91 protein-coding genes and 2 tRNA genes (2 of these 93 cut by a window edge) are annotated in these 115343 nt (G+C 60.9%); 50 read left to right on the top strand and 43 right to left on the bottom strand.

Going from position 1 to position 115343, the window contains the following annotated elements; translation table 11 throughout:
• Positions 1–1100: the 3' portion of an RHS repeat domain-containing protein gene (locus GXB78_RS00700; RefSeq protein WP_329513741.1), read on the top strand. The gene continues 3673 nt to the left of window position 1, outside the view; 1100 of the gene's 4773 nt are visible here — the last part of the coding sequence; its start codon lies off the left edge, out of view; its stop codon occupies positions 1098–1100.
• 25 nt (positions 1101–1125) lie between these two features.
• Here GXB78_RS00700 and queG read toward each other — a convergent pair whose 3' ends face one another.
• Positions 1126–2199: a tRNA epoxyqueuosine(34) reductase QueG gene (gene queG / locus GXB78_RS00695; protein ID WP_329513740.1), complete on the bottom strand. Its 1074-nt coding sequence runs from the start codon at positions 2197–2199 to the stop codon at positions 1126–1128.
• Between the two features lie 63 nt (positions 2200–2262).
• Here queG and GXB78_RS00690 point away from each other — a divergent pair, with 63 nt between their 5' ends.
• The 12 genes from GXB78_RS00690 (at position 2263) to GXB78_RS00635 (ending at position 17253) form a co-directional block, all read left to right on the top strand.
• Entirely contained in the window at positions 2263–3762 is a 1500-nt protein-coding gene (locus GXB78_RS00690; protein WP_329513739.1) for an NAD(P)H-hydrate dehydratase, read from the top strand.
• On the top strand, positions 3750–4220 hold the full coding sequence (gene tsaE, locus GXB78_RS00685) for a tRNA (adenosine(37)-N6)-threonylcarbamoyltransferase complex ATPase subunit type 1 TsaE (RefSeq protein ID WP_329513738.1): 471 nt from the start codon (positions 3750–3752) through the stop codon (positions 4218–4220). Before GXB78_RS00690 ends, tsaE begins: the two co-directional genes overlap by 13 nt.
• A gap of 51 nt (positions 4221–4271) precedes the next feature.
• Positions 4272–5651, top strand: coding sequence for an N-acetylmuramoyl-L-alanine amidase (locus GXB78_RS00680; RefSeq protein ID WP_408005096.1), 1380 nt, complete (start codon positions 4272–4274; stop codon positions 5649–5651).
• On the top strand, positions 5648–7555 hold the full coding sequence (mutL, locus tag GXB78_RS00675) for a DNA mismatch repair endonuclease MutL (protein WP_329513737.1): 1908 nt from the start codon (positions 5648–5650) through the stop codon (positions 7553–7555). The genes GXB78_RS00680 and mutL overlap by 4 nt, the downstream gene beginning before the upstream one ends.
• Positions 7555–8526 (top strand): tRNA (adenosine(37)-N6)-dimethylallyltransferase MiaA, encoded by a 972-nt coding sequence (gene miaA / locus GXB78_RS00670; protein ID WP_329513736.1) that lies wholly within the window; start codon positions 7555–7557, stop codon positions 8524–8526. The genes mutL and miaA overlap by 1 nt, the downstream gene beginning before the upstream one ends.
• A gap of 95 nt (positions 8527–8621) precedes the next feature.
• Positions 8622–8888 (top strand): RNA chaperone Hfq, encoded by a 267-nt coding sequence (hfq, locus tag GXB78_RS00665; RefSeq protein WP_016771947.1) that lies wholly within the window; start codon positions 8622–8624, stop codon positions 8886–8888.
• 12 nt (positions 8889–8900) lie between these two features.
• On the top strand, positions 8901–10202 hold the full coding sequence (gene hflX / locus GXB78_RS00660) for a ribosome rescue GTPase HflX (protein WP_042607805.1): 1302 nt from the start codon (positions 8901–8903) through the stop codon (positions 10200–10202).
• Between the two features lie 96 nt (positions 10203–10298).
• On the top strand, positions 10299–11465 hold the full coding sequence (gene hflK, locus GXB78_RS00655; protein WP_329513735.1) for an FtsH protease activity modulator HflK: 1167 nt from the start codon (positions 10299–10301) through the stop codon (positions 11463–11465).
• Positions 11465–12334, top strand: a complete 870-nt coding sequence (gene hflC, locus GXB78_RS00650) for a protease modulator HflC (RefSeq protein ID WP_016771945.1) — start codon at positions 11465–11467, stop codon at positions 12332–12334. Before hflK ends, hflC begins: the two co-directional genes overlap by 1 nt.
• Before the next feature lie 313 nt (positions 12335–12647).
• The gene (locus GXB78_RS00645; protein WP_016771944.1) at positions 12648–13835 is read left to right on the top strand and encodes an ATP phosphoribosyltransferase regulatory subunit; all 1188 of its coding nucleotides are present in this window, start codon (positions 12648–12650) and stop codon (positions 13833–13835) included.
• A 54-nt stretch (positions 13836–13889) separates the two neighbouring features.
• Positions 13890–15179 (top strand): adenylosuccinate synthase, encoded by a 1290-nt coding sequence (locus tag GXB78_RS00640; protein ID WP_329513734.1) that lies wholly within the window; start codon positions 13890–13892, stop codon positions 15177–15179.
• Positions 15180–15318: 139 nt separating this feature from the next.
• Entirely contained in the window at positions 15319–17253 is a 1935-nt protein-coding gene (locus GXB78_RS00635; protein ID WP_329513733.1) for a methyl-accepting chemotaxis protein, read from the top strand.
• 91 nt (positions 17254–17344) lie between these two features.
• Here GXB78_RS00635 and GXB78_RS00630 read toward each other — a convergent pair whose 3' ends face one another.
• The 4 genes from GXB78_RS00630 to GXB78_RS00615 form a co-directional block, all read right to left on the bottom strand.
• The gene (locus GXB78_RS00630; protein ID WP_329513732.1) at positions 17345–18910 is read right to left on the bottom strand and encodes an ABC transporter permease; all 1566 of its coding nucleotides are present in this window, start codon (positions 18908–18910) and stop codon (positions 17345–17347) included.
• Complete coding sequence (locus GXB78_RS00625) at positions 18910–19920, bottom strand: extracellular solute-binding protein (protein ID WP_016771941.1); 1011 nt, start codon at positions 19918–19920, stop codon at positions 18910–18912. Before GXB78_RS00625 ends, GXB78_RS00630 begins: the two co-directional genes overlap by 1 nt.
• A 310-nt stretch (positions 19921–20230) precedes the next feature.
• A tRNA-Leu gene (locus GXB78_RS00620) sits at positions 20231–20317 on the bottom strand.
• A gap of 180 nt (positions 20318–20497) precedes the next feature.
• A tRNA-Leu gene (locus tag GXB78_RS00615) sits at positions 20498–20584 on the bottom strand.
• A 225-nt stretch (positions 20585–20809) separates the two neighbouring features.
• On the opposite strand from GXB78_RS00615, the gene rnr reads away from it, so the two are divergent.
• From rnr to dnaB, 7 genes are all read left to right on the top strand, one after another.
• The gene (gene rnr, locus GXB78_RS00610; RefSeq protein ID WP_329513731.1) at positions 20810–23440 is read left to right on the top strand and encodes a ribonuclease R; all 2631 of its coding nucleotides are present in this window, start codon (positions 20810–20812) and stop codon (positions 23438–23440) included.
• On the top strand, positions 23437–24201 hold the full coding sequence (rlmB, locus tag GXB78_RS00605; RefSeq protein ID WP_090280791.1) for a 23S rRNA (guanosine(2251)-2'-O)-methyltransferase RlmB: 765 nt from the start codon (positions 23437–23439) through the stop codon (positions 24199–24201). Before rnr ends, rlmB begins: the two co-directional genes overlap by 4 nt.
• Positions 24202–24446: 245 nt before the next feature.
• Positions 24447–24869 carry a 30S ribosomal protein S6 gene (gene rpsF / locus GXB78_RS00600; RefSeq protein WP_016771938.1) on the top strand — a complete coding sequence of 141 codons (423 nt, stop codon included), beginning with the start codon at positions 24447–24449 and terminating at the stop codon, positions 24867–24869.
• Between the two features lie 29 nt (positions 24870–24898).
• On the top strand, positions 24899–25129 hold the full coding sequence (rpsR, locus tag GXB78_RS00595) for a 30S ribosomal protein S18 (protein ID WP_002551829.1): 231 nt from the start codon (positions 24899–24901) through the stop codon (positions 25127–25129).
• Positions 25130–25165: 36 nt separating this feature from the next.
• A complete protein-coding gene (locus GXB78_RS00590) occupies positions 25166–26059 on the top strand; it encodes a hypothetical protein (RefSeq protein ID WP_016771937.1) in 894 nt (297 codons plus the stop codon).
• A gap of 18 nt (positions 26060–26077) precedes the next feature.
• Positions 26078–26524 carry a 50S ribosomal protein L9 gene (gene rplI / locus GXB78_RS00585; protein ID WP_003221136.1) on the top strand — a complete coding sequence of 149 codons (447 nt, stop codon included), beginning with the start codon at positions 26078–26080 and terminating at the stop codon, positions 26522–26524.
• A 119-nt stretch (positions 26525–26643) separates the two neighbouring features.
• Positions 26644–28041, top strand: a complete 1398-nt coding sequence (gene dnaB / locus GXB78_RS00580) for a replicative DNA helicase (protein WP_016771936.1) — start codon at positions 26644–26646, stop codon at positions 28039–28041.
• A 39-nt stretch (positions 28042–28080) separates the two neighbouring features.
• Here the strand turns inward: dnaB and GXB78_RS00575 are convergent, their stop codons facing one another.
• From GXB78_RS00575 to GXB78_RS00565, 3 genes are read right to left on the bottom strand one after another with little or no spacing between them, the layout of a single operon-like run.
• On the bottom strand, positions 28081–32721 hold the full coding sequence (locus GXB78_RS00575; protein WP_329513730.1) for an NEL-type E3 ubiquitin ligase domain-containing protein: 4641 nt from the start codon (positions 32719–32721) through the stop codon (positions 28081–28083).
• 37 nt (positions 32722–32758) lie between these two features.
• Entirely contained in the window at positions 32759–35407 is a 2649-nt protein-coding gene (locus GXB78_RS00570; RefSeq protein WP_329513729.1) for a hypothetical protein, read from the bottom strand.
• 37 nt (positions 35408–35444) lie between these two features.
• Positions 35445–38105 carry a hypothetical protein gene (locus tag GXB78_RS00565; protein ID WP_329513728.1) on the bottom strand — a complete coding sequence of 887 codons (2661 nt, stop codon included), beginning with the start codon at positions 38103–38105 and terminating at the stop codon, positions 35445–35447.
• A 229-nt stretch (positions 38106–38334) separates the two neighbouring features.
• Between GXB78_RS00565 and GXB78_RS00560 the strand changes: the two genes are divergently transcribed.
• From GXB78_RS00560 to GXB78_RS00545, 4 genes are all read left to right on the top strand, one after another.
• Positions 38335–40638 (top strand): YgiQ family radical SAM protein, encoded by a 2304-nt coding sequence (locus GXB78_RS00560; protein WP_186621680.1) that lies wholly within the window; start codon positions 38335–38337, stop codon positions 40636–40638.
• 339 nt (positions 40639–40977) lie between these two features.
• Positions 40978–44253, top strand: coding sequence for a transglutaminase family protein (locus GXB78_RS00555; protein WP_329513727.1), 3276 nt, complete (start codon positions 40978–40980; stop codon positions 44251–44253).
• 88 nt (positions 44254–44341) lie between these two features.
• Complete coding sequence (locus GXB78_RS00550) at positions 44342–46828, top strand: circularly permuted type 2 ATP-grasp protein (RefSeq protein ID WP_329513726.1); 2487 nt, start codon at positions 44342–44344, stop codon at positions 46826–46828.
• Positions 46828–47718 (top strand): transglutaminase family protein, encoded by an 891-nt coding sequence (locus GXB78_RS00545; protein ID WP_329513725.1) that lies wholly within the window; start codon positions 46828–46830, stop codon positions 47716–47718. The genes GXB78_RS00550 and GXB78_RS00545 overlap by 1 nt, the downstream gene beginning before the upstream one ends.
• A gap of 207 nt (positions 47719–47925) precedes the next feature.
• On the opposite strand, the gene GXB78_RS00540 is transcribed toward GXB78_RS00545, so the two are convergent.
• Both GXB78_RS00540 and GXB78_RS00535 read right to left on the bottom strand, forming a co-directional pair.
• A complete protein-coding gene (locus GXB78_RS00540) occupies positions 47926–48123 on the bottom strand; it encodes a hypothetical protein (protein ID WP_329513724.1) in 198 nt (65 codons plus the stop codon).
• Positions 48124–48191: 68 nt separating this feature from the next.
• Positions 48192–48779, bottom strand: a complete 588-nt coding sequence (locus GXB78_RS00535; RefSeq protein ID WP_329513723.1) for an LOG family protein — start codon at positions 48777–48779, stop codon at positions 48192–48194.
• Between the two features lie 342 nt (positions 48780–49121).
• Between GXB78_RS00535 and azu the strand changes: the two genes are divergently transcribed.
• Complete coding sequence (gene azu / locus GXB78_RS00530) at positions 49122–49568, top strand: azurin (RefSeq protein WP_329513722.1); 447 nt, start codon at positions 49122–49124, stop codon at positions 49566–49568.
• Between the two features lie 196 nt (positions 49569–49764).
• Here the strand turns inward: azu and nadE are convergent, their stop codons facing one another.
• The 3 genes from nadE to GXB78_RS00515 form a co-directional block, all read right to left on the bottom strand.
• Positions 49765–50592, bottom strand: a complete 828-nt coding sequence (nadE, locus tag GXB78_RS00525) for an ammonia-dependent NAD(+) synthetase (protein WP_329513721.1) — start codon at positions 50590–50592, stop codon at positions 49765–49767.
• A 4-nt stretch (positions 50593–50596) separates the two neighbouring features.
• Complete coding sequence (gene pncB, locus GXB78_RS00520) at positions 50597–51820, bottom strand: nicotinate phosphoribosyltransferase (protein WP_042608959.1); 1224 nt, start codon at positions 51818–51820, stop codon at positions 50597–50599.
• Between the two features lie 202 nt (positions 51821–52022).
• Complete coding sequence (locus GXB78_RS00515; RefSeq protein ID WP_186632524.1) at positions 52023–52922, bottom strand: LysR family transcriptional regulator; 900 nt, start codon at positions 52920–52922, stop codon at positions 52023–52025.
• Positions 52923–53086: 164 nt separating this feature from the next.
• Here GXB78_RS00515 and amaB point away from each other — a divergent pair, with 164 nt between their 5' ends.
• The 9 genes from amaB (at position 53087) to GXB78_RS00470 (ending at position 64208) form a co-directional block, all read left to right on the top strand.
• A complete protein-coding gene (gene amaB / locus GXB78_RS00510) occupies positions 53087–54577 on the top strand; it encodes an L-piperidine-6-carboxylate dehydrogenase (RefSeq protein WP_329513720.1) in 1491 nt (496 codons plus the stop codon).
• Positions 54578–54667: 90 nt separating this feature from the next.
• Positions 54668–55951 (top strand): L-pipecolate oxidase, encoded by a 1284-nt coding sequence (gene amaA / locus GXB78_RS00505; RefSeq protein WP_329513719.1) that lies wholly within the window; start codon positions 54668–54670, stop codon positions 55949–55951.
• 368 nt (positions 55952–56319) lie between these two features.
• Positions 56320–57453 carry an ABC transporter substrate-binding protein gene (locus GXB78_RS00500; protein ID WP_329513718.1) on the top strand — a complete coding sequence of 378 codons (1134 nt, stop codon included), beginning with the start codon at positions 56320–56322 and terminating at the stop codon, positions 57451–57453.
• A gap of 243 nt (positions 57454–57696) precedes the next feature.
• A complete protein-coding gene (locus tag GXB78_RS00495) occupies positions 57697–58611 on the top strand; it encodes an ABC transporter permease subunit (protein WP_039756948.1) in 915 nt (304 codons plus the stop codon).
• Between the two features lie 3 nt (positions 58612–58614).
• Positions 58615–59916, top strand: coding sequence for a high-affinity branched-chain amino acid ABC transporter permease LivM (gene livM, locus GXB78_RS00490; RefSeq protein ID WP_016771917.1), 1302 nt, complete (start codon positions 58615–58617; stop codon positions 59914–59916).
• Entirely contained in the window at positions 59913–60785 is an 873-nt protein-coding gene (locus GXB78_RS00485) for an ABC transporter ATP-binding protein (RefSeq protein ID WP_329513717.1), read from the top strand. The genes livM and GXB78_RS00485 overlap by 4 nt, the downstream gene beginning before the upstream one ends.
• A complete protein-coding gene (locus tag GXB78_RS00480; protein WP_076565449.1) occupies positions 60782–61498 on the top strand; it encodes an ABC transporter ATP-binding protein in 717 nt (238 codons plus the stop codon). The genes GXB78_RS00485 and GXB78_RS00480 overlap by 4 nt, the downstream gene beginning before the upstream one ends.
• Positions 61499–62333: 835 nt before the next feature.
• A complete protein-coding gene (locus GXB78_RS00475) occupies positions 62334–63098 on the top strand; it encodes an SDR family oxidoreductase (protein WP_329513716.1) in 765 nt (254 codons plus the stop codon).
• Positions 63099–63302: 204 nt separating this feature from the next.
• Positions 63303–64208, top strand: coding sequence for a cation diffusion facilitator family transporter (locus GXB78_RS00470; protein WP_329513715.1), 906 nt, complete (start codon positions 63303–63305; stop codon positions 64206–64208).
• A 97-nt stretch (positions 64209–64305) separates the two neighbouring features.
• On the opposite strand, the gene GXB78_RS00465 is transcribed toward GXB78_RS00470, so the two are convergent.
• From GXB78_RS00465 to GXB78_RS00435, 7 genes are all read right to left on the bottom strand, one after another.
• The gene (locus tag GXB78_RS00465; protein WP_329513714.1) at positions 64306–65439 is read right to left on the bottom strand and encodes an AGE family epimerase/isomerase; all 1134 of its coding nucleotides are present in this window, start codon (positions 65437–65439) and stop codon (positions 64306–64308) included.
• 182 nt (positions 65440–65621) lie between these two features.
• Positions 65622–66194, bottom strand: coding sequence for a HupE/UreJ family protein (locus tag GXB78_RS00460; protein WP_329513713.1), 573 nt, complete (start codon positions 66192–66194; stop codon positions 65622–65624).
• 27 nt (positions 66195–66221) lie between these two features.
• Entirely contained in the window at positions 66222–66836 is a 615-nt protein-coding gene (ureG, locus tag GXB78_RS00455) for an urease accessory protein UreG (protein ID WP_042608948.1), read from the bottom strand.
• Positions 66837–66859: 23 nt separating this feature from the next.
• Positions 66860–67534 (bottom strand): urease accessory protein UreF, encoded by a 675-nt coding sequence (locus GXB78_RS00450; RefSeq protein ID WP_329513712.1) that lies wholly within the window; start codon positions 67532–67534, stop codon positions 66860–66862.
• On the bottom strand, positions 67531–68031 hold the full coding sequence (gene ureE / locus GXB78_RS00445; RefSeq protein WP_329513711.1) for an urease accessory protein UreE: 501 nt from the start codon (positions 68029–68031) through the stop codon (positions 67531–67533). The genes GXB78_RS00450 and ureE overlap by 4 nt, the downstream gene beginning before the upstream one ends.
• Positions 68032–68332: 301 nt before the next feature.
• Positions 68333–68965: a TetR family transcriptional regulator gene (locus GXB78_RS00440; RefSeq protein ID WP_329513710.1), complete on the bottom strand. Its 633-nt coding sequence runs from the start codon at positions 68963–68965 to the stop codon at positions 68333–68335.
• Between the two features lie 153 nt (positions 68966–69118).
• Positions 69119–69625 carry a hypothetical protein gene (locus GXB78_RS00435; RefSeq protein WP_329513709.1) on the bottom strand — a complete coding sequence of 169 codons (507 nt, stop codon included), beginning with the start codon at positions 69623–69625 and terminating at the stop codon, positions 69119–69121.
• 383 nt (positions 69626–70008) lie between these two features.
• On the opposite strand from GXB78_RS00435, the gene GXB78_RS00430 reads away from it, so the two are divergent.
• Positions 70009–72084: an AsmA family protein gene (locus GXB78_RS00430; protein WP_329513708.1), complete on the top strand. Its 2076-nt coding sequence runs from the start codon at positions 70009–70011 to the stop codon at positions 72082–72084.
• 101 nt (positions 72085–72185) lie between these two features.
• On the opposite strand, the gene GXB78_RS00425 is transcribed toward GXB78_RS00430, so the two are convergent.
• Together GXB78_RS00425 and GXB78_RS00420 are read right to left on the bottom strand one after the other, a co-directional pair.
• On the bottom strand, positions 72186–72716 hold the full coding sequence (locus GXB78_RS00425) for a ferritin-like domain-containing protein (protein ID WP_039756965.1): 531 nt from the start codon (positions 72714–72716) through the stop codon (positions 72186–72188).
• A 99-nt stretch (positions 72717–72815) separates the two neighbouring features.
• Positions 72816–73766 (bottom strand): LysR substrate-binding domain-containing protein, encoded by a 951-nt coding sequence (locus GXB78_RS00420; protein WP_329513707.1) that lies wholly within the window; start codon positions 73764–73766, stop codon positions 72816–72818.
• Between the two features lie 108 nt (positions 73767–73874).
• On the opposite strand from GXB78_RS00420, the gene GXB78_RS00415 reads away from it, so the two are divergent.
• From GXB78_RS00415 to GXB78_RS00405, 3 genes are all read left to right on the top strand, one after another.
• Positions 73875–74513 carry an FMN-dependent NADH-azoreductase gene (locus GXB78_RS00415; protein WP_329513706.1) on the top strand — a complete coding sequence of 213 codons (639 nt, stop codon included), beginning with the start codon at positions 73875–73877 and terminating at the stop codon, positions 74511–74513.
• Positions 74514–74819: a DMT family transporter gene (locus GXB78_RS00410; RefSeq protein ID WP_329513705.1), complete on the top strand. Its 306-nt coding sequence runs from the start codon at positions 74514–74516 to the stop codon at positions 74817–74819.
• Between the two features lie 90 nt (positions 74820–74909).
• Positions 74910–75788, top strand: coding sequence for an esterase/lipase family protein (locus GXB78_RS00405; RefSeq protein WP_329513704.1), 879 nt, complete (start codon positions 74910–74912; stop codon positions 75786–75788).
• A 91-nt stretch (positions 75789–75879) separates the two neighbouring features.
• Here GXB78_RS00405 and GXB78_RS00400 read toward each other — a convergent pair whose 3' ends face one another.
• Entirely contained in the window at positions 75880–76767 is an 888-nt protein-coding gene (locus tag GXB78_RS00400; RefSeq protein WP_329513703.1) for a DMT family transporter, read from the bottom strand.
• Positions 76768–76861: 94 nt separating this feature from the next.
• Here GXB78_RS00400 and GXB78_RS00395 point away from each other — a divergent pair, with 94 nt between their 5' ends.
• The 3 genes from GXB78_RS00395 to GXB78_RS00385 all read left to right on the top strand — a co-directional run bounded on the left by GXB78_RS00395 (position 76862) and on the right by GXB78_RS00385 (position 79370).
• Positions 76862–77656, top strand: a complete 795-nt coding sequence (locus GXB78_RS00395; protein WP_329513702.1) for an AraC family transcriptional regulator — start codon at positions 76862–76864, stop codon at positions 77654–77656.
• A 63-nt stretch (positions 77657–77719) separates the two neighbouring features.
• Positions 77720–78025, top strand: a complete 306-nt coding sequence (locus GXB78_RS00390) for a PsiF family protein (protein ID WP_329513701.1) — start codon at positions 77720–77722, stop codon at positions 78023–78025.
• Between the two features lie 331 nt (positions 78026–78356).
• A complete protein-coding gene (locus GXB78_RS00385; protein WP_329513700.1) occupies positions 78357–79370 on the top strand; it encodes an AI-2E family transporter in 1014 nt (337 codons plus the stop codon).
• 139 nt (positions 79371–79509) lie between these two features.
• Here the strand turns inward: GXB78_RS00385 and GXB78_RS00380 are convergent, their stop codons facing one another.
• Positions 79510–80778, bottom strand: a complete 1269-nt coding sequence (locus GXB78_RS00380; protein WP_329513699.1) for an Hsp70 family protein — start codon at positions 80776–80778, stop codon at positions 79510–79512.
• Positions 80779–81068: 290 nt separating this feature from the next.
• On the opposite strand from GXB78_RS00380, the gene GXB78_RS00375 reads away from it, so the two are divergent.
• From GXB78_RS00375 to GXB78_RS00365, 3 genes are all read left to right on the top strand, one after another.
• A complete protein-coding gene (locus tag GXB78_RS00375) occupies positions 81069–82013 on the top strand; it encodes a DnaJ C-terminal domain-containing protein (RefSeq protein WP_329513698.1) in 945 nt (314 codons plus the stop codon).
• 23 nt (positions 82014–82036) lie between these two features.
• The gene (locus tag GXB78_RS00370; protein ID WP_329513697.1) at positions 82037–82342 is read left to right on the top strand and encodes a chaperone modulator CbpM; all 306 of its coding nucleotides are present in this window, start codon (positions 82037–82039) and stop codon (positions 82340–82342) included.
• A 202-nt stretch (positions 82343–82544) separates the two neighbouring features.
• Positions 82545–83945: an SET domain-containing protein gene (locus GXB78_RS00365; protein ID WP_329513696.1), complete on the top strand. Its 1401-nt coding sequence runs from the start codon at positions 82545–82547 to the stop codon at positions 83943–83945.
• A 57-nt stretch (positions 83946–84002) separates the two neighbouring features.
• On the opposite strand, the gene ureC is transcribed toward GXB78_RS00365, so the two are convergent.
• From ureC to urtA, 11 genes are all read right to left on the bottom strand, one after another.
• Positions 84003–85703, bottom strand: coding sequence for an urease subunit alpha (ureC, locus tag GXB78_RS00360; RefSeq protein WP_329513695.1), 1701 nt, complete (start codon positions 85701–85703; stop codon positions 84003–84005).
• A gap of 123 nt (positions 85704–85826) precedes the next feature.
• Positions 85827–86132, bottom strand: a complete 306-nt coding sequence (locus GXB78_RS00355) for an urease subunit beta (protein ID WP_329513694.1) — start codon at positions 86130–86132, stop codon at positions 85827–85829.
• Positions 86129–86665 (bottom strand): GNAT family N-acetyltransferase, encoded by a 537-nt coding sequence (locus GXB78_RS00350; protein WP_329513693.1) that lies wholly within the window; start codon positions 86663–86665, stop codon positions 86129–86131. Before GXB78_RS00350 ends, GXB78_RS00355 begins: the two co-directional genes overlap by 4 nt.
• Positions 86666–86670: 5 nt before the next feature.
• On the bottom strand, positions 86671–87204 hold the full coding sequence (locus GXB78_RS00345; protein ID WP_329513692.1) for a GNAT family N-acetyltransferase: 534 nt from the start codon (positions 87202–87204) through the stop codon (positions 86671–86673).
• A gap of 9 nt (positions 87205–87213) precedes the next feature.
• Positions 87214–87516: an urease subunit gamma gene (gene ureA, locus GXB78_RS00340; RefSeq protein ID WP_329513691.1), complete on the bottom strand. Its 303-nt coding sequence runs from the start codon at positions 87514–87516 to the stop codon at positions 87214–87216.
• A 156-nt stretch (positions 87517–87672) separates the two neighbouring features.
• The gene (locus GXB78_RS00335; protein WP_329513690.1) at positions 87673–88512 is read right to left on the bottom strand and encodes an urease accessory protein UreD; all 840 of its coding nucleotides are present in this window, start codon (positions 88510–88512) and stop codon (positions 87673–87675) included.
• A gap of 43 nt (positions 88513–88555) precedes the next feature.
• Positions 88556–89254, bottom strand: coding sequence for an urea ABC transporter ATP-binding subunit UrtE (gene urtE, locus GXB78_RS00330; RefSeq protein ID WP_329513689.1), 699 nt, complete (start codon positions 89252–89254; stop codon positions 88556–88558).
• A 123-nt stretch (positions 89255–89377) separates the two neighbouring features.
• Positions 89378–90247: an urea ABC transporter ATP-binding protein UrtD gene (gene urtD, locus GXB78_RS00325; protein ID WP_016771888.1), complete on the bottom strand. Its 870-nt coding sequence runs from the start codon at positions 90245–90247 to the stop codon at positions 89378–89380.
• Complete coding sequence (gene urtC / locus GXB78_RS00320) at positions 90244–91323, bottom strand: urea ABC transporter permease subunit UrtC (RefSeq protein ID WP_329513688.1); 1080 nt, start codon at positions 91321–91323, stop codon at positions 90244–90246. The genes urtD and urtC overlap by 4 nt, the downstream gene beginning before the upstream one ends.
• Positions 91323–92825: an urea ABC transporter permease subunit UrtB gene (gene urtB / locus GXB78_RS00315; RefSeq protein ID WP_329513687.1), complete on the bottom strand. Its 1503-nt coding sequence runs from the start codon at positions 92823–92825 to the stop codon at positions 91323–91325. The genes urtC and urtB overlap by 1 nt, the downstream gene beginning before the upstream one ends.
• Positions 92826–93150: 325 nt before the next feature.
• Complete coding sequence (urtA, locus tag GXB78_RS00310; RefSeq protein WP_042608927.1) at positions 93151–94416, bottom strand: urea ABC transporter substrate-binding protein; 1266 nt, start codon at positions 94414–94416, stop codon at positions 93151–93153.
• Positions 94417–94646: 230 nt separating this feature from the next.
• Between urtA and GXB78_RS00305 the strand changes: the two genes are divergently transcribed.
• Positions 94647–99575, top strand: coding sequence for a DUF4329 domain-containing protein (locus GXB78_RS00305; RefSeq protein WP_329513686.1), 4929 nt, complete (start codon positions 94647–94649; stop codon positions 99573–99575).
• A gap of 49 nt (positions 99576–99624) precedes the next feature.
• Here GXB78_RS00305 and GXB78_RS00300 read toward each other — a convergent pair whose 3' ends face one another.
• The 8 genes from GXB78_RS00300 to cbiE form a co-directional block, all read right to left on the bottom strand.
• Entirely contained in the window at positions 99625–100998 is a 1374-nt protein-coding gene (locus GXB78_RS00300) for a PepSY-associated TM helix domain-containing protein (protein ID WP_329513685.1), read from the bottom strand.
• 194 nt (positions 100999–101192) lie between these two features.
• Positions 101193–103313, bottom strand: coding sequence for a TonB-dependent copper receptor (locus GXB78_RS00295; protein ID WP_329513684.1), 2121 nt, complete (start codon positions 103311–103313; stop codon positions 101193–101195).
• 84 nt (positions 103314–103397) lie between these two features.
• Positions 103398–103844 carry a DUF2946 domain-containing protein gene (locus GXB78_RS00290; protein WP_329513683.1) on the bottom strand — a complete coding sequence of 149 codons (447 nt, stop codon included), beginning with the start codon at positions 103842–103844 and terminating at the stop codon, positions 103398–103400.
• A gap of 21 nt (positions 103845–103865) precedes the next feature.
• Positions 103866–104345 (bottom strand): copper chaperone PCu(A)C, encoded by a 480-nt coding sequence (locus GXB78_RS00285; protein WP_329513682.1) that lies wholly within the window; start codon positions 104343–104345, stop codon positions 103866–103868.
• A gap of 48 nt (positions 104346–104393) precedes the next feature.
• A complete protein-coding gene (locus GXB78_RS00280; RefSeq protein WP_253498649.1) occupies positions 104394–104792 on the bottom strand; it encodes a DUF2946 domain-containing protein in 399 nt (132 codons plus the stop codon).
• 317 nt (positions 104793–105109) lie between these two features.
• The gene (locus GXB78_RS00275; protein WP_329513681.1) at positions 105110–105826 is read right to left on the bottom strand and encodes a cobalt-precorrin-6A reductase; all 717 of its coding nucleotides are present in this window, start codon (positions 105824–105826) and stop codon (positions 105110–105112) included.
• A complete protein-coding gene (locus tag GXB78_RS00270) occupies positions 105823–106920 on the bottom strand; it encodes a cobalt-precorrin-5B (C(1))-methyltransferase (protein WP_329513680.1) in 1098 nt (365 codons plus the stop codon). The genes GXB78_RS00275 and GXB78_RS00270 overlap by 4 nt, the downstream gene beginning before the upstream one ends.
• Entirely contained in the window at positions 106913–108124 is a 1212-nt protein-coding gene (gene cbiE, locus GXB78_RS00265) for a precorrin-6y C5,15-methyltransferase (decarboxylating) subunit CbiE (RefSeq protein WP_329513679.1), read from the bottom strand. The genes GXB78_RS00270 and cbiE overlap by 8 nt, the downstream gene beginning before the upstream one ends.
• Positions 108125–108256: 132 nt before the next feature.
• On the opposite strand from cbiE, the gene cobG reads away from it, so the two are divergent.
• The 5 genes from cobG to GXB78_RS00240 form a co-directional block, all read left to right on the top strand.
• Positions 108257–109555: a precorrin-3B synthase gene (gene cobG, locus GXB78_RS00260; protein ID WP_329513678.1), complete on the top strand. Its 1299-nt coding sequence runs from the start codon at positions 108257–108259 to the stop codon at positions 109553–109555.
• Positions 109548–110174, top strand: coding sequence for a precorrin-8X methylmutase (locus GXB78_RS00255; RefSeq protein ID WP_065615537.1), 627 nt, complete (start codon positions 109548–109550; stop codon positions 110172–110174). The genes cobG and GXB78_RS00255 overlap by 8 nt, the downstream gene beginning before the upstream one ends.
• On the top strand, positions 110171–110905 hold the full coding sequence (locus GXB78_RS00250; protein WP_408005089.1) for a precorrin-2 C(20)-methyltransferase: 735 nt from the start codon (positions 110171–110173) through the stop codon (positions 110903–110905). Before GXB78_RS00255 ends, GXB78_RS00250 begins: the two co-directional genes overlap by 4 nt.
• Positions 110905–112605 carry a precorrin-3B C(17)-methyltransferase gene (cobJ, locus tag GXB78_RS00245; RefSeq protein WP_329513677.1) on the top strand — a complete coding sequence of 567 codons (1701 nt, stop codon included), beginning with the start codon at positions 110905–110907 and terminating at the stop codon, positions 112603–112605. The genes GXB78_RS00250 and cobJ overlap by 1 nt, the downstream gene beginning before the upstream one ends.
• 368 nt (positions 112606–112973) lie before the next feature.
• Positions 112974–115343, top strand: partial view of a TcdA/TcdB pore-forming domain-containing protein gene (locus GXB78_RS00240; protein WP_329513676.1) — the 5' portion only. The gene runs 4728 nt beyond the window's last position; the window shows 2370 of its 7098 coding nt (coding positions 1–2370); the start codon lies at positions 112974–112976; its stop codon lies beyond the right edge, outside the window.

Below are 115343 nucleotides of genomic sequence, written 5' to 3'. Positions count from 1 at the left end.
GACAGCAGCAACTCGGTTTGAACGCCAGCGCGCAGCTGTTTGGCACCGATCAACAGCAAAGCGTGCTGGCAACACTGAGTAAGGAACAGATCACCGATTGCGCCTACACCCCTTATGGGCACTGTCCTGCCGACGGCGGATTGTTCAGCCTGGCGGGGTTCAACGGCGAACAGCTGGATCCGGTCACCGGGCTGTATCTGCTGGGCAACGGTTACCGGGCCTATAGCCCGACACTGATGCGTTTTCTTTCCCCCGATAGCATGAGTCCGTTCGGTGCGGGCGGATTGAATGCCTACAGTTATTGCCTCGGCGACCCTGTCAATCGGGTTGACCCTACCGGGCATGTCTCCTGGCAATCGATCCTCGGCATCGGCCTCAGTATTCTCGGGATTGTGGCCAGCGTGGTGACGATGGGCGCGGCGACGCCATGGGCAGTGGCGGCCTTGGGGCTGGCGGTTACTTCAGGCCTGGCGGGTATTGCCAGCGAGGTGGTCAATGAACTCGCACCGGGTTCTCAGGCGGGCGAGATATTGGGCTGGATCAGTTTTGGTCTCGGGCTGGCTTCGCTCGGTGCAGGTTTGGCGGCGGGTGCAAAAGCTGCTGTGAATGCGGGCAGGAAGATGGCTTCAGCCTTTGGCAAAGGTCTCAGTCCCGGTGCCAAGGACGCAGCCAAAGCGGCACGACATATTAAAAAGGGTGGAAAAGGTGCCAAGGCTGCAGCCAAAAAAGCCAATGCGCCCGTGGAGGACGTGGCAGATCAGCCTTGGCAATTAATCAGGCCCGATGCAGAAGACTACGTCTATGCCACTCACAAGACGATGGCCGACGAATTCTTCGGGCTCGTGGAAAGCGATATGTCCCCCCTCCAGGCAGCCAGGAGGTCCAGGATGTATTACGAGGAATTCGGCGCAGCCGGTGATGGAAGAAAAGTAACGCATGTTTTTTTCGCGGCCTCGAAAGGACGTGGGGAGCGTATTTATCTTCTGGAGGACAGTAAACAGAGAGTTTGCAAAGTCCTGCAGGCGGGCGGCCATTGGACCGACGGAGAGACCAACGCAATAATGAGATCGGCGAAAAATATGGTTACAACGCGCACATGAGCACTCTGAATACTTCGCCTGCCCGTTATGGGTGTGAAGGTCTGGAGTGCTGTTCAAGCGCCCACTCCACGTGTTCTTTGACCAACTCTGACGGATAATCCCGTCGCGCCTTCAACGCTTCCAGCACAGGGATCGTTGAAGGCGCATTACCCAGCCCCACCGCCAGATTCCTCAACCAGCGCTCATACCCGGCCCGCCGCAACGGCGAACCTTCGGTGCTGCTCAAAAACTTCTCTTCATCCCACAAAAACAACTCGGCCAACTGTGCGTTATCCAGATTGTGCCGTGGCTTGAAATCGCTCTCACCGCTCGGCCTGGCGAAACGGTTCCATGGGCAGACGATCTGGCAGTCATCACAGCCGAACACACGATTGCCGATCAGCGGCCGCAACTCTTCGGGAATCGCGGTTTTCAGCTCGATGGTCAGGTAGGAAATGCAACGCCGGGCGTCCAGCACGTAGGGGCCGACAAAGGCGTTGGTCGGGCAGATATCCAGACAAGCGGTGCAGCGCCCGCAATGTTCGGTGCTGTGCGGCTCGTCTATCGGTAGCGGCAGATCGACGAACAGCTCACTGAGGAAGAAATAACTGCCGGCCTTGCGGTTGAGCACCAGGGTGTTTTTGCCGATCCAGCCCAGCCCCGCCTGTTCGGCGATGGCTTTTTCCAGCACCGGCGCGCTGTCGACAAAGGCACGGAAACCGAACGGGCCGATCTGCGCCTGAATCCTGTCGGCCAATTGTTGAACACGTTTACGGATCAATTTGTGGTAATCGCGGCCCAAGGCATAACGCGATACGTAAGCCTTTTCCGGTTCAGCCAGGCGTTTGGCCATTTCGGTATCGCCCGGAAGGTAGTCCATGCGCAGCGAGACCACGCGCAGCGTGCCCGGTACCAGCTCTTCGGGGTGCGAGCGTTTGCTGCCGTGGGCGCCCATGTAGTCCATTTCGCCGTGGTAGCCGGCCTCGAGCCAGCGCGCGAGGTGCTGCTCATGCTCGGCCAGATCCAGACCGCTGATGCCGACTTGCTGGAAGCCCAGCTCGCGGCCCCAATCCTTGATCGATTGGGCGAGGGCGGGCAGGTCTGTGGGGATGGCGGACATGAGGCGAGAGAAACCGGAGCTGAGGTGCGTATAATTCTGCCAGACATCGGAGCCCGAAGACGCATGCCGCAGACGAAAGATGAATTACCCGACGCGCTGTACCGCGCCGCGCAGGTGCGTGAACTCGACGCACGGCTGATCGCCGCCGGCACGCCGGGCTTCGAATTGATGCAGCGCGCCGCCCGCGCGACCTGGCGGGCACTGGTACGCAAGTGGCCGGCAGCGAACGAACTGACGGTGCTCGCCGGGCATGGCAATAATGCTGGCGACGGTTATCTGGTGGCCGGGTTGGCGCTGCGGGCCGGTTGGACAGTGCGGGTTCTCGCCGTCGGGGATCCGCAGCGTTTGCAGGGTGATGCCGCACTGGCCTGTGCCGAGTCCATAGCCGCTGGCGTTGCAGTGCAGAGCTGGCAGGCGCAAAGCGAGCTGCGCGGTGTCGTCCTCGATGCCCTGCTCGGCACTGGCCTCAGCGGGGAAGTGCGTGAGCCCTATGCATCGGCGATCAAGGCTATCAACGCCTGCGGTTTGCCGGTAGCCGCGGTCGATATTCCTTCGGGCGTGTGCGCCGATACCGGTCGAGAGCTGGGTGTGGCGGTATGCGCCGATCTGACGGTGACCTTCATTGGCATGAAAGTCGGGCTGTTGACCGGCGATGCGGCGGATCATATCGGGGAACTGGTCTTCAACGACCTGCAAGCCAATGACGAAATTTTCAGTGACATCCCCGTCTGCGCTCAACGCATGAGCGCCGCTAATCTTCCAGCACTTGCGCCGCGCGCGCCGACTTCGCACAAGGGGCGCTTTGGCCATGTGCTGACGATCGGTGGCGATCACGGGTTTGGCGGGGCGATCCTGCTCAGCACCGAAATGGCCCTGCGTAGCGGTGCGGGGATGGTGTCGCTGGCGACCCGTCCCGAACATCTACCGGCAGCGCTGACTCGCGTGCCGGAAGCCATGGCCCTGGGCACCTCGTCGGCCAATCAACTGATGGGTCTGCTGGAAAAGGTTTCAGTGCTGGTGATCGGGCCGGGGCTGGGTCAGGCGAGCTGGGGCCGCGCCCTGTTGTCGGCGGCAGCCAATGCCGCGTTGCCGCAAGTGTGGGACGCCGACGCGTTGAACCTGCTGGCCAGCGGTTTTGTCCAGTTGCCCAAGGATTGCGTGATCACCCCGCATCCGGGTGAGGCGGCGCGCTTGCTCGGCATCAGCACTGCTGAAGTGCAGGCCGATCGCCTGTCCGCTGCATTGGCGTTGAGCAAAAAATATTCAGCGGTAGTGGTTCTGAAAGGTGCCGGCAGCCTGATCGCCCATCCCGACGGGCGTTTGGCCCTGTGTCATCAGGGCCATCCGGCCATGGCCACGGGCGGCCTCGGCGATGTGCTGGCCGGTCTGATCGGCGCGTTGCTGGCGCAGGGCATGGGCGCATTTGATGGCGCATGCCTGGCCGTCTGGCTACACGCCAATGCTGGTCTGCAACAAGGCAAATTCGGCCGTGGGCTGGCGGCCAGTGATCTGATTCCAGCCATTCGTCAGTTGTTGGAGGAGCATGCACCGTGTCTGAAGTAACCCTGTACCTGGCCGATGAACAGGCGATGAGCGACTTTGGCGCACGGATCGCCCGCGTGACCCAGGGCCATGGCCTGATTTTTCTCGAAGGCAATCTGGGCATGGGCAAAACCACCCTGTCGCGGGGCACCATTCGTGGGCTGGGGCATGTCGGCGCGGTAAAAAGTCCGACCTTCACCTTGGTCGAGCCCTACGAGATCGGTGACATCCGCGCCTTCCACTTCGACCTGTATCGCCTGGTCGATCCGGAGGAGCTGGAGTTTCTCGGCATCCGCGACTACTTCGAAGATGATGCCCTGTGCCTGATCGAGTGGCCCGATAAAGGTGCAGGCTTTTTGCCAAAGCCGGACCTGACCATTACCATTGGCCCGCAAGACAGCGGGCGTTTGCTGAAAATCTTAGCCCAGGGCTCGCGTGGCGAGGCCTGGTGTGCCGCTTTGGCATTGGAATCCAATTAAATGATGGGGTTTGGTATGCGCTTTCGCGCGTTGGTGGCTGCCGCTGGACTGATGTTGATGGCAGTAACCGTCAACGCTGTGGCCGAATCAAAGGTCAACAGCGTGCGCCTGTGGCGGGCGCCGGACAACACGCGACTGGTCTTTGACCTGAGCGGCCCGGTGCAGCACAGCGTTTTCACCCTGACCGCGCCGGACCGGCTGGTGATCGACATCAATGGCGCCACCCTCGGCGCGCCGTTGAACGTGCAGACCGCGAACACGCCGATCACCGCGATGCGCTCGGCCCAGCGCACGCCGACTGACCTGCGGGTGGTCATCGATCTGAAAAAAGCTGTCACCCCGAAAAGCTTCTCGCTGGCGCCGAACGCGCAGTACGGCAACCGTCTGGTGGTCGATCTGTTCGACAACCCGGCCGACGCCGCGCCGCCGCCAGCGCCGACGCCCTCGGTGGCGACCGTGCCGGCAGTGCCGGTGACCCCGACTGAGCCGGCGATCAAGCTGCCGCCAGCTCCGGCCGGCAAGCGCGACATTATTGTCGTGATCGACGCCGGCCACGGTGGCGAAGACCCGGGCGCGTCCGGCTCGCGCGGCCAGCGTGAGAAAGACGTGGTGCTGCAGATCGCCCGCGAATTGCAGCGTCAGGTCAACGGCATGAAAGGCTTCCGCGCCGAACTGACCCGTACCGGCGATTACTTCATTCCATTGCGCGGGCGTACCGAGATCGCCCGCAAGAAGGGCGCCGACCTGTTCGTCTCGATCCACGCCGACGCTGCGCCGTCAGCGGCCGCTTTCGGTGCGTCGGTCTTCGCCTTGTCCGATCGCGGCGCTACATCCGAGACCGCCCGTTGGCTGGCCGACAGTGAAAACCGTTCCGACCTGATCGGCGGTGCCGGCAACGTCAGCCTCGATGACAAGGACCGCATGCTCGCCGGCGTGCTGCTCGACCTGTCGATGACCGCCTCGCTGACCTCCAGCCTCAACGTCGGCCAGAAGGTCCTGACCAACATTGGCCGGGTCACGCCGCTGCACAAACAGCGCGTGGAACAGGCCGGGTTCATGGTGCTGAAGTCGCCGGACATTCCGTCGATCCTGGTCGAAACCGGCTTCATCTCCAACGCCAACGAAGCGAACAAACTGTCCGCGTCGAGCCACCAGCAGGCGCTGGCGCGGTCGATCAGCAGCGGCGTGCGCCAGTTCTTCCAGCAGAATCCACCACCGGGCACCTACATCGCCTGGTTGCGTGATTCCGGCAAGATTGCCCAGGGCCCACGCGACCACCGCGTCGGCCCGGGGGAAACCCTGGCGATGATCGGCGTGCGCTATCAGGTCTCGCCGGCCACGTTGCGTGCTGCCAACAACCTGAAAAGTGACGAGCTGAAAGTCGGTCAGCACCTGACCATTCCCGGCACCGAACTGGCGTCCAAAGAATGAACCAGGTACTGAACTCTGCGCGCATCGAGCTGCTCAGCCCGCGGCTGGCGAACCAGATCGCCGCCGGTGAAGTGGTTGAACGCCCGGCTTCGGTGATCAAGGAGCTGCTGGAAAACAGTCTCGACTCCGGCGCCAAGCGTATCGACGTCGATGTCGAGCAGGGCGGCGTCAAGTTGCTGCGGGTGCGCGATGACGGCAGCGGCATTTCCGCCGATGACCTGCCGCTGGCCCTGGCGCGCCACGCCACCAGCAAGATCCGCAACCTCGAAGACCTTGAACAGGTGATGAGCCTGGGTTTTCGTGGCGAGGCGCTGGCGTCGATCAGCTCTGTCGCACGCTTGACCCTGACCTCGCGCACCCGCGATGCCGATCAGGCCTGGCAGGTCGAGACCGAAGGCCGCGACATGGCGCCGCGCGTGCAGCCGGCGGCGCATCCGGTCGGCACTTCAGTGGAAGTTCGCGACCTGTTCTTCAACACCCCGGCCCGGCGCAAATTCCTCAAGACCGAAAAAACCGAATTCGATCACCTGCAAGAAGTGATCAAGCGTCTGGCGCTGGCGCGCTTCGACGTGGCCTTTCATCTGCGCCACAACGGCAAGACCATCCTCAGCCTGCACGAGGCCCATGACGATGCCGCCCGTGCGCGGCGCGTGGCGGCGATCTGCGGTTCCGGTTTCCTCGAGCAGGCGTTGCCGATCGAAATCGAACGCAATGGCCTGCACCTGTGGGGCTGGGTCGGTTTGCCGACCTTCAACCGCAGTCAGGCCGACTTGCAATATTTCTTCGTCAACGGTCGGGCTGTGCGCGACAAACTGGTCGCCCACGCCGTGCGCCAGGCTTATCGCGACGTGCTGTTCAATGGGCGGCATCCGACCTTCGCGCTGTTTTTCGAAGTCGACCCGGCAGCGGTCGACGTCAACGTGCACCCGACCAAGCACGAAGTGCGCTTCCGGGACGGGCGCATGGTCCACGACTTCCTGTATGGCACGCTGCACCGTGCGCTGGGCGACGTGCGACCGGAGGATCAACTGGCCGGCTCGGTCACTACGGCGATCGTTCGGCCAACTGGAATCGAGGCGGGCGAATTCGGCCCGCAGGGCGAGATGCGTCTGGCCGCCAATGCGCTGCTGGAGCAACCGCAGGCGCAACCGGCGTTCAACACGTCATCCGGCGCCAGCGCTGGCGGCGCCTATCAGTATCAATACACGCCGCGACCCCAATCGGCGGTGCCTGCTGCCGAGGCGCAAGCCGCTTACAAGGAATTTTTCGCGCCGCTGCCTGAAGCCAATGCCAGCGCACTGCCGACCGGTCAGGAAGATATTCCGCCGCTCGGCTATGCACTGGCGCAGCTCAAGGGCATTTATATTTTGTCCGAGAACGCCCATGGCCTGGTGCTGGTAGACATGCATGCCGCCCACGAGCGGATCATGTACGAGCGCCTGAAGATCGCCATGGCCAGCGAAGGCCTCAGTGGTCAGCCATTGCTGGTGCCTGAGTCGCTGGCGGTCAGTCAGCGCGAAGCCGATTGCGCTGAAGAACATGCGGCGTGGTTTCAGCGACTTGGTTTTGAGTTGCAGCGGCTTGGTCCGGAAACGCTGGCGATCCGGCAGATTCCGGCGTTGCTCAAGCAGGCGGAGGCCAATCGGCTGGTCGGCGATGTTCTGTCGGACCTGATGGAATATGGCACCAGCGACCGCATTCAGGCGCACCTCAACGAACTGCTCGGCACCATGGCCTGCCACGGCGCGATCCGCGCCAACCGGCGTCTGGCCCTGCCGGAAATGAACGGCTTGCTGCGCGACATGGAAAACACCGAGCGCAGCGGTCAATGCAACCATGGCCGACCGACCTGGACCCAGCTGGGCCTGGACGATCTGGACAAACTGTTCCTGCGCGGTCGTTGATGAGTCAGCTCCCTCCAGCGATTTTTCTGATGGGCCCGACCGCTGCGGGCAAGACCGATCTGGCCATCGAGCTGAGCAAGGTGCTGCCGTGCGAATTGATCAGCGTCGATTCGGCGCTGGTCTACCGCGGCATGGACATCGGCACGGCCAAGCCTTCGAAAGAACTGCTGGCCGAATACCCGCACCGCCTGATCGACATTCTCGATCCTGCTGAAGCGTATTCCGCTGCCGATTTCCGCCGCGACGCCCTGCAAGCCATGGCCGAGATCACCGCGCGGGGAAAGATCCCGCTGCTGGTCGGCGGCACCATGCTCTATTACAAGGCTTTGGTCGAAGGTCTGGCGGACATGCCGGCAGCCGATCCCGAGGTGCGCGCGCAGATCGAAGAAGAAGCTGCACGTCTCGGCTGGCAAGCCCTTCACGAGCAGTTGGCGCAAATCGATCCGGTGTCGGCGGCGCGCATTCATCCAAATGATCCGCAGCGCTTGAGTCGGGCACTTGAGGTCTATCGAGTCAGCGGGCAGAGCATGACCGCCCTGCGCGAGCAACAATCTGCGCAAAGTACTGAAGCAGCCGCTTCGGGGCGTCAACAATTGCCCTATACTGTCGCGAACCTGGCCATTGCTCCGGCAAATCGCCAGGTTCTGCACCAGCGAATTGAACAAAGATTCACAAATATGTTGGAACAGGGATTCATCGACGAGGTCGTAGCCCTGCGTAAGAGAAGTGACCTGCATTCAGGGTTGCCGTCTATACGTGCGGTAGGCTACCGCCAAGTCTGGGATTACCTGGACGGCAAGCTGACATTGGCCCAGATGCAGGAGCGCGGCATCATCGCCACGCGCCAATTGGCCAAACGCCAGTTTACCTGGCTGCGCAGCTGGGACGATTTGCACTGGCTGGACAGTCTTGATTGCGACAATCTGCCACGCGCCTTGAAATACCTTGGGACCATCTCCATATTGAGCTGAGTCCTTGCAATTGCCGTCTATCCTTGGGGGTGTGACGGCCGAAGCCATCTGAATTTACCTGTTTTTATTATTGAATCCTTAAAGGAGTGCGGCACATGTCAAAAGGGCATTCGCTACAAGACCCTTACCTGAACACTTTACGTAAAGAGAAAGTCGGGGTTTCCATCTACCTGGTCAACGGTATCAAGCTGCAAGGGACGATCGAGTCGTTCGACCAGTTCGTGATCCTGCTGAAAAACACCGTCAGCCAGATGGTCTACAAACACGCTATTTCGACCGTCGTGCCGGTTCGTCCAATTCGTCTGCCTAGCGCAACCGAAAACGAACAGGGCGATGCCGACGCAGCGCCGGGTAACGCCTGATAGGAGTCTCCTTTGTTCTTTGAGCGCCACGGTGGTGGTGAACGAGTCATCCTCGTTCACTTGGATGGACAGGACCCTGAGGCGCGCGAAGATCCGCAGGAGTTTCAGGAGTTGGCAAATTCGGCTGGCGCCGAGACCGTTGCGTTTTTTAACGTGCCGCGTCATCGGCCAACCGCCAAATATCTGATCGGCAGCGGCAAGGTCGAGGAGCTGCGCGACCTGGTCAAGGCTGAAGAAGCCGATCTGGTGATTTTCAATCACATCCTAACGCCCAGTCAGGAGCGCAACCTCGAACGTGTTTTCGAGTGTCGCGTGATTGACCGCACCGGGCTGATTCTCGATATTTTCGCTCAACGCGCCCGTACCCATGAGGGCAAGCTGCAGGTCGAACTGGCCCAGCTTGACCACATGAGCACGCGGCTGGTTCGCGGCTGGACTCACCTTGAGCGTCAGGGTGGCGGTATCGGTATGCGCGGCCCGGGTGAAACCCAGCTGGAAACCGACCGCCGTCTGCTGCGGGTCCGCCTGCGCCAGATCAAGGGGCGGCTGGAGAAGGTGCGCAGTCAGCGCGAGCAATCGCGCCGTGGCCGATCCCGTGCGGATATCCCCACCGTTTCGCTGGTGGGCTATACCAACGCCGGCAAGTCGACACTCTTCAACAACGTGACGAAATCCGACGTGTACGCGGCCGATCAACTGTTCGCCACGCTCGATCCGACCCTGCGCCGCCTGGAGCTTGATGACCTCGGTCCGATTGTCCTGGCCGACACCGTGGGATTCATTCGTCACCTGCCGCACAAGCTGGTCGAGGCATTTCGGTCTACGCTCGAAGAGTCGAGCAATTCCGACCTGCTGCTGCACGTGATCGACGCGGCCGAACCGGATCGCATGTTACAGATCGAGCAGGTGATGGTGGTGCTGGGCGAGATTGGTGCCCAGGACTTGCCGATCCTCGAGGTCTATAACAAACTCGATTTGCTCGAAGGCGTCGAGCCGCAGATCCAGCGCGATGCCGATGGCAAGCCGCAACGGGTCTGGCTTTCGGCGCGTGATGGCAGCGGTCTGGAGTTGCTCGAACAGGCCATTGCCGAGTTGCTCGGCAGTGATCTGTTCGTCGGTACCTTGCGCTTGCCGCAGCGATTCGCTCGACTGCGTGCGCAGTTCTTCGAACTCGGGGCGGTGCAGAAAGAAGAATACGATGAAGAAGGTGTCAGCCTGCTGGCCGTTCGTTTGCCCCGGATCGAGCTCAATCGATTGGTAAGCCGCGAAGGATTGCAGCCGATGGAATTCATCGAGCAACACACTTTGCAATAAAAGCCTGAAAAAGCGGTTGTGCCGCAACGGCAGGCATTCTGTAGCATTGGTCGGCGCGCCGTGGGTGCGTCTTTGCTTTATCAGATGGAGAGCGCTATGGCTTGGAATGAGCCGGGTGGCAACTCGAATAATCAGGATCCCTGGGGTGGCAAGCGCCGCAATAACGGCGACCGCAAGGGACCACCGGATCTCGACGAGGCCTTCCGAAAGCTGCAGGAAAGCCTGAACGGGTTGTTCGGTGGTGGTAAGAAACGCGGTGATGACGGCGGCGGTTCCGGCAGGAGCAGTGGTGGCTTTGGCGGTCTGCTCGGCATCGGCCTGGTCGTGCTGGCGGCTGTCTGGCTGTACAGCGCGGTGTACGTGGTGGACGAGCAGGAGCAGGCCGTGGTGCTGCGCTTCGGCAAGTACTACGAGACTGTCGGCCCGGGCCTGAACATCTACTTCCCGCCGATCGACAAGAAGTACATGGAGAACGTGACGCGTGAGCGTGCGTACACCAAGCAGGGCCAGATGCTGACTGAAGACGAAAACATCGTCGAAGTGCCGCTGACCGTGCAGTACAAGATCAGCAACCTGCAGGACTTCGTGCTGAACGTCGATCAGCCGGAAATCAGCCTGCAGCACGCGACCGAAAGTGCGTTGCGTCATGTGGTCGGTTCCACCGCCATGGACCAGGTGCTGACCGAAGGTCGTGAATTGATGGCGAGCGAAATCAAGGAGCGTCTGCAACGTTTCCTCGATACCTATCGCACCGGTATCACTGTCACCCAGGTCAACGTACAGAGCGCAGCGGCACCGCGTGAAGTGCAGGAAGCCTTCGATGACGTGATCCGCGCCCGTGAAGACGAGCAGCGTTCGCGCAACCAGGCCGAAACCTACGCCAACGGCGTGGTGCCGGAAGCCCGTGGTCAGGCCCAGCGCATCATCGAAGACGCCAACGGTTACCGCGACGAGACAATCTCGCGCGCCAAGGGCGAGGCCGATCGCTTCACCAAGCTGGTCGCCGAGTATCGCAAGGCTCCTGAAGTCACCCGCGAGCGTCTGTACCTGGACACCATGCAGGAAGTCTTCAGCAACACCAGCAAGGTTCTCGTGACCGGCAACAAGAACGGCCAGAGCAATCTGCTCTACCTGCCGTTGGACAAGATGATCCAGAACACTTCGGGTAATGCACCGGTGACCGGTTCGGCCGCCAGCAACAACACGGACGTCACGCCGCATGTCACTGACGTGCCGCAGACGCGTACAAGGGAGACCCGCTGATGAGCAATAAATCGCTGATCGCCCTGATCGTTGGCGTCGTCGTGGTACTGGTGGGCTGGAATTGCTTCTATATCGTCGCTCAGACCGAGCGCGCGGTGCTGCTGCAATTCGGTCGTGTGGTTCAGGCCGATGTCCAGCCGGGTCTGCATGTGAAGGTGCCTTACGTCAACCAGGTGCGCAAATTCGACGCGCGTCTGCTGACGCTGGATGCACCGACGCAGCGCTTCCTGACCCTGGAAAAGAAAGCCGTAATGGTCGATGCCTACGCCAAGTGGCGGGTGAAAGATGCCGAGCGTTTCTACACCGCGACTTCGGGTCTGAAGCAGATTGCCGACGAGCGTCTGTCCCGTCGTCTGGAATCCGGCCTGCGGGACCAGTTCGGCAAGCGCACCCTGCACGAAGTGGTGTCGGGTGAGCGTGATGCGCTGATGGCTGACATCACCGCGTCGCTGAACAAGATGGCGGAAAAAGAGCTGGGTATCGAAGTGGTCGATGTCCGGGTCAAGGCCATCGATCTGCCGAAGGAAGTGAACCGCAGCGTGTTCGAGCGTATGAGCACCGAGCGTGAGCGTGAAGCTCGCGAGCACCGCGCCAAGGGTAACGAGCTGGCCGAAGGCATCCGTGCCGACGCCGATCGTCAACGCCGCGTGCTGCTGGCCGAAGCCTATCGTGAATCCGAAGAGGTTCGCGGTGACGGTGACGCCCAGGCTGCTGCGATCTACTCCAAGGCCTACGGTCAGGATCAGGAGTTCTACGGTTTCTACCGTAGCCTGCGTGCCTACCGTGAAAGCTTCGCGAACAAATCCGACGTCCTGGTCCTCGACCCAAGCAGCGACTTCTTCCGTTACCTGGAAAAAGCCAAGCCTTGACATGCCGTTGACCTGAATCATTCCGCCCGGCGGCTAAAACCTCGGGCGGGGTGATCCTTTCGGAAAACGTGTGTATGATGCGGCAGCCGGGAAATTCCCGGCTTTTTTGCGTCTGCACGTTTGATTGCTGTTTTTGTTGCAGGCTTCGGGTTTGTACGGCCCGAGCGTTTTTCGAGGAAAGTGATGGGCGAAGCCGGTAACAGGCCTTTCGCTGCGTCGTTCATGCGCGTGCGTTTTGAACGCCCCGGTCATTTTCTGCTTCACTCAAGGCTCGCCCTCGTGCTGGCCGCCCGGATCAAAGGGGAATGGCGTAATGGCAACGGTAGACCGCTGGCTGCTGCCAGATGGCATCGAAGAAGTACTGCCACCGGAGGCGGCGCGCATTGAAGTCGCGCGTCGTCAGGTGTTGGATCTGTTCCAGAGCTGGGGTTACGAGTTTGTCGTGACTCCTCATATCGAGTACCTGGAATCCCTGCTGACCGGCGCGGGCCAGGACCTGGATCTGCGTACCTTCAAGGTCATCGACCCACAATCGGGCCGGCAGATGGGTTTCCGTGCCGACATCACGCCCCAGGTCGCGCGCATCGATGCGCACACCCTGCGTCGCGAAGGCCCGAGCCGTTTGTGCTATGCCGGTAGCGTGCTGCACGCCCAGCCGCGTGCACTGTCGTCCTCGCGCAGCCCGATCCAGCTGGGCGCCGAGTTGTACGGCGACGCCAGTCCGAGCAGCGACGTCGAAGTCATCAGCCTGATGCTGGCCATGCTGCAGCTGGCCGATGTGCCGGATGTGCACATGGACCTCGGGCATGTCGGCATCTACCGTGGTCTGGCGCGCGCCGCCGGTCTGTCCGGTGAAGTCGAGCAGCAGTTGTTCGATGCCCTGCAGCGCAAGGCTATCGATGAAGTGATTACCCTGACCGAAGGCCTGCCGGCCGATCTGTCGGGCATGCTGCGCGCACTGGTTGATCTGTGCGGCGGCCGTGAGGTGTTGAGCGCTGCCCGCGAGCGTCTGGCCAATGCGCCGGCGCCGGTTCTGGCGGCGCTGGAAGATCTGCTGGCGATTGCCGAGCGGCTTTCCGTGCGCTTCCCGCAGTTGCCGTTGTATTTCGACCTCGGCGAATTGCGCGGCTATCACTACCACACCGGCGTGGTGTTCGCGGTGTTCGTGCCCGGCGTTGGTCAGTCCATTGCTCAGGGCGGTCGTTACGACGACATCGGCGCCGACTTCGGTCGCGCGCGTCCGGCGACCGGATTTTCTACCGATTTGAAAACCCTGGTGACCCTGGGGCGTGCTGAGATCGAGCTACCGTCTGGCGGTATCTGGATGCCTGACAGTACGGATGCGGCACTCTGGCAGCAGGTTTGCCAGTTGCGCAGTGAGGGTCAGCGTGTCGTTCAGGCCTTGCCTGGACAACCTTTGGCCGCCGCCCGTGATGCGGACTGCGACCGGCAATTGATTCAGCAGAACGGGCTTTGGCAAGTATCGCCACTGGCTTCTTGAGTTTTCCTGCCGGCCATCGCCGGCACCAAGTTTGCGCGAATGAGGACAAGTGTTATGGGTAAGAATGTCGTAGTCCTGGGCACCCAGTGGGGTGATGAGGGCAAAGGCAAGATCGTTGATCTGCTGACCGAACATGCTGCCGCCGTAGTGCGCTACCAGGGTGGCCACAACGCGGGTCACACGCTGGTGATCGACGGCGAGAAAACCGTCTTGCACCTGATTCCGTCGGGCGTGCTGCGCGAAGGCGTGCAATGCCTGATCGGCAACGGCGTGGTGGTTGCACCTGACGCCCTGCTGCGCGAGATCACCAAGCTGGAAGAGAAAGGCGTGCCGGTGCGCGAGCGCCTGCGTATCAGCCCGTCCTGCCCGCTGATCCTGTCCTTCCACGTTGCGCTGGACCAGGCCCGTGAAAAAGCCCGTGGCGAGCTGAAGATCGGTACCACCGGTCGCGGCATCGGCCCGGCTTACGAAGATAAAGTTGCCCGTCGTGGCCTGCGTGTTGGCGACCTGCTGAACATGCCGCGCTTCGAAGACAAGCTGCGTGAACTGGTGGACTACCACAACTTCATGCTGGTCGGTTACTACAAGGAACCGGCCATCGAGTTCGAAAAGACCCTGGCCGAGTGCAAGGAATACGCTGAGCTGCTCAAGCCGCTGATGCTCGACGTGACTGCCGAGCTGCACGACCTGCGTCGTGCCGGCAAGGACATCATGTTCGAAGGCGCGCAAGGTTCGTTGCTCGACATCGACCACGGCACCTACCCGTACGTGACCAGCTCCAACACCACCGCTGGTGGCGTAGCGACCGGTTCGGGCGTTGGTCCGATGTTCCTCGACTACATCCTGGGCATCACCAAGGCTTACACCACTCGCGTCGGTTCCGGTCCGTTCCCGACCGAGCTGTTCGATGACGTCGGTGCGCATCTGGCCAAGCAAGGTCACGAGTTCGGCGCCACCACTGGCCGTGCCCGTCGTTGCGGCTGGTTCGACGCCGTCATCCTGTGCCGCGCTATCGATGTGAACAGCATCTCGGGCATCTGCCTGACCAAGCTGGACGTACTCGACGGTCTTGAAACCATCAACATCTGCGTCGGCTACAAGGACGCGCAGGGCAATGCCGTTGCCCCGACCGATGCGGACAGCTACGTAGGCCTGCAGCCTGTGTACGAAGAGGTGCCGGGCTGGAGCGAATCGACCGTGGGTGCCAAGACCCTGGAAGAGCTGCCGGCCAATGCCCGTGCCTACATCAAACGCGTTGAAGAGTTGATCGGCGCGCCGATCGACATTATTTCGACGGGGCCGGACCGCAACGAAACCATCGTTCTGCGTCATCCGTTCGCTTGATAAGTCGTTGATGTAAAAAACAAAGGCCCCTTAATCGGGGCCTTTGTCGTTTATGCCTGTTGGACGGCATGACCTTTGCTGTGAATCTGTCTACAAGAGTGCCATCAAATTAATGGCGTCAGAAGTAGAGGGATTTAAAGTGTCAGCCGTTCTCTCACTGTTACAAAGCCGTTTGTTGCGGCCGGTGTTCGTTACCCTTGGTATCGCCCTTTTGGTGCAGGTGTTGGTCGCAGTCGCCCTGACCCGGAGCACGGTCACGGCACTGGAAGCCGATCTCGCCGTGCGCTTGGGGGCGGACAGTCAAAAGCTTTCCGGTGAACTGGAGCAGGCCGGACGTGAAGTCACCTCCAGTCTCGATGCGCTGTCAGCCAGCACTCGTCAACGCCTGACCGCCGGTTTGTCTGCACGTCTCAAAGAAGAGCAGGCGCAACTACGGGCGACGCTGGAAAAGGATCTCAAGGACTCCGCCAACGACATGGCGCAATTGCTTGCGTCCGTAGCGCCGCGTGCCATGTGGGACAGTGACGTACCAACGCTGTCGGAGTTCGCTCGTCGCGCTCAGCGCAACCCCAACGTGCTGTTCGTGGTGTATGACGACGCCACCGGCCAGCATCTGACCCGTTATCTCAATCGTGAAAACCCGATCAACAAGGCCTTGCTGGAAAAAGGTCAGGGAGAGCGTGCGCTGGATAAAGTGCTGGATGCGGCGAAAAACGATCCTTCGGTCTACTACCTCGAAGCCTCGATCAATCCCAATGGCGTGGAAATCGGCAAAGTGCTGATGGGCGTGTCCACGGCCTCGGTGGAAACCGATCTGGCAGAGCTCGACAAGCGTTTTCTGGCGCTGATTGCCAGCAGCGATCAACTGGTCGGTGACAGCCTCAAAGGCGCAGCGGCAGACAGTGCCAAAGCGATGCAGGCGCGCCTGCAATCGGCGCAGGGCACCGCCGGCGAAATGAAAGCCAACACCGCACAAACCGTTCAAGAGGCGGCTGCGACATTACGCTGGCGTATCGGACTCGGCCTGGCGCTGGTCGGTTGCGGCGTGCTGCTGTTGCTGGCGGTGGTGCTGGGTCATCGCGTGGTCAATCGCCTGAAAATGCTCAATGCGGCAATGGATGATCTGGCGGCAGGCGAGGGCGATCTGACCAAACGTGTGCAGATCAACAGCAAGGATGAGATCGGCGACATGGCCTCGGCAGTCAATCGCTTCGTCGACAAGTTGCAGCCGATCGTACGCGAGGCCGGTGATGTGGCTCAGCGCACTGGCGTGGAAATTGGCGCGATGACTTTGCGCAATGCCGGGGCCGATGCCGCTGCCGGAATGCAGCGCGATGAAGTCGCAGAAAGCCTGCGTGCGCTGTCGCAAATGGCCGATGAAGCGCAGTCGGAAAGTCAGGCGATGCAGGCGGCGTTGAAACAGGTCGTTGAAATTCGTCAGGCCACCGATGAAAACACCCGAACCTCGGCGAAGGTCGGCGGCCTGATCGAAGCGCTGGCCGGGCAAGTCGATACCGGGGCGAAAGTCATCGAGCGACTGGCGCAGCAGAGCGAGCAAATCGAAGTGGTGTTGACGGTGATTCACGGGATCGCCGAGCAGACCAATCTGCTGGCGTTGAACGCAGCGATCGAGGCGGCGCGGGCGGGAGAGACCGGACGTGGATTCGCCGTGGTCGCGGATGAAGTGCGCGCGCTGGCGAGCAAAACGCAAAGCTCCACCGGTGATATTCAGGCGCACATTGTTGCGCTGCAGCAGGGCGCGCGTGAGGCGGTCGAGGCGATTGGTCAGGCCGGACGGCAGGCCAGCGAAGGTTTGCTGGTGTTGCGCGACAGCGCGCGGTTGCAGCAGTCGGTGCAGGCTTCGGTTGAGCAGGTGCATGCGGCGATCGGTCTGGCGACGCAAGCGGCAGCGCATCAGGCGCAGGGCGCGCAGGCAGTGCGTGGACGGGTTGAGACAATTCATGCCCAAGCCGAGAAAGCGGCGCAGGCAGTGGTGGAAACCACGGCCAGTGGCAAGGTGCTGGATGGACTGGCTGCGCAGCTCAAGGCGAGCCTGGGGCAGTTCAGGGCTTGATGCTGTCTGATTAGGCCTCATCGCGAGCAGGCTCACTCCTACAGGGGGAACGCATTCCAATGTAGGAGTGAGCCTGCTCGCGATAGCTGTTTCATCGGCTCAAATACATCCGCGTCGTCAGCAGATATACCGGCAGTCCGGAGACCAGAATCAACAACGCCGCATACGGCGCCGCTGCCGCAAACTCGACATTCGCCGTGTGCGCCCAGACCTCGGTCGCCAGCGTATTCAGTCCAGTCGGACTGAGCAGCAACGTCGCCGTCAACTCCTTCATCGCATCGAGAAACACCAGCGCAAACGCCGCGCCCAGAGCCGGGAAAATGATCGGCAAGGTCACCCGGCAAAACGCCGTGAGCGACGATGCGCCCAAGGTCCGCGCCGCTTCTTCCAGCTGCGGCGCAGCCTTGTTCAGCGCGGTACGAATCGGCGCTTGCGCCAGTGGCAGGAACAGCAGCGCATAGGCGATCAGCAACAAGCCCGACGTCTGATACAGCGCCGGCACGTAATGCAGGGCGAAATACACCAGGGTCAACGCAATCACCAGCCCCGGCAGTGCGTGCAGCAGATACGGCAAGCGTTCGGCCCAGATTGCCAATTGGCCTCTGTAGCGCACCACCAGCAACCCCACCGGAACCGCCAGCACCAGGCACAACGCCGCGCCGCCCAATGACAATGCCAGCGATGACAGCAGCGCCTCGCTGATTGCCGCTACCGGGAACGCCGCCGATGAGCCGACCGCCAGCCAATACGCCAACATCCCCAGCGGAATGCCGCTGCCGACAATCGCCAGCAACAAACAATACAACTGACCTACCGCAGCCCACGGGCCCAGCTTCACTTGCTCAGCCTGTCGCGCGGCGCCCTGGCCGGTGCGCACATGGCGGCCCTTGCCGCGCACGCGCAGCTCCAGCCACAACAGCAGCAGACACAGCGCCAGCAACACCGCCGAAAGCATCGCGGCATTGGCGTTGCTGAATTCCAGCTCGAATTGCTGATAGATCGCCGTGGTGAAGGTCTGCAGGCCGATGATCGATAGCGCGCCGAATTCCACCAGCATGTGCAGGGCAATCAGCAGCGAACCGGCCAGCAGCGATGGCCACAGCAGCGGCAGGGTGACGCGGAAAAACACGCCCCAGCGATTCTGCCCGAGTGTACGGGCAGATTCTTCGAGGGAGGGATCGAGATTGCGCAGGGTCGCGGCAACCGGCAGAAAGATCAGTGGGTACTTCGACAGGCTCATCACCAGAATCGCCCCGCCGAGGCCTTCGAACTGCGCACTCAGCGACACCCAGGTAAAGCTGCTGACAAACGCCGGCACCGCAAACGGCAGGCACAGGATCACGCCCCACAGCCGACGTCCCGGCAGATTGCTGCGCTCCAGCAGCCACGCCAGTGACAGGCCGATCACGCCGCAGGTAACGGTTACGCCGACCATCAACGCCAAAGTATTGCGCAACAGGCCAAACACATACGGGCGCCACAGCAAATGCAACGCCTCGGCCCAGCCGGCCTGCCAGGCTTTCACTCCGACGTAGGCCAGTGGCAACAGGCTCAATACCACCAGTAGCAAAACCGGCAGCACCAGCCAGATCGACGGCCGTTTGCGTCTTGGCACATAACCCCCGCGCGTGGCGGGGGCCGATAACGATGCTGCCATCAGTTCAGGCCAACTTCGCGTTCCAGTTCCAGGGCTTCCTCAGCATTGCCCAGATCTGCCGGGGTAACGTTCGGTGCTTCCAGTTCGCTGAACGGCTTGAGGCCGCGATCCGATTCCATACCTTTGTGCAGCGGATATTCGGCGGTGGTCTGGGTGATCACGCGCTGGCCTTCTTCACTGGCCATGAAAGCGAGGAATTGCTGGGCTTCTTTTGGATGTTTGCTGGACTTCAGCACGGCAGCGCTGGACACGGTGATCAAGCCGCCAGCGTCGCCGCCGGTGAAGTAATGCAGTTTGGAGTCGAGCTTGCCTTTTTCGCGTTGCAGGGCGAACCAGTAGTAGTTGTTCACCAGCACCGTGGCAACTTCGCCGTTTTCCACGGCTTTGAGCGCGACCATGTTGTTGCTGTAGGTCTTGCCGAATGCGCGCAGACCGGTCAGCCATTCTTCGGCAGCGTCACGACCGTGCAGCTTGATGATCGCAACGGCCTGCTCCTGAAAGGCGCCGCTGGTCGGCACGAAACCGACTTTGCCTTGCCACTGCGGCTCGGAGAATTCCATCACCGATTTCGGCAGATCTTTTTCGTCGATGAGTTTCGGATTGAAGGCGACCACGCGAACACGCGCGGTGACGCCGATCCAAGTGCCGTTGGCGGCGACGTATTTTTCCGGCAACACCGCCAGAGTGGCGTCATCGGCCTTGGCCAACAGGCCTTGTTCGCCGAGGTTGTTCAGTGGTGGCGATTCTTCGGTGTAGATCACGTCGGCGGGAGAGCGATCGCCTTCTTCGATGATCTGGCTGGCGAGCTGGTTGCTGCTGCCCTTGCGCACGTTGACGTGAATGCCGGTCTTGGCTTCGAAAGCCTTGGCAATAGCGTCGCCGACTTCCTTGTGCTGGCCGTTGTAGAGAGTCAGGGAAACCGCATCGGCAGCCTGGGTGAGGGGAGTGGCGAGCGCGAGGCCGAGGAGGGTGAAGGTCAGGCCTCGGCGCAGGGTATTTCGAAACGTCATTCGCAGGGTTCCTCACTGTCGCATTGCAAAAACTTGCAACAATGATAAACGATATTGTTTCTCAAGTGCGCCTTGTGCGGCGCGAGGTGATCTTGTAGGAGCTGCCGAAGGCTGCGATCTTTTGATCTTGCTGGTGAACAATAGGGTGTCAAAAGCAAGATCAAAAGATCGCAGCCTCGTTGCACTCGTCAGCTCCTACACGCTCCTACACGCTCCTACGAGGCCGACGGGGAATTCAGGAGGCCAGAAACGCAAAAACCCGCTTTCGCGGGTTTCTGTGTAATTCAAGGTCTTAACCTTGAATTTGAATTGGTGCCCAGAAGAAGACTCGAACTTCCACGACCGTAAGGTCACCAGCACCTGAAGCTGGCGTGTCTACCAATTTCACCATCTGGGCAATCATCGCAAGCGTTGCCGCTGTTGATGTGGCGCACTATACGGAGGCCTTTTTGATCTGTAAACCCCTGATTTGGTTTTAATAAATCAGTGTGAGCAAAAGCTTTCCCGCAAATGCAAAAAACCCGCTTTCGCGGGTTTTGTGTGAGTCTTGAAACTGATCTAGTCTCAAACTCGAAATTGGTGCCCAGGAGAAGACTCGAACTTCCACGACCGTAAGGTCACCAGCACCTGAAGCTGGCGTGTCTACCAATTTCACCACCTGGGCATCATCGAAAGCGCTTGTGCGTCGTCGATGGCGCGCACTATACGGAGCGCCTTTTTAACTGTAAACCCCTGCCGCAGAAAAAACTGATTTTTTTTACCAGCGGCGTTCAAAACCGTATCGGAGCGTCGATACAGGGCCTTGTAAGGCCTTATAGATTGGGAAATTTCCCGTTTCCCGGCGCCTATGCCAAACTAACCCGTATATAGACAAGGTGAAAACTCTCTAATGGCCGATTGGCAGTCCCTCGATCCCGAGGCCGCTCGTGAAGCGGAAAAATACGAAAACCCTATTCCCAGCCGCGAACTGATCCTGGCGCACCTCGCCGATCGGGGTTCGCCTGCTGCCCGCGAGCAACTGGTCGAAGAGTTTGGTCTGACCACAGAGGACCAGATCGAGGCCCTGCGCCGCCGCTTGCGCGCAATGGAGCGTGACGCTCAATTGATTTATACCCGCCGTGGCACTTACGCGCCGGTGGACAAGCTCGACCTGATCCTCGGCCGCATCAGCGGTCACCGTGACGGTTTCGGCTTTCTGGTGCCGGACGACGGCAGCGACGACCTGTTCATGAGCCCGGCGCAAATGCGTCTGGTGTTCGACGGTGACCGCGCGCTGGCCCGGGTTTCCGGTCTCGACCGTCGTGGTCGCCGTGAAGGCGTAATCGTCGAAGTGGTTTCCCGCGCTCACGAAACCATCGTCGGCCGCTATTTCGAAGAAGGCGGTATCGGTTTCGTCGTTGCCGACAATCCGAAGATCCAGCAGGAAGTGCTGGTGACGCCGGGCCGCAACGCCAACGCGCAGATCGGTCAGTTCGTCGAAGTGAAAATCACTCACTGGCCAACGCCGCGCTTCCAGCCGCAAGGCGATGTGGTCGAAGTGGTCGGCAACTATATGGCGCCGGGCATGGAAATCGATGTTGCGTTGCGCACCTACGATATTCCGCACGTCTGGCCTGAAGCCGTGCTGAAGGAAGCGGCCAAACTGAAGCCGGAAGTCGAAGAAAAAGACAAAGAGAAGCGCATCGACTTGCGTCACTTGCCGTTCGTCACTATCGACGGCGAAGACGCCCGCGACTTCGACGACGCGGTTTACTGCGAAGCCAAACCGGGCAAGCTGCGTCTGTTCTCCGGCGGCTGGAAGTTGTACGTGGCGATTGCCGACGTCTCCAGCTACGTGAAGATCGGCTCGGCGCTGGACAACGAAGCTCAGGTTCGCGGCAACTCGGTGTACTTCCCCGAGCGCGTGATTCCGATGCTGCCAGAGCAACTGTCCAATGGCCTGTGCTCGCTGAACCCGCAAGTTGATCGTCTGGCCATGGTTTGCGAGATGACCATCTCCAAGTCCGGCGAAATGACCGACTACTGCTTCTATGAAGCGGTGATCCATTCGCACGCCCGTCTGACCTACAACAAGGTCAGTGCGATGCTGGAAACGCCGAAAGCTACCGAAGCGCGCAAATTGCGTGGCGAATACACCGACGTCGTGCCGCATCTCAAGCAGCTCTACGCGTTGTACAAGGTGTTGTTGGCCGCCCGTCACGTGCGTGGCGCGATCGATTTCGAAACCCAGGAAACCCGGATCATCTTCGGTTCCGAGCGCAAGATCGCCGAAATCCGTCCGACCGTGCGCAACGATGCGCACAAGCTGATCGAGGAATGCATGCTAGCGGCCAACGTCGCCACCGCCGAATTCCTCAAGAAGCACGAAATTCCTGCGTTGTATCGCGTTCACGCCGGCCCGCCGCCAGAGCGTCTGGAAAAGCTGCGCGCTTTCCTGGGTGAGCTCGGCCTGTCCCTGCACAAGGGCAAGGACGGTCCGTCGCCGAAGGATTATCAGGCCCTGCTCGCGAGCATCAAGGATCGTCCGGATTTCCATCTGATCCAGACAGTTATGCTGCGTTCGTTGAGCCAGGCGGTATACAGCGCTGAAAACGATGGTCACTTCGGCCTGAATTACGAAGCCTATACCCACTTCACCTCGCCGATCCGCCGTTACCCGGATCTGCTCACGCACCGCGCGATCCGCAGCGTGATCCATTCCAAACAGGACACCCCGCACGTTCGTCGTGCCGGGGCGATGACCATTCCGAAGGCGCGCATCTATCCGTATGACGAAGCGGCGCTGGAGCAGCTCGGCGAGCAGTGCTCGATGAGCGAGCGCCGCGCTGACGAAGCGACCCGCGACGTGGTGAACTGGCTCAAGTGCGAGTTCATGAAGGATCGCGTCGGCGAGTCTTTCCCGGGCGTGATCACTGCCGTCACCGGGTTTGGTCTGTTCGTCGAACTGACCGATATCTACGTCGAAGGTCTGGTCCACGTCACTGCGCTGCCGGGTGATTACTACCACTTCGATCCTGTACACCACCGCTTGGCGGGCGAGCGCACCGGTCGCAGCTTCCGTCTTGGCGACACCGTCGAAGTGCGGGTCATGCGCGTCGACCTCGACGAGCGCAAGATCGATTTCGAGATGGCGGAAAAAACCATCAGCGCGCCGATCGGTCGCAAGAAACGTGGCGCCGAAACCGCTGCGCCAGCTGCCAAGGTTGCGGAAGAAAAGGCTCCAGCGAAAACCGCCAGCCGTCGTCCGGCCAAGGAAAAGGTTGCCGAAGCCTATCGCCCAAGCGATGCCGTGGCGAAAAACGCCGAGCTGCGCAAAAGCCGTGAATTGAAGAAGGCCTTGCTGGCCGATGCGAAAAACGGTGGTAAAGCGGCGTCCGGGGGAAAGACCGGGCGGTCGGCGCCTGACAGGGCGACCGACGGCAAGCCAGCCAAGCCGAGCAAACACCGCAAGGGTCCGCCGAAAGCGGGCTCCGCTCCAGCCAAAAGCGGCGGGGCGCGTAAACCGAAGGCGAAGTCATGAGTCAGTTGGAAAAAATCTACGGCGTTCACGCGGTAGAAGCGTTGCTGCGTCACCACCCCAAACGCGTCAAGCAGATCTGGCTGGCGGAAAGCCGCAACGATCCGCGCGTGCAGACGCTGGTCGAACTGGCCAACGAAAACCGTGTGCAGGTCGGCCAGGCCGAGCGTCGCGAAATGGACGCCTGGGTTGAAGGCGTGCATCAGGGCGTGGTAGCGGAAGTCAGCCCGAGCCAGGTCTGGGGCGAGGCAATGCTCGACGAACTGCTCGATCGCACCGAAGGCGCGCCGCTGTTGCTGGTGCTCGACGGCGTGACCGATCCGCACAACCTCGGCGCCTGCCTGCGTTCGGCCGATGCGGCCGGTGCGCTGGCGGTGATCGTGCCGAAGGACAAGTCAGCTACGCTGACCCCGGTTGTGCGCAAAGTCGCTTGCGGCGCAGCGGAAGTGATTCCGCTGGTGGCCGTGACCAACCTGGCGCGTACTCTGGAAAAGCTTCAGCAGCGCGGTCTCTGGGTAGTCGGCACCGCTGGTGAAGCCGAGGTCAGCATCTATGACCAGGACCTGACCGGCCCGACCATCCTGATCATGGGCGCCGAAGGCAAAGGCATGCGTCGTCTGACCCGCGAGCACTGTGACTATCTGGTGAATCTGCCGATGGCTGGCAGCGTCAGCAGCCTCAACGTCTCGGTCGCCACCGGCGTGTGCCTGTTCGAAGCGCAGCGCCAGCGCGGGGCGAAAGCGCGCGCTTCGCGCAAGCCATAAGCTGCAAGCTGCAAGCTGCAAGCGTCAAGTGAAAAGCGGTCTGCTTGCAGCTTGAGGCTTGCAGCTCATAGCTGCTGTTCAAATATTCACCAATTGCCTTGCGCGCCCGCAGTCCCTTCTCTACAATTGCGCCCCTTGCTGTGACGGCAGGCACGCATGTGCCCCGCGCCAGCAAGTCCATAAGTGTCATTCACTCCTTGTCTGACCGTTTTTGAGCGGCAGGCTACAACCCGTAAGGAGCATTCATGCGTCATTACGAAATCATCTTTCTGGTCCACCCGGATCAGAGCGAGCAAGTCGGCGGCATGGTTGAGCGTTACACCAAGCTGATCGAAGAAGACGGCGGCAAAATCCACCGTCTGGAAGACTGGGGCCGTCGTCAACTGGCCTACGCAATCAACAATGTTCACAAGGCTCACTACGTGATGCTGAACGTTGAGTGCACTGGCAAGGCCCTGGCCGAGCTGGAAGACAACTTCCGCTACAACGATGCAGTGATCCGTAACCTGGTCATCCGTCGCGACGAAGCCGTTACCGGCCAGTCCGAGATGCTCAAGGCTGAAGAAAACCGCAGTGAGCGCCGTGAGCGTCGCGACCGTCCTGAGCACGAAGGCGCCGAAGGCACCGACAGTGATGACAGCGACAACAGCGATAACGCTGACGAGTAATCCACGGACCTTATTAAGGAGCCTATCAAATGGCACGTTTCTTCCGTCGTCGTAAATTCTGCCGCTTCACCGCTGAAGACGTGAAAGAGATCGATTACAAAGATCTCAACACTCTGAAAGCCTACGTATCCGAGACCGGCAAAATCGTTCCAAGCCGCATCACCGGTACCAAAGCTCGTTATCAGCGTCAGCTGGCCACCGCTATCAAGCGCGCCCGCTTCCTGGCCCTGCTGGCCTACACCGACAGCCACGGCCGCTGAGACCGGGCAGTCGACAAGTAGCAAAGGATTGAATGCATGCGCGCCTTAGCTGAGTTCATCATGCGAGGCCGAATGCAGGCCACTCTCGTGGTGGCCGGATGTGCAACATTGCCGTTGTTGTATTGGTTGGGTGCTGCCGCCGGGAGCCTTGTGCTGCTGCGGCGCGGATTGACGGACGCCCTGGGCGTGCTGTCGCTGGGACTGCTGCCAGCCTTGATCTGGTGGCTGTATGCCGATGACCCACGGGCACTTCTGGTGCTGCTGGGGTCTTCGGGGCTTGCGTTGGTTTTGCGCGCAAGCGAATCCTGGGTCCGCACGCTGCTGGTCAGCGTAGTGATCGGAGTGGTGTTTTCAGTGGTGCTCGGGGTCGCGTTTGCGGCCCAGATCGAGATGCTTGCACAGGCCCTCATAAAGGTCATGCCAGCGCTCCTCGGTGAGACCTACAAGCAATTGTCGGTCGATGAGCAAGCGCGTTTCGCGTCCCTGATTGCGCCGGTCCTGACCGGACTGATTGCGGCCCTGTTGCAGATCGTCAGCGTGCTGAGCCTGATTGTCGGGCGGCATTGGCAGGCGTTGTTGTACAACCCGGGTGGTTTCGGTCGCGAGTTTCGCGCCATCCGCATCCCGCTGGGGCCGGCGATGTTACTGCTGGCGTTGATGCTTCTGGGCCCGAATCTCGGTGCACAGATGGCCATGTTGACGCCGTTGTGCAGTGTACCGCTGGTGTTCGCCGGGCTGGCCCTGATTCACGGGCTGGTCGGGCAGAAGCGACTGGCCGGTTTCTGGCTGGTGGGGTTGTACGTCACGCTGCTGTTGTTCATGCAGCTGATCTATCCGTTGCTCGTGGTTCTGGCCATTGTCGACAGCCTGATTGATTTTCGCGGTCGTCACGTGTCGAAAGACACCGATAGCGCGAACGGTGAAGGTTAAAAGTTAGAGGATTTTCACATGCAACTGATCCTTCTGGAAAAAATCGCCAACCTGGGCAACCTGGGCGACAAAGTAAACGTTAAGGCCGGTTACGGCCGTAACTACCTGCTGCCTTTCGGCAAGGCTACCGCTGCGACCGCTGCCAACCTGGCTGCGTTCGAAGAGCGTCGCGCCGAGCTGGAAAAAGCTGCCGCAGACCGTAAAGCATCGGCTGAAAGCCGTGCTGCCCAACTGGCCGAGCTGGAAGTGACCATCACTGCCACCGCTGGCGACGAAGGCAAGCTGTTCGGTTCGATCGGTACTCACGACATCGCTGACGCACTGACCGCCTCCGGCGTTGAAGTGCAGAAGAGCGAAGTTCGTCTGCCGAACGGCACCATCCGCAACGTGGGTGAATTCGACGTGGCCGTGCACCTGCACGCCGAAGTTGAAGCCACCGTACGCGTTGTCGTGGTAGCAGCTTAAGCAACATCGATCGGCTGGCGGCTTGTCCGTCAGACGGTTAACATCGGGCACGATCCTGTTTACAGGTCGTGCCCTTTGTCTTTCTGAATTCCCTGCTTTTCACTAATACTCAAGTGGCCATGAACGATATCTCCGCTCCCGAGCAATACGATCTGCAAACCGCTGCCCTGAAGGTGCCGCCGCATTCCATCGAGGCCGAACAGGCCGTACTCGGTGGTCTGATGCTGGACAACAACGCCTGGGAACGCGTGCTCGATCAAGTCTCCGACGGCGATTTCTACCGACATGACCACCGCCTGATCTTTCGTGCCATTGCCAAACTGGCCGATCAGAACTCGCCGATCGACGTCGTGACTCTTGCCGAACAACTGGACAAGGAAGGTCAGACGTCGCAGGTCGGCGGCCTCGGCTACCTTGGCGAACTGGCAAAAAATACGCCGTCGGTCGCCAACATCAAGGCCTATGCGCAGATCGTCCGCCAGCGGGCGACGTTGCGCCAACTGATCGGCATCAGCACCGAGATCGCCGACAGCGCTTTCAACCCGGAAGGCCGTACCGCCGAAGAAATCCTCGACGAAGCCGAACGGCAGATCTTCCAGATCGCCGAAGCGCGGCCGAAGACCGGCGGACCGGTCGGCGTCAACGAGCTGCTGACCAAGGCCATCGACCGCATCGATACCTTGTTCAACACCGCCGACGCGATCACCGGCCTGTCCACCGGCTACACCGACCTCGACGAGAAGACCAGCGGCTTGCAGCCGTCCGACCTGATCATCGTTGCCGGTCGTCCATCGATGGGGAAAACCACCTTCGCGATGAACCTGGTGGAAAACGCCGTATTGCGCAGCGAAAAAGCGGTGCTGGTCTACTCCCTCGAGATGCCAGGCGAATCGCTGATCATGCGTATGCTGTCGTCGCTCGGCCGGATCGATCAGACCAAGGTGCGTTCCGGCCAACTCGAAGACGATGACTGGCCGCGCCTGACTTCGGCAGTCAACCTGCTCAACGACCGCAAACTGTTCATCGATGACACCGCCGGTATCAGCCCTTCGGAAATGCGCGCGCGGACCCGGCGTCTGGTGCGTGAGCACGGTGACGTTGGCCTGATCATGATCGACTACTTGCAACTGATGCAGATCCCCGGTTCCAGTGGTGACAACCGTACCAACGAAATTTCCGAGATCTCGCGATCGCTGAAAGCCCTGGCCAAGGAATTCAACTGCCCGGTAGTTGCCCTGTCGCAGCTCAATCGCTCTCTCGAACAACGTCCCAACAAACGCCCGGTCAACTCCGACTTGCGCGAATCAGGAGCGATCGAGCAGGACGCCGACGTGATCATGTTCGTTTACCGCGACGAGGTGTATCACCCGGAAACCGAGCACAAGGGCATCGCCGAAATCATCATCGGCAAACAGCGTAACGGCCCGATCGGTTTCATTCGGCTGGCGTTCATCGGCAAGTACACCCGTTTTGAAAACCTCGCACCGGGCAGTTACAACTTCGACGACGACGAATAACAGCAGACCGGATCACCCGGCCTGCTGTCGTGGTCGACTTCAATCGGCCGAAGCTGCCGTCTCGCTGCCGGCAGGCGTTTCCACGGCGCCGCCGGGGCGAATTTCCTCGTGCGTCAACGACTGGATCAGCGTCGCTTCGCTAATGGCCAGTTGTGCAGTGACGTCATTGGTTTGCGTGTCGTATTCGGCCTGAGTCAGTACTTTTTTCGCAAAGTGCTCGTCCAGTGCCGCCTGCCTCTGTTGATAGGGTTGACGCGCGGCGTCGAACCGGGACGAATATTTGTGCGTGATGAAGTCCTGCCAGAAATCCATCGACACCAGAGCCTGAAACTCTTCGGGGGAGTCGTTCAAGGCGATGACTTTACGGTAGGCAACTTCCAGCATGGGCGGTGTGACGCCGGCCATGCCGATAAAGGACAGTGTCTGTGGCTGAAACGGCAATTGCAGCTGATCCTTGAGGCCAAAGCGGTAGGCCATGGTCATTTCATGCGGATCGCGCAGGCGCTGGCGCTGGGTACTGCGCTCACTCGCTGAAGCCTGGGGATCGTTGACGATTGCCCTGCTCGCAGCGATGTCTGCTGCGGCCAGATCATCGACGAGCTTGAGCCTGAACAGACCTCTGGACAAATCCACCAGTCGAGCGCCATCCCCGTCTTGCCTAGCCTGCAGCCTGGCCGTGTGCGTCATGGTCAGGACTTGCAGGTCAGTAAACGTGGCGGCGGCAAGGTCAGTGCAGCCGGCTTCGCAGGCGCGATCAAAAACTTCTCTGCGCAGAGCGCGTGATTGCGCGTTGTTCTCGCTGATGGCGTCGACCACGTCCCAGACCTGTCGGCGGAAATCGGCGTGGTGGCCAAGTTTGGAAATGATAGTGAAAAAGCCATCCGAGCCGTCATGGGCTTTCAGTCCGTCCAGCTGCACGGTGCGTTTCTTCGCTTCGGTTGCCGTCATACCGGAGGTCAGCTGCGAATAGATCGTTGCAGAGTTCGTTACCAGTGATTGCGGGCGGACTGCCGGAGCTGACGTCGTCAGCAGGTTCACAGGATTGTAAAGCGAGGTTGCGGAGCGGTTCAGCCGCTCACCGTAATCGGCCAGGCGTTCTCGAGTGAGTGCGCTCAGGGGGTTATTGCTTATCTGAGTGCCGCTGTTGACCTGAATCGAATGCGTCAGGCGATCCGCTGCCGGTGACACGACAAAGCCGGGCAGGAAGGTGATCCTGTTGTTGTTCAGAAGCACCTTGCCCAGTTGGGGCTGATCGAACAGTCCGGCTGGCCAGCTTTCAATGCCCGTGTTTGACATGTCGACCTCACGCATATCAGTGATCGCGCTGAAGTCCGGGCTCACGTTCAAGTGCGGGTTATCTTGTATCCACAATGCCCTCAGGGTCGTTCTCCCGGCCAGGATCTGTGCGGTCTCGGCAGTGAGTTCGAGTTGGTTACCCTGCAGGAACAGACGGGTCATCCCGTGCATTTCACCGATCGCCGGCGGGAGATCCCTGAGACGATTGTTGGCCATGTTCAACCAGCGCACGTGCCGGAAGCGAGTCAGGAAACCTTCCGGGGATTCGGTCAGATTCATGTTGTTGAGTTTGAGCGAGCCGACATGGCCGAAGTCGGTGTTCAGATCCGGCAGGGTCGGCAACGTGAGGCCGCTCAAATCCAGTTCCAGGCCTATCGGCGTGCCGTCGAAGGCATGTTTCTGCGGCGTTTCCTGCCGCCAGCAGCTGATGATCCGATCCCGTGCCTCAATGCGCTCGTTGCGGGTTCGCGTGTTGGTCTGTAACTGATTGACGCGGATATAGCGCAGAGGATTGCTGCCTCCCGAAAATACCCAGTTGTCCAGCTGGTTTTTCAACAAGGCGAAATCCTGCTCGAGTGCCAACAGTTTCGGCGCAATAGTGGCCTTGTCATGGTTCCAGATAAATTCCCGGCAGGCCTTGATGCTTTTGCGCGGAAACAGTCGGCGGTAGCGTTGCGCGCGCGAGTTCTCGCTATCGAATACGGTGGGGTGGGCCGGGGTCATCAACTCTGGATGCAGTTCGTTGAGTCTTCGCCAGTAGCGATCAAACTTTCTCCAGTAAGGCGAAGGGAAGTCGTTGCCCTCAAGCAAAATACAGTTGTTGATGCGCGCGACCAGGGCCAATTGATCAGCCGGCGGGTTGATGTGGGCGTCGGGAACGCTGCGCAGTTTATTGTCGCTGAGGTCGAGTCCGGTCAAGGTGGTCTTGTCAGCGAGGCCGGTGGGCCACTCGCTGATTCCGGTGTTCCTCAACTCCAGCGTCTGCAACCCGGACATCGCGCTGAAATCGGGCAATACCTGGAGTGGATTATCAGACAGCTTGATGGTGGCCAGTTGGTGCCGCGCGCTCAATGCACCTGCACTGTTTTCATCCAGTTTTATCTGGTTTGACGTCAGATCCACATGGGCGAGCCGGGGCATCGCGCTGATGCCGGCGGGCAGTTTTTCCAGGCCGGAGTTGGTGATCGTCAGGATTTCCAGTTCAGGCAAGCGCGACAGGAACGTGTCGGCAGTGTCGGACCAGACAACGCTATCAAGGGAGAGCAACTTCAACCGACTGAAGTCGGCAGTCAATGGCGGTAGCGGTCCGTGCAATGGTGGCAGCATGAGGCCCGTCGACTCCCGGAGCCAGCAGTCCTTGATAGTCCGGGCAATGTACTCTGCCCGAGTCCTTTCTCGGCCGGCGGCGCTGGATGTTCCCGCCTGGCTGCCGGCGACGTAGGCCTGCAGTTGCGCGTCGAGCACCTTGAACTCCTCGAAACGCCGGCTGATCGTGGCTTCTGCGCCATCCCCCAGGTCTATCAGGTATTGCCGGGCAGTCAGCGCGGTTTTCTCCGGATACATCCGCAGCAGCATGGCGACTTCGGGGATGTCGCGGTCAATCCGGAATGCATCCGTGCGAGCGCTGGTGAGCAGCGCCGGATATTCGGCAGTGACACGCTGCCAGTAGACTTCCAGCAATCGCCAATAGCCGCTGGCGAAGGGGTTGCCTTCGATCAGGGTAACGCGGTTGATGTTGGCAATGGCGAGCAATTGGTCACTCGCCGGGTTGATGACTGTCTGCGGAATTTCACGCAGTCGGTTATTGCGCAGGTCGAGCGACTCCATCGCCAGTTGATGTTGCAGCCCGGTTGGCCACTCATCCAGTTGTGTATTGCGCAGCCTCACGGACTTGAGCTGGAGCATGCCGCTGAAATCCGGGGTCCTGCCCAGCGGGTTGTCCGACAGATCGAGTTTTTCCAGTTGGCTGAGCGAAGCCAGCTCGCTGGCGGTTTGCTCGCTCAGTTCAATACGGTTCGCTCGCAGGTCCAGCTCCTTGAGACTGAGCATCTGTGCGAGGTTCGCCGGCGGTTTATCGAGCGTCGAGGCGTTGATTTTCAAGCGTTCAAGGGCGGTGAACCCGGTGAGAAAAGTTTCGGATCCCGCCGACCATGCCACCGCCTGCAAGTGCAGCGTGCGTACATGGCTGAAATCTGCGGACAGCGGAACAATGCCTGCGTCGCCAAGATCCAGTTGCAGCATTGTTCCCGTCTGCCTTTTCCAACAGCGCTTGATCTCTTGCGTGGCACGCTCCACCGAGGGATGAGCCGCCCCGCCGGACAGTTCGGTAGATTTAAGCCAGCTCGCGAGCTCCATTTTCAGGGTCTTGTATTCAGTCTCGACGCGCGTCAAAAAGCCTTGTACATCGTCGCCCTGGCTACGCAGCAGGGAGCGGATTTCCTCGCTGCTCAGAGAAGGATAGAGTTTTCGCAGTCGCGATTGTGGCGTGCGCAGTCGGTTGATCGCGGTATTGAACCGCTCCCGCAGCCCCGATGGAGCCGGTTGGTCGGGACTGCCACGCTGCATTCCGCCGGCCCCTCCGACGACAATGCCCTGCCAGCCCTGGTGGGCATCGAAGACAACAGGTTCTGATCTGCCCGGGCGCGTGGCGCTGTAGATGTTATCGACGTCAGCGGCAACAGGATCTTCAGGGCGGACGATGCGCATCACCTCGGCCAGGGGTGTCGAAGCATCGTGATCGTGCAAGACCTGATAGCTGTGATTATCGATCACTGCGTAGAGTTTGCCGTCATGGCGGTGCAGCCCGTCGCTGTCGCGCGAGCTGTTACTGAAATCGAGCGGGGTGCGGAACGCCTGCAGACGTGCCCCCGATAATGCGAAGGTGCTCGGCTGCGAAGACTCCAGCGTATGCCATTGCCCGCTCTCGGGGTCTTGCAGCAACAGCGGTCCGGAGGGGGTCGATTCGCTCGCCAGTCTGGCGCGCCAGAGGCCGCTCTGCGAATCCTTGCCCACCTGCACAAAGCCACCATCGGCCATTTCAGCGTAGTGGCGGCCCTTGAATGTCCTCAGGCCTTCGGCACCAGCGTCAGGCAAGCCGATCGTTGCTGCGAGGCGGTAATGCTCAAAAGGGTGGCCAACGTCAGCCATGGTCTCTTGCACTGATGCAGCCGCATGCACTGTGACATTCGGGGCAGCGATGATTGCATCAGGATCGATGCCGTCTATGGGCCGGTTCGGGCGGATTGAAGGGCCGCTCAACGTAGTCGGATCCAGGCCGGGGCGCGGCGTCAGGTTGAGGCGTGGCGGGGGCGTAACTACGGATGTGTCCGGTCGAAGATGTAAATTACCGGAGAGCGTCACTTTGGACGGCGTTTTGCTTGGCATGTCTTACATTCCTTGTAGTCGTTGCACGGTGGCTTCTTCAACGGAAGCTGCCAGCCTGTTCGGCGTCATTGCCTGAGACTGTGTCATGGGGGTGAGCAGAGGCGGCGGCCAGGTCGAAGATTTTCTGCGCTGTGCGTCCATCGAGATATTGGCGCCAGACTGGTACGTGGGGCAGGCCGGCCTGCTCGTCGCGGCGTTGGGACTCGATGCCGCGTCTGCTCTGTTCCAGCGTTTTGAGATGGCTGCCCTTGATGGTGAAGTTCAGCGGCTCGCTGCTCTGTTTTTCATAGTGAAAATGCGCTTCCCACAACGGCGCATCGTTAGCGCTATCCCTGATCGAGTAAACGTCGAGAAAGGATTTGTCCCGGCCTTTGCCCAGCTGTTTACGGTCAACCGTTTTGACGGCATTCAGCTCAGCGTGATCGATCAGATAATTCAGCCGCAAAGTGTCCAGCACGTCCTTGTTCTTATACATCCGCACCAGCACGCTTTGGCCATGCGCGGACAGTGTGTCTGCAGCTCTTTGCAAGTGCTCGCTCACGCTCTGGATCTCGGGATCCTCGACTGCTGTATCGTGGTTTTGCAGGCGGCGTGCCTGTTCATTGAGCGGGTCGATGGCTTTTTCCAGCTCTTCAATTATTTCCGTCGGATTGTTTTTAGCGGTTTCTCGGGTGCGTGCCCGGGCAATGTGCTTTTCAACGTCGACCAATAAGCGGTTGGCCTCGGCGATCAGTTCCGGCCGCGGAGTGCTGACGATGGGCGGGCGAACAGGCAGCCATTCACCTTGTCTTTTTTCGTATCGTTCGACCGGGCCATTCGGCTGGATCGGGTTGCAAACCTTGACGATAACGCTGCCGTCTGCGGCGGTTTCCGTGTCGCCAACCATTACTCTGGAAGTGCCGTGCCGTCGGGTACGGAACACTTTCCTCGTCGACGGCGGTCGGGCTGGCACGCTATCGCTTGGCTGGGGCGGAATGAAGTCGAAGTCAATTTTCTGATCCAGGCTGGGCAGCTCGGTATTGCGGTTGAACGAGGCAAAGATTGCTTTCAAGCGGGTTTCGATGCCGGTCTCGAACTGATCGGTCAGCGCGAGGATCTCCCTGGCGTACTCGGCTTTGACGCTGCCTGCCGACAGCTCTGCTGCAAAGCGGCCTCTCTCACCTCTTATTTGATCGAGGGTCAGCATCAGCGACAACGACTGCGCGCCTTCGGGAATGTATTGCAGATCGCCGGTGATTACGTCGATGGAGTGAAGCGAGCGCATGGTCACGTTTGGCGGGTAGTCAGGCGTGCCTGCGAACAAATGGACGTACATGTTCAACTTGTAGAAGTTGATTCGCTCGGCCGTGGCCACTTCATTACGGAATTCTGCAAGTACGGGCGCTGCTCCTCGGTCTGCTTTCAGGATCTGCCCCATCACCACTTCCCGTTCTTCGAGAAGCTTCAGCTTTTTTTTCATGAAGCTGATGATTTTTATACAGTTCTCAGCGGTGAGAGTGGTGAATGCAGACTCGCCCCTCAAGTTCATGACCTTCATCAGTCGGTTCAGGTATTTCACTTGATCCAGGCGCAGGGCGTGCAGCTCTTCGGCGAAAACTCCGTTGGCTTTCAGATGAATCAACCAGGATTTGTGGTCGAGTATCGACTGCAAATTGTCAGCCTGCTTTTTGATGTGCTTGAGCAAGTGAACTTCAACGGCAATCAACGCCGCCGTCCGCCCGGCGCTTCCGCTCGGCAGAGCATCCGCTTGCGCCGCAAGCACGTAATAGCGCTCAGCGGAATCGTTGATCTCGTTCATTCTCGTGACGAATGGCTCATACCGTTGCAGCAGAATCGGGATCGCCTCCTGGCGCCGCATACCTCCCAGCAAGCCGGTGGAGACAGCAACCCAGGTGTTGTTGGCGTTGCGGGTGACGGCCCGCGACTCTCCACTGCGGCTGGCGTGATAGATGTTGTCATCATCAATGGCCACGGGATCCTTGGCATTAACAATGCGCCAGACCTTTTGCACCGGCGTAGATCCATCTCTATCAAGCATTACCTGATAAGCATGATCGTGGATGAGCGCGTAGCGCTTGCCGTCGTGTCGAAACAAACCGTCGGTGTCGGGTTCGCTGGTGCTGAAGTCCAGATCCGTGCGAAACGCTTGCAGGCCGACATGGGTGAGAGGGGCAGTATTGAGGTGGTCGTCATCGTTTGCCCGCCACAATCCGCTATCGCGATCGCGGAACAAAACCGGGCCGGAAGGTTTCGATTCGCTTGCAAGATGCGCCCGGTACAGTCCGGTGTCGGCGTCCTTGGCGACCAGCACAATCCCGACATCGATCACGTCGACGTATTGGCGGCCTTTATGAACTCTGAAACCCTCGGTATTGGCTGCTGGCAAGCTGGCAGCGGCCATCACCCGATAATGCTCCAGCGGTAGAAAGGCGGCGAGGGGTGTTTCGTTCGGCGATGTCAATGTGTGCACGTTAACGATAGGCGCTGGAGTGATTGCGTCGTGGTCGATGCTGCCTGGTGGCCTGCCCGGTCGGAATTGCGGATCGATCGACGTTGCAGTTTCGAAGCCCGGTCGCAGGGTTGTGTCAGGGAGGGCAGGGCGTAGCGCGAGTGGGTCCCCTGACATATCCGGTTGGCGATGGACAGAAACGGTTGCAGTGCCTTTGGAAGGCGTTTTGATTGGCATGTCTTACATTCCTTGTAGTCGTTGCACGGTAGCTTCTTCAACGGAAGCTGCCAGCCTGTTCGGCGTCATTGCCTGAGGCTGTGTCATGGGGGTGAGCAGAGGCGGCGGCCAGGTCGAAGATTTTCTGCGCTGTGCGTCCATTGAGCGGTTCGCGCCAGATAGGCACGTGTGGCCGTTGCGCCAACTCTTCCCTTTGCTGCGAACGAACACCCAGACTGCTTTGCTCAAGAGTTTTGAGGTGCGCGCCGCGTGTATTGAAGTTCAGATCGGGTGTATCCGGTTTTGCGTAATGAAAGTGCGCGTGCCAGAGATGGTCGTGGGTGTGCGCATCAGTCAGCAGATAGATGTCGATGAAATCCCGCTTCTGCCCCTTGCCACGTTTCAATCGTGTCTCGATTTTTTGCGCACTCACTTCGCCCTTGTCGATCAGATACAGCAGTCGGGCGGGGCTCAGAAAATGTCTGTCCTTGTAGATCCGGATACGAATGTTTTCGCCCTCGCTGTGGAGGCGTTCACTGGCATCGTGCAGACGCTGAATCAACGCGCCTGTCTCGCCATCGGCCGGCGCATGTTGCAGTAGCTGAAGGGCGATCTCATCCATTGTCCCGGCCTTGCGCTCAAGCATCTCGACAATGTTGTCCGGATGGTTTTTTTGTTCCTCTTCGCGCAGGGCGGCGCGCACATGCGCGTCGGTTTGTTCAAGGTTCCGATTGGCTCTGACAATCAGCCTGGGCAGGGGGGTGTCCTGCGTTGTCCGCACGGGGCGCCATTCACCTTCTCTTTGTTCATAGGTCTGTACTGGCTGTTGCGGGTCGTGGAGATTGCGCACGTCGATGACTTCTTCGTTGTGCGCGGTGCGGCGCGATTCGCCGACATTGATCTTGTAGATGCCGTGTTTCTTTGCCTTGAAAATGCGTTTGGGCGGCGGTTGGACGCCGGTTCTGTCCTGGGCCGGGACATACTCGAAGTCAATCGCCTGATCGTCGACCGGCAGCAGCGGACCTTCAAGCTGCTGGTGATATTGGTTCAGGCGATGCGCCAGCGTCTCTTCGAATTTTTTGAGCTCGGCGGTGATTTCCGTGCGTGAGGTTGCTTGCTCGCCGGGTGCCAGATCAAGGCGCTCGTACCATTCGCGAATGGCTGTGCATTCCTGGAGCAGGTCATTCAATATCGCAGGGTGCGAAGTTTCCGGGATTTTGCCAAGCGCTCCGTAAACGAAGGTTGCCTGACCAAACCCGGCCGCCAGCTCGGATGCCCGAGGGTAGTCACCGGCTGGTTGCTGGTCGTCCAGCATCAGGCTTTTGGTCAAGACCCACGTAGCCACGACGTCATGAGTGTCCATGGGGGTCAGAGCGTATGCACTGAATTCGTCCGGCGACATCCGCCATGTTTTCACCAGATTGTCGGCGATGAGCTGGCGCTCTCTCATGTAGCCGAGCATTCTGCTCAGGACTCTGGTTGTTCGCGGGAGCCTGTCAACGTCGATCAGCGGGCCCCCCAGCGCGTGGCGTGTCAAGCCGCATTCGATCAGTTGCTCGTAGAAGCCCATTTGGCTCTTTTGCAGCGCAATCATTCTGTTTATGTAATCTTCTTTCTTTACCAATCGCCTTATCTCGGGTTTCCATTTCTTGTGGAATTTTATTGCTTTTGCAAGGAATCCCAGCGCTTGGTGGCTATGTAATTCGCGATCAAGCAATGCCATTGTTTCGCTTCTGATCCTTTCGGTGCGCTCACCTCCTGCATTCCTGATGCTCTGGCACACATCCCTCAGGTGCTCACTTCTAGCGTGATCTTGCGTGATTCGCCTGTCGAAACGGCCAAGTCTGATTTTGACCTCCAAATGCTTCCATGAGAGGGGCGCTACTTTCCCTCCCGGCATCCCGGCGGCCCCCGTCACGGTGGTCCCGCGCCAGCCGTAGCGAGCATCGAAAACGATCGGTTCCGACCTGCCGGAACGGGATGCGACGTAAACATTCGTGGCGTCGGTGGCGATCGGATCGTCCGGCCGAACGATGCGCATCACTGTCCTGTGCGGCGTTGAGCCATCAGGATCATGCAGGACCTGATAGGCGTGATTCTCGATTTCCACATACAGTTTGCCACTGAAGCGATACAGGCCATCGCCGTCCGGCTCGACCGTGCTGAAATCCAGATCGGTGCGAAATGCTTCCAGCCGAGTCGTGGATAACGGGTAGTCAGCTGGCGCCCAGGTTTCGATGGGATGCCACAGACGGCTCTCGGCCGCGAATTGCAAAAGCGGTCCCGATGGATGCAGTTCGCTGGGCAATTTCGCCCGGTAGAAGCCGCTGGCAGCGTCCAGCTCTACCTGCACGGTGCCACCTTCCGGTACCTGGACATACTGGCGTCCCTTGAGGGTCGAAATGCCTTCGGCACCGGCCACCGGGAGCACGACCAGCGAAGTGATCCAGTAATCCTTCAGGGGACGTTCGCGCACGACTGCGGCAGATTCCGAAACCGCGGTCGTGCTGACCGTTGCCCGCGCAGGCGCGGAGACAATGCGGTTGAGCCCGATGTCGACCGATGTCGGCACCGTTGTCGGTGTCGGGCGTGTGAGGATTCTGTGCGACGGCTGGCCATCGAAGAGCGGCGGGAAACCGGGCCGGATTATTGAGTAATCAGGCGGCGGTTTATGGACCGAGACGGTTGTGATGCCTCTGGTTGGCGGTTTGGCTGGCATTGCCTGTCATCCTTTACGTTTTAATGCCCTGCCACTCCCTGGGGAGGGCGACGGGCGGGCGGCTTCCTTGCCGTTTCGGGCGTCGCGCGTTCCGCGCAAACGGTTAATGTGTCGCGGTTTGGCGGCGGTAAATCAGCGCACAGAGAAACCGACCACCGTCGTCGGAATTGGTCAAAATTTGTGCTATATTCCGCGCCCGCGATTTTTCACTTCAACACCGGTCGTCGACATGCAAGCAGCCAAGCCGTTATTTGACTATCCAAAATATTGGGCCGAATGTTTCGGGCCAGCGCCATTCCTGCCGATGAGCAGGGAGGAGATGGATCAGCTTGGCTGGGATTCGTGCGACATCATCATTGTTACCGGAGATGCCTACGTCGATCATCCGTCGTTCGGCATGGCGATCATCGGCCGGCTGCTGGAGTCGCAAGGCTTCCGCGTCGGGATCATCGCGCAGCCGAACTGGCAGTCCAAAGACGACTTCATGAAGCTCGGCGAGCCGAACCTGTTCTTCGGCGTCGCTGCGGGCAACATGGACTCGATGATCAACCGCTACACCGCGGACAAGAAAATCCGTTCCGATGACGCGTACACGCCTGGTGGCATGGCCGGCAAGCGTCCGGACCGCGCCAGCCTGGTTTACAGCCAGCGCTGCAAGGAAGCCTACAAGCACGTGCCGATCGTGCTCGGCGGCATCGAGGCCTCGCTGCGCCGCATCGCCCACTACGACTACTGGCAGGATCGTGTGCGCAACTCGATCCTGATCGACGCCAGCGCCGACATTCTGCTGTACGGCAACGCCGAGCGGGCCATTGTCGAAGTCGCCCAGCGTCTGTCGTGGGGCCACAAGATCGAAGACATCACCGACGTGCGCGGCACCGCGTTCATCCGTCGCGACACGCCGCAGGGCTGGTACGAAGTCGACTCCACGCGCATCGACCGTCCGGGCAAGGTCGACAAGATCATCAACCCGTACGTCAACACGCAAGACACCCAGGCCTGCGCCATCGAGCAGGAAAAAGGCCCGGTCGAAGATCCGCAGGAAGCCAAGGTTGTGCAGATCCTGGCCAGCCCGCGCATGACCCGCGACAAGACCGTGATCCGCCTGCCGTCGATGGAAAAGGTCCGTAACGACCCGGTTCTGTACGCCCACGCCAACCGCGTGCTGCACCTGGAAACCAACCCGGGCAACGCCCGTGCGCTGGTGCAGAAGCATGGCGAGGTCGATGTCTGGTTCAACCCGCCGCCGATTCCGATGACCACCGAAGAAATGGACTACGTGTTCGGCATGCCTTACGCGCGGGTTCCGCACCCGGCGTACGGCAAGGAAAAGATCCCCGCCTACGACATGATCCGTTTCTCGGTGAACATCATGCGTGGCTGTTTTGGCGGGTGCACCTTCTGCTCGATCACCGAGCACGAAGGGCGGATCATCCAGAACCGTTCCGAAGAGTCGATCATTCGCGAAATCGAAGAGATCCGCGACAAGGTCCCGGGCTTCACCGGTGTCATTTCCGACCTCGGCGGCCCGACCGCGAACATGTACCGCATCGCCTGCAAGAGCCCGGAAATCGAATCCGCATGCCGCAAGCCTTCGTGCGTATTCCCGGGCATCTGCCCGAACCTGAACACCGACCACTCGTCGCTGATCCAGCTGTATCGCAGCGCCCGTGCCCTGCCGGGTGTGAAGAAGATCCTGATCGCCTCGGGTCTGCGTTACGACCTCGCGGTCGAGTCGCCGGAGTACGTCAAGGAGCTGGTGACCCACCACGTCGGTGGTTATCTGAAGATCGCCCCGGAGCACACCGAGGAAGGTCCGCTCAACCAGATGATGAAACCGGGCATCGGCAGCTATGACAAGTTCAAGCGCATGTTCGAGAAGTACACCAAGGAAGCCGGCAAGGAGCAGTACCTGATTCCGTACTTCATCGCCGCCCACCCGGGCACCACCGACGAAGACATGATGAACCTGGCCCTGTGGCTCAAGGGCAACGGCTTCCGCGCCGACCAGGTGCAAGCGTTCTACCCGTCGCCGATGGCCACCGCCACCGCGATGTACCACTCGGGCAAGAACCCGCTGCGCAAGGTCACCTACAAGAGCGACGGCGTGACCATCGTCAAGAGCGAAGAGCAGCGTCGCCTGCACAAGGCGTTCTTGCGTTACCACGACCCGAAAGGCTGGCCGATGCTGCGTGAAGCGCTGGTGCGCATGGGCCGCGCCGATCTGATCGGCCCGGGCAAGGATCAACTGATTCCTGCGCATCAGCCAGCGACCGACAGCTACCAGAGCGCCCGTCGCAAGAACTCGACGCCGGCCGGCAGCCACAAGGTCGCCAAAGAGAAGACCACCAAGATCCTCACCCAGCACACCGGCCTGCCGCCGCGTGCCAGTGATGGCGGTAATCCGTGGGACAAGCGTGAACAGGCCAAGGCCGCGGCATTCGCCCGCAACCAGCAGGCGGCCAAGGAGCGCAAGGATGCGGCGAAGGGCAAAGGACCGAAGCCGACACGCAAGCCGGTTGTGCCGCGCTAAATACTCCTTGAGCTCAACAGAACGCCAACCTTCGGGTTGGCGTTTTGCATTTCAGGCCTCAGGAAATCAGTTGTTGCCGCTGGCCTCTTCGCGAGCAGGCTCGCTCCCACAGGGGAACGCATTCCAAATGTGGGAGCGAGCCTGCTCGCGAAAGCGCCCGATCAAACACGGCAAGAATCAGCGTCCGCAACATTTGCGTGCAACTGAGCCAAAGCATTTCCGCGCATCGCCCGGTTTTGGTGCTGTACTGCCTTGAGCATTTCGCGAAAGCGCGCAAGCCTGTGCATGGCATAAGTCTTGCGCGCTTTCCCATACGCCCAGGCTCGCAGGAGGCACGCCGTGTCGATTCATGTCGCATTGCATCACGTCACGCATTATCGCTACGACCGCGCTGTCGAACTCGGCCCGCAGATCGTCCGCCTGCGCCCGGCGCCCCACAGTCGCACGCGGATTCTGTCTTATGCGCTGAAAGTCTCGCCCGAGCAGCATTTCATCAACTGGCAGCAGGACCCTCAGGGCAATTACCTGGCACGTCTGGTATTCCCCGAGAAAACCGCAGAGCTGCGCATCGAAGTCGATCTGCTCGCCGAGATGGCGGTGTTCAATCCGTTCGACTTCTTCCTCGAACCCTACGCCGAAAAAATCCCGTTCAGCTACGCCGCCGACGAGCGCAAGGAGCTGGCGCCGTACCTCGAAACCCTGCCGCTGACCCCGACCTTCAAGGCTTACCTGGACAGCATCGACCGCACGCCGCTGCCGGCGGTGGATTTTCTGGTGGCGCTCAATCAGCGCCTCAGCGAAGACATCGGCTACCTGATCCGCATGGAGCCGGGCGTGCAAACCCCGGAGCACACCCTCCAGCACGCTTGCGGCTCGTGCCGCGATTCGGCATGGCTACTGGTGCAACTGTTGCGCAATCTCGGTCTGGCGGCGCGGTTTGTTTCCGGGTACCTGATTCAACTGACCGCCGACGTGAAAAGCCTCGACGGCCCGTCCGGCACCGACGTCGACTTCACCGACTTGCATGCCTGGTGCGAGGTGTATCTGCCGGGCGCCGGCTGGATCGGTCTCGATGCCACGTCCGGGCTGTTCGCCGGTGAAGGACATATCCCGTTGGCGTGCAGTCCGGATCCGTCCTCGGCGGCGCCGATCAGTGGTCTGGTCGAGCCTTGCGAAACGCAGTTCAGCCACGAAATGTCGGTCGAGCGAATCTGGGAAGCGCCACGCGTTACCAAGCCCTACACCGACGAGCAGTGGCGAGCGATTCAGGCGCTGGGCCGGCAGATCGACGCCGACCTGCTCGAAGGCGACGTGCGCTTGACCATGGGCGGCGAGCCGACCTTCGTGTCCATCGATGACCCCGACGGCGCGGAATGGAACACTGCTGCGCTGGGCCCGGATAAGCGTCGGCTGTCCGCCGAACTGTTCCAGCGCATGCGCAAGCAGTACGCGCCGCAGGGGCTGGTGCATTTTGGCCAGGGCAAGTGGTATCCCGGCGAACAATTGCCGCGCTGGTCGCTCAATTGCTACTGGCGCCGCGACGGCCAGCCGATCTGGCACAACGACGCATTGATCGCCGACGAACAGCAGGACTATGGCGCCGACGGCGAACTGGCCGGGCGCTTTCTGGCCAGTGTCGCCGAACGTCTGAAATTGCCTGCGCGCTTCGTCTTCCCGGCCTTTGAGGATCATCTCTATTACCTGTGGCGCGAGGGCGCGTTGCCCGGCAACGTCAGTGCCGAAGATTCGCGTCTGGAAGAGCCACTGGAGCGAGCGCGGTTGCGCAAGGTCTTCAGTCAGGGTCTGAACAAGGTGATCGGTCAGGTGCTGCCGCTGGCGCGCACGGCCAAGGGTGATCAATGGCAGAGCGGCCGTTGGTATCTGCGCGATGAGCATTGTCGTTTGGTGCCCGGGGATTCGCCGCTGGGTTATCGCTTGCCGCTGGCGTCGCAACCGTGGGTGAAAGCGGCGGAATATCCGTTCATCCATCCCACCGATCCGAACCAGGATTTTGCTGAACTGCCGGATCCCGCGCAGCTAGGCGTGCACGGCGCACCTGCTGCGGTGGATGAGCGCGTGCCGAAAATCGACGAGTCCGCTGACTGGCTGACCCGCACCGCATTCTGCGCCGAGGCCCGCGAAGGCCGGCTGTATCTGTTCATGCCGCCGCTGGAGCGGGTCGAGGATTATCTGGAACTGGTCTCGGCCATTGAGGCCACCGCTGAAGAGCTGCATTGCCCGGTGCTACTGGAAGGTTATGAACCACCAGGTGATCCTCGCTTGAGCAATTTCCGTGTCACTCCGGACCCGGGCGTGATCGAGGTCAACGTGCAGCCATCGGCGACCTGGGACGAGTTGGTCGAGCGCACCGAGTTTCTCTATGAACAGGCGCGGCAAACCCGTCTGACCACCGAGAAGTTCATGATCGACGGGCGCCATACCGGCACCGGCGGCGGCAACCATTTCGTCCTCGGCGGCGCGACGCCGGCAGACTCACCGTTTCTGCGGCGGCCGGATCTGTTGCGCAGTCTGATCAGCTATTGGCACAACCATCCTTCGCTGTCGTACCTGTTTTCCGGCCTGTTCATCGGCCCGACGTCCCAGGCACCACGGGTCGACGAGGCGCGCAATGACGCCTTGTACGAACTGGAAATCGCCTTCGCACAGATGCCGGAACCGGACGAAAAATGCGCGCCGTGGCTGGTTGATCGACTGCTGCGCAATTTGTTGATCGACGTCACCGGCAATACCCATCGCGCTGAGTTCTGCATCGACAAACTCTACTCGCCGGACGGCGCAACCGGACGTCTCGGCTTGCTGGAGCTGCGCGCTTTTGAAATGCCGCCCCATGCGCGCATGAGTCTGGCCCAGCAGTTGCTGCTGCGGGCGCTGGTCGCGCGCTTTTGGCGCGAGCCTTATGCGCCGGCGAAACTGGCACGCTGGGGCACCGAGCTGCACGATCGCTTTCTGCTGCCGCACTTTATCGAAGAGGATTTCGCCGACGTCATCGTCGAACTCAACAACGCTGGTTATCCAGTGCGCGCGGAGTGGTTCGCTGCGCATCTGGAGTTTCGTTTTCCCAAGGTCGGCGACTACGCCGTCAATGGCATCGAGCTGGAGCTGCGTCAGGCGCTTGAACCCTGGCATGTGCTGGGCGAGGAGGGCTCGGCGGGCGGCACGGTGCGCTACGTCGATTCGTCGCTGGAGCGCTTGCAGGTCAAGCTCAACGGCCTGCCGCCACAGCGCTATCTGCTGAGCTGCAATGGCGTCGCGGTGCCGTTGCACCCGACCGGACGGGTGGGCGAGTTTGTCGCTGGCGTGCGCTTTCGGGCCTGGCAACCGGCCAACTGTCTGCACCCGACCATCGCGGTGCACGCGCCGTTGGTGTTTGACGTTCTCGATACCTGGATGGGACGTTCGCTGGGTGGTTGCCAGTATCACGTCGCCCACCCCGGCGGGCGCAATTACGAAACCTTGCCGGTCAACGCCAACGAAGCCGAGAGTCGGCGCATGGCGCGGTTTTTCCGCCTCGGGCACACCCCGGGGAAACTTGCGATACCGCAAGTCGAAATCAATGACGAGCTGCCAATGACCCTCGATTTGCGGCGTTTCTAAGTCTCACGTGACACGCGGATTTTTCGTATATCCGCGCGTCATGTGCCTGCGTTAGTCTGACCGTTCCCTGCTGTCTGCCGAGCTTTCCATGCCTGACCTGCTAGACCGCTACCCGCTGACCGCGGGCACCTATCACGAACTGCTCGACGGCAGCGGCGCTGTGCGTGCGCATTGGCAGCGGCTGTTCGATCAGTTGCAGCGCAGCAGCCCCGCGCAACTGGTGCAGCGCCAGGCCTTGCTGGCGCGGCAGATTCAGGAAAACGGCGTCACCTATAACGTCTACGCCGACCCCAAAGGCGCTGATCGGCCATGGGAGCTGGACCTGCTACCCCATGTGATCGCGGCGGACGAGTGGCAGCACTTGTCCGCCGGCATCGCTCAGCGTGCGCGCTTGCTCAATGCAGTGCTGGCGGATCTGTACGGTCCACAGCGGTTGATCAGCGAAGGCCTGCTGCCGGCCGAGCTGGTGTTCGGGCACAACAATTTTCTCTGGCCATGTCAGGGCATTGCCCCGCCGGAATCAGCCTTTCTGCACCTGTACGCGGTGGATCTGGCGCGTACGCCGGATGGCCGCTGGTGGGTCACTGCTGATCGCACCCAGGCGCCGTCCGGTGCCGGCTATGCGCTGGAAAATCGCACTATCGTCTCCCGCGCGTTTCCCGATTTGTACCGTGATCTGAAGGTTCAGCATCTCGCTGGCTTCTTCCGCACCTTGCAGGAAACTCTGGCGCGTCAGGCACCGGAGGGTAATGACGCACCGTTGGTGGTGCTGCTGACCCCGGGGCGTTTCAACGAAAGTTATTTCGAGCACCTGTATCTGGCCCGCCAGCTCGGTTATCCGCTGGTCGAGGGCGGTGATCTGACTGTGCGCAATGCCACGGTGTACCTGAAAACCCTCAGCGGCCTGCGCCGGGTGCACGCGATCATGCGCCGCCTCGACGATGATTTCTGCGACCCGCTGGAACTGCGTACCGACTCGGCGCTCGGTGTCCCCGGCTTGCTCGAAGCGGTGCGCCAAGGGCGGGTTCTGGTCGCCAATGCGCTGGGCAGCGGTGTCCTGGAATCGCCGGGGCTGTTGGGCTTTCTGCCGAAGATCAACCAATTCCTGTTCGGCGAAGAACTGCTCCTGCCGTCGATCGCCACCTGGTGGTGCGGTGAAGCGCCGGTGCTGGCACAGGCGCTGGAAAAACTTCCGGAGCTGTTGATCAAACCGGCGTTCCCGTCGCAAAGCTTCGCCCCGGTGTTCGGCCGTGACTTGAGTGAAAGTCAGCGTCTGGAGCTGGCGCAGCGCATGCAGGCGCGGCCTTATGCCTATGTCGCGCAAGAACTTGCGCAACTGTCGCAGGCACCGGTCTGGCAAGCCGAAGACGGTCATTTGCAACCCCGGGCGATCGGCATGCGCATGTATGCAGTGGCCAGCCACGATGGCTACCGGGTATTGCCGGGCGGTCTGACCCGGGTGGCGGCCGATGCCGACGCCGAAGTGGTGTCGATGCAGCGTGGCGGGGCGAGCAAGGACACCTGGGTGCTCAGCGATCGGGCGCCGAGTGGCGAGCAGTGGAAGGCGCAGCGCAATGTCGGCGTGCACGATCTGGTGCGGCGCGATCCGTACTTGCCGTCGCGGGTGGTGGAGAACCTGTTCTGGTTCGGCCGCTACTGCGAACGCTGTGACGACAGCGCGCGGCTGCTGCGCATCATGCTCACGCGTTACGTCGATGGCGATGATCCGCAGGCGCTGCAAGCAGCGGTCGATCTCGGCGAGCGGCTGGCGCTGTTGCCGGATGAGGGCGAACTGCCGGAGCGCCTGCTCGCTGCGTTGCTGGGCGAGGACTGGTCGTTCAGCCTGCGCTCCAACTTGCAGCGCTTGCAGTGGGCTGCGTCGCAAGTGCGCGGCAAGCTGTCCCGAGAGAACTGGCAGGCGCTGGTGGAATTGCAGCGCGAGGCGCTGGAGCTGGAAGTCGATGAACCGGACTTCGGCGAACTGCTGGATTTCCTTAACCGGCTGGTGATGTCACTGGCGGCGTTGTCGGGGTTTGCCCTGGATGACATGACCCGCGACGAAGGCTGGCGTTTTCTGATGATCGGCCGGCGCATCGAACGTCTGCAATTTCTCAGCAGCAGTCTGGCGGCGTTTCTGCGCGGTGCGGGTGCGTTCGATCAGGCGGGGCTGGAGTGGTTGCTGGAACTGGGTAACAGCAGCATCACCTATCGCTCGCGCTATCTGGCAGTGGCGCAATTGATTCCGGTGCTCGATCTGCTGTTGCTGGATGAGCAGAACCCCCACGCGGTGCTGTTTCAGCTGAAACTGGTCACCCGCACTTTGAAGCGCCTCAACGACGATTTCGCTGCGCCTCGCGAGAGTGGATTGCCGCAACTGGTCGAACGCCTGTCGCGGTTTGATCTCGGCTGTCTGGAAAATCCGCTGTTCGGCAAATCCAGCGTACGTGCTGCGCTGGATGGTCTGGCTGATCTGTTGCAGGAAATCGCCGAGGCCAGCGGTCAGGTATCCGATCGTCTGGCGCTGCGCCATTTCGCCCATGTCGATGATGTCAGCCAGCGTACGGTGTCCGTGTGATGAGCGCTCAGTATCAGATCTTTCACGACACCTGTTACCAGTACGACAGCCCGGTCTCCCTCGCGCAGCAACTGGCGCACCTGTGGCCGCGGGAATGCAGCTGGCAGCGCTGCACCGAGCAGCAACTGCTGATCAGCCCCGAGCCGACCATGCGCCGTGATGAACTGGACGTATTCGGCAATCCGTTGACCCGTCTGGCATTTGAACGGCCCCATGATGAATTGCAGGTCAACGCCCGGCTGACGGTCGAGGTGCTGGCGCGACCGGCGCCGGATTTCAATCAGTCGCCGCCGTGGGAGCAGACCCGCGATGCGCTCACGTACAGCAGCCAGCCGCTGTGCGCCGACCTGCTCGAGGCCTGTCGCTACCGATTCCAGTCACCTTACGTGCATTTGAAACGCAGCTTCGTCGAGTTCTCGCAGAGCTGTTTTCCGCCGGGACGACCGTTGCTCCTCGGCGTGCAGGCGCTGATGCAGAAGATTTTCAGCGAATTCACCTTCGATGCCGAAGCCACCCAGGTTGCGACGCCGCTGGTGGAAGTGCTGGAGCGTCGACGCGGGGTCTGTCAGGACTTTGCCCACCTGATGCTGGCCTGCCTGCGCTCGCGTGGGCTGGCGGCGCGCTACGTCAGTGGCTACCTGCTGACCCAGCCACCGCCAGGGCAGCCACGTTTGATCGGCGCTGACGCCTCGCATGCGTGGGTTGCGGTGTTCTGCCCGGTCTTGGGTTGGGTGGATTTCGATCCGACCAACAATGTGCAGCCGGCGCTGGAACACATCACGTTGGCGTGGGGAAGGGACTTTTCCGATGTATCGCCGTTGCGCGGGGTGATTCTCGGTGGCGGTAATCACGACCCGGAAGTGCGGGTCACGGTGATGCCGCAGAATTGATGAGTTTCAAATGTGGGAGCGAGCCTGCTCGCGAAAGCGTCAGGTCAGCCAACTCATTTGTAACTGATACACCGCTTTCGCGAGCAGGCTCGCTCCCACAGGGATTTTGGTGTGTCAGGGAAAGCAGGGCTGCGAGGGCCGGCGGCAGAACCGCCAGCCCCGTCACAAATCCGCAGGGCCTGATTCGATCATCAAACCCGGTGGGGCTCAGGCGTCGGGCGTCTGATCTTTCGGTGCATCGGGTGCATCGGGTGCATCAACATCATCATCGGTCGCCACTTCACCGTCAGGGTTCAGTGCCGCTTCTTCAGCGGTTTGCTTCTTGCGCTGAAGCTTTTCCTCTTTCTTCTGTTCCTTTGCCAGGTCTCGTTGACGTTTGGCGAAGGAGTAATTGGGTTTGGCCATGGGCGATCCTCTGGGGTCGAAGGTGAGGTTGAGCGGCGCGTATTCTGCCCTGTATCGGTGTCCGGGGGTTAACCCGGTTTTTGGTCGACCCACTTGGGCGTGACGGTCGGCTGCCACTGATCGAGGGCGTCGAGCAGGGAATCTGGCGATTCGCTCACTTGCAGCATGTCACGGTGTGGCGCGCGAACGAAGCCTTCGCCGACGATATGATCGAGAAAAGCCGTGAGTTTGCTGTAGAAACCGTTCACTTCCAGCAGGCCCAAAGGCTTGCCGTGATAGCCGAGCTGGCCCCAGGTCCAGACTTCGAACAACTCTTCCAGCGTGCCGAGGCCGCCGGGCAGGGCGATGAACGCATCGCTGAGTTCGGCCATCCGCGCCTTGCGCGCATGCATGCCATCGACCACTTCCAGACGGGTCAGGCTTTTGTGGCCGATCTCCTTGTCCATCAGGCTTCGCGGGATAATGCCGATCACTTCGCCGCCAGCAGCCAGGGCCGCATCAGCGACAATGCCCATCAAGCCGACCGCGCCGCCGCCGTAGACCAGGGTCAGATTACGCTCGGCCAGCGCCCGGCCAAGGGCCACGGCGGCTTCGGTATAGGCCGGCACGGTACCGGCGTTGGCACCGCAAAACACACAAACGGATTTCAGCGACATGGGTTACTCCTGAGTCGATCAGTCGCACAGGGTAACGGCTGGCACGTCGCACTCCAAGGACTAGACTTCGCGTTCGGGCGATTCGAAGGTACCGCTGGCGCCACAGGCGTAGGCGGCGAGCAAGCTGCACAACAGGCCGTTAAAGAACATGACAGGCACTCCGTTTCAGTAGGTGGACCGATCATAGGGCTGGGCAAATGAAATGGCCGTTAGATTGTGTCGATGAGTGTCATAGCCTGAAAGTTGTATACAATTTTTGACTCAAGTCATATGAACTTGCGATGATTTCAGGCAGTCTTTCCACCACTAGTGTTTTTGTTAACCCTGCCTTGGAGATTCACCATGTTTTCCAAAGTTGTTGCGGTATCCCTGCTGGCGCTGGCCAGCAGCCAATTGATGGCTGCCGAGTGCAAAGCCACCGTTGATTCCACCGATCAGATGTCCTTCAACACCAAGGAAATCGTGATCGACAAGAGCTGCAAGACCTTCACCGTCGAACTGACCCACTCCGGCAATCTGCCGAAGAACGTCATGGGCCATAACCTGGTGATCAGCAAAGAAGCGGACATGCAGCCGATCGCTACCGACGGCCTTGCAGCCGGTATCGACAAAAGCTACCTGAAGGATGGCGACGCCCGCATCATCGCCCACACCAAGATCATCGGCGCCAAGGAAACCGATTCGGTGACTTTCGATGTATCGAAACTGGATGCCGCTGAAAAATACGGCTTCTTCTGCTCGTTCCCTGGGCACATTTCGATGATGAAAGGCACTGTCGTCGTCAAGTGATTCAGATACAAAAAAGCGTTCCGAGGGACGCTTTTTTTGTGTAGGAGCTGCCGAAGGCTGCGATCTTTTGATCTGGACCTTGATCTTGATCTTGATCTTCAAAGCAAGAGCAAGAGCAAGATCAAAAGATCGCAGCCTCGTTGCACTCGTCAGCTCCTACAGGCTCCTACAGGCTCCTACAGGGTTCTGCGAACCCTTACGGGGCGAACGGCATGACCCGCTTGTGGTGGGTCTTGTTGTACGTATCGACAATGATCTTCGCCGCCTCGTCCCGCACCGTTTCACCGTGCAGGAACGCATCGATCTCGGCATAGGTCACGCCATGCGCTGCTTCGTCCGGCTTGCCCGGTGACAGGTCTTCCAAGTCTGCCGTCGGCACTTTCTCGACCAACGATTCCGGCGCACCAAAGCTGCGGGCAATCGCGCGTACCTGGTTTTTCACCAGGCCGCTGAGCGGGGCGAGGTCGCAGGCGCCGTCGCCGAATTTGGTGAAGAAACCCATCACCGCTTCCGCCGCGTGGTCGGTGCCAATCACCAGACCGCCCGCCACTCCGGCAATCGTGTACTGCGCCACCATGCGCATCCGCGCTTTGGTATTGCCCAGCACGAAATCCACCGACGCCGCCGGTTTGCCTTCGAACGCCGAGACCTGAGCAGCCAGCGCCTTGACTGCCGGGCCAATGTTCACGGTGTGGATTTCGTCAGGCGCGATGCAATCGAGCGAAGCCTTGGCGTCGTGCTCGTCGAACTGGGTTTCGTACGGCAGGCGCACGGCGATGAATTTGTAGCGGTCGTCGCCGGTTTTTTCGCGCAGTTCACGGACCGCGCGCTGGGCCAAGAGGCCGGCGGTCAGTGAGTCGACGCCGCCGCTGATGCCCAGCACCAGGGTCTTCAGGCCGGAATTGACCAGACAATCCTGAATGAACGCCAGGCGCCGGGCGATTTCCGCCTGCAGGGCCTGATCGTCGTCGAACGGTGGTTGCACCTTGAGCTGCTCAGCAATCTCACGCTGTACGGCTTGCATGAATTCACTCCTTGCTAGATAGACTGGATTCGGCAGGAACCTGAAACACATGTCGCAAATAGGCGACGAAATTCGGATCTTTGCAGTGGGTCTTGCCAGGCTCGTCGGAGATCTTCGCCACCGGCTGGCCGTTGCAGGCGGTCATTTTAAGCACGATGCTCATCGGTTCGACACCCGGGATATCACAGGTGAGGTTGGTACCGATGCCGAAGCTCACATTGATGCGACCATGCAGCGCGCGGAAAATCTCCAACGATTTTGGCAGGGTCAGACTGTCGGAAAACACCAGGGTCTTGCTCATCGGGTCGATGCCGAGCTTGTGGTAGTGCGCGATGCACTTTTCGCCCCACGCCACCGGATCTCCGGAATCGTGGCGCAAACCGTCGAAAAGCTTGGCGAAGAACAAATCGAAATCGCCAAGAAACGCATCGGTGGTAATGCAATCGGTAAGGGCGATGCCGAGCAGGCCACGGTACTCGCGAACCCAGCAGTCGAGCGCGGCGATCTGGCTGTCGATCAGGCGCGGGCCGAGTTGCTGATGGGCCATGATCCACTCGTGAGCCATGGTGCCCAGCGGTTTCATGTCCAGCTCGCGGGACAGATGCACGTTGCTGGTGCCGACAAAACGGCCCGGGAAGTCGTGCTTGAGCACGTTGACCACTTCGGCCTGCACACCAAAGGAAAAGCGTCGACGCGTGCCGAAGTCGGCGACCTGCAGTTGTGACAGCTCATCGGCCGAAGCATTGGCGGTGAGCCAGTCGAACTTGCGATAGAGCTGCTCGCGCGCCTGCTCCAGTGAGGTTTCCCGATAGCGATAGCGATTGCGCACTTCGCTGACAATCGCCAGCAGCGGCACTTCGTAGAGGATCACATGCAGCCACGGCCCACGCAGGCGGATGAACAACTCGCCGTTCTCGATGCCGGTGTGCAGATAGCGCAGGTTGAAGCGGAACAGACCGAGGAAGCGCAGGAAATCCGGTTTCAGGAAAGTGATGCGCTCGAGGAAACTCAACTGATCGGCACTCAGGCTCAGTTCGGCGAGGCGCTCGATCTGATGACGGATCTCGGCCAGATACGGGCGCAGATCCTCGGCGTTGCGGCAACGGAACTCCCATTCGACTTCGACGTTGGGGTAGTTGTGCAGCACCGCCTGCATCATCGTCAGCTTGTAGAAGTCGGTGTCGAGCAGGTTCTGCACGATGCGATCGGCAAACACACTCTCGCTCATAAAACGGGTCTCCAGTTGCGCCGCGCCTGGCGCGGTCTATATCGATGGCGCTAGTGGCGCATATCGGCGGTAGGGATTGCCAGCATTTTTTAAGCACACCGCAGATCGAATGTGGGAGCGAGCCTGCTCGCGAATGCGGTGTGTCAGTTAAAGATGATGTGGCTGACCCGACGCTTTCGCGAGCAGGGATCCCCGGTTGGTCTCAAGCCGGGCTGTCGATCTGCTCCAGCATCCACTTCACAAAATCCCGCACCTTCGGTACTTCCGCCGCATGCTCGGGGTAGGCCAGGTAATAGGCGTCGCTGCTGGGCATCGCATGCTGCCAGGGTATGACCAGTTTGCCCTCGGCCAATTCTTCTTCCACCAGAAACCGTGGCAGCAGCGCCACGCCACAACCGACCTGGGCGGCGCGGATGCACATATAAAAGGTTTCGAAACGCGGCCCATGGTAGCTGTGTTCGGTGTGGTAGCCCTGGCTGTCGAACCAGTCGTGCCAGGCCTGCGGTCGCGAGGCATTTTGCAGTAGCACCAGATCGGTGAGTTGTGTCGGGTCAGTGAATGGCGTGTCGGGCAGGCTGCCCGGGGCGCAGACCGGCACCAGTTCTTCGCCGAACAATTTCAGGCACTCGGTGCCCGGTCGCGACGCCTGGCCGAAATAGAAAGCCAGATCGCTGCGGCCCTGCAACAGATCATCGGCTTCCTGCTCGTTGCACAGGTCCAGATGAATCGACGGATGGCGCAGGCGCCAGCCTTTCAGGCGTGGCACCAGCCAGCGGGCACCGAAGGTGGAAGGGGTGGAGACACGCAGGACTTCGGTCTCTCCGCCGTAGGAACGCAGGTAATGGGTCGACATCTCCACTTGGCTGAGGATTTTTCTGACCTCGACCAGGTACAAATCCCCGGCCGGTGTCATCTGCAAGCGGCGACGGACACGGCGGAACAGCAAGTGCTGCAACAGTTCTTCAAGCTGCGCGACCTGTTTACTCACCGCGCTTTGGGTCAGATTCAGCTCTTCGGCGGCGCGGGTGAAACTCAGGTGCCGGGTCACGGCCTCGAAGCACTGCAACGCGGTGATCGAGGGCAAGTGGCGTTTGTTCAGCATGGCCAGTCCTTTTTCTTGTCTTTCTGTACGCAGCATGAATAAACGGAATGATATCTGGCGTAAAGGTCGTTTGTTGCATCGCCGCAGTGACGCTACAACTAAAGGCCTGCCCGGCCATGAACTGAATGGCCGCACACATTCTGTTTTTGCTTGAGGAGAGACCGATGGTTGCCGCATTGCTTGATCGTCTGGGAGTCAACCCGGCCCTGTACCAGAACGGCAAAGTGCCGGTGCATTCGCCCATCGATGGCAGCGAAATTGCCTCGGTGAACTGGGAAGGCGCTGCCGAAGTCGAGCAGCACATCAGTCGCGCAGATCATGCATTCGAGCACTGGCGCAAGGTTCCGGCCCCGCGTCGCGGCGAGCTGGTGCGTCAGTTCGGCGAAGTGTTGCGTGAGTACAAGGCCGACCTCGGCGAGCTGGTGTCGTGGGAAGCCGGCAAGATCACGCAGGAAGGTCTGGGTGAAGTGCAGGAGATGATCGACATCTGCGACTTCGCCGTCGGCCTGTCGCGCCAGTTGTACGGTTTGACCATCGCCTCCGAGCGTCCCGGCCACCACATGCGCGAAACCTGGCATCCGCTCGGCGTGGTCGGGGTGATCAGCGCGTTCAACTTTCCGGTCGCGGTGTGGGCGTGGAACACCACACTGGCGCTCGTCTGCGGCAACCCGGTGGTGTGGAAACCCTCGGAGAAAACCCCACTGACCGCGCTGGCCTGTCAGGCGCTGTTCGACCGCGTGGTGAAGAATTTCAGCGATGCTCCGGCGAGCCTGTGCCAAGTGGTGATCGGCGGTCGCGATGCCGGCGAAGCATTGGTCGACGATCCGCGTGTCGCGCTGATCAGCGCCACCGGCAGCACGCGCATGGGCCGCGAAGTGGCGCCGAAAGTCGCCGCGCGTTTTGCCCGCAGCATTCTCGAGCTGGGCGGCAACAATGCGATGATTCTCGGCCCGAGCGCCGATCTGGACATGGCGGTGCGCGCGATTCTGTTCAGCGCCGTCGGCACCGCCGGGCAACGCTGCACGACCCTGCGTCGCCTGATCGCTCACGAATCGGTCAAGGAAGACATCGTCACTCGCCTGAAGGCTGCTTATTCGAAAGTACGCATCGGCCATCCGCTGCAAGGCAATCTCGTCGGCCCGCTGATCGACAAACACAGCTTCGAAAACATGCAGGATGCGCTGGAGCAGGCACTCAGCGAAGGCGGCCGGGTGTTCGGCGGCAAGCGTCAACTTGAAGATCAGTTCCCCAATGCCTACTACGTATCGCCAGCCATCGTGGAAATGCCCGAGCAGAGCGATGTGGTCTGCAGCGAAACCTTCGCGCCGATTCTGTATGTGGTCGGCTACAGCGATTTCGAGGAAGCGCTGCGCCTGAACAATGCCGTGCCGCAAGGCCTGTCGTCGTGCATCTTCACCACCGACGTGCGCGAGGCCGAGCGGTTCATGTCGGCGGTAGGCAGCGACTGCGGCATCGCCAACGTCAACATCGGCCCGAGCGGTGCGGAAATCGGCGGCGCCTTTGGTGGCGAGAAAGAGACCGGCGGCGGCCGTGAGTCCGGCTCCGATGCCTGGCGCGCCTACATGCGCCGGCAGACCAACACCGTCAACTACTCGCTGGAATTGCCGTTGGCGCAGGGCATTACATTCGATTAAGCAGCTACGAGCCGCAAGCTACAAGCGTCAAGCAGACCGGCTTGTAGCTTGTAGCTTGTGGCTTGCAGCTGCTCCGACAGGAGCTTGGCAATGCCGTTACGCGAAGAATGTCTGTGGGAAAAGCTCACGCCACAACGGCCGGATAATCCGGCGCTGGGGGGCGAGGTCAAGGTCGATGTCTGCGTGATCGGCGCCGGGTTTACCGGGTTGTCGGCGGCGCTGCATCTGTTGGAAAAGGGCAAAAGCGTCTGCGTGCTGGAGGCTCATCGCGCAGGGCACGGTGGCTCCGGGCGCAACGTCGGGCTGGTCAATGCCGGCATGTGGATTCCTCCGGACGAGATCGAGGCCGGTTTCGGCGAGGCGGTCGGCAGCCAGCTCAACCGCATGCTCGGTGCGGCGCCGGCGCTGGTGTTCAGCCTTGTGGATAAATACAACATCGATTGCCAGTTGCGCCGCGAAGGCACCTTGCACATGGCGCATAACGCCAAGGGCGAGGCGGACCTGCGCAGTCGCGAGCAGCAATGGAAACGTCGTGGCGCGCCGGTCGAGTTGCTGACCGGCAAAGCCTGCGAGCAAGCCACCGGTACGCAGAAAATCGCCGCTGCGCTGCTTGATCGTCGCGCCGGCACGCTCAATCCGATGGCCTATGTCACCGGGCTGGCCAACGCTGTGCGCGGGCTCGGCGGACAGATATTCGATCATTCGCCGGTGACTCGCCTTGAGCGCATCGGGCAGGACTGGTCGGTGCAGAGCGCTCAGGGCTCGGTGCTCGCCGAGCAAGTGGTCATCGCCTCCAACGCCTATACCGAAGGCGACTGGACCGAGCTCAAGCGCAATTTCTTTCCCGGTTATTACTACCAGGTCGCCTCGGTGCCGCTCAGCGAAGATGCCGCGCAGGAAATTCTTCCGGGCGGGCAGGGCTCGTGGGACACCCGTCAGGTATTGAGCAGTATTCGCCGTGACAAGGACGGACGCCTGCTGCTTGGCAGTCTCGGTAATGGCAATCAGAAACCGACCTGGTTTCTCAAGGCCTGGGCCGATCGGGTCCAGCAGCATTACTTCCCCAATCTGAAGCCGGTCGAGTGGGAATGCACCTGGACCGGGCGCATTGCTTTTACGCCTGATCACCTGATGCGCCTGTTCGAACCAGCGCCGGGACTGGTGGCCGTCACCGGTTATAACGGTCGTGGCGTCACCACAGGCACGGTCGTGGGCAAGGCCTTCGCCGATTACCTGTGCAACGGCGATGCGCAGGCACTGCCGATTCCCTTCGCACCGATGCAGCCCCTGGCAGGTGTGGGCTTGCGCAGTTGCCTGTACGAGGCCGGGTTTTCCCTGTATCACGCGGGCCAGTGCCTGCGCATCGTTATTTGAGTGTTGAAATTTGTTGCCGGACGCAGCGCTTTTGCATCCAGCGACTAGCCTGTAATGGTGCGGGTTGTAGCAGTCCCGCACCAGCAGTGTGCAGTTCGGTGACGCGGGCTGTTACAGGCTGGTTGCACGTCGTTTGCCGCTGCGGTTGCAATGATGGCGCGTGCGGGTTGCGCCTGAATAAATTTACGGTTTCACCTTCCGCGGTTTAGACGGTTGCACGCCCAATGAAAATGGGAACGAAACAGTCGAAATAACAACAATGCAGCGACTTTTTGAAGAATAAAAAACCGATGGCACGGGCCTTGCTCTGCGCTTTGAGTGAAGTGAAGTCGCAGTGCCAACTAAAAAAAACCTTGGAGCACCACCTCATGTCCCAGACGTTTTACAAGAAAGGCTTTCTGGCCCTCGCAGTGGCTACTGCGCTGGGTGTTTCTGCGTTTGCTCAAGCTGATATCAAGATCGGTGTAGCGGGTCCGATGACCGGTGCCAACGCGGCATTCGGCGAGCAGTACATGAAGGGTGCACAGGCGGCGGCCGATGCGGTCAACGCAGCGGGTGGCGTCAACGGTGAGAAGATCGTCCTGGTCAAAGGCGATGACGCTTGCGAACCGAAGCAGGCGGTGACGGTCGCCAAGGACCTCTCCAACCAGAAAGTCGCCGGCGTGGTCGGGCACTTCTGCTCTTCGTCGACCATTCCAGCGTCGGAAATCTACGACGAAGCCGGGATCATCGCGATCACCCCGGGTTCGACCAACCCGCAGGTGACCGAGCGTGGCCTGAGCGCGATGTTCCGTATGTGCGGACGTGACGACCAGCAAGGCATCGTCGCCGGCGACTACATCGTCGACATGCTCAAGGGCAAGAAAGTCGTGGTCCTGCACGACAAGGACACCTACGGCCAAGGCCTGGCGGACGCGACCAAGGCTCAGCTGGAAAAACGCGGCGTCAAGCCTGTGCTGTACGAAGGCCTGACCCGTGGCGAGAAAGACTTCAGCACCATCGTCACCAAGATCCGTGGCGCCGGGGCCGATGTCGTCTACTTCGGCGGCCTGCACCCGGAAGCCGGTCCGCTGGTTCGTCAGCTGCGTGAACAGGGTCTGAAAGATGTCAAGTTCATGTCCGACGATGGCATCGTTACCGACGAACTGGTGACCACCGCTGGCGGCCCGCAATTCACCGATGGCGTGCTGATGACCTTCGGTGCCGACCCGCGCCTGTTGCCGGAAAGCAAGACCGTAGTGGACGCCTTCCGCAAGGCCGGTACCGAGCCTGAGGGTTACACCCTGTACGCCTACGCCTCGGTTCAGACCCTGGCTGCCGCGTTCAACGGCGCGAAGAAAAACGACGGCGAAGCCGCTGCCAAGTGGCTGAAAGCCAATCCGGTCAAAACCGTGATGGGCGAGAAGACCTGGGATGCCAAAGGCGACCTGAAAGTCTCCGACTACGTGGTTTACCAGTGGGACAAGGACGGCAAATACCACCAGCTGGAAAAGCAGAAGTAAGGGCTGAAACGATCATCTGATCACCACCGATCCCCTGTGGGAGCGAGCCTGCTCGCGAAGACGCACTGACAAACAACCTCTGCGTTGAATGTTCAACCGCTTTCGCGAGCAGGCTCGCTCCCACAGAGGGATCAGTGGCGATCAGGCTGGTCACGCTCCGACATTGCTCCGACGTACATCTGTATTTTCCTAGAAGAACCGCGCGCCGATGGTGCGCAGGTTCTCACTGCGTGAGATTGCGTTATGGATGGTATTTTCCTGCAGCAACTGGTCAATGGCCTGACCCTCGGGTCGGTCTATGGCCTGATCGCCATCGGCTACACAATGGTCTATGGCATCATCGGCATGATCAACTTCGCCCACGGCGAGGTTTACATGATTTCCGCTTACCTGGCGGCAATCAGTCTGGCTCTGCTGGCTTACTTCGGTATCGAATCCTTCCCGCTGCTGATGCTCGGCACGCTGATCTTCACCATCGTCGTCACGGCGGTATATGGCTGGGTCATCGAGCGTGTTGCCTACAAACCCCTGCGCAACTCGACCCGCCTGGCGCCGCTGATCAGCGCTATCGGTATTTCGCTGATTCTGCAGAACTACGCACAGATCGCTCAGGGCGCCAAACAACAGGGCGTGCCTACGCTGCTGACCGGTGCCTGGCGTGTTGAAGTCGGCAGCGGCTTCGTACAACTGACCTACACCAAAGTCTTCATCCTGATCGCCGCGTTTGTCGGCATGGGGCTGCTGACCTACGTCATCAAATACACCAAGCTCGGCCGCATGTGCCGCGCGACCCAGCAAGACCGCAAGATGGCCTCGATCCTTGGGATCAACACCGACCGGGTGATTTCCTACGTGTTCATCATCGGTGCAGCCATGGCGGCACTCGCGGGTGTGCTGATCACCATGAACTACGGCACGTTCGACTTCTATGCCGGCTTCATCATCGGCATCAAGGCGTTCACCGCAGCGGTACTTGGCGGCATCGGGTCACTGCCCGGCGCGATGCTCGGCGGGATCATCCTCGGCATCTCCGAGTCGCTGTTCTCCGGTCTGGTCAACTCCGACTACAAAGACGTGTTCAGTTTCTCGCTGCTCGTCCTCGTACTGGTCTTCCGGCCGCAGGGCCTGTTGGGCCGTCCTCTTGTGTCGAAGGTGTAAGCGATGTCTGCAACCACTGAAAAATCCATCGATATCAAAAAAAGTCTGGTCGAGGCGATTCTTGCCGGCCTGATTGCGCTGATCGTGTTCGGGCCGATTGTCGGCGTGGTTCTCGACGGCTACAGCTTCAACCTCGAAGCGACGCGCGTGGCGTGGATCATTGCCATCGTCATGGCCGGTCGCTTTGCCCTCAGCCTGTTCCTGCAGACGCCCAAGGGCCTGAAGATTCTCGACGGGTTCGAGAGCAGCGGTTCCGGCGTGCACGTGCTGCCGGCGGATTACAAATCGCGGCTGCGCTGGATCATCCCGTTGATCATTGTGCTGGCGATCATCGTGCCGTTTGTTTCCAACTCCTATCTGCTTGGCGTGGTCATCCTCGGTTTGATCTACGTGCTGCTGGGGCTGGGACTGAACATCGTGGTCGGTCTGGCCGGGCTGCTCGATCTCGGTTACGTGGCGTTCTACGCCATCGGCGCCTACGGTCTGGCATTGGGTTATCAATATCTGGGGCTGGGTTTCTGGACAGTGCTGCCGCTGGCGGCGATCACCGCAGGCCTGGCCGGGTGCATCCTCGGGTTCCCGGTGTTGCGTCTGCACGGTGACTACCTGGCAATCGTGACCCTGGGTTTCGGCGAAATCATTCGTCTGGTGCTGAACAACTGGCTGTCGCTGACTGGCGGGCCGAACGGCATGCCGGCGCCGCTGCCAACGTTCTTCGGTCTGGAATTCGGCAAGCGCGCGAAGGATGGCGGGGTACCGTTTCACGAGTTTTTCGGCCTGACCTACAACCCGGACGTGAAGTATTACTTCATCTACGCGGTGCTGTTCCTGGTGGTGCTGGCGGTGCTGTACGTCAAGCATCGGCTGGTGAAGATGCCGGTCGGTCGCGCCTGGGAAGCCCTGCGCGAAGACGAAATCGCCTGCCGTTCGATGGGTCTGAACCACGTACTGGTCAAGCTCTCGGCGTTCACCATCGGTGCCTCGACGGCGGGGCTGGCCGGGGTGTTCTTCGCCACCTATCAAGGCTTCGTCAACCCGACCTCGTTCACCTTCTTCGAATCGGCGCTGATCCTCGCCATCGTCGTGCTCGGCGGCATGGGCTCGACCATCGGCGTAGTAATCGCTGCGTTCGTGCTCACCGTCGCCCCGGAACTGCTGCGCGGCTTCGCTGAATACCGCGTGCTGCTGTTCGGCATCCTCATGGTGTTGATGATGATCTGGCGACCGCGCGGGCTGATCCGCATCAGCCGTACCGGGGTCAAACCACGCAAAGGTGCCATTCACTACGAGAGGACTGCGCCATGAGTGAAGTCGTACTCTCTGTGGAAAAACTGATGATGCATTTCGGTGGCATCAAGGCTTTGAGCGATGTCAGCCTGAAGGTCAAACGTAACTCGATCTTCGCCCTGATCGGCCCGAATGGCGCAGGCAAGACCACGGTATTCAACTGCCTGACCGGCTTCTACAAGGCCACGGGCGGCAAGATCGAACTCAACGTGCGTGGCCAGCAGACCAACGTCATTCAGTTGCTGGGCGAGTCGTTCAAAGCGACCGATTTCGTCTCGCCGAAATCCTTCCTCAGCCGCCTGTACTACAAGATGTTCGGCGGCACCCACCTGGTCAATCGCGCCGGCCTGGCCCGGACGTTCCAGAACATTCGCCTGTTCAAGGAAATGTCGGTGCTGGAAAACCTGCTGGTCGCGCAGCACATGTGGGTCAACCGCAACATGCTCGCCGGCATTCTCAACACCAAGGGCTATCGCAAGGCCGAGAGCGATGCGCTGGATGTCGCGTTCTACTGGCTCGAGGTGGTCGATCTGGTCGACTGTGCCAACCGGCTCGCCGGTGAACTGTCATACGGCCAGCAACGGCGTCTGGAAATTGCCCGGGCCATGTGCACGCGGCCGCAGATCATCTGCCTCGACGAACCGGCCGCCGGCCTCAACCCTCAGGAAACCGAAGCGCTGAGCGCGATGATCCGGCTGCTGCGCGACGAGCACGATCTGACCGTGGTGCTGATCGAACACGACATGGGCATGGTCATGAGCATCTCCGATCACATCGTGGTTCTCGACCACGGCATCGTCATCGCCGAAGGCGGACCGGAAGCGATCCGCAACGATCCGAAAGTGATCGCAGCCTACCTGGGCGCCGACGAAGAGGAGCTGGTATGAGCCAACCGATCCTCGAATTGCGCAATCTGGACGTGTTTTACGGCCCGATCCAGGCGCTCAAGGGCGTTTCGCTGCAGATCAACGAAGGCGAGACCGTCAGCCTGATCGGCTCCAATGGTGCCGGCAAGTCGACCTTGCTGATGTCGATCTTCGGTCAGCCAAGAGCGGCGGGCGGGCAGATTCTTTATCAAGGCGTAGACATCACCCACAAATCCTCGCACTACATCGCCTCCAACGGCATTGCGCAGTCGCCGGAAGGGCGGCGGGTGTTCCCCGACATGACCGTCGAGGAAAACCTGCTGATGGGCACCATCCCGATTGGCGACAAGTACGCCAAAGAAGACATGCAGCGCATGTTCGAGCTGTTCCCTCGGCTTGAAGAACGGCGCAATCAGCGGGCGATGACCATGTCGGGCGGTGAGCAGCAGATGCTCGCCATTGCCCGTGCGCTGATGAGCCGGCCCAAGCTGTTGCTGCTCGATGAACCAAGCCTGGGCCTGGCGCCGATCGTGGTGAAGCAGATCTTCGCCACCCTGCGTGAACTGGCGAAAACCGGGATGACCATTTTTCTCGTCGAGCAGAACGCCAACCATGCACTGAAACTGTCAGACCGGGCGTATGTGATGGTCAACGGCGAGATCCGTCTGACCGGCACAGGTAAAGAATTGTTGGTGAACGAGGAGGTGCGTAACGCCTATCTGGGCGGGCACTGATTTTTCCGCTGTTATGCACAACCCCGGTGACGAGAGTCCCGGGGTTTTTTCTTTTTTCGGAATCCACCACAGTCCCCTGTGGGAGCGAGCCTGCTCGCGAATGCGGCGTATCAGTCAACTCATTCTCTGGATGTTCCATTCGCGAGCAGGCTCGCTCCCACAGGTAAATTATGTAATTCGCAGAATTGTGGAAAACAAATTCCCCTAGCTGCCAAAGCGCGACATATAGACGCTGCAAATGGCTGTTTTTCCACAGTTTTGAGTTGTCCCCGATTGCTGTGGAGCTGGCTGTGCATAACGTGGGTGTATATGGTTGCAGCCCTTGTAATCCGTGGCTTTCAGGCTTTTGGTTGTTTTTTGATCAGGCGATTTCAAGCAAGTGCGCGGTGCCATTGTCAACCTTTTTGTAGCGTAGGCAGGCTGCATGATCTTGTGCGTCAAAGCCTGTGGATAAGTCTGTGACTAAACTCTGGAAAGACCCCGCTGGGCGGCGTAGTTGCTGGCCTCGCGCGATCACGCCGGTGAACCGTCCGTCGTGCAAAATGCCATGTCCCGCACATCCATGACTTCGTGGTCAAGCAAAAAACTTTCCATTTCGCCCGCAAAGCCTTGTGTGGCGCGGCTTTGGCCGTTGGCACTTGCCCCCGGAAACTGTGGAGCAGACTGTGGATAACATGCGTGCACATGGCTACAGGCCACGGTGGCTATGGTGTCGGTGCGGTTGATTGTTTTTTGTACAGTTTGTAGGTGTTGCCCGTGAATGCGAGGGCGGGCATGCTGCCTGCTGATTTTCTATTCCAAGGGCTGCCGTGGCGGCCGAAGCAAGGAGAACACGATGTCCGACACCCTGTTTATCACCGGCGCGACGTCCGGTTTTGGTGAAGCCTGTGCCCGTCGTTTTGCCGAGGCTGGCTGGAAACTGGTACTGACCGGCCGTCGTGAAGAACGCCTCAATGCCCTGTGCGCCGAACTGTCGAAGCAGACCGAGGTGCACGGTCTGGTCCTCGATGTACGCGATCGCAAAGCGATGGAAGAGGCGATCGCCAACCTGCCGCCGTCGTTCGCCAGACTCCGTGGCCTGATCAACAACGCCGGCCTGGCGTTGGGTGTCGACCCGGCGCCCAAGTGCGATCTGGATGATTGGGACACCATGGTCGACACCAACGTCAAAGGCCTGATGTACGCCACCCGCTTGCTGCTGCCACGCCTGATCGCCCACGGCCGTGGCGCCGGTATCGTCAACCTCGGTTCCATCGCCGGCAACTATCCGTATCCGGGCAGCCACGTGTATGGCGCGAGCAAAGCCTTCGTCAAACAGTTCTCGCTGAACCTGCGTTGCGACCTGCAGGGCACTGGCGTGCGGGTCAGCAACATTGAGCCGGGCCTGTGCGAAAGCGAGTTCTCGCTGGTGCGTTTCGCCGGTGATCAGGAGCGCTACAACGCCACTTACGCTGGCGCCGAGCCGATCCAGCCGCAGGACATTGCCGAAACGATTTTCTGGGTGATGAACACCCCGGCGCACATCAACATCAACAGCCTGGAGCTGATGCCGGTGAGCCAGACCTGGGCCGGGTTTGCCATCGAGCGTAACAAGACCTGACACCTGATCCTGTGGCGAGGGAGCTTGCTCCCGCTGGACTGCGCAGCAGGCCCCTGCTTTTTTGCTGAAACAGGGGGCGCTTCGCACCCCAGCGGGAGCAAGCTCCCTCGCCACAAAGTCGGGTGTAGATCGACGATAAGCTAAACTCCTCACTCAACCATCAGGCCGCACCCCGCGGCGCTCAAGGTTTCATGAGGAGTTCAAGTGAGTAACCGAGGTGAGCAGGCACTGCTCAAACAATCGACCCTGCTGATGCTGGCGGTGTCGATTGCCGGGATCGTCACCGGTTTTGTTTCAGGTTCGCAATCCATCTTGTTCGATGGTTTTTTCTCGCTGATCGCGACGTTCATCAAAATCCTGATGCTGATCACCGCCCGGCTGATCGCCAAGCAGAGCAATCAGCGTTTCCAGTTCGGCTTCTGGCATCTGGAGCCGATGGTGCTCCTGATCGAGGGCAGCTTCCTGCTGCTGATCGCCATCTATGCCTTTCTCAACGGCGTATTCGGCATCATCAACGGTGGTCGCGATATCGAGTTGGGTCTGGTGATCGTTTATGCGGCGGTGTTCACCGTCGTCGAGTTCGCTTATTTCTTTTACGTGCGCCGGCGTAATCGCAAGCTCAAATCCAGCCTGATCCAGTTCGACAACATCAGTTGGCTGGTCGACGCGATGCTTTCGGTGGGCTTGTTGATCAGTTTCCTCGCCGCGCTGCTGCTCAAGTCTCAGGGCTATGGAGAGTGGGCGGTGTATGTCGACCCGCTGATCCTTATCGTACTCGCGCTGACCATGCTGCCCCCGGCGTTCAAGATCCTCGGCCCGGCATTGCGCGATGTGCTGGGTATTGCCCCGGATACGTTGGACGAGCAGGTACGGCAAGTGATGGAGGTGGCGAAGGTCGAGCATGGTTTCGACGATTACGTGACCTACGTGCAGAAGCACGGTCGGGCGCGCTTCATCGAAATTCATGTGGTGTTGCCGGCGGACTATGCGTTGAGCAATGTCGCGCAGCTGGATGCGTTGCGTGAGCAGATTTCCGCGCAGTTGGGCGAGCCGGATGCAGCGCGCTGGTTGACCATCAGTTTCACGGGTGACAAGAAGTGGATTGCCTGATCACCGCGTAACGGCTATTCGCGAGCAGGCTCGCTCCCACAGGGGATATGGATTACCAATGTGGGGAGCGAGCCTGCTCGCGAAGGCAATTGTTCGGTCAGCGAAGATATTCAGCCAAACCGTGGTAACAAGTCGCCAAATGATAAGGCGTGGTCGAAGGCATGTCCTTGCGGCTGACTTCGCCGTTTTCATCGCGGCACTCATGCCAGCCGCCAGCATGCAGAAACCGCTGCTGCAACGCCTGCAACTGGCGCAGCACCACCGCTTCGCTGTCCGCCCGCAGCGTCAGCGCGCGCAGATATTCAGCCTGAGCCCAGATGCGTTGGGTCGAATCCCTTGGCCGACCATTGCTTTCCAGATCAAGCATCGCCCGCACCGCGCCGCATGACTCCAGCACGCCATATTGTTCGGTAAAGGCAAACGCCCGATCCAACGCCCGATGCAGTTTCGAACCACGCAACAGCGGCGACGATTCGAGCAGGAAATACCATTCGAACTGATGCCCCGGCTCGTACCAGTTATCCACAGCGCCCAGTGGCTTCTCCATCAACACGCCATGCTGCGGATCGACGAATTGCTTGTGCATCGCTGTGCATAACTCAAGCAGGGCTTTGTGCGTCTGCGGGTCTTCGCGCACCGCGAGAGTGGCGAGAAAAGCTTCGGCCAGATGCATCAGCGGGTTTTGCAAGGGACCGGTTTGCAGGGTGTTCCAGTCACGCTCAAGGCACGCTTCGTACAAACCGTCACCGGTGGCGAAACGGCGGCCGATGATTTCCAGCGCGGCGTTCAAAGTCGATTCGGCCAGCGAATCGCCGGACTTGTCCCAGTAATGCGCGCAGGCAAACAGGATGAAGGCGTGGGTGTAGAGGTCCTTGCGCTGATCCAGCGGCTTGCCTTGGGCGTCGATGCTGTAGAACCAGCCGCCATGCTCGGCATCATGGAAGTGCCGTTGCAGCGAACGAAACAGCGCCGCCGCGCGGACTTCGGCGCTATCCACAACCCCGATCAGGCTGGAGAACAGATACAGCTGCCGTGCGCAGGCCATTGCCCGATAGCGTTGCGCTGGCAGCGGTTGGTGCGCGGCGTCCAGCGCCTCATACGGTAACGCCATGTCGGCGTTCCAGCCCGGGCCTTGCCAAAGCGGCACGATGACATGCAGAAAATGCTTCTGCACCTCGGCAAACAGGGCGGTCAATTCGGGCAGGGTGGTGGAGCGGGAAGCGTGGGGCATGGGAGGGCGTCGTCACGGGCTGGGGCGATTGCGCGACATGGTAGCAGAGAGCACTGCTTGAGAGAGGCGGTGTCTGTCAGGCCGTCTTCGTGAGCAGGCTCGCTCCCACAGTGGATTTGCAGCGTACACAAAACCTGTGGGAGCGAGCCTGCTCGCGAAGAGGCCCATCCAGACGATAAAAACTAGCTTGCGAGCAACCACATTCCGGTCGCCGCCGAAGCCGCACCCGCCAGTCGCACAAGCGGCGCCGCTGCCTGCGGAAGAACCCGCACCACGCCATAACCGAGCGCATGCAGTACCGCTGTCGCCGCGACAAACCCGGCCGCATACGCCCATGGGCTGCTCATTTCCGGCAACTCCAGCCCATGCGCCACACCATGGAACAGCGCAAACAGCGCCGTCGCTGCCACCGCCATCACCAATGGCGGACGCACCGCCAGTGCCACGGCCAGGCCCAGCGCCAATACCGAAGCAGCAATCCCGCTTTCCAGCGCCGGCAACTCCAGCCCTTCAAAACCGAGCAGACCGCCCAGCAGCATGGTGCCGACGAATGTGCACGGTAGCGCCCAGCGCGCGGCGCCTTGTTGCTGCGCCGCCCATAAGCCGACGGCGAGCATTGCCAGCAAGTGGTCGAGCCCGCCGATCGGGTGGCTGATACCGGCGACGAGGCCGCTGTCGCCATGGCCCGGGTGAGCAAAGGCCAGCGCTGGCGTCAGCAGTAGCGCTAGAGCGCCAAGAATGCGGTTGAGTGTCATGGATAAGCTTCCTTGTTGATAAGTGAATCAGGCGGCGGTCAGCAGGCCCTGGCGTTCGATGAAGGCAATGATCTGCTCAAGGCCCTGACCGGTTTTCTGGTTACTGAAAACGAACGGCTTGCCGTTGCGCATGCGTTTGGTGTCGCTGTCCATCATTTCCAGCGAGGCGCCCACCAGTGGCGCGAGGTCGATCTTGTTGATCACCAGCAGGTCGGACTTGCAGATCCCCGGGCCGCCCTTGCGCGGCAGCTTGTCGCCAGCGGAAACGTCGATCACGTAGATGGTCAGGTCGGACAGTTCGGGACTGAAGGTCGCCGAGAGGTTGTCGCCACCGGACTCGACCAGAATCAGATCCAGCCCCGGAAAACGCCGGTTCAGTTGATCGACCGCTTCGAGGTTGATCGAGGCGTCTTCGCGGATCGCCGTGTGCGGGCAGCCGCCGGTTTCCACGCCGATGATCCGCTCCGGCGCGAGCGCCTCGTTGCGCACCAGAAAGTCGGCGTCTTCGCGGGTGTAGATGTCGTTGGTGACCACGGCCAGGTTGTAGCGCTCGCGCAGGGCCAGGCACAGGGCCAAAGTCAGCGCGGTCTTGCCGGAACCGACCGGGCCGCCGATGCCGACGCGCAGAGGTTGTGTTTGCATTTCATTCTCCAAAATAAACAGGCCTAAGAGCGGAAGAGGCGGCTGTACTGGCGTTCATGGGCCATGCAGGCCAGGGACAGACCGAAAGCGGCGCTGCCGATGTGTTCGGGGTTGATTTGGCTTGCGTCGTGCTGCGCCTGTTGCAGCAGCGGTAGCAGCTCGCTGGTCAGGCGCTGAGCGGCTTGCTGGCCCAGCGGCAGGGTCTTCATCAATACGGCGAGCTGGTTTTCCAGCCAGCTCCACAGCCACGCGGCAAGCGCGTCCTGGGGGCTGATGCCCCAGGCGCGCGCGGCCAGTGCCCAGCACAGGGCCAGATGCGGTTCGCTGATCTGTTCGAGAAAGTCGCGGGCGGCTGCGTCGAGTTCCGGCAAACCGTTCAACAACTGCTGCAAGGAGTAGCCCATCTGCCGGCTCTCCAGATGCAGTTCGCGGGTTTCGCGGCTGGCGCGGTGGCTCTCGCAGAGTTGCCGGAGTTCGGCCCAGTTTTCATCTGCTGCGGCTTGGCAATGCGCCAACAGCAGTGGCGCTTCGAAGCGGGCGAGATTGAGCAGCAGTTGATCGCTGATCCAGCGGCGGGCGCTGTCCGGGTTGTTCACCCGACCGTTATCCACAGCCATTTCCAGACCCTGGGAATAGCTGTAGCCGCCAATCGGCAATTGCGGACTGGCCAGACGCAGCAGCGCCCAGGCCGGATTCACAGGCGTACGCCGAACTGATGGAGTTTCGGCGCGTAGTTGAAGTCTTCTTCGCCGTGGCGGGAATGATGATGGCCGCCGCCATAAGCGCCGTGTTCCGGCTGGAACGGCGCTTCGATGGCTTCGACTTGTGCGCCGAGCTGTTCGAGCATGGCCTTGAGCACGTAATCGTCGAGCAGGCGCAGCCAGCCATGGCCGACTTGCAGGGCGACATGGCGATTGCCGAGGTGATAGGCCGCGCGCGTCAGTTCGAACGCATTGGTGCAGGTAACATGGAGCAATTGTTCAGGACGGGCGCAGACGCGCACGACGCGGCCGTCTTCGGCCTGCAGGCATTCGCCGTCATACAGCGGTGGCTGGCCGCGCTCCAAAAACAACCCGACGTCTTCGCCTTCGGCACTGAAACAGCGCAAACGGCTTTTGCTCCGCGCTTCGAAGGTCAGGTGCAACTCGGCGGCCCAGACGGGTTGAGGGTCGATTCTGCGATGAATCACCAGCATCGGAAAGCTTCCAGCAATGAACGTTGATTGGGCTAGAGCAAGGGCCGCGCCAATCGCACGAGATGTAGGAAATAGCTGTCGGCGCGTGCCTGATCTTTCAACAGGTGCGGGGATTCTGGAAGGTTTTGGTGCATGAAGAATTTGTCATGCACCAAAGCGAGGCCATGACGGATGTTCAATGTGGGAGCGAGCCTGCTCGCGAATGCGCCGTGTCAGGCAGAGATGTATCAGCTGATCCAGAGCTTTCGCGAGCAGGCTCGCTCCCACAGGGGGCTTTGCGCTGTGTCAGATAAGAAGGGGATTATTCGGTACTGCCCAGCCCTTGCCAGTGCTTGAGGCCGATAAAGATGAAACGCAGTTGCTGGGTAATCTTCGCCTGCGGCGTCAAATGCTCCGGCAAGGCATCGGCGGGCGGGTCGATGATGTCGGGAAGGGTGGCGAACACCGATTTGACGATCAGGTCGGCCATCACGCTCAGACCGGCCAAATCCAGATGTTGCAGCTTGGGCATCAGCGCCAGGTCCGCCGCGAGGTCTGCGCTGATGTTCTCGCGCAAGCGGCCGATCGCCTGGCGTACCGGCAGCGAGCCGCCGTATTGTTCGCGGGCAAGAAACAGGAATTGCGAGCGATTGGCGTTGACCACATCAAGGAAGATGCGCACCGAAGCATCGATGATGCCGCCCATGACGAACTCATTGTGGCGCACCAGGCGGATGGTCTCGCGGAAGGTCTGGCCGACTTCGCTGACCAGTACCAGACCCAACTCGTCCATGTCGGCGAAGTGACGATAGAAACCGGTGGGCACGATGCCGGCGGTCTTACTCACTTCGCGCAGGCTCAGGCTGCCGAATCCTCGGCCGCTTTCCATCAGGTGGCGGGCAGCGTCCATCAGGGCGTTGCGGGTCTGTTGTTTCTGTTCGGCGCGGGGCAGCATCGCAGGGTGTGTTCTTCAGCAGGACAAGCGCCGCACTCTAGCAAATCGGCTTTGTCGGCGTCGAACGGGGAGTCGTGCAGCGAGGATTTACAGAAGCTGAAAAGTCAAAAGCCCAATCCGTTGATTGGGCTTTTTTGCCGGGCCGTCATGGGCTCAGCTCAATTTGCTGTTGCGTTCGATCACACGGTCACCACCGCCTTCAGCGAGGGCTTGACCCAGTGGGGTTTTATCGAAGCCGTCATCAGCCAGGGTCTGGCCCTGTGGGGTGCGCTCGGTGCCGTCGGATGCCAGGGTCTGGCCCTGTGGAGTGCGCTCGGTGCCGTCGGAGGCGAGGATCTGACCTTGTGGTGTGCGATCCGAGCCGTCTTGCACCAGACCTTTTTCTTCGAGGCGATTGCGACCGTTTTCAGCCAGGGCCTGGCCTTGTGGGGTGCGATCCGAGCCGTCTTGAACCAGGCCTTTTTCTTCGAGGCGGTTACGGCCGTTTTCAGCCAGGGTCTGACCTTGTGGGGTGCGCTCGGAACCATCGGAAGCAACGGTCTGGCTGAACACCGAGTGGTCGGCTTTGATTTGCGGAGTGGCCTGATCGGCAGCGGGCAGGGCGAAAGCAGTGCTGGCTAGCATCGACAGGGTAAGGCTGAGCAGTAATTGGCGTTTCATGATAGTGGCTCCTCGGGAGGGCGATAAAGTGGGTACGAGGGCAATGCTACTCTCGATAAGTCGATATAAAAGTTCATAAACGCAATGGTAATAATCAACAGAATTGATTGTTCCGCGCGAAGGCTCTAGCTCGGGCGTTTGCGGGCGACGATTTTGCACCGTCGTGGGTATTTTCGACTCACTCGCGCCTCGTAAAAGTGCGGGTCGCGGTAACACTGCTCGACCGATTGGTCAGTTTTGCCGGGCTTTTTATGGCTTAAACTGCCTTTCAATTAAACCTGCGGGCCTTTCGCCAGTCACAGACTGCATAAGGGCCGCTTCGGTCTGCCGTTTCAGCTGTGCGTCGGGTAATCGGCGTGCGGTCGTGATCAGGAGCTTTGTGCATGACGCGCACTGGAAAAATCTTCAGCTGGACCTTCGCCATCCTCGCGCTGCTGCTGGCAGCCTTGATTCTGATCATCGTGTTTTTCGACTGGAACCGGATCAAACCCACGATCAACGCCAAAGTCTCGGAAGAACTGCACCGGGCGTTTGCCATCAATGGCAACCTCGCGGTGATCTGGCAGCGCGAGCCGGAAGAAGGCGGCTGGCGCGCCTGGGTGCCGTGGCCGCACGTAGTCGCCGAGGACTTGAGCCTGGGCAACCCGGACTGGTCGAAGCAGCCGCAGATGGTCACGCTGAAACGCGTCGAGCTGCGCATTTCGCCGCTGGCCCTGCTGGCCCAGCGCGTGGTGATTCCGCGCATCGACCTGACCGAGCCGAATGCCGAACTCCAACGTCTGGCCGATGGTCGTGCCAACTGGACGTTCAAATTCGATCCGAAGGACCCGAATGCCGAGCCGTCGAACTGGGTGGTCGACATCGGCGCAATCGGTTTCGACAAGGGCCACGTGACCCTCGACGATCAGACACTGAAGACTAATCTCGATGTGCTGATCGACCCGCTAGGCAAGCCGATCCCCTTCAGCGAAATCGTCGGCGACAAAGCAGCGAAGACCGCTCAGGACAAGGGCGGCGCGCCGCAGGACTACGCCTTCGCGCTCAAGGTCAAAGGCCAGTACCACGGACAGAACCTTACCGGGCAGGGCAAGATCGGTGGCTTGTTGGCGTTGCAGGACGCGAGCAAACCGTTCCCGTTGCAGGCTCAGGCGAAGATTGGCGACACCCGTATCGAGCTGGCCGGCACCCTGACTGACCCGCTGAATCTCGGTGCCCTCGACCTGCGCCTGAAGCTGGCTGGCGACAGCCTTGGCAATCTCTACCCGCTGACCGGCGTGACCCTGCCGGACACCCCACCGTATTCCACCGACGGCCATCTGATCGCCAAGCTGCATGACGAGGCCGGGGCGAAATTCACTTATGAGAAATTCAACGGCAAGATCGGCGACAGCGACATCCATGGCGACCTGACTTACGTTGCCAGCCAGCCGCGGCCGAAACTCAATGGCGCACTGGTTTCCAATCAACTGCTGTTCGCCGACCTCGCGCCGCTGATCGGTGCCGATTCCAACACCGAGCAAAAGGCCCGTGGCGGCGCGAGCAAGCAGCCTGCCGATAAAGTCCTGCCGGTCGAAGAGTTCAAGACCGATCGTTGGCGCGCCATGGATGCCGATGTCGAGTTCACCGGCAAACGCATCGTCCATAGCGAGAAGCTGCCATTCAGAGACCTTTATACCCATCTGAAACTCAACGATGGCGAACTCAGTCTGGAGCCGCTGCGCTTTGGCGTCGCTGGCGGCACGCTGGATGCGCAGATTCGCCTCAATGGCCGCACCGAACCGCTGGAAGGCCGGGCGCGTTTGACCGCACGCAAGTTCAAGCTCAAAGAGCTGTTCCCGACTTTCGAACCGATGAAAACCAGTTTCGGCGAGCTCAACGGCGATGCCGACATCAGTGGCCGTGGCAACTCCGTAGCGAAGCTGCTCGGTGGCGCCAACGGTAACCTGAAGATGCTGATCAACGACGGCGCGATCAGCCGTGAGCTGATGGAACTGGCCGGGCTCAACGTCGGTAACTACGTGGTCGGCAAGATCTTTGGCGACAAGGAAGTGAAGATCAACTGCGCTGCTGCGGACTTCGACATCAAGACCGGCCTGGCAACCACGCGGCTGTTTGTCTTCGACACCGAGAACGCGATCATCTACATCGATGGCACGGCAAACATGGCCACTGAGCAGCTCGATTTGACTGTGACTCCGGAGTCCAAGGGCTGGCGCCTGATTTCCCTGCGCTCGCCGCTGTATGTGCGCGGCAAGTTCATCAAACCGGATGCCGGCGTCAAAGCTGTGCCGCTGATGCTGCGAGGGGCGGGGATGGTTGCGTTGGGCGTGATTGCGGCCCCGGCGGCGGGCTTGCTGGCGCTGGTCGCGCCGAGCGGCGGCGAGCCGAATCAGTGTGCGCCGTTGCTTGAGCAGATGAAGCAGGGCAAGGCGCCGGTGACCGTTAAACCTACCAAATAAGCAGGGCAGATCAAAAGATCGCAGCCTTCGGCAGCTCCTACATTTGGAATGCGTTCCCCCTGTAGGAGCTGCCGAAGGCTGCGATCTTTTGCTGTTAAGGGTTACAGGTCGTTGAGGATGTCCGCCATGTCGTCGGCGTGCTCTTCTTCCTGGGCAAGGATGTCTTCGAAGATGCGCCGAGTGGTCGGGTCCTTGTCGCCGATGTACTGGATGATTTCGCGGTAGCTGTCGATGGCGATGCGCTCGGCGACGAGATCTTCGTAAACCATTTCCTTGAGCGAATTGCCCGCCACGTACTGCGCGTGGGACAGCTTGCTCAGCAGGTCGGGGTTGAATTCCGGCTCACCGCCCAGTTGCACAATGCGTTCGGCGAGGCGATCGGCGTGTTCGGCTTCCTGGTTGGCATGCTCGAGGAATTCGTCAGCGGCGACATTGGCTTTCAGGCCGTTGGCCATGAAGTAGTGACGCTTGTAGCGCAAGGTGCACACCAGCTCGGTGGCCAGCGACTCATTGAGCAAACGCAGTATTTCTTCACGGTTGGCGTTGTAGCCCTCGGTGACCGCGCCGTTTTCCACGTGTTGCCGCGCGCGTTCGCGCAGGGTTTGAACATCAGACAAATGCAGGTCACTCATTTCATTCTCCTGGAGGCTAATCCGATAAGCGCCACGTTCTGAGGACGCGGTCGCTACCCAGGTTGTGAGTCTTGAGCGAAGCGAAAAGTTTTATGCGATTTACGCCGGACTCCGTGCAGCCACTGCTGAAGACTGCGATCTGGGCGTCAGTCCGGACAACCGCGCTTCGTCCTGCAACCAGCGAAAAAATGCCCGCACCGGCGGATGCCGTTCGCGGCCCGGTACGCACAGCGCGCTGTATCCGGCCCCGTCGACCTGCACCTCGCCCCGGTAGGGCACCAGTAAACCGCTGGCGACGCTTTCCGACACCAGAATGTTGCTCGCCAGCACCAGGCCCTGGCCGGCGATCGCCGCTTGCAATGCGTAATGTTCCTCGTCGTATTCGCGATTGACCGGATTGTGCTCCAGCCATTGCTCACCCGCCCTGGCGCACCACGCCTGCCAGCCGTGGGCGTACAGCTTCGAGTTGTGCCAGTGCACGCTGATCAGTGTCGGCGTGCGCCGCGCGGCCAGCGCCACTTGCTCGGGCGAGCCGTAAACGCCGAAGGATTCGTCGAACAGGCACAACCCATACAGATTCGGGTAATCGTCGAGGCTGTAGCGCAAGACCAGATCGACGCTGGCGTCCTGGTGCAGATCGATGACTTCGCAGTGAGTGTCGAGGCGCACATTGATCGTCGGATGCTGCGCATAAAAGCGCCCGAGTCGCGGCACCAGCCACAGCGCGGCAAAGGCTGCCGTGGTCGACAGCGTCAGGGTGCTGGCGCTGCGTTGCGGGCGCAAAGTGTCGACGCTTTGCGCCACCTCCAGCAGCGCACCGTGCACGCTGCGAAACAGACGCTCGCCAGCCTCGGTCAGGCGCACCTGACGCGGCAGCCGTTCAAACAGAGCCACGCCGAGCCAGTCCTCCAGCGATCGGATCTGATGAGAGATCGCCGTCGGCGTCACCGCCAGTTCTTCGGCCGCAGCCTTGAAGCTCAGCAGGCGCGAAGCGGATTCGAAAGCGCGCAGGGCAGTCAGCGGCAGCGAAGCAAACATTGAAAACTCCATGGGTGAAATGGATTCATCTCGACTGATTTTTGCTCATTTGAAGAGGAGCAGCGGCGGGCTTCAAGCTGCAAGCCTCAAGTTGTTTGAGTTTAGCCGGAGGATTTATAGATGAGCAGGATTCTTGTGGTGCATGGCAGTCCGCGTGGCGATCGGTCGACTTCGCGGCGTTTGGCAGAGGTTTTTTTGGCTGCCTGGCAGGGGCGTCATCCTGAAGGGCAGGTGACCCGTCGTGAGGTTGGGCGGGTGCCGGTTCCTGCGGTCAACGAGGCGTTTGTCGCGGCGGCGTTTTATCCACAACCGCAGGTGCGGCCGTTGGTGATGCAGGCGGATCTGGCGCTCAGCGATCAATTGGTCGATGAGATGTTCGCCCATGATCTGCTGCTGATTTCCACGCCGATGTACAACTTCAGCGTGCCCAGCGGCCTCAAGGCCTGGGTCGATCAGATAGTGCGGTTGGGGCTGACCTTTGACCACACGCTGGACAACGGCGTCGCCCAATACACGCCGCTGTTGCAGGGCAAGAAAGCCTTGATCGTTACCAGTCGCGGCGGTTTCGGCTTCGGCCCGGGTGGTGAACTGGCGGCGCTCAATCATGCTGATCCATGGCTGCGCACCGCGCTGGGCTTTATCGGTATCAATGACGTCAGCGTGGTCGCGGCCGAGGGCGAGGAGTCCGCTGAGCGCACCTTCGCGGTGTCGGTGGCCGAGGCCGAGCAGCGGCTGCTCGAGCTGGCCCGGGAGTTCTAGATGGCCTGGCTGTTTCTGCTGATCGCCGCTGGCTTCGAAGTGACCTTCGCCATGGGCATGAAGTACGCCGACGGCTTCACCCGCTTGTGGCCATCATTGATCACCGTGGTCGCGGCGGTCGGCGGCATCGGCTTTCTGACCCTGGCCATGCGTGACTTGCCGGTGAGCATCGCCTACCCGATCTGGACCGCGATCGGCTCACTCGGCACGGTGTTTCTCGGTTTCGCTTTGCTGGGGGAGAGTATGACGCTGGTCAAATTGGTTTCGGTGGGGCTGATTGTGGCGGGGGTGGCGGGGCTGAAGTAGGCTCATCGTTCAGTTGTCATCGTCACGGAGGATGCTTGGCGGGCGTCTTGCACGTCTGGCATCCACTCACCGCGCACAAGGATGTAAACCATGTCGACACGTTATCCACTGGTGCTGGTGCCGGGCATGCTCGGCTTTGTCCGGCTGGTGCTTTACCCGTATTGGTTCGGCATCATCAAGGCCTTGCGCGGTGGTGGTGCGACGGTGATCGCAGTGCAGGTCTCGCCACTCAATTCCACTGAGGTGCGCGGCGAGCAGTTGCTGGCGCGAATCGAGGAAATCCTCCGCGAGACGGGGGCGCAGAAGGTCAACCTGTTCGGCCACAGCCAGGGCGCACTGACGGCGCGGTATGCGGCGGCGAAGCGGCCGGATCTGGTTGCCTCGGTAACATCGGTGGCCGGGCCGAATCACGGCTCCGAGCTGGCCGATTATCTGGAAGAACACTACCCCGGCAACAGCGCCAAAGGGCGCTTGCTCGAAGCGTTGCTGCGCCTGATTGGCTGGGTCATGGCATTGCTCGACACCGGTTATCACGGGCCGAAACTGCCGGTGGATATCCACGCTTCTCACCAATCGCTGACCACGGCGGGCGTCGCCTTGTTCAACCAGCGTTGTCCACAAGGACTGCCGCAAAGCTGGGGTGGGCAGGGGCCGGAAGAGGTCAACGGCGTGCGCTATTACTCATGGTCGGGGACGCTGCAACCGGGCAAGACCGATCGTGACGGCAATCTCTTTGACGGCACCAATCGCAGTTGCCGCTTGTTCGCCAAAACCTTCGTCCGCGAGCGCGGGCACTGCGATGGCATGGTCGGCCGTTACAGCTCGCATCTGGGCACGGTGATCGGTGATGACTATCCGCTGGATCATTTCGACATCGTCAATCAGTCGCTGGGCCTGGTGGGCAAGGGCGCGGATCCGGTGCGGTTGTTTGTCGAGCATGCGGCGCGGCTGGAGGCTGCCGGGTTATAGAAGCAAGATCAAAAGATCGCAGCCTTCGGCAGCTCCTACAGGGGATCGCATTTCAAATTGTGGGAGCGAGCCTGCTCGCGAAGGGGCCTTATCAGGCAACGCCGATCCTGCGGCCCAATACCGTGGTCCAGCGCTCCGACAAAACCACCCCACCCAAGGTCAGCAATCCGCCCACCAGGTGATACATCGCCAATTGCTCCTCGAGCACCAGCGCCGCAATCAACGCGGTAATCAGCGGCAGCAGATTGAAGAACAACGTCGTCCGGCTCGGCCCCAGCCGCTGCACCGCCTGCATCCACGCCAGCGGCGCGACCATCGAGGCCAGCAGGCACGCATACAGCACCAGCGGCACGTTATGCAGATTCAGCCCGGTTTTCGTCGACACCGCGAACAACGGAAACAACACCACAATCGCCACCAGCACCTGCAAGTACAGCAGCACCAACGGCGGCAAACGCAGCTGCCATTTTTTCAGCAGGGTGCTGTAGACCGCGTAGGCCAGCGTGGCGATCAGCATCATTGCGTCACCCAGGTTGACCCCGTGTTGCAACAGAGCACCGAGGCTGCCGGCCGACACCACCACCAGCACGCCAGCGAACGACAGGACTGCGCCGACCAGGGCGCCGGCAGTCAGGCGCTGGCCGAGGCTGATGATCGCCATGGCCAGCGACATCAATGGCATCAGCGACAGGATGATGCCCATGTTGGTCGCGGTGGTCAGGGTTGCAGCGAAGTAGGCGAGGCTCTGATACACCGCCATGCCGAGCACGCCGAGGACGAAGATCCGCCCCAGGTTCGGCCGGATCTGCGGCCAGTGGGCGATGACTTTCTTGAGCATGAATGGCGTGAACAACAAGCCGGCGAACAGCCAGCGGTAAAAACCGATTTCGGCCGGGAAGATCGCGCCGACGGCCAGTTTGTTGATCACGGTATTGCCGGCCCAGATGAAAATCGCCAGAAGGGGAAACGCGTATTGCATGGGACAAGACCTACGTTGATGAAGCGCGATTATCCTCTGTCTGGATGCAGGCCTATACTGCGAACCAGACAACCTGCCTCTGCATCCGGACAGCATGAACAGCAAACACATCGACCTGCTTGAATTCAGCGAGCTGCCATCAGCGGTTTATTTCCGCTACGCCGATTTCAACGCCCACGAATATGCCGCGCCGCATCGGCATCCCTGGGGCACGCTGGAATACGCGGCCCATGGCGTGTTGCACATGGACGTCGACGGCAGCCGCTTCATGTCGCCGCCGCAATACGCGGTGTGGGTGCCGCCCGAGGTCGAGCACAGTTTCTACAGCCATCAACCGGTCAACTACCGCGCGGTGTGTCTTGATCCCAGCGTTTGTGCGCGTTTGCCGGCGCGGGCCTGCACACTGGCGATCAGCGACATTCTCAAGGCCATCCTCAAGGATTTCGCTGCCCGCGATGTGAAGATTCCCGACCTCGAGGCGGATCGGCGTCTGGCCCAGGTGCTGGTCGATCAGTTGCAACAGGCACCGGTGGAGGAATGTTATCTGCCGTATGCGAGCAGCCCTGGGCTGCTGGCGATTCTTGAAGCCTTGCAGGCTGAGCCCGGCAACAATCAGCCGCTGGCGTACTGGGCCGCGCAGGTGCATGTCAGCGAGCGCACGTTGGCGCGGCAGTTTGTCCGTGAGCTGGGCATGAGCTTTGGCGAGTGGCGCCAACGCTTGCGTTACCTGGCAGCGATCGAGGCGCTGGAAACCTCGCGCTCGGTGCAGGAAATCGCTTTCGACCTCGGCTACAGCAGCGGCTCGGCCTTCATCGCCATGTTTGCCCGCCAGGCCGGTTGTACGCCAGAGCAGTATCGACGCAGCCACCTCGACGGCAGGAAGGTGTAACAAGCTTTGACTACACTGCGACAGAGGCCGCATCCATCGGTGCGGCAACAAGGAGAAAACTCCATGAAGATGTTGCGTGTGCCGTTGTTGATGATCGGGCTGCTTGTGTGTTCCCAGGGTTTCGCCGCCACGGCGCAACAGAACAAGATGACCACCTGCAATGCCGATGCGACCGCCAAGAGCTTGAAGGGCGACGAGCGCAAGGCGTTCATGAGCACCTGCCTGAAAGCGGCGCCAGCGGCCAACGATGGCAAGGTGCTGACTCCGCAGCAGCAGAAGATGACCACCTGCAATGCCGATGCGAAAACCCAGGCGCTGACCGGCGATGCGCGCAAGACGTTCATGAGTGAGTGCCTGAAGAAGAAATAAGTGGGCGCCATGCGTGTCCGATTGATTCGGTCGGCTTGAGATTTGCCCTCACCCTAACCCTCTCCCGGAGGGAGAGGGGACTGACCGCATTGATGCCGACAGAAGCTATGGTCTGAAATACCGAGTCGATTGCGGATTCGGCGCTGCACGTTCAGGTCGGCAAATTTCTCAAGCAACCCGCAATCGGTCCCCTCTCCCTCTGGGAGAGGGCTAGGGTGAGGGGGAAAATCGCACGCGTTGCACGAAAATCCGAAACCCCGCATATCCCTAGTGCTAACCCCGGATCGCTGGCAGACTGCCCATCCTTTCACGCCGTTCGTTTTGAGGCTGTATGCCAACGTTTTCTCAGCGTCATGTTGTGTTCTGGGTCAGTTGCATCATCATTTTTGGCGGACTGCTGCTGGTGCTGCCGCTGCGCCTGTTGCCGAGCCTGCTGGCCGGGTTGCTGGTGTTCGAGCTGGTCAACATGCTCACCCCGCAATTGCAACGGCTGATCGAAGGGCGGCGTGCGCGCTGGTTGGCCGTGGCGCTGCTCGGCACGCTGGTGGTGAGTGTGCTGGCGCTGATATTCGCCGGGGCTATCAGTTTCCTCCTGCATGAAGCGGAAAATCCGGGCGCCTCTCTCGACAAATTCATGGGCGTGGTCGATCGCGCACGCGGGCAGTTACCGCCGTTCATCGACGCCTATCTGCCGGCCAGCGCGGCGGAATTTCGGGTTGCGATCGGCGAGTGGGCGAGCAAGCATCTGGCCGACCTGCAACTGGTCGGCAAGGACGCCGCGCACATGTTCGTCACCCTGCTGATCGGCATGGTGCTCGGCGCAATCATCGCCCTGCAGCGCATCCCCGACGTGACCAAGCGCAAACCGCTGGCCGCCGCTTTGTTCGACCGTCTGCATCTGCTGGTGCAGGCGTTTCGCAATATCGTTTTCGCGCAGATCAAGATTTCCCTGCTCAACACCGTGTTCACCGGGATCTTCCTCGCGGTGGTCCTGCCGATGTTCGGCATCAAGCTGCCGCTGACCAAAACCCTGATCGTGCTGACCTTCCTGCTCGGCCTGCTGCCGGTGATCGGTAATCTGATGTCGAACACGCTGATCACTATCGTCGGTCTGTCGCTGTCGATCTGGGTGGCGATCGCCGCGCTGGGCTACCTGATCGTTATCCACAAGCTCGAATACTTCCTCAACGCACGCATCGTTGGTGGGCAGATCAGTGCCAAGTCCTGGGAGTTGCTCCTGGCGATGCTGGTGTTCGAAGCCGCGTTCGGTTTGCCGGGAGTGGTGGCAGGGCCGATTTATTACGCGTACCTGAAGAGTGAGCTGAAGCTCGGGGGGATGGTTTAGAAGCAGCTTCAAGCTTCAAGCTTCAAGCTGCAAGTTAAAGCAGAAGCGAGAGCCGCAGTGGCTTTTGCTTTTGCTTTTGCTTTTGCTCTAGCTTGCAGCTTGCAGCTTGCAGCTTGCAGCTTGCAGCTTGCAGCTGCCCCTAAACGCCATAGCGTTTGCGGGCTTCAATCGCCAAACCGCTGCCAATGCTGCCAAAGATATTCCCTTCGACATGCCGGGCGTTCGGCAGCATCGCCGAGACGCTGTTGCGCAGGGCCGGGATGCCGCTGGAACCGCCGGTGAAGAACACCGTGTCGACCTGATCGACCGCCACGCCAGCGTCATTCAACAGCTGCGTAACGCTGCCGCGTACGCGTTCAAGCAGTGCTTCGATTGCCGATTCGAACAGCGCGCGGCTCAGCTCGACGCTCAGCCCGGCTTCGATGCGGTCCAGCGGCACGTGGCGGCTGTCGGCGTGGGTCAGCTGGATCTTGGTTTCTTCCACTTCCATCGCCAGCCAGTGCCCGGCGCGCTGTTCGATCAGTTTGAACAGGCGATCGATGCCGCCGGTGTCTTCGATGTCGTAGCGCATGCTGCCCAGCGCCAGCGTGGACTTCTGCGAGTACACCGAGTTGATCGTATGCCAGGTCGCCAGGTTCATGTGGTGGCTGGTCGGCATGTAGGCGCCGCTCTTCATGCGGCTGCCGTAGCCGAACAGCGGCATCAGGCCCTGCAGGCTCAGCTGTTTGTCGAAGTCGGTACCGCCGATGTGCACGCCGCCGGTGGCGAGGATATCGTCGTGACGGTTATCGACACCACGACGCTCGGGTGACAGGCGCACCAGCGAGAAGTCGGAAGTACCACCGCCGATGTCGACGATCAGCACCAGTTCTTCTTTCTCGATGGTCGACTCGTAGTCGAATGCCGCCGCGATCGGTTCGTACTGGAACGAAACCTCTTTGAAACCGATCTTGCGCGCCACTTCGACCAGGGTGTCTTCGGCTTCCTGGTCAGCCAGCGGATCGTCATCGACGAAGAACACCGGTCGACCCAGTACCACTTGCTCGAATTCGCGACCGGCGGCGGCTTCGGCGCGGCTCTTCAGTTGGCCGATGAACAGCCCGAGCAGGTCCTTGAACGGCATCGCCGTGCCGAGGACGCTGGTGTCGTGCTTGATCAGCTTGGAGCCGAGCAGGCTCTTGAGCGAGCGCATCAGCCGGCCTTCGTAGCCTTCCAGATACTCGTGCAGCGCCAGACGACCGTACACCGGGCGGCGTTCCTCGATGTTGAAGAAGACCACCGACGGCAGGGTGATCTTGTCGTCTTCCAGCGCAATCATGGTGTCCATGCCGGGGCGCAGCCAACCGACGGTGGAGTTGGACGTGCCGAAGTCGATGCCGCAGGCACGGGCTGGAGAGGCGTCTTTCATGTCTTTCGGATTCCGGTGAAAAAACGGCCGCGCAGTGTATGTCAGTGCGCGGCAGATTCGAAGGCCGGTCATCCGCTATTTCGCCACAAGGCAGTTGAAAACCGCCGCTTCGCCCCAAACTTGCTGGCATGGGCCGGCAGACACACCGGCGGTCGCAAGAACCGTCGTCCACTGCCGATAAACTTCTGCGGCGCCACCCGGTCACAACCTTGAGATCGGTCAACCCGGCACGCGCCAATCGGGCGCACGCTGGCCTCGGCGCGAAATCGATAACGGATGGTGATCCTTCAATGGACTTCAAAGACTATTACAAGATACTCGGTGTCGAGCCGACAGCTGACGACAAGGCCATCAAGGCGGCCTATCGCAAGCTGGCGCGCAAATACCACCCCGATGTCAGCAAGGAAAAAGACGCCGAGGCCAAATTCAAGGACGCCTCGGAAGCCTATGAAGCGCTGAAAAGCGCCGACAAGCGCGCCGAGTATGACGAACTGCGCCGTTACGGCCAGCACGGTCAGCCGTTCCAGGGACCGCCGGGCTGGCAGAGCCGTGGCGGCTTTGGCGGTGGCGGTGCGGATACCGGCGACTTCTCGGACTTCTTCAGTTCGATCTTCGGCAATCGCGGCCCCGGTTTCGGTGGCGCCGAGAGCCGCCAATCACGCGGACGCCGAGGGCAAGACGTGGAAATGGAACTGCCGGTATTCCTCGAAGAAACCCTGTCCAACGAATCGAAGAAAGTCACCTTTCAGGTGCCGCAATACAACGCGCACGGCCAGCACGTGAGCAACACCAGCAAGAGCCTGAACGTGAAGATTCCGGCCGGCGTCAGCGACGGCGAGCGGATTCGCCTCAAGGGCCAGGGCGCACCGGGCATCGGTGGCGGGGCGAATGGCGATCTGTACCTGACCATTCGGTTCGCGCCGCACCCGAAATTCGATGTCGAAGGCGAAAACCTGATCATCACCTTGCCGCTGGCTCCGTGGGAATTGGCATTGGGCACTGAAGTGGCCGTGCCGACCCTCACCGGCAAGATCAACCTCAAGGTCCCGGCCGGCAGCCAGAACGGCCAGCGCATGCGCGCCAAGGGCCATGGCCTGTTGAACAAGGCCGGCGAGCGCGGCTATCTGTTCGTGCAACTCAAGGCGGTGATGCCGAAAGCGTCCGACGATGAGGTCAAGGCGCTGTGGCAGGAGCTGGCGAAGAAAGCCGCGTTCAACCCGCGAGAGAACTTCTGAACCCGACGACGGAGTAGCCCATCATGAGCAGCCCCCTGATCGTTCAACTGGACTTGGCAGAATTCTGTGAGGCGGCCGATTTGCCGGACGTCTACGTGATCGAAATCGTCGAGCACGGCATCCTCGAACCTCAGGGCGCGCAGCCCCGGGAATGGCGCTTCACCGATTACGAACTGGCCTTGGCCAAGCGTGCGGCGAAGCTGCGCCGTGATCTGGAGCTGGAGTGGGAAGGCGTGGCGCTGGCGCTGGATCTGCTGGATGAGGTGAAGCAGCTGCGGGCCGAGAACCGCATGTTGCGTCAGCGGCTTGGGCGGTTGGTGGTCGAATAGGTTGTCTGAAGATATTGACGGCTGATCCGTCCTGATCGCAGATCAGCCCGCTCCACTGGATAGTGTTTGCGGGTGTTTCACCCGGTGTTAACTGGCAGGATGGTCTGATAGTTTTCCCGGCACAGATTGGCAATGGATGCCGACTGTCGTAGCGCCAGTCAGGCCGGCCAGCGCTGCGCAATCTTTGCAAGGAAGCCTGTCAATGCCAGTCAGACCCAAGCCGCCCAAGCCGGGCGCAGTCGATGTAAACACCCCAGCGCGCACAACCCGGGATCCAGATGCGTACGGTATCGAATCGTCGCACCTGACGCCCGGTCCGTTCATTCGCAAGACCCCGCCCGATACCAGTGAGTCCGGCAGCAGCACGCAGCCAATGGAAACTGCGCCAGCGCCGCACAATGTGCACGTCCACCCGACGCCGTCTACGTCGGCTTCCGTTCCAACGGTTGAAACCTCCGCTCTGGAGCGTTACCTGATTGCCTCGACACCCGCTCTGGCGCAAACAAACGTCGACGGGTTTCGTGTATTCAAGGGGCGCCAGTACGCGGACTTGCAGGGCGGTGGCACGGTGCTGATCGGCGTCGATGCCGAGACCGGTCTGCATCGGGCCAGGTTGTCCAGCGAGCTGCAGCCGTCCGGTCCGTTGCTTGCCTACGATCCGTTGAACAGGCACTGGTACTCACTGGAGGATTTCAGCGCGTCGCCGGATGCCGCCGTTGTACCGGGTAAAAGCCGCAGGGTGGCGCGCAAGAGTGATGAAGACTATGAGTCTGCCGCTGAAGAGCTGTCCGACGATGCCGGTGCGGCAGATGAACATTTCTATCTGGCGTCCGAGTCGATGGCCGTCAAAGCCTTCACTGCTGACGAGTTGAGTGCGATGCGCAGCGAAACGCGGTTTTCGTTCCTCAGCAATCGGCCTGGGGTCTACGACCGAGCCAATAACGGCAAATATCCATTCCGGGACAGCGCCGGCACACCTATCCGTATAAAGAAGCTACAGACCCTGGTGCGTTTCGAAGACGGCGGTCGATACACCTCCGAGCAGATCAAGCCGTACATCAGGTTTGGCGCATACGAGAATGTCGCGCGGTTGTATGAAGAAAAGCTGCAATGGCGATTGTTCACCGAGGCCGACATGCGGGCGCCCGGAGAGCGGGCCCTGGTCGGGCAGTCCATGGTGGTCGCCAACCGGCGCATCAGCCGAGGTGAGGTGGTCGGCGTCTATGCTGGCGCCATCATGCCAGGACATCTTGTGCCGCTCGCCCAGCAGTCATACACCATGAAGGTCGGCGTGCGTTATCAGCCGGGACCTGGATATTTGATCCCCGTCCAACTTGCAATGGTCGGTGACACGATCATCTCCCGGATCAACACACACTTCTGGTATGACGCAGCGGGCAAGCCGGTTCGTCAGGCTAGGGATGGCTATAACGTCGAGTTCGTGCCATTCGATGTCGAAGCGCAACAGTCGATAGGCAAGGAACTGGTAACCCGCGACTTCATTCTCAACGCCATATTCGCTACCGAAGACATTCCGGCAGGAACCGAGTTACGCATAAATTACAACTACAGTGATGCAGACATCGCGAAACTGTTCCCGTGATTGCCTGGACGATCGCGGCTGAATACGGACCTGCAAGTCCGTATTCAGCGCACGCCTTCAGAACAGAAAATAGCGCTGCGCCATCGGCAACGTTTGCGCCGGCTCGCACCACAGCAATACACCGTCAGCCTTGACCTGATAGGTCTGCGGATCGACATCGATGTTCGGCAGATAGTCGTTGTGGATCAGGTCGGTTTTCTGCACGTCGCGGCAGCCCTTCACCACAGCGATCTGCTTCTTCAACCCTAGGGCTTCTGGCAATCCGGCCTCCTGCGCAGCCTGGCTGATAAAGGTCAGGCTGGTGGCGTGCAGCGAGCCGCCATAGCTGGCGAACATCGGGCGGTAGTGCACCGGTTGCGGTGTCGGAATCGAGGCGTTGGCATCGCCCATCAGGCTGGCGGCAATCGCACCGCCCTTGAGGATCAGCGTCGGCTTCACACCAAAGAACGCCGGGCGCCAGAGCACCAGATCGGCCCACTTGCCGACTTCAATCGAGCCGACTTCATGGCTGATGCCGTGAGTGATCGCCGGGTTGATCGTGTATTTGGCGATGTAGCGTTTGGCGCGGAAGTTGTCGTTGCCTTCGCCATCCTGCGGCAGCGGGCCGCGCTGTTTTTTCATCTTGTCGGCGGTCTGCCAGGTCCGCGTGATCACTTCGCCGACGCGGCCCATGGCCTGGCTGTCGGAGCTGATCATCGAGAACGCGCCAAGGTCGTGGAGGATGTCTTCAGCGGCGATCGTTTCACGGCGGATGCGGCTTTCGGCGAAGGCGACGTCTTCGGCGATGCTTGGGTCGAGGTGGTGGCAGACCATCAGCATGTCGAGGTGTTCGTCGATGGTGTTGCGCGTGAACGGCCGGGTCGGGTTGGTCGAGCTCGGCAGCACGTTGGAGAAGCCGCAAGCCTTGATGATGTCCGGCGCGTGACCGCCACCGGCACCTTCGGTGTGATAGGTGTGGATGGTGCGGCCCTTGAACGCGCCGAGGGTGGTTTCGACGAAGCCGGACTCGTTGAGGGTGTCGGTGTGGATCGCCACCTGCACATCGTACTGATCGGCGACATTGAGGCAGTTGTCGATGCTCGCCGGAGTGGTGCCCCAGTCCTCGTGGAGCTTGAGGCCGATGGCGCCGGCCTTGACCTGTTCGATCAATGGCTCCGGCAAGCTGGCGTTGCCCTTGCCGGTCAGGCCGATGTTCATCGGGAAGGCATCGGCGGCCTGGAGCATGCGCGCCAGATGCCACGGGCCGGACGTGCACGTGGTGGCGTTGGTGCCGGTGGCGGGTCCGGTGCCACCGCCGATCATGGTGGTGACACCGCTCATCAGCGCTTCTTCGATCTGCTGCGGGCAGATGAAGTGGATGTGCGTGTCGATGCCGCCGGCGGTGAGGATCATGCCTTCGCCGGCAATCACCTCGGTGCCGGCGCCGATGGCGATGGTCACATTGGGCTGCACGTCGGGATTACCGGCCTTGCCGATCGCGGCGATGCGGCCGTCCTTGAGGCCGACATCGGCCTTGACGATGCCCCAGTGATCGATGATCAACGCGTTGGTGATCAGCGTGTCGACCACTTCGGCGGCGAGCAACTGACTTTGGCCCTGGCCATCACGGATGACTTTGCCGCCACCGAATTTCACTTCCTCGCCGTAGGTGGTGAAGTCTTTTTCGACTTCGATCCACAGCTCGGTGTCGGCCAGGCGCACCTTGTCGCCGACGGTGGGGCCGAACATGTCGGCGTAGGCTTGACGGGAGATCTTCATTTCCTCGTTCCTCGGAATTGAGCTGCAAGCTTCAAGCTACAAGCCTCAAGTAAAAGCGAATTTGCGGGCGCCACAAAACTGCTTTCTCTTGCAGCTTGAGGCTTGCAGCTTGAAGCTGCTTTTTTAGAGATCACCCATGATGCGTCCGGCAAAGCCGAACACCCGGCGCTTTCCGGCGTAATCGACCAGTTCGACTTCGCGACTCTGGCCGGGCTCGAAGCGCACGGCGGTGCCGGCGGGAATGTTCAGGCGCATGCCGCGACTGGCGGCTCGATCAAAGGTCAGCGCGTCGTTGGTTTCGAAAAAATGGAAGTGCGAACCGACCTGGATCGGCCGGTCGCCGCTGTTGGCGACTTTCAGGCTGACGGTGCGGCGGCCGACGTTGAGGTCGATGTCGCCGGGCTGGATCTGGTACTCGCCAGGAATCATCGCTGGGCTCCTTGCAGGACTTTGTAATAGAGAGCGGTCGGGCGATAGGTGCCGTTGGGGTCGCAGGCGTAATCAGGGATTTCGCCGGCGCGAACGTAGCCCAGCGCCTTGTAGAAATCTTCCGCCGGCGAGCCGGCCTCGGTGTCGAGGTAGAGCATGCCGCGCTTGTGCTTGGGCGCTTCGAGTTCCAGCGCCTGCATCAGCTGCTGACCGAGACCGCGCCGGCGCGCTTGTTCGCGCACCAGCAGTTTCTGCACTTCGGCGCGGTTCAGACCATTGGCTTTCTGGCACAGGCCCAACTGCACGCTGGCCAGCACCTGCTCGTCCTTGACCACCACCCACAGCAGCGTGCTGCCTTTGTTTACGTTGTCCTGCACCTCATCGAAATAAGCGCGCGCCTGCGTCGCGTCGAGGTCGGCCATGAAACCGACGCTGGCGCCGTAACCGACGGCGTCGAGCAGCAGATCGATCAGGCCCTGGCGATAGTGGGCAAAACTCTCAGCGTTGACGCGGCGCAATTGGGCGGCGTTCATCGACATCACTCCTTGTGAGCATCCGGCGGTAGTGCGCCGGGATTGAGGGTCAACTGCATGAAGGTCAGATCGAGCCAGCGACCGAACTTGGTGCCGACCTGCGGCATCTGCCCGGTGATGCTGAAACCGGCGCGCTCGTGCAGGCGGATCGAAGCGGCGTTGCCACTCTCGATGGCGGCGACCATGACGTGTTTGCCGCAGCTGCGGGCGCGTTCGATCAATGCGGCCATCAGTTGCGGGCCGAGGCCGTTGCCGCGCTGATCGCTGCGCACGTACACCGAATGCTCGACGGTGTGACGGAAACCATCGAACGGCCGCCAGTCGCCGAACGAGGCGTAACCGAGCACGCTGCCTGCGCGGTCGACGATCACCAGGATCGGATACGCCTGCAACTGCCGTGCGTCAAACCACGCCTCGCGGTTGCCGAGGTCGACGGCTTGTTCGTTCCAGATTGCCGTGGTGTTGAGCACGGCGTCGTTGTAGATGTCGCGGATCGCCGGCAGGTCGGCCCGGCGTGCGTCGCGAATGGTGTAGGTCATGGCGCGGCCTCAGACGATCGGCTGGTGAACGGTGACCAGTTTGGTGCCGTCGGGGAACGTCGCCTCGACCTGGATTTCCGGGATCATTTCCGCAATGCCCTCCATCACCTGCTCGCGGTTGAGCAGGGTGGTGCCGTAGTGCATCAGCTCGGCCACGGTCTGGCCGTCGCGGGCGCCCTCGAGCAGGGCGGCGGAGATGTAGGCCATGGCTTCCGGGTAGTTGAGTTTCACGCCACGGGCCAGCCGCCGCTCGGCGACGAGGCCGGCGGTGAAGATCAGCAGCTTGTCTTTTTCGCGTGGGGTCAGGTCCATGGTTCGGGTTCCATCAGGGCAGATTGAAAAATTGTCTGATTGCGCACATCCCCTGTGGGAGCGAGCCTGCTCGCGAATACGGTTTCATATTCAGCGTATGGGGTGGCTGACATGACGCTTTCGCGAGCAGGCTCGCTCCCACAGTTGGATTGCATTTCAGGTGTTCCAGATTCGTGGAGGCATGGCTTCGCGCCCCAGCAGCGCAGGTCTCAGCAATCGCCACAGATCGATCAGCCACGCCCGTGCCAGCAACGCTTCACTGGCCAGACACCGCGCCACCAGCAACCCCGGCAACTGGGTCAGATCCCCACGCACGTCATGCTCCAGCGAGCGGCAGCGCTCCAGCAGCTCGACGTCAATCTCACCGGTGACCAGCAGCGTCGCAAACACCGGTTGCCCATCCAGGCCGATCGGCGAATCGAGTAAACCGTCCGCACCGACAATGCGCTGCCGTTCATGCCAGAGCAACTGACCATCGCGGCGGATATCCAGGTGCGCCTGAAAATGCCCGAGGTCAAAACGCTCGCCACTGGCCGGACGACCGAGCGCCACCACGTCCCAGTAGAACAGCCGCGCATCGCCTTCCAGCTCGATCGTCGTGCTCAACTCGGCCTGCGCGGCGCTGTAGACGATGGTTTCCTGCGGCAGCCATTCCAGCGTCGCGCCGGCAGCGACTTTCAAGTCGAGTTGCTGATACGCCGGACCTGCCGCGCGGTACCACTTGGCGGCGCCGGGGCTGGTGATTTGCACCCAGGCGTTGGCTTCAACGCGAGCGCTGATATCCAGACGATCACCACCGGCAATTCCGCCCGGTGGATGGACGATGATGTGCTGACAGACCTCGGGGCCTTCGGCGTACAGGTGCTTTTGTACGCGCAGCGGGCCGAAGTGGCGGCGCATGACCGGGCGCGTGCAATCGCCGAAACGCGCGTAAGCCAGCTCCAGCTCGGCGTGCCAGCTCGGGGTAAACAGGGCAGGTGAGGCAAGTGAATTCATGATTGGTGATTATCGTTAGGAAGCTACAGATTAGACCGTCGCGTTAGATCGTGACCAGCCCGCGTACACCCTCGGCCTCCATATTTTCCCCGCGACCGTGCTGAACGATCTCGCCCCGCGACATCACCAGGTATTGATCGGCCAGTTCTGCAGCAAAGTCGTAGAACTGCTCGACCAGCAGAATCGCCATGTCACCGCGCGCCGCGAGCTGCTTGATCACCGCGCCGATCTCCTTGATCACCGACGGCTGAATGCCTTCAGTGGGCTCATCAAGAATCAGCAGGCGGGGACGGCTGGCCAGGGCGCGGCCGATCGCCAGTTGCTGCTGCTGACCGCCGGACAGATCACCGCCACGGCGCTGCTTCATTTGTAGCAGCACCGGGAACAGTTCGTAGATGAAAACCGGGACTTCTTTGGCTTCTGAGCCGGGAAAGCGCGACAGGCCCATCAGCAGATTCTCTTCCACGGTCAGCCGTCCGAAGATTTCACGGCCTTGCGGCACATAAGCGATACCGGCATGCACACGCTGATGCGGCTTGAACGTGGTAATCGGTTTGCCTTCCCAGTTCACCGCACCTTCCTTGGCCGGCAACAAGCCCATCAGGCATTTGAGCAGAGTGGTCTTACCGACGCCGTTACGCCCGAGCAGGCAGGTGACTTCGCCGACCTTCACGTCAAAGCTCAGACCGCGCAGGATGTGGCTACCGCCGTAGTACTGATGAAGTTGTTGGACTTGTAGCATCGGAACTCCGTTAGTTGGGCTTCAAGCCGCAAGCCGCAAGCCGCAAGCTGCAAGCAAGAGCAGTGCTGTTTATGACTTTGCTTTTACTTGCTGCTTGAAGCTTGTCGCTTGCAGCTGGCCGATTCATCGGCCGAGGTAGACCTCGATCACGCGCTCGTTTTCCTGCACCTGCTCCAGCGAGCCTTCCGCCAGAACGCTGCCCTGATGCAATACGGTGACGTGGTCGGCAATCGAGCCGACAAAACCCATGTCGTGCTCGACCACCATCAGCGAATGCTTGCCCGCCAGCGACTTGAACAGCTCGGCGGTGAACTCGGTTTCGGCGTCGGTCATGCCCGCCACGGGTTCGTCGAGCAGGAGCAGTTGCGGGTCCTGCATCAGCAACATGCCAATCTCGAGGAACTGCTTCTGTCCGTGGGATAACAACCCGGCCTGGCGATTGACCGAAGTGGTCAGGCGAATCGTCTCGAGCACTTCGCTGATGCGATCCTTCTGCTCGCCACTCAAGCGCGCACGCAAACTGGCCCACACCGACTTGTCGGTCTTCTGCGCCAGCTCAAGATTTTCGAACACGCTCAAGGCTTCAAATACCGTCGGTTTCTGAAACTTGCGGCCGATGCCGGACTGGGCAATCTGCACTTCGCTCATCTGGGTCAGGTCCAGGGTTTCGCCGAACCAGGCCTTGCCGTGGCTGGGCCGGGTCTTGCCGGTGATCACGTCCATCAGCGTGGTTTTGCCGGCGCCGTTGGGGCCGATGATGCAGCGCAGTTCGCCGACGCCGATGTACAGGTTGAGATTGTTCAGCGCCCGGAAGCCGTCGAAGCTGACGCTGATGTCTTCCAGGGTCAGGATCGTGCCGTGGCGCGTATCGAGGCCGGGGCCGACGCGCTGGCCGAGGCCGATCGAGTCGCGGCTGGTGCCTTCGTCCTTGTTCGGTTCGACGGGAAAGAACGCAGGTTCGAGCATGAATTCAGCACTCGCTGTGACTCTCATTGTTCACCTCGTTTCTTCAGCAGACCGATCACGCCCTTGGGCAGGTACAACGTCACGACGATGAACAGCGCGCCGAGGAAGAACAGCCAGTATTCGGGGAAGGCCACGGTGAACCAGCTCTTCATGCCGTTGACCACGCCCGCGCCGAGCAGCGGCCCGATCAGCGTGCCGCGCCCGCCGAGGGCGACCCATACCGCAGCTTCGATGGAGTTGGTCGGCGACATTTCGCTGGGGTTGATGATGCCGACCTGCGGCACATACAACGCACCGGCCAGTCCGCACAACACCGCACTCAATACCCAGACGAACAGCTTGAAACCGCGCGGGTCGTAGCCGCAGAACATCAAACGGTTTTCCGCATCGCGCAGCGCCGTCAGCACGCGGCCAAACTTGCTCTGCGCCAGGCGCCAGCCAATGAACAGGCTGGCCACCAGCAACAGCACGGTCGCCAGAAACAGCACCGCGCGGGTGCCCGGTTCGGTGATGCCGAAACCGAGAATCGTGCGGAAATTGGTGAAACCGTTATTGCCGCCAAACCCGGTCTCGTTGCGGAAAAACAGGAGCATGCCGGCGAAGGTCAGGGCCTGGGTCATGATCGAGAAATACACGCCCTTGATCCGCGAACGGAAGGCGAAGAACCCGAACACCAGCGCCAGCAAACCGGGCGCAAGCACCACCAGACACATGGCCCAGATAAAGCTGCTGGTGCCGCTCCAGTACCACGGCAATTCGCTCCACGACAGAAAGGTCATGAACGCCGGCAAGCCATCGCCAGCGGCCTGACGCATCAGGTACATGCCCATCGCATAACCGCCGAGGGCGAAGAACAGGCCGTGGCCCAGCGACAGCAGGCCGGCATAACCCCAGACCAGATCCAGCGCCAGAGCGACGATGGCGTAGCAGAGGATTTTGCCGACCAGAGTCAGGGTGTAGGCCGAGACGTGCAGGGCGTTGTCCGGCGCGAGCAGTGACAGCAGCGGCAGAACGATCAGCAGCGCAAGGATCACACCACCGACCGCGAGCGTGACTTTCGGCCCGGCCTTTTGTGTAGCCGTGACTAACAGAGGCTGGTTCATCAGTCGATCACCCGTCCTTTCAGTGCGAAGAGGCCTTGCGGACGTTTCTGGATGAACAGAATGATCAGCGCGAGGATCAGGATTTTGCCGAGCACCGCACCGATCTGCGGTTCGAGAATCTTGTTGGCGATGCCTAAACCAAACGCGGCGAGTACGCTACCGGCCAACTGCCCGACGCCGCCGAGCACCACCACCAGGAACGAGTCGATGATGTAGCTCTGGCCCAGATCCGGGCCGACGTTGCCGATCTGGCTCAGCGCCACGCCGCCCAATCCGGCGATGCCCGAGCCGAGGCCGAAGGCGAGCATGTCGACGCGCCCGGTCGGCACGCCGCAGCAGGCGGCCATGTTGCGGTTCTGCGTGACGGCGCGCACGTTGAGGCCCAGGCGAGTCTTGTTCAGCAGCAGCCAGGTCAGCACCACCACGAACAGCGCGAAAGCGATGATGACGATGCGGTTGTACGGCAGCACCAGATTGGGCAGTACCTGGATGCCGCCGGATAGCCACGCCGGGTTGGCCACTTCAACGTTCTGCGCGCCGAACACCAGCCGCACCAGTTGGATCAGCATCAGGCTGATGCCCCAGGTAGCGAGCAGGGTTTCCAGTGGCCGGCCGTAGAGGTGCCGGATCACCGTGCGTTCCAGCGCCATGCCGATGGCCGCCGTGACAAAAAACGCCACTGGCAGCGCAATCAGCGGATAGAACTCGATGGCCTGCGGCGCGTAACGCTGAAACATCAGTTGCACCACGTAGGTCGAGTAGGCGCCGAGCATGAGCATCTCGCCGTGGGCCATGTTGATCACGCCGAGCAGGCCGAACGTAATGGCCAGACCGAGGGCGGCGAGCAGCAGAATCGAGCCGAGCGACATGCCGCTGAAGGCCTGGCCGAGGACTTCGCCGATCAGCAATTTGCGCTTGACCTGAGCGAGGCTGGTTTCGGCGGCGGTACGCACGCCGGCATCGCTTTCCACGCCGGGCTCGAGCAAGCCTTCGAGGCGTGTGCGTGCCAGCGGATCACCGGTTTCGCCGAGCAGGCGTACGGCCGCCAGGCGCACTGCCGGATCCGTATCGACCAGTTGCAGATTGGCCAGCGCCAGGCTCAGGGCGGCATGCACGCTTTGGTCTTTTTCCCCAGCGAGTTGCTGGTCGAGGAATTTCAGCTGCGCGGGTTTCGCGCTTTTCTGCAATTGCTGCGCGGCAGCCAGACGGATTTTGCTGTCAGCGGCGAGCAATTGATGGCTGGCCATGGCGGTGTCGATCAGACCCCGCAGGCGATTGTTCAGGCGCAGGGTTTTGGCTTGGCCGTCGATGGTCAATTCGCCTTGTTGCAGGGCGTTGAGCAATTCGATGCGGGCCGGATCGGGCTGCGCGGCCCAGGCTTCCAGCAGCCTGGCCTGTTGCACCGGATTGGCCGCGACGAAGTCTTCGGCGTCGCCGGCGTGGACCAGCATCGGCAGCAACAGTGCGATGGCGAGAAGCAAGCGGTGTATGGCAGTGGGCATTGGTGGTGTCCTGTTCAACCGCCCCCTCACCCTAACCCTCTCCCGGAGGGAGAGGGGACTGACCGGGGTGACTGGGCGATGTGCTGCGACCTGCGAATTCGAGTCGAGCTCAGGCTTTGAAAAGCATGAAGATCGGCTCCCTTTCCCCCTCTCCCTGAGGGAGAGGGGACTGACCGGGGTGACTGGGCGATGTGCTGCGAACTGCGAATTCGAGTCGAGCTCAGGCTTTGAGAAGCATGAAGATCGGCTCCCTTTCCCCCTCTCCCTGAGGGAGAGGGCTGGGTGAGGGGGAAAACTCAAGCCCGCCTCAAAGGTTGAATTCGCCTCAGTTGCTCTTCACCGCATAATCCGGCTTCTTGTCGTTGCCCTGAATGAACGGGCTCCACGGTTGCGCGCGGATCGGGCCTTCGGTCTGCCATACGACGTTGAACTGACCGTCGCTCTGGATCTCGCCGATCATCACCGGTTTGTGCAGGTGGTGGTTGGTCTTGTCCATGGTCAGGGTGTAGCCCGATGGCGCGGCAAAGGTCTGCCCGGCCAGCGCTTCGCGCACCTTGTCGACGTCAGTGGATTTGGCTTTTTCGACCGCTTGAGCCCACATGTGGATGCCGACGTAGGTGGCTTCCATCGGGTCGTTGGTCACCGCTTTGTCGGCGCCCGGCAGGTTGTGTTTCTTCGCGTAGGCTTTCCAGTCAGCGACGAATTTCTTGTTCGCAGGATTCTCCACGGACTCGAAGTAGTTCCACGCCGCAAGGTTGCCCACCAGCGGTTTGGTGTCGATGCCACGCAGTTCTTCTTCACCGACCGAGAAAGCCACCACCGGTACGTCGGTGGCTTTCAGGCCCTGGTTGGCCAGCTCTTTGTAGAACGGCACGTTGGAGTCGCCGTTGACGGTGGAGATGACGGCAGTCTTGCCACCGGCGGAGAATTTTTTGATGTTGGCGACGATGGTTTGATAGTCGCTGTGACCGAACGGCGTGTAGACCTCTTCGATGTCCTTGTCGGCGACGCCTTTGGAATGCAGGAACGAGCGCAGGATCTTGTTGGTGGTGCGCGGGTAGACGTAGTCGGTGCCGAGCAGGAAGTAGCGCTTGGCGCTGCCGCCTTCTTCGCTCATCAGGTATTCAACGGCCGGGATCGCTTGCTGGTTCGGCGCCGCGCCGGTGTAGAACACGTTAGGCGACATTTCTTCGCCTTCATATTGCACCGGGTAGAACAGCAGGCCGTTGAGCTCTTCGAACACCGGCAACACCGATTTACGCGACACCGACGTCCAGCAGCCGAACACCACCGCGACCTTGTCCTGGGTCAGCAACTGCCGACCCTTTTCGGCAAACAGCGGCCAGTTGGAAGCGGGGTCGACCACCACCGGCTCGAGCATCTTGCCGTTCACGCCGCCCTTGGCGTTGATCTCGTCGATGGTCATCAGCGCCATGTCCTTGAGCGACGTTTCGGAGATCGCCATGGTCCCGGACAACGAATGCAGAATCCCGACCTTGATGGTCTCGGCCGCCTGGACAGTCCAGGTCATGCCCATCGCGGCAATGGATGCCGTGAGTGTGAAAGCCTTGATCAAACTGCGACGCTTCATTGTGCGATCTCCATGAACATTCGATTTTTTCTGGTTGGCAGATGCGGACGACTGAAGGGGGTTTTGCAAAGGCTGTGCCCGGTCGCGTTCAGGCAGGGAAACGTCATGCCAGAGCGCTTGCGCGCTGAAGCCGTGCACCACGAGGGGACGGTAATTGGGCGGTGGTGCGTCGAGTTGCGCCAGATTGGGGCGCGAGCTGTTGCGCAGATGCGGATACATAAACGATAAACATGTACCACAGCTGGCGAAAACCGACGGCCCACACTCAGGCGCTCATCCGATTCTCAGCGCAGGTTTTTATGAGTCATGTCTCAGGCCGATCCGGTCGTACCGCAAGTTCTTCAGCAACGTTCAAGCTGCCCCCACTGAGCCCGGCCTTTCTGACTGAAGAAGACGCCGCCTATTGGGTGCATACACGGGTTCCACCCAACCCGGACAAAGAGTACGGCAGCGTGATCCTGCTGCGTCCGGACGGAAAATTCCTCGCCACTTCGCCCGTCGCAGGGCAAGCCACGGGCTTCGACTTCGGCACAATTGTGCAGACCGATGTCCTTGGCGGCATGCTCCACCCACTGGGCTACCGATGTATCGCCAGCGTTCACAGCCATCCGCCGATACATGCCGAGTTCCGCAATGGCAATCGGCGTCAGGATGAAACGCTGCTCCGACTGTTCATGAGTTTCTATTCAGGCGGCGATTTCATTGGCGATGTGTCGGCGCGGGAGTTCTTTCGCAGCGCTTACCTTTCAGGTCCGGATGGCAGCTTGCTCAAATACGTGTCGAGCGGCTCGCCCGAGGAGCGCGACTACTTTCTCTGGCAGCAGTCCGGCGGGCCGACCGGGCATCCGGCGGGAGCGTATGACGTCATGGCGGTGATCAACAAGCTGGCGTCCGTGGGTGAACTCAAAGTCATCGTCTCGAATGCCGACTGGGGGCACTCCGTGGGGCGCGTACCTGCGCAGTGGAAGGCCGGCTCGCCGTTCTCCACTGGTGCGGTCACCGAACTGCCGTTGATGACCCGTGTATGCGTCAATGCCGAACGCGCTGTGCTTGCCGCCTTGAAATCAAGAGGCGCGCATACAACAGGCCTGATATTGAAGAAATTGACTGGCGAGGAGTATGTCGCCACCCATGCGCGCCCGGCCGGACCGGCCGCATGGGATCCGGAGCGAATATTCCCGGTTGATGCCCAAGGGCAATTGCAGTTACCGAGGGGATATTTGCTGGAGGGCTTTTACTTCGCCTCGCGGCCCGACCCTGCGCAGTTTCCGCCTGGTCAGCCTTGGCTCTACGAGAACTTCTTCACGCCCCGGGAGATTGCCCAGGCAATCGAAGCGAATGCCCGCAACAAACATCTGGCGAAAGCAGGACGTGCGTTGTCGCTGTACATGCAGGCGCAGGATCATGCGATGTTGAAGTACCGCTTCAGCGGTGATTCGATCGAAGCGGCTCTGAGCGTTGCTCATGCGGACGGCACGGTCAGCGACAACGATGTGCAGGCAAGGCTGTTGGCCGGCACGCTGGCTCCCCGTGCATTCGTCTCGATGCTGGTATTGGCCGGCACCCTGGAGGTCGTGCGCGGCAGTGCGCTGTGGGCGCATTTGGGGCCAGTGGACCTTGAATGGCAACCGTTCGCCAATTTCGCCTGGCCGCGATTGAGCAGGCCGTTTCTCTCTGCCGATGATGCGGTTCGCCATGCCCATGAGCTTGTGGGCATCCGCCGTGATCAGCAATACGCGGGGTATGTTTTTCAGCGTAGCGACAAGCGTTTCGTGGTGACCGAACCCTTGCCCGGAGACATCGATACGCTCGGCCAGAGCAGGCTTTACCCGATGGACAATCATGGTCGCCCGGTCTTTCCCGACGACCATGTGCCGCACGCCCGTTATGTCTCCCACGTCGCGCTGTCACACCTCCCTCCAGTGGATGCAGAGCTTTTTGGCTGGGCGCATCAGGAAGCGGTTGTAAGTTTGCAAATGCTGAACGTGGCAGAGGTCAGGCAAGTGCTGCTCGACCAGATGGCCTTGTATGTCTGCGCGGCACCGGACAGTCTGGTCAAGTATGAAGTCCACGGATCTGACGTTTCCCGGGAGCTGGGCAGGCGCTTGGGGACACGCCAGCATCCAGGTGCCTTGGCGTTCGAACTGGACAGCGGCAGCAAACGCCCGCAAGACTTCATTCAAGAACAGGCAGCGGCCGGTTATCTGACGGTTCTGATCGATAATGAGCTATGGGGTTATCGCGGGCGAGTGCCGGCCACATGGTCGCTGCGCACATCGCCGTCACCTTTGCCGGCGCCACCGTTGCCTGCGCTTGTGTTTCCGCTGCCGGGCAGAGACCAGCCCGTTCTGCCCAGACCCGCATTTCTCCCGCAGCCCCAAGCCCCGTTACCGCCGACGCTGTTGACGTTGCCATTGCCATGGAAACGCGTGGAAGGAGTAGCCTTCGGCGCGGTTTTTCCTTCAGCTGATGAGGCCGCGCAGGATCGATACAGCCGCGCTTTTCGCGCACAGAGCGAGGCGCGCGCGCACTTCGGGTTCATGCTCAAGCACACGAGTCGGCAGGAGTATGTTGTCACCGAGCTGATATCCGTCAGCGATCAGGATTCAAATCCGTTCAGGCTCGATTCGATGTTCGCCGATCTGCCGTCCGCCCCGTGGCATGTGTTGCCCGAGGGCTTCGAACTGCACGGGAATTTCTACGTGTCCGCACGTACAGATGATCCGACAAAAAGTCCGCATGACTGGCTGAGCCATTACTTCATCTCGCCGGACCATCTGACAGCGTCCATGTATTACGGCGGCCGCCGTCCGGTCATCGCGTCGGACGTTCCCGCAGTGCTCTATATCGCGGTGCGCGACGGCGCCCTGCTGAAGTACGCGGGCAGCCGTTCCAGCAAGCTCTTTCATGACGCTTCGTCTCAGAGCACGCTCGACAGGATCAAAAGCGATCTGGCTGGCGGAACCTGGCTGCCGACCGATTTTATTCATGAGGTCGCCAATAACGGCGACCTCTCGGTCATGCGTACCGGAGCGTGCTGGGACAGAACGGGGCGGGTCAGGGTGACCTGGCAGCCCTATGCGAATCTGCAGCGTCGCGCGCTTGGTCCGGTTTTTCTGACGGCTGACGATGCAGCCGTGCACGCGAGGACGCTGATTCCTCAGGTTGCGGAGAGGGTCTACGGCGGCCTGATCATGGAGACCGCCGATAAACACTACGTGGCGACCGTGCCCATTGAAGTCAGCCATGAGGATTTCGATGCCGGCGATATCTGTCCCGAAGAAAGCCGAACGTATGGACTGTTTCCCGCTGGTTGTCGGATCGTTGCACGCTACAGGTCGCGGGTTGTCCGGGAAGTTTCTCTGGTGTTGGCGCACGTGCAGAAACAGGTCTACCTGAACATGTTTTCGGTCGAGGTGCTGGAATCGGCGTTCAACAAACGCGGCGTGAAAGAGGAGTATCGGGTGACAGCGGACGGTTCGCTGGTTCGCTATAAACCAGCGCCGTGGGATGAGTACCTGTTCGGCCCGGACGGTTCGGTGACAGGTTATCGGCCACAGGCCGAACTGGTTTCGCAATTGCTCGATCAGGGCGATCGGCAGTCCGTCGTCGATGCGAAAGCGATAAGACAGCGCCTGCGCGATCGGCAATTGAAACCTATAGATTGGGTCAACGATCTGGCCAGCTCCGGACACCTGTGGGTCGTCACCGGCAGCGAGATCTGGGGACAGCGCCGGCAGGTAGCGCAATGGACGCCATACTCGATGGATCTGTTGCCGGGCAGAGATTATGACAAGGCTCTGAGCAATCCGCTGTGCAGCCCGTTGTTCATTCAGGCAGACGCTGGCGCAAGGTACGTTCATGAAATGGCCTTGAGCAGAGATACGCAGACCTTCGGTTATCTTTTGAGCAGCCCCGAAGGCCTGTTCGTATCCACTCTGCCGGTTGAAGTCCAGCGCTCGACGTTGGCACTGGACCGCGTTTTTGAGCAAGGCAAGCTGCTGTCAGGCTTCAGTCTGAATGCCATTTACCTGCGAGCAGCGCTACCGCCTCTGGGAGCGCGGCCGGACGACGTACGGCACTGTTTTCTGTTGCCCAACGATGTCCAGTCCGCATGTGCGCGGGCCAACACCCCGCAGGGATTCTTGCCGATCTACTTCTCCTGCGCCGATGGAGCCTTGCTGAAACTGCAACTGCACGCGTTCGAACCCGGTACTTTCTACGATCGGTTCGGGCAGATCGAACTGCGCGCCAACGCCTTTGTCTCGATGGCGGAGGCGGCAGTCGATGAACGAGGCGTTGCCAGCGGTACCTTCAGATTTGCCGACTATGTGCACCGCATGGCTCATGCCGGCCGACTCGAGGTGATTGAAACCAGTGAATACTGGTCGCGTCATGGTCAGGTGGATGAAAACTGGCAGCCGCGCCTGCCAGAGCTAGCCAGCGCGCAACGCTGGCGCGCGCATCCGGTTCCGGCGCTGGGGCCTGTCTTTCATCATCCTGATGATGCCGCTTGCCATGCCCATGGGCGAGTAGCCGGCCAGGCGCAGATCGGGACCGGTTACGAGAGTGCGATTCTGGCGCAGCAGGCCAGCCTTCGATTCGTTCCGCTCGAACCGATCGTGTACTTCGCCAACGAGGACAATCCGCTGTTGCGCATATTGCGTACCACCGCGGACTCCGCCGTCAGCTGGCACGATCCGGCGCCGCGCTATCCAAAGGGTTACACGCTGGTCGCCAGCCATCAGCTCCACGTCTCGGGCAATACCACGCAGGGGGCGGACGCGGATCAGGTCTATGCCAATTTCGCCGCGCCTTCGCTTGTGCATGCGCACACCCATGCGCCAGCGGAAAAAGGTTTGAATGTCCTTTACTACTACTATTCGACGCCACACGACGTGCTGCTCAAATACACCCCCGTGTATTCAAGGGCGGAAAGGGATCTGTTGCTGACCCGATCGGTCATCTTCGAGGGCGGACGCTGGGTAAGCCGTCTCAGCCCCGGAGAGTTTGTGTCGCGACTCATTGAAATGGGTGAGCTCAGGGTGTTGATCGGCGGTTATTACTGGCGTCAGACCGGACGAATGGGCAACACCTGGCGAAACCATCGTCAACAGTCGCCGACGCCAGGAACCGTGCGCTTGCGGGACGAGTTGTAAACGACGTGAATGAACAGGCGCGGGCGGCTGAGACTGCCCACGCCTTAAGTCAGCTTGAAGAGTTAACGGTTCGCTGGGCGAGTCGGGGTACGAGATACCGGTCGAGCAACCACACCACCACCAGCGAAGCCCCCACCAATGGAAACACCACTGCCAGTACCAGCATGATCGCCACGCCGGTTTTCCACTTCGGCAGGTCATGGCGCAGCGGCGGTACGCCGAACTTGCCTTGAGGCCGGCGTTTCCACCAGATCACCACACCGCTGACGGCGCTGAGCAGAATCATCAGGCAGATCAGCAGCACGACGATCTGATTGAAGGTGCCGAACATCTTGCCTTCATGCAGCATCACGCCGATTTCCGTGGCGCGCGCGACTGTGCCGTAGTGCTCGAAGCGCACGTCCGCGAGGACTTTGCCGGTGTACTGATCGACGTGCAGGGTGGCGTCGTTGCGCGGGTCGTCGGCGAACACGGCGATGGTGAACACGCCGGTGGCGGTGGTTGGCAGGGTAATGCTGTAGCCCGGTTCGACCTTACGTTCGCTGGCGATGTTTTGCACGTCCTGCAGGCTGACCTCAGGTGCAGCGGGGCCGGCGTGGGCGTTGCCGTGGGCCATGTGTTCGGCGTGGTCGCCGGACATCGGCATCGGTGTGTTTTCCATCGCCCATGGCACGGTCTGGCGGGTGGCGCTGTTGAGGCTGCGCGCCTCGATGTCGGAGGTCGGCACGTTGTCCCACATCGCCGCCGGGAACACGTTCCACACTTGCGCGTACTGCTTGCCCCAGAAACCGGTCCAGGTCATGCCGCTGAGCAGCATCACCAGCAGCAATGTCGCGCCCCAGAATCCGGTGACCGCATGCAGGTCGCGCCACAATACGCGGCCACGACTGCTCAGGCGCGGCCACAATATGCCTGCCGCTTGCCCACGCGGCCACCACAGGAACAGACCCGACACCACCAGCACCACGCCCCAGCCTGCGGCCATTTCGATCAGCCGATCACCGACGGTGCCGATCATCAATTCACCGTGGATTGCGCGGGCGATGGCTTGCAGATTCTGCTTGGCATCCTGCTCGCCGAGGATGTCGCCGTGGTACGGATCGACGAACACGTTGAGTTCGTGCCCGGCATTTTTCACTACGAATTGCGCGCTGCGTTGCGCATTCACCGGCGGCAGGTATTGGCTGACCTGGCCTTGCGGATAGGCGTTTTTCACCCGTTGCAGCAAGTCATCGGCCGCCACCGTGTGGTGTCCGGTCGGTACTTCGAGCAGGCTGCTGTACATCAGCGTGTCGAGCTGTGGTTTGAACAGGTAAATGATCCCGGTCAGGGCCAGCATCACCATGAACGGCGCGACGAACAGCCCGGCATAGAAATGCCAGCGCCAGGCCAGGTTGTAGAAATTGGGTTGAGGCTTTTGCATCACGTTTGCTCCGCTGGGCTTGGTGCTTTTCGTTATTTGTCGGGACTGCCTGTTTGTGGCGAGGGAGCTTGCTCCCGCTGGCCTGCGCAGCAGGCCCTGGCTCTGCAAATCAAGAAAGGGCCGCTACGCGCCCCAGCGGGAGCAAGCTCCCTCGCCACAGGGCAGTGTTCACACCAGGAATTTCTCGTGGCGTGTCAGAAACTCATATCGACTTTGGTCCAGAGCGTGCGCCCCGGTTCATTAATTGGCTGCGGGTCATTGGCCGGGTAACCGAACCCGGCGTTGCCGGCCAGGTTCAGGTGCTCGGCGTAGGCTTTGCCGAACAGATTGTCGACGCCGCTGCTGACCTTCCAGTGCTTGTTGATGCGGTACGCGCCGTTGAGCGAAAACACACCGAAGCCCGAGCTCTGGGCGTAATCCTTGCCGACCACGTTGCCCTTGTTCGCGTCGATGCGGTGCTGCGCGGCGACCACTCGCCAGAGTGCCCCGGCGCTCCAGTTGGCTTCGCTGTAGGTCAGGCCGAAACGCGCGTCCAGCGGCGGCATTTGTGGCAGGGCCGAGCCGTCGCTGCTGTTCTTGCCCCAGGCATAGGCCAGGGTCGCATCGGCTTGCCAGTTCTCGCTGAGGTTGTAGGCCGCGCCGAGTTCGCCACCCATGATCCGCGCGTCGATGTTCTCGGCGCGCGAGGTGCTCATGCCCATCATCCCAGGTGTGTAGTCGAACAGAATGTAATCGCGCACCACGCCGACATAACCCGAGGCCCAGGCTTCGAGATCGGCGCTTTTGTAGTTGACGCCGAAATCGATCTGCGTGGTTTTTTCCGGTTTGATCGAATCGAAGGCGTTGAGCGAACCCGCCGGGCCGGTGTCTGGCGAAAACAGCTCCCAATAATCCGGGAAGCGCTGCGCGTGGCCGAGCCCGGCGTAGAGGGTGGTCGGGCTGTCCGCCAGATCGTGCTCATAGCGCACGAAGCCGCTGGGCAAGGTATCGGCGCGGGTGTCGTCAGCGGTCGGGTTGGGCCGCGACATCATTCCCGACCCGGTGCTCTGGCGGTAATCCCTGGCCGAGGCGCGATCGACCCGCGCGCCAGTGACCAAGCGATCACGCTCAGCGGCGTACCAGGTCATTTCGCTGAACACGCCGTAATTGTGGAAGTCGGCATCCTTGCTGTACGGCAGCTCCTTGTACGTATCGATGCCCATCGCACTGCGCTGGCGATGCTCGTTGGTCTGCGCATCCAGCCCGGTGATCAGCTGAATATCCGCCCAGCGCCAGGTCGCCTTGATCCGCGCACCAAGGGTGCGGCGGTCGACGTTGGAGGCCATGGGCCCGGCCATCATGCCGGTGCCGGACGGTGTGCGCAGGGTGTAGTTGTCCATCACATGGTCGGCGTAGTTGTAGTAGACCTGCGCCTCGAGTTTTTCCAGCACGTCGCTGATGTTGGATTTTTCCAGGCGCAGGCCGAGGCTCTCGCGCAGAAACTGCGAGCCGTCCATGCCACGCCCGGCATAACGCGCCTCGCCGTCGCCCTTGCCGGCGGTGAGCTCGATCAGGGTGTCGGCATCCGGCGTCCAGCCCAGTGCGACATCGCCGTTCCACTTGTCGTAGCGCGAGGCGACGATGTCGTTGTTGCCGTCGCGGTAATCGTCGGAATGCGCGGTGTTACCGATCACCCGCACGTAGCCCAAGGGACCGCCGGCAGCGGCGTCGATGACCTTGTCGAAACGGCCGTGGGAGCCGGCCAGGATGCTGGCGTTGACGCGCGTGCCGAGTTCGCCGAAGTTCTCCGGCTCACGGTCGAACAGCACCGTGCCGGCCGAGGCGCCGGGGCCCCAGAGCACGGTTTGCGGGCCTTTGATAACGGTGAGTTTGTCGTAGGTTTCCGGCGAGATGTACGAAGTCGGCGCATCCATTCGGCCCGGGCAGGCGCCGAGCATCATGCTGCCGTTGGTAAGGATATTCAGGCGCGAGCCGAACATGCCGCGCAACACCGGATCGCCGTTGGTGCCGCCATTGCGCACCAAGGCGAAGCCGGGAATGGTCTTCAGATAGTCGCCGCCGTCACTGGCCGGTACCGGTTGGCGCGGATCCTTGGGGTTGGTGATGATCGTCAGTGGTGAGCTTGGGGCGATGGCAGTGATCACCGTCGGGCTCAGTTCTTGCTGGTGGCCGGTATGCTCATCGGCCTGTGCCAGCGGTGTCAGCAATACGCCGCAGAGGACGGCGCTGGCATGCCCGAACCGCATCCGCGAGCGGTTCAGGGTGAAAGGCGCGCGGGCAGATTCCGCGCAGGGGACAGCAGTAAACCTGGACATGACAATTTCCATCGAACAGTCGTAAACACCACGGCCGGCAGCCTGGAGCTGTCTTCTCAACCGTGTGCAATCAGAGGTGCGTGTTTACGCGGCGATGGGCGGGGCGCGGGTGCGCGCGCCGGGGAAGAACGGTTGGCGGGCGTGGCCCAGACGCGGGGAGGGCGGGGTGAAGGTGTTGGGTGGCGGGAAGTTGAAAGCGACGAAATCGCCGCCACCGGTCAGTGCCGGGCAATTGAACAGCAGGCTGCAATAACCGCACTTTTCCCACAGCACGTGATGTGAGGATTGCGGCGGGCAGTGCTCGGCTGCGGGCTGGGCTTCATGGCTGCCGTGGTCCATGCCGGGCATGTCCATCGACATGTCCATGCTCATTGGCATCGATGTCGAGGCGTGCTGATCCATCGGCATCGACTGAGAAATCAGTGGGCCGATGAAGATCATCAACATGGCAAACAGGGCGATCCAGCTGCCACGCGTCAGCGTTTGAGCCTGACGGTGATGCGGGACGGGCCTGGGGCGCAACGGGCGCATGTGCGAAGTCAGCCGGGTCTGTTACTGAGCGTGCACGTGGGCCTTGGTGGATTCCGGCGGCTTCTTCTGCACGGCTACTTCAACGTTAACGTCGCCGGCTTTCTCGAAATGCAAGGTCATCGGGAAGCGCTTGCCATCGCTGAGCAGGCGGCGATCACTCGGGTTGAGCAGCATCACGTGGTAAGCCATCGGCGCAAACGTCACGGTGCCGCCGGCGGGAATTTCCACGCTTTGCACTTGCTGCATTTTCATCAGATCGCCCTGCATCACGTGTTCGTGCAGTTGCGCTTCGGGCGCGATGGGCGAGTCGACGCTGAGCAGGCGATCGGCGCTTTTGCCGGTGTTGTGAATGATGAAATAGGCGGCGACGGTCGGCGCGTTCGGCGGCAGTTCCTGCGACCACGGATGGGCGATTTCCAGCGCACCGACCTTGTATTCGTGGGCATGGGCAAAGCACGCCGGCAGCAACAGCGCAGCGAGGACGAAGAGTTTTTTAAACATGGCAGTTCTCCAGAACGATTTGAAACGCGGAATTATGGCGCGAACAAATCAGACCAGAGGGGAAGCGCGGGGATTGAGACTCGGCCATTGCTGGCGCGGCGTCGGGGTTTGCAGGGAGACGGGCGCAACGCTGCGGTTGCTTTCAAATTGCGCGAAATACAGCTGCGGCGTATGCCCCGGCAGCGCCAGCAATGGCGCTCCACCTGAGCAACACCAGCAGTGCTGCATGTTTGAATGGCTGTCGTTCTGCGGGGCCTTTTGATCCGTGGCGCCGATGTCGATCGCCACCATTTTCATGCCGCTGCCGGTGCAGAAACTGCTCCAGAGGATCTGCTCGGCCGGTGCGCCGCCCGCCTGCGCCATCGCCCCGCTCAGCGGCATGGCGAGCATGTTGAACAGCACTGCAAAGCAGGCGATCCAGGCAAATGCTAACCGGCGTCGGTTCATGGGACAGGTCCGTTGGGTGGGCGATCAGGCGCGGCTATTTAGCCTGATCAGGGCCGATAAGTAAAAAAGCGTCGTGCGGTCTGGTGTCGCAGTGCGCTGGTGAAAAGAGTGTAGCCACTTGGATTGGCAGTGCCAGACCGGACGCCTTCGCGGGCAAGCCCGCTCCCACATGTTTTGTGAGTGTGTACAGATATCAGCAACATTCACGGTTCCCGTGGGAGCGAGCCTGCTCGCGAAAGCGATTTGTCAGGCTCTGATGGGCTGCCGGTGCGGAAGTCTTCGCGAGCAGGCTCGCTCCCACATAGGGCGGTGCCGATTCAGTGGGAAAGGGCAGCGAGGACTTCAGCGACTGATCGAAACTCCCGATCAACCCCCGGCAACCCCGGGCGCTTCAACACCAGCACCGCCACTCCCCGCTCACGCGCCACTTCGAGCTTCGGCTCGGTCGCGGTGCTGCCGCTGTTCTTGCTGATCAGTACGTCGATCTGCCGGCGCTCGAACAGCGCTCGTTCATCTTCCAGCAGAAAAGGCCCGCGTGCGCCGATCACTTCGCAGCGCGGGTTGCCGGGATAGACGTCGAGGGCGCGCAGGGTCCAGAACTGGTGGGTGGGGATTTCGTCGAGGTGTTGCAGTGGTTCGCGGCCGAGGGTGAACAGCGGGCGGTGGAACGGTTCCAGCGCTGTGATCAGTTCGGCCCAGTCACTGACCTCGCGCCAGTCATCGCCTGCTTGCGGCTGCCATGCAGGGCGGCGCAAGGCCCAGCAGGGAATGCCGGCGAGCTGTGCCGCGCGGGCGGCGTTGGCGCTGATTTGCGCCGCATACGGGTGCGTAGCGTCGAGCAGCAGATCGGCGCCTTCATCGGCGATGAACTGCGCCAGACCTTCAGCGCCGCCATAACCACCGACGCGCACCTGACAGGTCAGATCCGTCGGCACGCGGCCAACGCCGGCGAGGCTGTAGATATGTTGCGGCCCCAATGTGCGGGCAATCGCCAGCGCTTCAGTGACACCGCCGAGCAGCAGGATCCGTTTCATGCAAAACCTCCGGCGTGCCCGACAATCCCGCCCTGACGATCGATGGCAAACACCTCGACCTGCACCTGCGCCGGTACTACGCTGCGGGCGAAATTCAATGCATGGCGACAGACCTCATCCCCCAAAGCGATCCCCGCCGCACTGGCCATGGCCAAGGCCTGTTGGCTGGTATTGGCTTCGCGAATGCCTTGTTGCAATGCCGCATTCGCGCCAATCGCCGCCGCCCAGTCAGCCAGTTGCGGCAAGTCGATGCTCGAATGCCGTGAGTGCAGATCCATATGTCCGGCAGCGAGTTTGCTGATTTTGCCAAAGCCGCCACACAGGCTGAGTTTATCCACAGGCACTTTGCGCAAATGCTTGAGCACGGCGCCGACGAAGTCGCCCATTTCGATCAGGGCGATCTCCGGCAGGTTATAGACCCGGCGCATGGTGTCTTCGCTGGCGTTGCCGGTGCAGGCGGCGATGTGCAGGTAACCGTTGGTTTTTGCCACGTCGATGCCTTGATGAATCGAGGCGATGTAAGCGGCGCAGGAAAACGGCCGGACGATACCGCTGGTGCCGAGGATCGACAGGCCGCCAAGAATGCCCAGCCGTGGATTCATGGTTTTCAACGCCAGTGCCTCACCGCCCTCGACATTGACCGTGACCTCGAAGCCGCCGTGATAACCGGTTTCGGCGGCGAGCAGGGTCAGGTGATCGCTGATCATTTTGCGCGGCACCGGATTGATCGCCGGTTCGCCGACGGCCAATACCAGACCCGGCCGGGTCACCGTGCCGACGCCGACACCGGCGTTGAAGCGGATCCCCGGTTCGGCGGACAGTCGCACCTGTGAATAAAGCAGTGCGCCATGGGTCACGTCGGGATCGTCGCCGGCATCCTTGATCGTCCCGGCTTCGGCGCCGCCTGCGTTCAAACGGCAGAACTCCAGGCGCATCTGCACCTGTTTGCCCTTGGGCAAGGTGATGTGCACAGCGTCGGCGCTGACGCCAGTGAGCAACAGGCGCGCCGCAGCGAGGCTGGTGGCGGTGGCGCAACTGCCGGTGGTCAGGCCGCTGCGCAGGGGCGCGGGTTGTTCGGCGGTTTCGTCACGCATCGAGGGGCTTGACCAGTTCCAGCAGGGTGATTGGCAACGCCTGACGCCAAGTGTCGAACTCGCCGAGCGGCTGCGCTTGGGCAACATGAATGCGTGTTAGCTCACCGCCGTATTGTTCACGCCAATGCATCAGGGTGATTTCGCTTTGCAAAGTCACGGCGTTGGCAACCAATCGGCCGCCGGGTTTGAGTTGAGTCCAGCAGGTTTCGAACACACCTTCACGGGTGACGCCGCCGCCGATAAATACAGCGTCCGGACGCTCAAGGCCGTGCAGCGCGTGCGGCGCCTTGCCGCGAATCAGTTGCAGACCGGGCACGCCCAGCGCATCGCGGTTGTGTTCGATCAACTGCTGACGACCCGCGTCGGCCTCAACGGCAATGGCGCGGCAACTCGGATGGGCGCGCATCCACTCGATGCCGATCGAGCCGCTGCCGGCGCCGACATCCCAGAGCAGTTCACCCGGCGTCGGTGCCAGGCGAGCGAGGGTAATCGCGCGCACATCGCGCTTGGTCAACTGGCCATCGTGGCGGAACGCCGCATCGGGCAAACCGGCGAGGCGCGACTGGCCGACAAATCCCGGCTCGGCCAGACATTCGATAGCGATGACATTGAGATCGGCGACCGCCGCGTCGCCCCATTCACTGGCGCGGCGGTCAATTCGGCGCTCGGCGTCGCCGCCCAAGTGCTCCAGAACAGTCATGCGACTTGCGCCGAAACCACGCTCGCGCAGCAGTTGCGCAACGGCGGCCGGGCTGCTGCCGTCATTGCTCAGCAGCAACAGACGCACACCGCTGAACAACTGCGCATTAAGCGCCGCCAGCGGACGCGCCACCAGCGACACAATCGTCACCTCCTGCAAAGGCCAGCCCAGCCGCGCCGCCGCCAGTGCACACGACGAAGGCGCGGGAATGATCGACATCTCGGCGCTCGGCACCTGCCGCGCCAGACTGGCCCCGACGCCGTAGAACATAGGGTCACCGCTGGCGAGCACGCAGACTGGCGCGCCACGCGACTCGAGCACCGGCGCGAGGGAAAACGGACTCGGCCACAATTGCCGCTCGCCGCCAATGCACGGCGGCAGCAGATCCAGCTGACGCTGGCCGCCGACGATCCGCGAGGCGCCCATCAGAGCACGCCGGGCGTTCTTGCCCAGGCCCTTGAAGCCGTCTTCACCAATTCCCACGATCGTCAGCCAGGGTGACATCTATATTCCTCAAAACGTGCCGTTCCGACGGGCAGACTTTTCATGCCGCCGGACAAAGCAGGCATAATACCGCGCCTTCGCCCGCGAAGCGCTTCTGCCACGCAACCGGTCAGCCCCTTGAACGAACGCCCGATGTCCACCGCCTTACGCCCCTCGGCCTGCCCGGGGTTGCTGCGTATCGTCCAGGCACTGGACGGCGGTATCTGTCGGATCAAGCTCGACGGCGGTTCGATCAGCGCTGATCAGGCCGATGCGGTGGCCACTGCCGCCGAGCAGTTCGCCGGTGGCGCGGTCGAAGCGACCAATCGCGGCAATCTGCAGATTCGCGGCATCGGTGCGCAATCGGCGGCGCTGATCGAGTGCTTGCTCGCCGCTGGCCTCGGGCCAAAGAACGCTGCCGGCGACGATGTGCGCAATCTGATGCTCAGCCCGGCCGCCGGCATCGATCGGCAGATGCTGATCGACACGCGCCCGCTCGCCGACCAGATCCTCGACACCTTGCAAAGCCATCCGCGCTTCCACGAGCTGAGCGCCAAGTTCGCCGTGCAGTTCGATGGTGGTGAAGCGCTGGCGATGCTCAAGCATCCCCATGATCTGTGGTTGTCGGCGTTTGAGCGGGATGGCGACATCCTCTGGGCATTCGGTCTGGCCGGTTGCCCGACGGATCGCCCGCTCGGCGCTGTGACCGTGGAAAATGCTCATGCACTGGTAGTTGCGGTGCTGGAGTTGTTCCTCGCCATGGCCCGACCAGAGCAAACGCGGATGCGCCATCTGCTCGACGAGTTGCCAAGGCTCGCGTTTCTTGAATCCTTGCGCGAGCGCGTATCGGTCAAGGCGATCAGCAATTGGCAGCGCCGGGATTCGGCAGACACGCTGCACATCGGCGCCCAGCAGCAAAACACCACGCGTCGTTTTTACGTCGGCGCGGTGCCGCCGCTCGGGCGACTCGATTCGGCGATGCTGCGCGGCGCGGCGCAACTGGCCCGTCAATTTGGCGATGGCAGCCTGCGTTTCACCCCGTGGCAAAGCCTGCTGATGCCGAACGTGAAGGCCACTGATACCGACGCAGTGCTTGAGCAGTTACGGGCGTTGGGCCTGTTGACGACCGCAGCCGAACCACTGACTCGCCTGATTGCCTGCACCGGCTCCAATGGCTGCAGCAAAGGCCTGGCCGACACCAAGCAGGATGGCCGGCATCTGGCGCCTCTGCTGCCGCCGGGACTCAGCGTGCACCTTTCCGGTTGCTCGCGCTCCTGCGCCGCCGCTCATTGCGCGCCAGCCACGCTGCTGGCCGTTGCCCCCGGTCATTACGACCTCTATTTTCGCGATGCAGCACAGCCCGGTTTCGGCTCGCTGCACGCCTGCAACCTTACTATTGAAGCGGCCGCGACCCTGCTCGACGCCCGCTCCCGGAGCCCCCTTGATGCTTGATTACATCCGCGACGGTCAGGAGATCTATCGCAACTCCTTCGCGATCATTCGCCGCGAGGCCAATCTGGCGCGCATCCCCGCCGATCTGGAAAAGCTCGCGGTGCGGGTGATTCACGCCTGCGGCATGGTCGAGGCCGTCGACGGTCTGCAATTCTCCGAGGGCGCCGGCAAGGCGGGGCGCGATGCACTGGCGGCCGGTGCGCCGATTCTCTGCGACGCGCGGATGGTCTCCGAAGGCGTGACCCGCACCCGTCTGCCGGCCAACAATGAAGTGATCTGCACCTTGCGCGACGACAGCGTGCCGGAGCTCGCTCGCGAACTGGGCAACACCCGCTCGGCGGCCGCGCTGGAGCTGTGGCGCCCGCACCTTGCAGGCAGTGTGGTGGTGATCGGCAACGCGCCGACCGCGCTGTTCTATCTGCTGGAAATGCTCGATGCCGGCGCGCCGAAACCGGCGCTGATTCTCGGTTTCCCGGTAGGCTTCGTCGGCGCCGCCGAATCGAAAGCCGCACTGGCCGCCGACAGCCGTGGCGTGCCGTTCGTGATCATGCAGGGGCGCCTGGGCGGCAGCGCCATGGCCGCCGCCGCCGTCAATGCCCTCGCCACGGAGATCGAATGATGCAGGCCAAAGGACGTCTGATCGGCCTCGGTGTCGGCCCCGGTGACCCGGAACTGATCACCGTCAAAGCCTTGCGCCTGCTGCGCGAATCACCGGTGGTCGCGTACTTCGTGGCCAAGGGCAAGAAGGGCAATGCGTTCGGGATCATCGAGGCGCACTTGGTCGAGGCGCAAAATCTGCTGCCGCTGGTGTACCCGGTGACCACCGAGGCGTTGCCGGCGCCGCTGTCGTATGAGCAGGTCATCAGCGATTTCTACGACGAAGCCGCCGTGGCGGTGGCCGAGCATCTGGATGCCGGTCGCGACGTGGCGGTGATCTGCGAAGGTGATCCGTTCTTCTACGGCTCCTACATGTATTTGCATGACCGCCTCGCCAGTCTCTATGAAGCCGAAGTGGTGCCGGGCGTGTGCTCGATGCTTGGCGGCGCTTCGGTGCTCGGCGCGCCGCTGGTGTATCGCAATCAAAGCCTGTCGGTTCTTTCCGGTGTGCTGCCCCATGACGAATTGAAACGGCGTCTGGCCGATGCCGATGCGGCGGTGATCATGAAGCTGGGGCGCAACTTTCCCAAGGTGCGTCAGGTGCTGGAAGAACTTGGCCTCGCCGAGCGGGCGTTGTATGTCGAGCGCGCGACCATGGCCAATCAGAAGATCGTGCCGATGGATCAGGTCGAGCCGATGTCCTCGCCGTACTTCTCGTTGATCATCGTCCCGGGCGAACGGTGGCAAGGTTGATGAGCCAATCGACTCCCGCCATCGTTATTCTCGGCCAGGGCAGCCTCGCGACGGCGCGGCGCATTCAAGAGGTCTACCCGGCGGCGCAGATCCACGGCCTCGCCGGACGTGTCGAAGGCGCCGACTGCGTGTATCAGGAATTCGGCGCGACCCTGCGTACGTTGTATCAGCAGGACACGCCGATCATAGCCCTGTGTGCGGCGGGCATCGTCATTCGCACCCTGGCGCCGTTGTTGCTGGAAAAAGGCGCCGAACCGGCCGTGCTGGCGGTGGCCGAAGACGGCAGCGCGGTGGTGCCATTGCTCGGTGGCCTCGGCGGGGTCAACGTCATGGCGCGGGAGATCGCGGCGGCGCTGCAAGTGGCGCCAGCGATCACCACCAGCGGTGAATTGCGCTTTGGCACCTGCCTGCTCAATCCGCCTAGCGGCTATGCACTGGCGGATCTGGAGTCGGGCAAGCGCTTTGTCTCCGATCTGCTCGCCGGGCACAGCGTGCGCATCGAAGGCGCGGCGCCATGGCTGGATCAGTCGCAGTTGCCACAGGATCCGCAGGCACTGCGCTCGATTCACGTGAGCAGTGCGCAGCGTCTGGCCAGCGCCGATGAGCTGTTGATCTATCCACGCAGTGTGGCGGTGGCGGTGACTGCTGAAGTGGCGGATCTGGCCAATGTCGTGCGCAATGCGCTGCATGCAGCCAACGTCGCCGTGCCGGCGCTGGCCTGTCTGGTGGCAGCCGACACTGACATGGCTTCGACGAACCTGCGTGAAGCTGCGCTCGAATTGGGCGTGCCCCTGCGCTTCGTCGCCGCGCAAAGCGATCTGCAAACCCTGGCCCACGTTGCAGTGCCAGCGGCGAATGTGATCAGCGTTGAAAATCTCGCGATCGCGATTGCCGAGCAACCGCTGGACGTGTCGCAGATCGGCCGCCCGCGCGGTCGTCTCGCGGTGATTGGCCTCGGCCCCGGAGCGGCCGAACTGATGGTGCCCGCGGTGAAAGCCGAACTGGCCCGCGCCACCGATGTGCTCGGCTATGAAACCTACGTGCGCATGGCCGGCCCGTTCCGCGACGATCAGGTGCAGCATTGCACCGACAATCGTGAAGAAATGCAGCGCGCCCGCCATGCCTTCCGGCTCGCTGCTGAAGGACGCTCGGTGATCGTGGTGTCTTCTGGCGACCCGGGCGTATTCGCCATGGCCGCTGCGGTGCTCGAAGCTCTGCACGAATCGGATGACCCGGCGTGGCACAGCGTCGATCTGGAAATCCTCCCGGGTGTCTCCGCCTCGCTGGCCACTGCGGCTCAGGCCGGTGCGCCGTTGGGCCACGACTTCTGCGTGATGTCGCTGTCGGACAACCTCAAGCCGTGGGCGATCATCGAGAAACGTCTGGATCTGGCCGCTGAAGCGGATCTGGCCCTGGCGTTCTACAACCCGATTTCCCGCGCGCGCCCATGGCAACTGGGGCGCGCGCTGGAGATCGTCGCGCAGCACCGTACGCCGCAAACGCCGGTGGTTCTGGGCCGGGACATCGGCCGACCGGGGCAGACGTTGCGCACCACGACGCTCGGTGCGCTGACGCCGGAACAGGTCGACATGCGCACGATGGTGCTGATCGGTTCTTCGACCACTTGTACGTTTGCTCGTGCCGGGGGCGGTGAGTGGGTTTATACGCCGCGTTGGTATGGTGAAAAACCACTCTCCTGAAATATGCAGCTGATAATTTAATTGTCAGCTGCACAAAGTTTGAACGGTTGTAATTTGAGTTACAGTTTCAATTGTTTCCTACAAGTAATAAACAATGGTCATGTCCTGCGGGGCAGGGCCATTTTTTATACCTGATGACTAAGTCGGTCCGATAATTATCGCGCTGTTGTTACCGCGTACTGTTGTGCTTGTTATCAGATATTGCCAGAGACAAGCTTTGTATTCCTTGTTGTTTGTATGGCGCGTATGGGCCCATTAGGGTGCTGTGTTCACAGCACTCGCCGAGTGTCGTTCAAATCAATTTACCGCTCTGCAGCGGCGCGAAAGTGCGCGCGCCAATGGGCCATTAAATAAACAGGGAGTAGGTGATGGCTTTAAAAAACGATTATTCGTTGGGGCGAGCATTCGTATCTGCGCAAGAGTACTCGGTTATCTCCAAGGCGTTACGGGAGTTTTCTGCTTCAGCCCAATACCAGGCAATGAGCGATTATTATCAACAGGCCAGTCAGACTAGCGATCCGCTATTGTTGTTGAATCTTGCAAGTTTGTTTCAAGAGCAACTTGCACAGTTGTTGCAACGCAAGAAAACCCCCGTGCCGATGGCCGTCGACGATATTGCCAGAGGACTGCGGCGTTATCTGGCAAGGCTTTCGACAACCGTGGAAATGTTATCGGGGCCGACCCGGCCGGTACCGAAAATTATGCATTTCGTCTGGGTTGGCGGAAGCGAAGTCGGTGTCAATCAGCGCGATTACATGAATATCTGGCGCCAGGTGATGGCCGCTGAGGGTTACCGCTTCAACCTTTGGTACGACAGCGACGCGTTGCTGGCTTTCGAAATGAACCGGGTCATTCTCGACAGTGCCCGGGCTGATGCGATGGCTTCCGGTGGCGCACAGCTCAGCCGCGCCGGGCAACTGGCGACGATGATTGAAGATCGCGCGCGGGTTTTGAAACAGCAGATGTTCGACTACCTCAGCCAGCCGAAATGGAAAGGGCGAACCGATCAAGCGCGCATCGAGCTGATGGTGCGGGCTTATGGCAAGGACCGCGCGACGCTGGAGGCTTTCCGTCAACGCTGCCTCGACAGCCATCTGGCGATGGTTGGCGCGGACCTGCAATTACGCGATGTAACTCACGCCTTTGCCGACGACTTGTTGGCGGACGTCTACCGCCGCGAAGTGGCGATGCGTGGCAATTTCGCCGCAGCGAGCGATGTGGTGCGCTTGCAGGCCGAACTTCGTGAAGGCGGGCGTTATAGCGACATGGATTATCTGCCGCCACTGCTCGGTAAGTTGGGTGGTGTCGATATCAGCGATTACAGCCAGACGCAGAAAATCGGTGTTCTGCAACTTCTGTTGAACAACAATCCGCAGTTGATGCCTGGGCGCGATCCGCAGCATTACCCCGACAGAACCGACAGCCTGCCTGAGCAGGATAAACAACGTCTCGAGGATTTCGCTCGCAGCAAACCTGCCCTGCTTGAAGTGTTCGTGCCGCCGCAAACTGTAGAGGCTGCCGAGAACGGATTTCGCATGGGGCTGCAAATCGACGAAGAAATGAACGCTCATTTCATCGCCCAGCCGGGCAGCGGCATGACGATGTCGATCATGCAAGTCATTCGGCTTAATTACGACGTGCTCGCTGAAGTTGAACGGCGCATGGCGAACTCGGGATCCGGATGGGCCGATGGTGAAACCCTGACCACCGTTGCTGCGACAGTCATCGAAGAGATGTTGGTCAGGGCGAACTTCAGCGGTTGGGACGAGGCATATGCCTATCAGTTGCTGAAAGCGGTTGTCACCTATTACCAGGACGGTATCCGCAATGACGCTGGGGGGACCGTCACACTCACCGGCCCGGGCGCGGCCCTCGCCGGACTGCATGAATATATCGAAGCGAATTGCGATCCGAATTTCACTCGTCAGGCATTGGCGCAACAGCGTTTGCGCGAGGGTTACAACGTCAATACCGAAGAGGAGACCATTTCCGGCTGGATCGTCAGGGGCACGGAAAAAGACTGGCTGGAGAAGGAACACGCCAAGTGGGCCGAGGGCAAGCTCAAGTCTCGTTATGCCGCAAGCTTGTCCGACTTGCTCAACGATCGCAGCCTGACCTTCGAGCGAGGCTGGCCGGTTGTCGAAGGCAAACCGGTGCTGTTGACCTCGGTCCTGCAACAACTGATGGATGATCTGGGCGAGCCATTCATTCGCGCGATGCGAGACAAGTTGAGCGGGAAGGTCACTTTCGATCGAGCCGTGGTCATCGACTTCGATACCCGCCAGCTAGTACTGGCGCAAGTGCCTGCCGTGGTGCCGACCTCCCGAGGTGCGGATTCCGTCAGCCATCTCAACGAACTGTTCAGCCGGATCGCCCATGGAGCGGTGCCGCTGGAACAGCTCAGCCCGGCGATGCGAGTTGTGCTCGGCGGGATTTTCGGTGCGACGAGCCTGGACGATGTCGGGTTCGCCGATACCTGGCAACAGGTGCGCGATCTGGCCATCGCAACCGACCGCGACGGCACTTTCGCCCGTTACGATGCGATCGAAAAAACCCTGCGTCAGCGCCGTTCGGCGGCGTTCGAGAACGGACTGGGACGCGACGTGCCGGCAGCGGCATCGACGGCCCGCGAGCTCAAGGTTCAAGCCATGTCCGAGCCGCTGACGCTGCGCCAGTGGGGCGAGCGTATCGGCCAGATCAAGTGCAGCGCCCGGCAGGAGTTTCGCACGCAGATCCTG

This window comes from Pseudomonas moraviensis subsp. stanleyae, from assembly GCF_036283065.1.
Taxonomy (GTDB): Bacteria; Pseudomonadota; Gammaproteobacteria; order Pseudomonadales; family Pseudomonadaceae; genus Aquipseudomonas; species Aquipseudomonas stanleyae.
The sequence above is the reverse complement of the archived record's forward strand: the minus strand, read 5'-3'. Positions and strand labels throughout refer to the sequence as shown.

Bases quoted from the DNA above. Each gene is read 5' to 3' on its own strand.
- queG (WP_329513740.1), bottom strand. From the start codon at position 2,199: ATGTCCGCCATCCCCACAGACCTGCCCGCCCTCGCCCAATCGATCAAG.
- GXB78_RS00690 (WP_329513739.1), top strand. From the start codon at position 2,263: ATGCCGCAGACGAAAGATGAATTACCCGACGCGCTGTACCGCGCCGCG.
- GXB78_RS00680 (WP_408005096.1), top strand. From the start codon at position 4,272: ATGTTGATGGCAGTAACCGTCAACGCTGTGGCCGAATCAAAGGTCAAC.
- mutL (WP_329513737.1), top strand. From the start codon at position 5,648: ATGAACCAGGTACTGAACTCTGCGCGCATCGAGCTGCTCAGCCCGCGG.
- miaA (WP_329513736.1), top strand. From the start codon at position 7,555: ATGAGTCAGCTCCCTCCAGCGATTTTTCTGATGGGCCCGACCGCTGCG.
- hfq (WP_016771947.1), top strand. From the start codon at position 8,622: ATGTCAAAAGGGCATTCGCTACAAGACCCTTACCTGAACACTTTACGT.
- hflK (WP_329513735.1), top strand. From the start codon at position 10,299: ATGGCTTGGAATGAGCCGGGTGGCAACTCGAATAATCAGGATCCCTGG.
- hflC (WP_016771945.1), top strand. From the start codon at position 11,465: ATGAGCAATAAATCGCTGATCGCCCTGATCGTTGGCGTCGTCGTGGTA.
- GXB78_RS00645 (WP_016771944.1), top strand. From the start codon at position 12,648: ATGGCAACGGTAGACCGCTGGCTGCTGCCAGATGGCATCGAAGAAGTA.
- GXB78_RS00640 (WP_329513734.1), top strand. From the start codon at position 13,890: ATGGGTAAGAATGTCGTAGTCCTGGGCACCCAGTGGGGTGATGAGGGC.
- GXB78_RS00630 (WP_329513732.1), bottom strand. From the start codon at position 18,910: ATGGCAGCATCGTTATCGGCCCCCGCCACGCGCGGGGGTTATGTGCCA.
- GXB78_RS00625 (WP_016771941.1), bottom strand. From the start codon at position 19,920: ATGACGTTTCGAAATACCCTGCGCCGAGGCCTGACCTTCACCCTCCTC.
- rnr (WP_329513731.1), top strand. From the start codon at position 20,810: ATGGCCGATTGGCAGTCCCTCGATCCCGAGGCCGCTCGTGAAGCGGAA.
- rlmB (WP_090280791.1), top strand. From the start codon at position 23,437: ATGAGTCAGTTGGAAAAAATCTACGGCGTTCACGCGGTAGAAGCGTTG.
- rpsF (WP_016771938.1), top strand. From the start codon at position 24,447: ATGCGTCATTACGAAATCATCTTTCTGGTCCACCCGGATCAGAGCGAG.
- rpsR (WP_002551829.1), top strand. From the start codon at position 24,899: ATGGCACGTTTCTTCCGTCGTCGTAAATTCTGCCGCTTCACCGCTGAA.
- GXB78_RS00590 (WP_016771937.1), top strand. From the start codon at position 25,166: ATGCGCGCCTTAGCTGAGTTCATCATGCGAGGCCGAATGCAGGCCACT.
- rplI (WP_003221136.1), top strand. From the start codon at position 26,078: ATGCAACTGATCCTTCTGGAAAAAATCGCCAACCTGGGCAACCTGGGC.
- dnaB (WP_016771936.1), top strand. From the start codon at position 26,644: ATGAACGATATCTCCGCTCCCGAGCAATACGATCTGCAAACCGCTGCC.
- GXB78_RS00575 (WP_329513730.1), bottom strand. From the start codon at position 32,721: ATGCCAAGCAAAACGCCGTCCAAAGTGACGCTCTCCGGTAATTTACAT.
- GXB78_RS00570 (WP_329513729.1), bottom strand. From the start codon at position 35,407: ATGCCAATCAAAACGCCTTCCAAAGGCACTGCAACCGTTTCTGTCCAT.
- GXB78_RS00565 (WP_329513728.1), bottom strand. From the start codon at position 38,105: ATGCCAGCCAAACCGCCAACCAGAGGCATCACAACCGTCTCGGTCCAT.
- GXB78_RS00560 (WP_186621680.1), top strand. From the start codon at position 38,335: ATGCAAGCAGCCAAGCCGTTATTTGACTATCCAAAATATTGGGCCGAA.
- GXB78_RS00550 (WP_329513726.1), top strand. From the start codon at position 44,342: ATGCCTGACCTGCTAGACCGCTACCCGCTGACCGCGGGCACCTATCAC.
- GXB78_RS00545 (WP_329513725.1), top strand. From the start codon at position 46,828: ATGAGCGCTCAGTATCAGATCTTTCACGACACCTGTTACCAGTACGAC.
- GXB78_RS00540 (WP_329513724.1), bottom strand. From the start codon at position 48,123: ATGGCCAAACCCAATTACTCCTTCGCCAAACGTCAACGAGACCTGGCA.
- GXB78_RS00535 (WP_329513723.1), bottom strand. From the start codon at position 48,779: ATGTCGCTGAAATCCGTTTGTGTGTTTTGCGGTGCCAACGCCGGTACC.
- azu (WP_329513722.1), top strand. From the start codon at position 49,122: ATGTTTTCCAAAGTTGTTGCGGTATCCCTGCTGGCGCTGGCCAGCAGC.
- nadE (WP_329513721.1), bottom strand. From the start codon at position 50,592: ATGCAAGCCGTACAGCGTGAGATTGCTGAGCAGCTCAAGGTGCAACCA.
- pncB (WP_042608959.1), bottom strand. From the start codon at position 51,820: ATGAGCGAGAGTGTGTTTGCCGATCGCATCGTGCAGAACCTGCTCGAC.
- GXB78_RS00515 (WP_186632524.1), bottom strand. From the start codon at position 52,922: ATGCTGAACAAACGCCACTTGCCCTCGATCACCGCGTTGCAGTGCTTC.
- amaB (WP_329513720.1), top strand. From the start codon at position 53,087: ATGGTTGCCGCATTGCTTGATCGTCTGGGAGTCAACCCGGCCCTGTAC.
- amaA (WP_329513719.1), top strand. From the start codon at position 54,668: ATGCCGTTACGCGAAGAATGTCTGTGGGAAAAGCTCACGCCACAACGG.
- GXB78_RS00500 (WP_329513718.1), top strand. From the start codon at position 56,320: ATGTCCCAGACGTTTTACAAGAAAGGCTTTCTGGCCCTCGCAGTGGCT.
- GXB78_RS00495 (WP_039756948.1), top strand. From the start codon at position 57,697: ATGGATGGTATTTTCCTGCAGCAACTGGTCAATGGCCTGACCCTCGGG.
- livM (WP_016771917.1), top strand. From the start codon at position 58,615: ATGTCTGCAACCACTGAAAAATCCATCGATATCAAAAAAAGTCTGGTC.
- GXB78_RS00485 (WP_329513717.1), top strand. From the start codon at position 59,913: ATGAGTGAAGTCGTACTCTCTGTGGAAAAACTGATGATGCATTTCGGT.
- GXB78_RS00480 (WP_076565449.1), top strand. From the start codon at position 60,782: ATGAGCCAACCGATCCTCGAATTGCGCAATCTGGACGTGTTTTACGGC.
- GXB78_RS00475 (WP_329513716.1), top strand. From the start codon at position 62,334: ATGTCCGACACCCTGTTTATCACCGGCGCGACGTCCGGTTTTGGTGAA.
- GXB78_RS00465 (WP_329513714.1), bottom strand. From the start codon at position 65,439: ATGCCCCACGCTTCCCGCTCCACCACCCTGCCCGAATTGACCGCCCTG.
- GXB78_RS00460 (WP_329513713.1), bottom strand. From the start codon at position 66,194: ATGACACTCAACCGCATTCTTGGCGCTCTAGCGCTACTGCTGACGCCA.
- ureG (WP_042608948.1), bottom strand. From the start codon at position 66,836: ATGCAAACACAACCTCTGCGCGTCGGCATCGGCGGCCCGGTCGGTTCC.
- ureE (WP_329513711.1), bottom strand. From the start codon at position 68,031: ATGCTGGTGATTCATCGCAGAATCGACCCTCAACCCGTCTGGGCCGCC.
- GXB78_RS00440 (WP_329513710.1), bottom strand. From the start codon at position 68,965: ATGCTGCCCCGCGCCGAACAGAAACAACAGACCCGCAACGCCCTGATG.
- GXB78_RS00435 (WP_329513709.1), bottom strand. From the start codon at position 69,625: ATGAAACGCCAATTACTGCTCAGCCTTACCCTGTCGATGCTAGCCAGC.
- GXB78_RS00430 (WP_329513708.1), top strand. From the start codon at position 70,009: ATGACGCGCACTGGAAAAATCTTCAGCTGGACCTTCGCCATCCTCGCG.
- GXB78_RS00425 (WP_039756965.1), bottom strand. From the start codon at position 72,716: ATGAGTGACCTGCATTTGTCTGATGTTCAAACCCTGCGCGAACGCGCG.
- GXB78_RS00420 (WP_329513707.1), bottom strand. From the start codon at position 73,766: ATGGAGTTTTCAATGTTTGCTTCGCTGCCGCTGACTGCCCTGCGCGCT.
- GXB78_RS00415 (WP_329513706.1), top strand. From the start codon at position 73,875: ATGAGCAGGATTCTTGTGGTGCATGGCAGTCCGCGTGGCGATCGGTCG.
- GXB78_RS00410 (WP_329513705.1), top strand. From the start codon at position 74,514: ATGGCCTGGCTGTTTCTGCTGATCGCCGCTGGCTTCGAAGTGACCTTC.
- GXB78_RS00405 (WP_329513704.1), top strand. From the start codon at position 74,910: ATGTCGACACGTTATCCACTGGTGCTGGTGCCGGGCATGCTCGGCTTT.
- GXB78_RS00400 (WP_329513703.1), bottom strand. From the start codon at position 76,767: ATGCAATACGCGTTTCCCCTTCTGGCGATTTTCATCTGGGCCGGCAAT.
- GXB78_RS00395 (WP_329513702.1), top strand. From the start codon at position 76,862: ATGAACAGCAAACACATCGACCTGCTTGAATTCAGCGAGCTGCCATCA.
- GXB78_RS00390 (WP_329513701.1), top strand. From the start codon at position 77,720: ATGAAGATGTTGCGTGTGCCGTTGTTGATGATCGGGCTGCTTGTGTGT.
- GXB78_RS00385 (WP_329513700.1), top strand. From the start codon at position 78,357: ATGCCAACGTTTTCTCAGCGTCATGTTGTGTTCTGGGTCAGTTGCATC.
- GXB78_RS00380 (WP_329513699.1), bottom strand. From the start codon at position 80,778: ATGAAAGACGCCTCTCCAGCCCGTGCCTGCGGCATCGACTTCGGCACG.
- GXB78_RS00375 (WP_329513698.1), top strand. From the start codon at position 81,069: ATGGACTTCAAAGACTATTACAAGATACTCGGTGTCGAGCCGACAGCT.
- GXB78_RS00370 (WP_329513697.1), top strand. From the start codon at position 82,037: ATGAGCAGCCCCCTGATCGTTCAACTGGACTTGGCAGAATTCTGTGAG.
- GXB78_RS00365 (WP_329513696.1), top strand. From the start codon at position 82,545: ATGCCAGTCAGACCCAAGCCGCCCAAGCCGGGCGCAGTCGATGTAAAC.
- ureC (WP_329513695.1), bottom strand. From the start codon at position 85,703: ATGAAGATCTCCCGTCAAGCCTACGCCGACATGTTCGGCCCCACCGTC.
- GXB78_RS00355 (WP_329513694.1), bottom strand. From the start codon at position 86,132: ATGATTCCTGGCGAGTACCAGATCCAGCCCGGCGACATCGACCTCAAC.
- GXB78_RS00350 (WP_329513693.1), bottom strand. From the start codon at position 86,665: ATGAACGCCGCCCAATTGCGCCGCGTCAACGCTGAGAGTTTTGCCCAC.
- GXB78_RS00345 (WP_329513692.1), bottom strand. From the start codon at position 87,204: ATGACCTACACCATTCGCGACGCACGCCGGGCCGACCTGCCGGCGATC.
- ureA (WP_329513691.1), bottom strand. From the start codon at position 87,516: ATGGACCTGACCCCACGCGAAAAAGACAAGCTGCTGATCTTCACCGCC.
- GXB78_RS00335 (WP_329513690.1), bottom strand. From the start codon at position 88,512: ATGAATTCACTTGCCTCACCTGCCCTGTTTACCCCGAGCTGGCACGCC.
- urtE (WP_329513689.1), bottom strand. From the start codon at position 89,254: ATGCTACAAGTCCAACAACTTCATCAGTACTACGGCGGTAGCCACATC.
- urtD (WP_016771888.1), bottom strand. From the start codon at position 90,247: ATGAGAGTCACAGCGAGTGCTGAATTCATGCTCGAACCTGCGTTCTTT.
- urtC (WP_329513688.1), bottom strand. From the start codon at position 91,323: ATGAACCAGCCTCTGTTAGTCACGGCTACACAAAAGGCCGGGCCGAAA.
- urtB (WP_329513687.1), bottom strand. From the start codon at position 92,825: ATGCCCACTGCCATACACCGCTTGCTTCTCGCCATCGCACTGTTGCTG.
- urtA (WP_042608927.1), bottom strand. From the start codon at position 94,416: ATGAAGCGTCGCAGTTTGATCAAGGCTTTCACACTCACGGCATCCATT.
- GXB78_RS00305 (WP_329513686.1), top strand. From the start codon at position 94,647: ATGTACCACAGCTGGCGAAAACCGACGGCCCACACTCAGGCGCTCATC.
- GXB78_RS00300 (WP_329513685.1), bottom strand. From the start codon at position 100,998: ATGCAAAAGCCTCAACCCAATTTCTACAACCTGGCCTGGCGCTGGCAT.
- GXB78_RS00295 (WP_329513684.1), bottom strand. From the start codon at position 103,313: ATGTCCAGGTTTACTGCTGTCCCCTGCGCGGAATCTGCCCGCGCGCCT.
- GXB78_RS00290 (WP_329513683.1), bottom strand. From the start codon at position 103,844: ATGCGCCCGTTGCGCCCCAGGCCCGTCCCGCATCACCGTCAGGCTCAA.
- GXB78_RS00285 (WP_329513682.1), bottom strand. From the start codon at position 104,345: ATGTTTAAAAAACTCTTCGTCCTCGCTGCGCTGTTGCTGCCGGCGTGC.
- GXB78_RS00280 (WP_253498649.1), bottom strand. From the start codon at position 104,792: ATGAACCGACGCCGGTTAGCATTTGCCTGGATCGCCTGCTTTGCAGTG.
- GXB78_RS00275 (WP_329513681.1), bottom strand. From the start codon at position 105,826: ATGAAACGGATCCTGCTGCTCGGCGGTGTCACTGAAGCGCTGGCGATT.
- GXB78_RS00270 (WP_329513680.1), bottom strand. From the start codon at position 106,920: ATGCGTGACGAAACCGCCGAACAACCCGCGCCCCTGCGCAGCGGCCTG.
- cbiE (WP_329513679.1), bottom strand. From the start codon at position 108,124: ATGTCACCCTGGCTGACGATCGTGGGAATTGGTGAAGACGGCTTCAAG.
- cobG (WP_329513678.1), top strand. From the start codon at position 108,257: ATGTCCACCGCCTTACGCCCCTCGGCCTGCCCGGGGTTGCTGCGTATC.
- GXB78_RS00255 (WP_065615537.1), top strand. From the start codon at position 109,548: ATGCTTGATTACATCCGCGACGGTCAGGAGATCTATCGCAACTCCTTC.
- GXB78_RS00250 (WP_408005089.1), top strand. From the start codon at position 110,171: ATGATGCAGGCCAAAGGACGTCTGATCGGCCTCGGTGTCGGCCCCGGT.
- cobJ (WP_329513677.1), top strand. From the start codon at position 110,905: ATGAGCCAATCGACTCCCGCCATCGTTATTCTCGGCCAGGGCAGCCTC.